The organism is Streptococcus infantis (assembly GCF_047463655.1).
Classification (GTDB): Bacteria; Bacillota; Bacilli; order Lactobacillales; family Streptococcaceae; genus Streptococcus; species Streptococcus infantis_Z.
The window spans coordinates 57,672-141,560 of the sequence record NZ_JASHDM010000004.1; the positions used below are offsets into that span (position 1 = coordinate 57,672).

90 protein-coding genes, 1 pseudogene and 1 other annotated feature (1 of these 92 cut by a window edge) are annotated in these 83,889 nt (G+C 36.3%); of the genes and pseudogenes, 80 read left to right on the plus strand and 11 right to left on the minus strand.

Going from position 1 to position 83,889, the window contains the following annotated elements; all coding sequences use genetic code 11:
* From uvrB to QM877_RS04890, 7 genes are all read left to right on the plus strand, one after another.
* Nucleotides 1-1,583 carry the 3' portion of an excinuclease ABC subunit UvrB gene (uvrB, locus tag QM877_RS04860; RefSeq protein ID WP_414310540.1) on the plus strand. Its footprint begins 406 nt before the window's first position, so only the last 1,583 of its 1,989 coding nucleotides appear in the window; the start codon falls outside the window, past its left edge; it ends in the stop codon at nucleotides 1,581-1,583.
* A gap of 14 nt (nucleotides 1,584-1,597) precedes the next feature.
* Nucleotides 1,598-2,095 (plus strand): N-acetyltransferase family protein, encoded by a 498-nt coding sequence (locus QM877_RS04865; protein WP_414310541.1) that lies wholly within the window; start codon nucleotides 1,598-1,600, stop codon nucleotides 2,093-2,095.
* A 94-nt stretch (nucleotides 2,096-2,189) separates the two neighbouring features.
* Nucleotides 2,190-2,816 carry an NAD(P)H-dependent oxidoreductase gene (locus QM877_RS04870; RefSeq protein WP_371559142.1) on the plus strand — a complete coding sequence of 209 codons (627 nt, stop codon included), beginning with the start codon at nucleotides 2,190-2,192 and terminating at the stop codon, nucleotides 2,814-2,816.
* Nucleotides 2,813-3,370: a hypothetical protein gene (locus tag QM877_RS04875; RefSeq protein WP_414310542.1), complete on the plus strand. Its 558-nt coding sequence runs from the start codon at nucleotides 2,813-2,815 to the stop codon at nucleotides 3,368-3,370. The genes QM877_RS04870 and QM877_RS04875 overlap by 4 nt, the downstream gene beginning before the upstream one ends.
* Nucleotides 3,342-3,866: a hypothetical protein gene (locus tag QM877_RS04880; protein WP_241768492.1), complete on the plus strand. Its 525-nt coding sequence runs from the start codon at nucleotides 3,342-3,344 to the stop codon at nucleotides 3,864-3,866. Before QM877_RS04875 ends, QM877_RS04880 begins: the two co-directional genes overlap by 29 nt.
* Nucleotides 3,863-4,297 carry a hypothetical protein gene (locus QM877_RS04885; RefSeq protein ID WP_045763321.1) on the plus strand — a complete coding sequence of 145 codons (435 nt, stop codon included), beginning with the start codon at nucleotides 3,863-3,865 and terminating at the stop codon, nucleotides 4,295-4,297. The genes QM877_RS04880 and QM877_RS04885 overlap by 4 nt, the downstream gene beginning before the upstream one ends.
* Before the next feature lie 22 nt (nucleotides 4,298-4,319).
* The gene (locus QM877_RS04890) at nucleotides 4,320-4,787 is read left to right on the plus strand and encodes an 8-oxo-dGTP diphosphatase (protein ID WP_281334993.1); all 468 of its coding nucleotides are present in this window, start codon (nucleotides 4,320-4,322) and stop codon (nucleotides 4,785-4,787) included.
* Here QM877_RS04890 and QM877_RS04895 read toward each other — a convergent pair.
* Both QM877_RS04895 and QM877_RS04900 read right to left on the minus strand, forming a co-directional pair.
* Nucleotides 4,784-5,299, minus strand: coding sequence for a transcription repressor NadR (locus QM877_RS04895; RefSeq protein ID WP_281334992.1), 516 nt, complete (start codon nucleotides 5,297-5,299; stop codon nucleotides 4,784-4,786). The two genes, QM877_RS04890 and QM877_RS04895, sit on opposite strands and share 4 nt — an antisense overlap.
* Nucleotides 5,300-5,317: 18 nt before the next feature.
* On the minus strand, nucleotides 5,318-5,845 hold the full coding sequence (locus QM877_RS04900; protein WP_001095969.1) for an ECF transporter S component: 528 nt from the start codon (nucleotides 5,843-5,845) through the stop codon (nucleotides 5,318-5,320).
* A 176-nt stretch (nucleotides 5,846-6,021) separates the two neighbouring features.
* Nucleotides 6,022-6,157, plus strand: a sequence feature (ribosomal protein L10 leader region).
* Nucleotides 6,158-6,195: 38 nt separating this feature from the next.
* On the opposite strand from QM877_RS04900, the gene rplJ reads away from it, so the two are divergent.
* The 17 genes from rplJ to QM877_RS04985 all read left to right on the plus strand — a co-directional run bounded on the left by rplJ (nucleotide 6,196) and on the right by QM877_RS04985 (nucleotide 21,046).
* Nucleotides 6,196-6,696 (plus strand): 50S ribosomal protein L10, encoded by a 501-nt coding sequence (gene rplJ / locus QM877_RS04905; RefSeq protein ID WP_001287269.1) that lies wholly within the window; start codon nucleotides 6,196-6,198, stop codon nucleotides 6,694-6,696.
* A gap of 73 nt (nucleotides 6,697-6,769) precedes the next feature.
* Complete coding sequence (rplL, locus tag QM877_RS04910) at nucleotides 6,770-7,135, plus strand: 50S ribosomal protein L7/L12 (protein WP_001196968.1); 366 nt, start codon at nucleotides 6,770-6,772, stop codon at nucleotides 7,133-7,135.
* A gap of 201 nt (nucleotides 7,136-7,336) precedes the next feature.
* Complete coding sequence (locus tag QM877_RS04915; protein ID WP_000159607.1) at nucleotides 7,337-7,510, plus strand: hypothetical protein; 174 nt, start codon at nucleotides 7,337-7,339, stop codon at nucleotides 7,508-7,510.
* Entirely contained in the window at nucleotides 7,507-8,286 is a 780-nt protein-coding gene (locus QM877_RS04920; RefSeq protein ID WP_414317762.1) for a replication initiator protein A, read from the plus strand. Before QM877_RS04915 ends, QM877_RS04920 begins: the two co-directional genes overlap by 4 nt.
* A gap of 99 nt (nucleotides 8,287-8,385) precedes the next feature.
* Nucleotides 8,386-9,744: a DNA (cytosine-5-)-methyltransferase gene (gene dcm / locus QM877_RS04925; protein WP_414317763.1), complete on the plus strand. Its 1,359-nt coding sequence runs from the start codon at nucleotides 8,386-8,388 to the stop codon at nucleotides 9,742-9,744.
* Nucleotides 9,728-10,177 (plus strand): hypothetical protein, encoded by a 450-nt coding sequence (locus QM877_RS04930; protein ID WP_242758355.1) that lies wholly within the window; start codon nucleotides 9,728-9,730, stop codon nucleotides 10,175-10,177. Before dcm ends, QM877_RS04930 begins: the two co-directional genes overlap by 17 nt.
* Nucleotides 10,170-10,550, plus strand: a complete 381-nt coding sequence (locus QM877_RS04935) for an arsenate reductase family protein (protein ID WP_001845485.1) — start codon at nucleotides 10,170-10,172, stop codon at nucleotides 10,548-10,550. The genes QM877_RS04930 and QM877_RS04935 overlap by 8 nt, the downstream gene beginning before the upstream one ends.
* Before the next feature lie 12 nt (nucleotides 10,551-10,562).
* Nucleotides 10,563-10,796: a hypothetical protein gene (locus tag QM877_RS04940; protein WP_000840776.1), complete on the plus strand. Its 234-nt coding sequence runs from the start codon at nucleotides 10,563-10,565 to the stop codon at nucleotides 10,794-10,796.
* Nucleotides 10,797-10,798: 2 nt separating this feature from the next.
* Complete coding sequence (locus tag QM877_RS04945) at nucleotides 10,799-11,386, plus strand: CPBP family intramembrane glutamic endopeptidase (RefSeq protein WP_242758353.1); 588 nt, start codon at nucleotides 10,799-10,801, stop codon at nucleotides 11,384-11,386.
* Between the two features lie 313 nt (nucleotides 11,387-11,699).
* Entirely contained in the window at nucleotides 11,700-11,999 is a 300-nt protein-coding gene (locus QM877_RS04950; protein ID WP_000869759.1) for a hypothetical protein, read from the plus strand.
* On the plus strand, nucleotides 11,989-12,477 hold the full coding sequence (locus QM877_RS04955; RefSeq protein ID WP_000093681.1) for a hypothetical protein: 489 nt from the start codon (nucleotides 11,989-11,991) through the stop codon (nucleotides 12,475-12,477). Before QM877_RS04950 ends, QM877_RS04955 begins: the two co-directional genes overlap by 11 nt.
* On the plus strand, nucleotides 12,477-14,354 hold the full coding sequence (locus QM877_RS04960; protein WP_002883241.1) for a VirD4-like conjugal transfer protein, CD1115 family: 1,878 nt from the start codon (nucleotides 12,477-12,479) through the stop codon (nucleotides 14,352-14,354). The genes QM877_RS04955 and QM877_RS04960 overlap by 1 nt, the downstream gene beginning before the upstream one ends.
* A 20-nt stretch (nucleotides 14,355-14,374) precedes the next feature.
* Nucleotides 14,375-14,617, plus strand: coding sequence for a hypothetical protein (locus QM877_RS04965; protein ID WP_000627865.1), 243 nt, complete (start codon nucleotides 14,375-14,377; stop codon nucleotides 14,615-14,617).
* Between the two features lie 16 nt (nucleotides 14,618-14,633).
* On the plus strand, nucleotides 14,634-15,488 hold the full coding sequence (locus QM877_RS04970) for a conjugal transfer protein TrbL (RefSeq protein ID WP_001054256.1): 855 nt from the start codon (nucleotides 14,634-14,636) through the stop codon (nucleotides 15,486-15,488).
* Between the two features lie 53 nt (nucleotides 15,489-15,541).
* Complete coding sequence (locus tag QM877_RS04975; RefSeq protein WP_001097589.1) at nucleotides 15,542-15,901, plus strand: PrgI family protein; 360 nt, start codon at nucleotides 15,542-15,544, stop codon at nucleotides 15,899-15,901.
* Nucleotides 15,852-18,209, plus strand: a complete 2,358-nt coding sequence (locus QM877_RS04980; RefSeq protein ID WP_000824178.1) for a VirB4-like conjugal transfer ATPase, CD1110 family — start codon at nucleotides 15,852-15,854, stop codon at nucleotides 18,207-18,209. Before QM877_RS04975 ends, QM877_RS04980 begins: the two co-directional genes overlap by 50 nt.
* Nucleotides 18,210-18,220: 11 nt before the next feature.
* Nucleotides 18,221-21,046, plus strand: coding sequence for a phage tail tip lysozyme (locus QM877_RS04985; RefSeq protein WP_000653447.1), 2,826 nt, complete (start codon nucleotides 18,221-18,223; stop codon nucleotides 21,044-21,046).
* Between the two features lie 30 nt (nucleotides 21,047-21,076).
* Here the strand turns inward: QM877_RS04985 and QM877_RS04990 are convergent, their stop codons facing one another.
* Complete coding sequence (locus QM877_RS04990; RefSeq protein WP_196218623.1) at nucleotides 21,077-21,265, minus strand: hypothetical protein; 189 nt, start codon at nucleotides 21,263-21,265, stop codon at nucleotides 21,077-21,079.
* An 18-nt stretch (nucleotides 21,266-21,283) separates the two neighbouring features.
* On the opposite strand from QM877_RS04990, the gene QM877_RS04995 reads away from it, so the two are divergent.
* From QM877_RS04995 to QM877_RS05015, 5 genes are all read left to right on the plus strand, one after another.
* A complete protein-coding gene (locus tag QM877_RS04995; RefSeq protein ID WP_001263044.1) occupies nucleotides 21,284-21,850 on the plus strand; it encodes a PBECR4 domain-containing protein in 567 nt (188 codons plus the stop codon).
* A gap of 151 nt (nucleotides 21,851-22,001) precedes the next feature.
* Nucleotides 22,002-22,412 (plus strand): thrombospondin type 3 repeat-containing protein, encoded by a 411-nt coding sequence (locus tag QM877_RS05000; RefSeq protein WP_000387491.1) that lies wholly within the window; start codon nucleotides 22,002-22,004, stop codon nucleotides 22,410-22,412.
* A 47-nt stretch (nucleotides 22,413-22,459) separates the two neighbouring features.
* The gene (locus tag QM877_RS05005; RefSeq protein ID WP_000404913.1) at nucleotides 22,460-28,672 is read left to right on the plus strand and encodes a DEAD/DEAH box helicase family protein; all 6,213 of its coding nucleotides are present in this window, start codon (nucleotides 22,460-22,462) and stop codon (nucleotides 28,670-28,672) included.
* Nucleotides 28,673-28,747: 75 nt separating this feature from the next.
* Nucleotides 28,748-29,032: a DUF5962 family protein gene (locus QM877_RS05010; RefSeq protein ID WP_000969635.1), complete on the plus strand. Its 285-nt coding sequence runs from the start codon at nucleotides 28,748-28,750 to the stop codon at nucleotides 29,030-29,032.
* 13 nt (nucleotides 29,033-29,045) lie between these two features.
* Complete coding sequence (locus tag QM877_RS05015; RefSeq protein ID WP_000998893.1) at nucleotides 29,046-29,342, plus strand: DUF5966 family protein; 297 nt, start codon at nucleotides 29,046-29,048, stop codon at nucleotides 29,340-29,342.
* A 13-nt stretch (nucleotides 29,343-29,355) separates the two neighbouring features.
* Here QM877_RS05015 and QM877_RS05020 read toward each other — a convergent pair whose 3' ends face one another.
* The gene (locus QM877_RS05020; RefSeq protein WP_002883212.1) at nucleotides 29,356-29,553 is read right to left on the minus strand and encodes a hypothetical protein; all 198 of its coding nucleotides are present in this window, start codon (nucleotides 29,551-29,553) and stop codon (nucleotides 29,356-29,358) included.
* A 159-nt stretch (nucleotides 29,554-29,712) separates the two neighbouring features.
* Here QM877_RS05020 and QM877_RS05025 point away from each other — a divergent pair, with 159 nt between their 5' ends.
* The 32 genes from QM877_RS05025 to QM877_RS05180 all read left to right on the plus strand — a co-directional run bounded on the left by QM877_RS05025 (nucleotide 29,713) and on the right by QM877_RS05180 (nucleotide 60,351).
* Nucleotides 29,713-30,354, plus strand: a complete 642-nt coding sequence (locus QM877_RS05025) for a hypothetical protein (protein ID WP_000933083.1) — start codon at nucleotides 29,713-29,715, stop codon at nucleotides 30,352-30,354.
* Between the two features lie 9 nt (nucleotides 30,355-30,363).
* Entirely contained in the window at nucleotides 30,364-31,449 is a 1,086-nt protein-coding gene (locus tag QM877_RS05030) for a toprim domain-containing protein (RefSeq protein ID WP_000401895.1), read from the plus strand.
* 50 nt (nucleotides 31,450-31,499) lie between these two features.
* Nucleotides 31,500-31,733, plus strand: a complete 234-nt coding sequence (locus QM877_RS05035) for a DUF5965 family protein (RefSeq protein ID WP_000152421.1) — start codon at nucleotides 31,500-31,502, stop codon at nucleotides 31,731-31,733.
* Entirely contained in the window at nucleotides 31,730-32,113 is a 384-nt protein-coding gene (locus QM877_RS05040; RefSeq protein ID WP_000159212.1) for a DUF5945 family protein, read from the plus strand. The genes QM877_RS05035 and QM877_RS05040 overlap by 4 nt, the downstream gene beginning before the upstream one ends.
* A 37-nt stretch (nucleotides 32,114-32,150) precedes the next feature.
* A complete protein-coding gene (locus QM877_RS05045) occupies nucleotides 32,151-32,423 on the plus strand; it encodes a hypothetical protein (protein WP_000495440.1) in 273 nt (90 codons plus the stop codon).
* A gap of 69 nt (nucleotides 32,424-32,492) precedes the next feature.
* Nucleotides 32,493-32,969, plus strand: a complete 477-nt coding sequence (gene pezA / locus QM877_RS05050) for a type II toxin-antitoxin system antitoxin PezA (protein ID WP_000579606.1) — start codon at nucleotides 32,493-32,495, stop codon at nucleotides 32,967-32,969.
* Nucleotides 32,969-33,727: a type II toxin-antitoxin system toxin PezT gene (gene pezT, locus QM877_RS05055; RefSeq protein ID WP_000405347.1), complete on the plus strand. Its 759-nt coding sequence runs from the start codon at nucleotides 32,969-32,971 to the stop codon at nucleotides 33,725-33,727. Before pezA ends, pezT begins: the two co-directional genes overlap by 1 nt.
* Before the next feature lie 263 nt (nucleotides 33,728-33,990).
* Nucleotides 33,991-34,674, plus strand: coding sequence for a LexA family transcriptional regulator (locus QM877_RS05060; RefSeq protein ID WP_000492703.1), 684 nt, complete (start codon nucleotides 33,991-33,993; stop codon nucleotides 34,672-34,674).
* Nucleotides 34,675-34,676: 2 nt separating this feature from the next.
* Nucleotides 34,677-36,092, plus strand: coding sequence for a Y-family DNA polymerase (locus QM877_RS05065; RefSeq protein ID WP_000219661.1), 1,416 nt, complete (start codon nucleotides 34,677-34,679; stop codon nucleotides 36,090-36,092).
* Entirely contained in the window at nucleotides 36,089-36,454 is a 366-nt protein-coding gene (locus QM877_RS05070) for a hypothetical protein (RefSeq protein WP_000981958.1), read from the plus strand. The genes QM877_RS05065 and QM877_RS05070 overlap by 4 nt, the downstream gene beginning before the upstream one ends.
* On the plus strand, nucleotides 36,444-36,734 hold the full coding sequence (locus QM877_RS05075; RefSeq protein WP_001080185.1) for a DUF5960 family protein: 291 nt from the start codon (nucleotides 36,444-36,446) through the stop codon (nucleotides 36,732-36,734). Before QM877_RS05070 ends, QM877_RS05075 begins: the two co-directional genes overlap by 11 nt.
* A gap of 851 nt (nucleotides 36,735-37,585) precedes the next feature.
* Nucleotides 37,586-39,703 carry a glycosyl hydrolase family 28-related protein gene (locus QM877_RS05080; protein ID WP_414317764.1) on the plus strand — a complete coding sequence of 706 codons (2,118 nt, stop codon included), beginning with the start codon at nucleotides 37,586-37,588 and terminating at the stop codon, nucleotides 39,701-39,703.
* Nucleotides 39,690-40,424 carry a PP2C family serine/threonine-protein phosphatase gene (locus tag QM877_RS05085; RefSeq protein WP_000687247.1) on the plus strand — a complete coding sequence of 245 codons (735 nt, stop codon included), beginning with the start codon at nucleotides 39,690-39,692 and terminating at the stop codon, nucleotides 40,422-40,424. Before QM877_RS05080 ends, QM877_RS05085 begins: the two co-directional genes overlap by 14 nt.
* A complete protein-coding gene (locus QM877_RS05090; protein ID WP_000946442.1) occupies nucleotides 40,424-41,062 on the plus strand; it encodes a phosphate signaling complex PhoU family protein in 639 nt (212 codons plus the stop codon). Before QM877_RS05085 ends, QM877_RS05090 begins: the two co-directional genes overlap by 1 nt.
* A 16-nt stretch (nucleotides 41,063-41,078) precedes the next feature.
* Nucleotides 41,079-42,554, plus strand: a complete 1,476-nt coding sequence (galT, locus tag QM877_RS05095; protein WP_001193547.1) for a UDP-glucose--hexose-1-phosphate uridylyltransferase — start codon at nucleotides 41,079-41,081, stop codon at nucleotides 42,552-42,554.
* Between the two features lie 12 nt (nucleotides 42,555-42,566).
* Entirely contained in the window at nucleotides 42,567-43,580 is a 1,014-nt protein-coding gene (galE, locus tag QM877_RS05100) for a UDP-glucose 4-epimerase GalE (protein ID WP_000996576.1), read from the plus strand.
* Between the two features lie 144 nt (nucleotides 43,581-43,724).
* Complete coding sequence (locus tag QM877_RS05105) at nucleotides 43,725-44,381, plus strand: DUF1868 domain-containing protein (protein ID WP_000793817.1); 657 nt, start codon at nucleotides 43,725-43,727, stop codon at nucleotides 44,379-44,381.
* Between the two features lie 37 nt (nucleotides 44,382-44,418).
* Nucleotides 44,419-45,498 carry an extracellular solute-binding protein gene (locus QM877_RS05110; protein ID WP_000748691.1) on the plus strand — a complete coding sequence of 360 codons (1,080 nt, stop codon included), beginning with the start codon at nucleotides 44,419-44,421 and terminating at the stop codon, nucleotides 45,496-45,498.
* Nucleotides 45,499-45,601: 103 nt separating this feature from the next.
* A complete protein-coding gene (locus tag QM877_RS05115) occupies nucleotides 45,602-46,612 on the plus strand; it encodes an ABC transporter ATP-binding protein (protein ID WP_000589130.1) in 1,011 nt (336 codons plus the stop codon).
* Between the two features lie 11 nt (nucleotides 46,613-46,623).
* Nucleotides 46,624-48,315: an ABC transporter permease gene (locus tag QM877_RS05120; RefSeq protein WP_001216193.1), complete on the plus strand. Its 1,692-nt coding sequence runs from the start codon at nucleotides 46,624-46,626 to the stop codon at nucleotides 48,313-48,315.
* A gap of 2 nt (nucleotides 48,316-48,317) precedes the next feature.
* The gene (locus tag QM877_RS05125) at nucleotides 48,318-49,028 is read left to right on the plus strand and encodes an MgtC/SapB family protein (RefSeq protein ID WP_001195063.1); all 711 of its coding nucleotides are present in this window, start codon (nucleotides 48,318-48,320) and stop codon (nucleotides 49,026-49,028) included.
* Between the two features lie 585 nt (nucleotides 49,029-49,613).
* Nucleotides 49,614-50,615 (plus strand): LacI family DNA-binding transcriptional regulator, encoded by a 1,002-nt coding sequence (locus tag QM877_RS05130; protein ID WP_000793418.1) that lies wholly within the window; start codon nucleotides 49,614-49,616, stop codon nucleotides 50,613-50,615.
* Between the two features lie 97 nt (nucleotides 50,616-50,712).
* The gene (locus QM877_RS05135; RefSeq protein ID WP_000103927.1) at nucleotides 50,713-51,414 is read left to right on the plus strand and encodes an MgtC/SapB family protein; all 702 of its coding nucleotides are present in this window, start codon (nucleotides 50,713-50,715) and stop codon (nucleotides 51,412-51,414) included.
* Nucleotides 51,415-51,786: 372 nt separating this feature from the next.
* Nucleotides 51,787-52,143 carry an SAG1252 family conjugative relaxosome accessory protein gene (locus QM877_RS05140; RefSeq protein WP_000817504.1) on the plus strand — a complete coding sequence of 119 codons (357 nt, stop codon included), beginning with the start codon at nucleotides 51,787-51,789 and terminating at the stop codon, nucleotides 52,141-52,143.
* Nucleotides 52,144-52,147: 4 nt separating this feature from the next.
* A complete protein-coding gene (locus QM877_RS05145; RefSeq protein ID WP_000401235.1) occupies nucleotides 52,148-52,513 on the plus strand; it encodes a MobC family plasmid mobilization relaxosome protein in 366 nt (121 codons plus the stop codon).
* Entirely contained in the window at nucleotides 52,500-54,329 is a 1,830-nt protein-coding gene (locus tag QM877_RS05150) for an SAG1250 family conjugative relaxase (protein ID WP_000237136.1), read from the plus strand. The genes QM877_RS05145 and QM877_RS05150 overlap by 14 nt, the downstream gene beginning before the upstream one ends.
* Before the next feature lie 103 nt (nucleotides 54,330-54,432).
* Nucleotides 54,433-54,660 (plus strand): helix-turn-helix domain-containing protein, encoded by a 228-nt coding sequence (locus tag QM877_RS05155; protein ID WP_000919634.1) that lies wholly within the window; start codon nucleotides 54,433-54,435, stop codon nucleotides 54,658-54,660.
* 269 nt (nucleotides 54,661-54,929) lie between these two features.
* Nucleotides 54,930-55,199 (plus strand): DUF3173 family protein, encoded by a 270-nt coding sequence (locus QM877_RS05160; RefSeq protein WP_000450956.1) that lies wholly within the window; start codon nucleotides 54,930-54,932, stop codon nucleotides 55,197-55,199.
* Nucleotides 55,171-56,358 (plus strand): tyrosine-type recombinase/integrase, encoded by a 1,188-nt coding sequence (locus QM877_RS05165; RefSeq protein ID WP_000237021.1) that lies wholly within the window; start codon nucleotides 55,171-55,173, stop codon nucleotides 56,356-56,358. The genes QM877_RS05160 and QM877_RS05165 overlap by 29 nt, the downstream gene beginning before the upstream one ends.
* A gap of 469 nt (nucleotides 56,359-56,827) precedes the next feature.
* The gene (gene glyQ, locus QM877_RS05170) at nucleotides 56,828-57,745 is read left to right on the plus strand and encodes a glycine--tRNA ligase subunit alpha (RefSeq protein WP_000038760.1); all 918 of its coding nucleotides are present in this window, start codon (nucleotides 56,828-56,830) and stop codon (nucleotides 57,743-57,745) included.
* A 282-nt stretch (nucleotides 57,746-58,027) separates the two neighbouring features.
* Complete coding sequence (gene glyS / locus QM877_RS05175) at nucleotides 58,028-60,064, plus strand: glycine--tRNA ligase subunit beta (protein ID WP_414317765.1); 2,037 nt, start codon at nucleotides 58,028-58,030, stop codon at nucleotides 60,062-60,064.
* A 29-nt stretch (nucleotides 60,065-60,093) separates the two neighbouring features.
* Nucleotides 60,094-60,351, plus strand: coding sequence for a DUF896 family protein (locus QM877_RS05180; RefSeq protein ID WP_000187071.1), 258 nt, complete (start codon nucleotides 60,094-60,096; stop codon nucleotides 60,349-60,351).
* 195 nt (nucleotides 60,352-60,546) lie between these two features.
* Here the strand turns inward: QM877_RS05180 and QM877_RS05185 are convergent, their stop codons facing one another.
* The 3 genes from QM877_RS05185 to QM877_RS05195 are packed head-to-tail and all read right to left on the minus strand — an operon-like array spanning nucleotide 60,547 to nucleotide 63,363.
* On the minus strand, nucleotides 60,547-61,785 hold the full coding sequence (locus QM877_RS05185; protein ID WP_414317766.1) for an NAD(P)H-dependent oxidoreductase: 1,239 nt from the start codon (nucleotides 61,783-61,785) through the stop codon (nucleotides 60,547-60,549).
* Nucleotides 61,786-61,802: 17 nt separating this feature from the next.
* Nucleotides 61,803-62,408 carry an NADPH-dependent FMN reductase gene (locus QM877_RS05190; protein ID WP_414317767.1) on the minus strand — a complete coding sequence of 202 codons (606 nt, stop codon included), beginning with the start codon at nucleotides 62,406-62,408 and terminating at the stop codon, nucleotides 61,803-61,805.
* Between the two features lie 34 nt (nucleotides 62,409-62,442).
* Complete coding sequence (locus QM877_RS05195; protein ID WP_075230810.1) at nucleotides 62,443-63,363, minus strand: FAD:protein FMN transferase; 921 nt, start codon at nucleotides 63,361-63,363, stop codon at nucleotides 62,443-62,445.
* 319 nt (nucleotides 63,364-63,682) lie between these two features.
* Between QM877_RS05195 and nox the strand changes: the two genes are divergently transcribed.
* Entirely contained in the window at nucleotides 63,683-65,062 is a 1,380-nt protein-coding gene (nox, locus tag QM877_RS05200; RefSeq protein ID WP_049548660.1) for a H2O-forming NADH oxidase, read from the plus strand.
* A 244-nt stretch (nucleotides 65,063-65,306) separates the two neighbouring features.
* Here the strand turns inward: nox and QM877_RS05205 are convergent, their stop codons facing one another.
* Nucleotides 65,307-66,164, minus strand: coding sequence for a YitT family protein (locus tag QM877_RS05205; protein WP_414317768.1), 858 nt, complete (start codon nucleotides 66,162-66,164; stop codon nucleotides 65,307-65,309).
* Nucleotides 66,165-66,226: 62 nt separating this feature from the next.
* The gene (locus QM877_RS05210; protein WP_414310561.1) at nucleotides 66,227-67,882 is read right to left on the minus strand and encodes an NFACT family protein; all 1,656 of its coding nucleotides are present in this window, start codon (nucleotides 67,880-67,882) and stop codon (nucleotides 66,227-66,229) included.
* 104 nt (nucleotides 67,883-67,986) lie between these two features.
* On the opposite strand from QM877_RS05210, the gene ybeY reads away from it, so the two are divergent.
* From ybeY to prsA, 17 genes and pseudogenes are all read left to right on the plus strand, one after another.
* On the plus strand, nucleotides 67,987-68,484 hold the full coding sequence (gene ybeY / locus QM877_RS05215) for an rRNA maturation RNase YbeY (RefSeq protein WP_414310562.1): 498 nt from the start codon (nucleotides 67,987-67,989) through the stop codon (nucleotides 68,482-68,484).
* Nucleotides 68,465-68,860, plus strand: coding sequence for a diacylglycerol kinase family protein (locus QM877_RS05220; RefSeq protein WP_000378151.1), 396 nt, complete (start codon nucleotides 68,465-68,467; stop codon nucleotides 68,858-68,860). The genes ybeY and QM877_RS05220 overlap by 20 nt, the downstream gene beginning before the upstream one ends.
* A gap of 16 nt (nucleotides 68,861-68,876) precedes the next feature.
* Nucleotides 68,877-69,776 carry a GTPase Era gene (gene era, locus QM877_RS05225; protein WP_045763311.1) on the plus strand — a complete coding sequence of 300 codons (900 nt, stop codon included), beginning with the start codon at nucleotides 68,877-68,879 and terminating at the stop codon, nucleotides 69,774-69,776.
* Nucleotides 69,777-69,824: 48 nt separating this feature from the next.
* Nucleotides 69,825-70,649: a DNA-formamidopyrimidine glycosylase gene (gene mutM, locus QM877_RS05230; RefSeq protein ID WP_414310563.1), complete on the plus strand. Its 825-nt coding sequence runs from the start codon at nucleotides 69,825-69,827 to the stop codon at nucleotides 70,647-70,649.
* Complete coding sequence (gene coaE / locus QM877_RS05235; RefSeq protein WP_371559154.1) at nucleotides 70,649-71,254, plus strand: dephospho-CoA kinase; 606 nt, start codon at nucleotides 70,649-70,651, stop codon at nucleotides 71,252-71,254. The genes mutM and coaE overlap by 1 nt, the downstream gene beginning before the upstream one ends.
* A complete protein-coding gene (locus tag QM877_RS05240) occupies nucleotides 71,241-72,440 on the plus strand; it encodes a multidrug efflux MFS transporter (RefSeq protein WP_414289534.1) in 1,200 nt (399 codons plus the stop codon). The genes coaE and QM877_RS05240 overlap by 14 nt, the downstream gene beginning before the upstream one ends.
* The gene (gene rpmG / locus QM877_RS05245; RefSeq protein WP_001809104.1) at nucleotides 72,440-72,589 is read left to right on the plus strand and encodes a 50S ribosomal protein L33; all 150 of its coding nucleotides are present in this window, start codon (nucleotides 72,440-72,442) and stop codon (nucleotides 72,587-72,589) included. Before QM877_RS05240 ends, rpmG begins: the two co-directional genes overlap by 1 nt.
* A 39-nt stretch (nucleotides 72,590-72,628) precedes the next feature.
* On the plus strand, nucleotides 72,629-72,862 hold the full coding sequence (gene secG, locus QM877_RS05250) for a preprotein translocase subunit SecG (RefSeq protein ID WP_000282514.1): 234 nt from the start codon (nucleotides 72,629-72,631) through the stop codon (nucleotides 72,860-72,862).
* 98 nt (nucleotides 72,863-72,960) lie between these two features.
* Nucleotides 72,961-75,303 (plus strand): ribonuclease R, encoded by a 2,343-nt coding sequence (gene rnr, locus QM877_RS05255; protein ID WP_414310564.1) that lies wholly within the window; start codon nucleotides 72,961-72,963, stop codon nucleotides 75,301-75,303.
* Nucleotides 75,266-75,733, plus strand: a complete 468-nt coding sequence (gene smpB, locus QM877_RS05260) for an SsrA-binding protein SmpB (RefSeq protein ID WP_001051741.1) — start codon at nucleotides 75,266-75,268, stop codon at nucleotides 75,731-75,733. Before rnr ends, smpB begins: the two co-directional genes overlap by 38 nt.
* A gap of 14 nt (nucleotides 75,734-75,747) precedes the next feature.
* Complete coding sequence (gene tehB / locus QM877_RS05265) at nucleotides 75,748-76,608, plus strand: SAM-dependent methyltransferase TehB (RefSeq protein WP_414317769.1); 861 nt, start codon at nucleotides 75,748-75,750, stop codon at nucleotides 76,606-76,608.
* A 118-nt stretch (nucleotides 76,609-76,726) separates the two neighbouring features.
* Nucleotides 76,727-76,916 (plus strand): annotated as a pseudogene (locus tag QM877_RS05270) (type II toxin-antitoxin system HicA family toxin).
* Nucleotides 76,917-76,943: 27 nt separating this feature from the next.
* The gene (locus QM877_RS05275) at nucleotides 76,944-77,321 is read left to right on the plus strand and encodes a type II toxin-antitoxin system HicB family antitoxin (protein WP_414317770.1); all 378 of its coding nucleotides are present in this window, start codon (nucleotides 76,944-76,946) and stop codon (nucleotides 77,319-77,321) included.
* Nucleotides 77,322-77,398: 77 nt separating this feature from the next.
* On the plus strand, nucleotides 77,399-78,355 hold the full coding sequence (locus QM877_RS05280; protein WP_414317771.1) for a competence protein CoiA: 957 nt from the start codon (nucleotides 77,399-77,401) through the stop codon (nucleotides 78,353-78,355).
* An 18-nt stretch (nucleotides 78,356-78,373) separates the two neighbouring features.
* Nucleotides 78,374-80,176 carry an oligoendopeptidase F gene (gene pepF, locus QM877_RS05285; protein ID WP_414317772.1) on the plus strand — a complete coding sequence of 601 codons (1,803 nt, stop codon included), beginning with the start codon at nucleotides 78,374-78,376 and terminating at the stop codon, nucleotides 80,174-80,176.
* A 5-nt stretch (nucleotides 80,177-80,181) separates the two neighbouring features.
* Entirely contained in the window at nucleotides 80,182-80,895 is a 714-nt protein-coding gene (locus QM877_RS05290) for an O-methyltransferase (RefSeq protein ID WP_414317773.1), read from the plus strand.
* Between the two features lie 73 nt (nucleotides 80,896-80,968).
* Nucleotides 80,969-81,910: a peptidylprolyl isomerase PrsA gene (prsA, locus tag QM877_RS05295; protein ID WP_045763302.1), complete on the plus strand. Its 942-nt coding sequence runs from the start codon at nucleotides 80,969-80,971 to the stop codon at nucleotides 81,908-81,910.
* A gap of 47 nt (nucleotides 81,911-81,957) precedes the next feature.
* On the opposite strand, the gene QM877_RS05300 is transcribed toward prsA, so the two are convergent.
* Nucleotides 81,958-82,296 (minus strand): helix-turn-helix domain-containing protein, encoded by a 339-nt coding sequence (locus QM877_RS05300; protein WP_414317774.1) that lies wholly within the window; start codon nucleotides 82,294-82,296, stop codon nucleotides 81,958-81,960.
* 139 nt (nucleotides 82,297-82,435) lie between these two features.
* Between QM877_RS05300 and QM877_RS05305 the strand changes: the two genes are divergently transcribed.
* Nucleotides 82,436-83,719 (plus strand): LPXTG cell wall anchor domain-containing protein, encoded by a 1,284-nt coding sequence (locus QM877_RS05305; protein ID WP_414317775.1) that lies wholly within the window; start codon nucleotides 82,436-82,438, stop codon nucleotides 83,717-83,719.
* A gap of 36 nt (nucleotides 83,720-83,755) precedes the next feature.
* On the opposite strand, the gene QM877_RS05310 is transcribed toward QM877_RS05305, so the two are convergent.
* Nucleotides 83,756-83,889 (minus strand): transposase (locus QM877_RS05310; RefSeq protein ID WP_414317776.1); only part of this gene is annotated, 134 nt, incomplete at its 5' end.

The window sequence follows — 83,889 nt, forward strand, 5'->3', positions numbered from 1 at the left end:
TGGAGCGTAACGATGTCATCGTTGTAGCATCTGTATCTTGTATTTATGGTTTGGGGTCTCCTAAGGAATATGCTGATAGTGTAGTAAGTCTGCGCCCAGGACTTGAAATTTCTCGTGATAAACTCCTTAATGAATTGGTCGATATTCAATTTGAGCGTAATGACATTGATTTCCAGCGTGGAAGATTTCGTGTTCGTGGAGATGTGGTGGAGATTTTCCCAGCATCTCGTGATGAGCATGCCTTTCGTGTAGAGTTTTTTGGAGATGAAATTGATCGTATTCGTGAAGTCGAAGCTCTTACGGGACAAGTTCTGGGCGAAGTGGATCATTTGGCGATTTTCCCAGCGACTCACTTTGTGACCAATGATGACCACATGGAGGTAGCAATTGCTAAGATTCAGGCTGAATTGGAGGAGCAGTTAGCTATCTTTGAAAAAGAAGGCAAACTCCTCGAAGCGCAACGATTGAAACAACGGACAGAGTACGATATCGAGATGCTACGTGAGATGGGTTATACCAACGGTGTCGAAAACTACTCCCGTCACATGGATGGACGAAGCGAAGGAGAGCCTCCTTATACACTTCTTGATTTCTTCCCAGATGATTTCCTGATTATGATTGACGAGAGCCATATGACTATGGGGCAGATCAAAGGAATGTATAATGGAGACCGTTCACGTAAGGAAATGTTGGTTAACTACGGTTTCCGTTTGCCGTCTGCCTTGGATAACCGTCCCCTTCGTCGTGAAGAGTTTGAAAGTCATGTCCACCAGATTGTCTATGTTTCAGCGACGCCAGGTGATTACGAGATGGAACAAACGGACACCGTGATTGAGCAAATCATCCGTCCAACAGGTCTTTTGGATCCTGAGGTGGAAGTTCGTCCAACTATGGGACAGATTGATGATTTGCTTGGTGAAATCAATGCTCGTGTTGAAAAGAATGAACGCACCTTTATTACTACCTTGACCAAGAAAATGGCAGAAGACTTGACTGATTACTTCAAGGAAATGGGTATCAAGGTCAAGTATATGCACTCGGATATTAAGACCTTAGAGCGGACAGAGATTATCAGAGATTTACGATTAGGAGTCTTTGATGTCTTGGTTGGAATTAACCTCCTTCGTGAAGGAATTGACGTACCGGAAGTCAGTCTGGTTGCCATTCTCGATGCCGATAAGGAAGGTTTCCTCCGAAACGAACGTGGTCTGATCCAAACCATCGGTCGTGCAGCCCGTAATAGTGAAGGGCATGTCATCATGTATGCAGACACTATGACTCAGTCTATGCAACGTGCCATTGATGAAACAGCCCGTCGTCGTAAGATTCAGATGGCCTATAATGAAGAACACGGCATTGTCCCACAAACTATTAAGAAGGAAATCCGTGACCTTATCTCTGTAACAAAAGTTGTGGCTAAAGAAGAGGACAAGGAAGTCGATATCAATAGCCTCAATAAACAAGAACGCAAAGAACTAGTCAAGAAACTGGAAAAACAAATGCAAGAAGCCGTCGAAGTGCTTGACTTTGAGTTGGCAGCGCAAATACGTGATATGATGTTGGAAGTCAAGGCGTTGGGTTAGATAGGATAAAGCGAATGAAGATTATCATTAAAACAATGGAAACTCCTGAAGAGATAGAAGGCAAATCCCTCGTTCATTGGCAAACGTGGAGAGAGGCTTATGACAATCTTTTACCCGCGGAATTTCAGGAGACGATGACATTAGAAAGATGTCGATTCTTTAGTCAAAAATATCCAGAAAATACCTTGATTGCGATGGATGGAAAGCAGGTCGTTGGATTTATCAGCTATGGAAATTTTCGTGATGAGACCATTCAAGCTGGTGAAATCATTGCCTTATATGTTTTAAAAGATTACTATGGAAAAGGTGTGAGTGAACAGTTAATGCATGCTGCATTTGTTGCTCTTGATCATTTCTCTGAAATTTATTTATGGGTATTGAAAGATAATAAGAGAGCCATTGCTTTCTATCAAAAAATGGGTTTTACTTTTGATGGTCAAGAAAAAATACTTGACCTTGGAAAACCTGTTAAGGAATTGCGGATGATGTTTTCTTCAAATAAAAATTCCTAAAGGACATATCTATCAATCTTTGAACCATTATCAACTAATCAAGTATAAAAAGTGAAATAGATAGAATGAAACAAAGAGATGAAGGAGAAGATGAATGAAAATTCTAGTCATCAATGGACACCCAGATAAGGAAAGTTATTGTCAGGCTATTTTTCAAACCATTGTAGAAAATATTGACACAAATCATCATGAAGTTGAAGTGATCAAACTCAATGAAGAAGACTTTGATCCTGTTTTACGTTATGGTTATCGAAAACGTATGGAAGAAGATTCTTTTATCCTTCGTTCTCAGGAATTAATCCAATGGGCAGATCATTTCATATTTGTTTATCCTATCTGGTGGAGTAGTATGCCTAGCCTCATGAAAGGCTGGATTGATTGGGTCTTCACACCTGGGATTGCCTATTCTGCCAATGGCCAGGGGAGTTTTATCTGGAATTACCTAAGAGGCAAGCAGTTTAAAAAGTTATTAAAAGGGAAAACAGCCAGTATTTACGCAACCTCCATGGCGCCCACTTGGTGGTACAAGATCTTTTCGGGTCCTATCAACATTCCAGATAGCTATGGCATCTCTGTTTTGAAAAATGCGGTCTTGAATCACTGTGGGATTAAAACCAAGCGCGTGTGCGTACTAGGTGAAGTTGGACGGGATGTGAATACAGCAAGTATGCGTGAAGAGCATCTCCAAAAAGTAGCAGAAGAAGTTAAAAAACTATCATGAAACAAAAAAGTAAGAGACAGAAAATATTAAAAAAACACCAGAAATCAAATCGAAAGATTGGTTTACTAGACCGCATGAATCTGTGGTTTGTGCAACATTCAACAATTGCCTGGATCCTTGATGCAAGCGTTCTGTTCTTTTCTGCTCTAGGAATATTATGTCTATTGTACGGGACAACCTTTATTCCAAGTCCCTATCGGGAACCGCATTATAGTTTTCCACTTTATTTAAATATCGTTCTTTTGGTGAATGCATCTTATCATACTTTCCTTCGTAACTTTAGGAAAGACTGGATTTCCTTGCGAAATTTTGCAGAAGTGTTTTTATATTCTAACGGAATTGCTTGTGTATTACAGTTAACGATTGGGATGACCTCTAAAAGAGGAAGAAGACTACTTCCGATATGGGCATTAGACTATCGCTATATCTGGTTTCCCCTCGTTACTTATTTCATTTTCTTTCTAGTGCCTATTGTGACAATTATAATTTCCAAGTATATTGAAAAGAAAAAGAGAAAAGAAGAAAATGGGAAAAATACAATCAAATCAAAGTAACAAAAGAAAGTCAAATACAAAAAAGAATCACCCAAGAAAAGAAAGTTTTCAGCTTTGGCTAGATTCTCATAAAATTATAGGTTTTTTCCTGATCCTTGCTCTCATCTTAGGAATAGGACTAGGTGTTACCCTTGTTTTTAAACTTCTTCCTATTCCGTCTCCATACCGAGATATCAACTATAGTTTTCCAATATATATAAATCTTTTTTGTCTGGTGTATCGATTATTTGACTATTGGTTCCTAGACTTGTCTAAGACAAGGATGACAATAAAAAGATATGCAGATTTATTTATCTATCTTAATAGTATTGGTTTAATAGTTCATCTCTTTATTGGTATTGGCGGGAAAAATAGTAAAGGAATTTTACCTCCCCTCTTATCCCTAGATCACCGCTACATCTGGTTTCCTATTGCAACTTATCTGATCTTTTTCAGTTTGGCATCTATTATAACTCTAGTAATGAAATATATTGAAAAGAAAAGGAGTCAATCATGATGAAACATCTAACTGTATTTAGGTTTATTTATCTTTTGTGCCTGGTATTTGTACTGCTTCATTTTATCTTAGGGCTTTTTGGTTTAGCCTTTACACCGGTCTTGTGGAATTTCTGGTTCTTTGGTCTTTGTTTAACCCTATTTATCCATCCGTGGACTATCTTTTATAAATCTAGAATCTTTCAATGGCATCATCTGATTTTTCAAGCTCTCAGTGGATTCGTTGCTCTCATAATCTGGTTTATGATATTTTTATTTTTCTCCACGGTTCCAGATTCATCTATGCCTATCAATTTAGACTACTATGTGATTAGGGAAAAAAATGAAATAAGAATCATCAGAGGATTCTTACTCCATGAAATTCATGAATATCATGACTTAGTTAATCCTTTGATTATGAAGTCTAAAGTTAAGTATGTAGAAAAAAATTAAACATTAGAAAGTGAGTCTATGTATGTCTCGAGCACAATTAACCATTCTAACTAATATTTGTCTAATAGAAGACCTTGAAAATCAGCGCGTGGTTATGCAGTATCGATCGCCTGAAACCAACCGCTGGTCTGGCTATGCCTTTCCAGGAGGTCATGTTGAAAATGGAGAAGCATTCGCTGAATCTGTTATTCGTGAAATTTACGAGGAAACAGGTCTGACGATTCAAAATCCTCAACTTGTCGGCATTAAAAATTGGCCTTTAGATTCGGGTGAACGCTATATTGTCTTTTGTTATAAGGCGACTGAGTTTTCTGGAAGGCTTCGTTCTTCGGATGAAGGAGAAGTCTCCTGGGTGCAAAAAGACCAGATTCCAAACTTGGATCTGGCCTATGATATGTTACCCTTGATGGAGATGATGGAAGCTCCTGATAAGTCAGAATTTTTCTATCGTCACCGTACAGAAGATGGATGGGAAAAGAAAATATTCTAATCCTTTACTAAATAACCTAGCTGGTCCAAGGCCTTCTCGATATAGAGAAGGTCTTGTTCGTTTTCAGCTTCGACTAGGTGATAATGGACGCCATCTGTTAATTCAGAAAGTGGTCTAAAGTCAGATCTTTCGACTTGCTCTAAAAAATGCTGAACGTCACGGCGACAAGAGAGTTTGAGCAAGGTTTCAATTTCACCGTAGACAGGATGATCAATCAAGGTATTCTGAACACGTCCCCCATTATCGACGATAGCTAGAAGTTCTTGACCAATTTCTTCCATCTCGTGCTTAACTTTAAACAGTTTGTGAACATAAGGATTGGTTTTATTCTCTTTATAAATATAGCCACGATTGGTTGATAAGATCGGAGCACCATCAGCACGTAGAACAGCAATGTCCTGAACGATAATCTGACGGGTTACATGAAAACGGTCTGCTAAAGTTTGACCATTTAGAGGTTTTTGAGACTCCTTTAACAGTTGTAAAAGTGCTTCTTTTCGATTTTTTGTCATATTCTTCTCTCTTAACGCTTAACGGCGTTTTCTCAATGCTTTATAAACAGCCAAGGCTAAGTAATAGTCTACCATACTATGGATAATAGTACCAAATCCAACTAATACAAACAAGACATAGAACATATTTTTTAAGTCAGTTCCAGTACTAGCATAAAAGATCATACAAGCCAAAACTTCAGCAATAGCATGAACCAAACCAAGTACAAAGTTAAAAATCAATGAAGATTTCTTATTGTCCAAGGTTTGAGGATGTTTTTGAAGATAGAAAGCACCCAGACTTCCAAAGAATATGTGGGAAAAGGCGCGAAGTACAATGACAATCGGATACCCAGCCATGAGAAATCCTAAACTAGAAGCTATAATAACAAAGATAGCCATCCATGGCGAGAGAAACATGGCGATAAAAATAGCAACGTGACTTCCTAAAGTGTAGGAAGCGGGAGGAATGACAATTTTAAAGGGCATCACCAAAGGAATCAAAATAGCGATAGCTGTTAGCAATGCGGTTAAGGTCATGAATTGTGTTTTCTTTTGTGTATTCATAATAACTCCTTTTAACTGTATATACAGTTGTATAGTACAATAAAAAATCAAACAAGTCAAGAACTAAAATTGATTTTTGATGAGATTATCTTGAAATAAGGTTAAAAAATAAATAAAATTTTTTAAAAATAAGCAAAAAACTCTTGCACTAAACAAAGTAGTATGGTATACTTATATACGGTTTGAAAAAACTGCCTAAGACAGTAGGGGAGCTCGACTCATAAATATCCTACCGAGGACAAAACGTATCATGTAAAAAGAAGCGTATTGTACTTTCGTGTCTAGGTTTGGGCGCGTTTTTCTTTTGGAAAAATTCCCCAAGCAAAATAATTACGGAGGTGAACACACTAATGAGTGAAGCAATTATTGCTAAAAAAGCGGAACTAGTTGACGTAGTAGCTGAAAAAATGAAAGCTGCTGCATCAATCGTCGTTGTAGACGCTCGTGGTTTGACAGTTGAACAAGATACAGTTCTTCGTCGTGAGCTTCGTGGAAGCGAAGTTGAGTATAAAGTTATTAAAAACTCAATCTTACGTCGTGCAGCTGAAAAAGCTGGCCTTGCAGAACTTGCATCTGTATTTGTTGGACCATCTGCTGTAGCATTTTCTAACGAAGATGTTATCGCTCCAGCAAAAATCTTGAACGACTTTGCTAAAAACGCTGACGCACTTGAAATCAAAGGTGGTGCAATCGAAGGCGCTGTCGCATCAAAAGAAGAAATCGTTGCTCTTGCAACTCTTCCAAACCGCGAAGGACTTCTTTCTATGCTCCTTTCTGTACTTCAAGCGCCAGTGCGCAACGTTGCTCTTGCAGTCAAAGCGGTTGCAGACAACAAAGAAGACGCAGCTTAATCTTAAGCTACGCAGCGTAGCCTAGCTACAAAAATATAAACATAAAATATAAACTTATTTGGAGGAAATAACAATGGCATTGAACATTGAAAACATTATTGCTGAAATTAAAGAAGCTTCAATCCTTGAATTGAACGACCTTGTAAAAGCTATCGAAGAAGAATTTGGTGTAACTGCAGCTGCTCCTGTAGCTGTAGCTGCTGCTGGTGGTGCTGAAGAAGCTGCTAAAGATTCATTTGACGTTGAATTGACAGCTGCTGGTGACAAGAAAGTCGGCGTTATCAAAGTTGTACGTGAAATCACAGGTCTTGGTCTTAAAGAAGCTAAAGAACTTGTTGATGGTGCACCAGGTGTCATCAAAGAAGGCGTTGCAGCTGCAGAAGCTGAAGAAATCAAAGCTAAATTGGAAGAAGCTGGAGCTTCAGTTACTCTTAAATAAGAGGCATATACCAATTAGAATTCGGAATACTATAGTATCAGCCTTTTAGAATCGTGAACACATTTTAGAAACTGATAAATTAATTTAGTTTCCTACCAAAAACCCTACCAAAAATTAATTTGGCAGGGTTTTTCTTTTTAATAAAATTATTTTGGAGAACAGTAGAATATTGTTCTCCTTTTTTTATTTTCAGGAGGGAAAATGACAAAAGAATTACAATCATCACGCTATATTGTCATTTCATTTTTAGTACGTGAAATGGGAATTGACATTGTTGAAGCCATCTCTCTTATGGCTGAATTAGAAAAAAGTGGATTGGTTCGATTGGAATCAAGTGGAGATTTAATACTCAAAGAACTTGGAGGAGCGCTATGAAACGAATAACCGCAAATCAATACCAAACTTCAGAACGGTATTACAAATTACCTAAAATTCTTTTTGAGGATGAGAAATATATGGATATGAAACTAGAAGTAAAGGTAGCTTATTCTATTTTAAAGGATCGTTTAGAATTATCTCTCAGTCGTGGTTGGATAGATGAAGAAGGAGCGGTTTATTTAGTATTTTCTAATTCTAAACTGATGAGGCTATTAGGTTGTTCGAAGTCGAAATTACTGACAATCAAAAAAATTCTTAAAGAATATGACTTAATTGATGAAGTCCAACAGTCTTCAAGTGAGAAAGGAAGACTAGCTAATAAGATTTATTTAGGGGAATTGTCTTCTACCCCAGTAGGTAATTCAAACAGGCCTAGTGTTAAAAAAAGACTAGGGCAGGTTGAAAATGAAACGGCCCCCGTCTCATATTCAGCCCCTAGTGAGACTGAAGTTAGTGAGACTAAATATAGTGAGACTGATTCTTTATTTATTGAGGATGAGGAAGAAAGGAATTCTCAACCTATTTTGAGAAGAAAAGTAGAAAAGGTCACAAAATATGATCGAGATTATATTTGGGGATTGGTACAGGATCAATTTAGACGAGAGGGTTTTTCTGAAACAGCCAGTGAAATTGCTATGACTGATTTTGAGAGAATCTATCAGTATGCTCTTGACAATGTTCGCTTTGTTAGACGAGCGGAAGTTTTGGCTGAATTTGTGTTTAATGGCTTGTATTCCGTTTGGAACAACCGTGTTAGAAAAGGAGGTGGTTAAAATGTCGCCAATCGAGTGGATATTAGTTATCCTCATTGTCATTTCAAGTGAAGTGACACTTTGTTCATTGATAGTCGATAAGAAAGGGGTGATAAAGAAATGAGATTTATTGATTTATTTTCAGGTATCGGTGGCTTTCGACTTGGAATGGAAAGTGTCGGACACGAGTGTATTGGATTTTGTGAGATTGATAAATTTGCTAGAGAATCTTATAAGTCCATTTTTCAAACGGAAGGAGAAATAGAATTTCATGACATACGAGATGTTTCAGATGACGAATTTAAAAAACTTAGAGGAAAAGTCGATGTCATCTGTGGGGGATTTCCTTGTCAAGCATTTTCAATCGCAGGAAGACGATTGGGATTTGAAGATACTAGAGGAACTTTGTTCTTTGAAATTGCTCGGGCGGCCAAACAAATCCAACCACGTTTTCTTTTTCTTGAAAATGTTAAAGGCCTACTCAATCACGATAAGGGACGGACGTTCACCACAATTCTTACCACACTTGATGAGTTGGGGTTTGATGTTGAGTGGCAGGTGCTTAACAGTAAGGATTTTGGCGTTCCCCAAAACAGAGAGAGGGTGTTTATTATCGGACATTCTAGAAAGAAAGGTACCCGACTCCTATTTCCTTTCAGACGAGAAGGTCAAGCAACTAACTCTGAGACTTTAAAAACACTAGGGAATTTGAATCCATCAAAAAGTGGAATGAGTGGTAAAGTCTATTATTCAGAAGGTCTTGCGCCAACCTTAGTTCGTGGAAAAGGAGAAGGATTTAAGGTTGCGATTCCTTGTATGACACCAGATAGATTAGACAAGAGACAAAATGGTAGACGTTTCAAAGATAATCAAGAGCCAATGTTTACTTTAAATACTCAGGATCGTCACGGCATTGTCGTTGTTGGAGATTTACCAACTAGCTTTAAGGAAACTGGTCGCGTATATGGAAGTGAGGGCTTATCTCCAACACTGACTACGATGCAAGGAGGAGATAAAATCCCTAAAATACTGATTCCAGAACCAATCCAATTTCTAAAAGTCCGGGAAGCAACGAAAAAAGGATATGCTCAAGCAGAAATAGGAGATTCCATCAATTTGGAAAGACCAAGTTCTCAGTATCGTCGTGGTAGAGTTGGCAAAGGTATAGCGAATACGTTAACAACTAGTGGTCAAATGGGAGTAGTAGTGGCTAGCTATGAAGGAGAAGATAACCAAGTTTATCATGTAGCAGGTGTCTTAATAGATGGACAATTTTACCGTCTGAGAATTCGACGAATCACTCCTAAAGAGTGTTTTCGCTTGCAGGGTTTTCCTGATTGGGCTTTTGAAGCTGCTAGAAAAGTCTCTAGTAATAGTCAGCTCTATAAACAAGCTGGTAATAGTGTAACCGTTCCTGTGATTGCGACAATCGCAAAGAAATTAAAAGAAGTAGAGGAAAAAGATGAAAGCATTAAATAAAGAATCAATACTAGATTGTGATGAATTAGAAACAGAATTACATGACGCAGAAATCAAACAGCTGGATGAACAAATATTTTTGATGCCCAATTATCCATGTGAGTTTGAGGTAACATTTTTAGATGATTACCATAAAAAACACAACTACCCCCTATTTTACGAATCCTATCTTCAAAATATTATGGAATTCCTTGAAAGTCAGGATATAAAGAACGGAGCTGATGCTTTTGTAGATGATAATCAGAATCTCGTTTTTATTTTATATGGACAAGGCTATCGAGCAGAGGGAAAAGAGGGAATACTTACAACCCAAGTAACTGTAAAAGCTTATGATGAAGACAAGAAACCGATTAACTTCGCAAATTTATTAGATTCCTTAATCGTCTCAGAATATCAAATGGAATCAAATTTGTTGGAGGTCTCCCATGATTGATCTCTATCTAAGTAAAAATAGCCAAAGAAATCAACTTCTTTTAGACTTCTTCCAAAACTATGGCATAGAGGTATCTTGTCATTCAGTTTCTGAAATGACAAAAGATAAATTAATTGAGATGATGAGCTATTCTTCAGATTGTTTCGAATTTTTATCTCCCAATTTATTACGATTTAAGAACCGTGACAATCTAAGATTAACGGATTTCGTTGAGATGATTTTAAAAAATCCTGAACTAACCATCAGACTTCCTCTTGCGGTTTCAAATAAACGGGTTTATCCAAATCTGAATTTGGAAGAGGCTAGAGCTCTATTGCCAAGAGATACGAAACAATTGATTTACATGGCACAAACACATTATTTATCTAACTAAAGGAGAAGCAATATGGCTGAACGATTTTGGGAGAACTTGTCCATTATTTTGGCTGAAAGAAATATCAGCTGGATTGAGTTAACCAGAAAAATGTTTGCGGGAGAGTTTCACTATCCAAGTGAATTGAATCGTTTGTATCAAAAGATACGCCACTACAAGATGGAACAACGAATGCCTCAAAGTCCATGGGTAGAAAGGATTGTGCAGGTATTAGATTTAGATTATGAAGATTTATTTCGGAGGTAACTATGAAAAGAATAATTCCAGTTTATATATTCCAACAAGTAAATGTCCTATTGGTATCTCTATACTTACTGAAATTTTTTTGTATCGGTGAGTTAACTATACTACAGATTCTCTATGGTGCGTCACTCATTTCATTTTTATGGATGTATGGTCAACGTAAACAAGCTCATAAGGTCAATATGAAATCTAGGATGAAATGGCTTGGTATTGGATTAGCTAGCCTACTGATTATAAGTCTATGTTTTAGTCTGATTCATGCTCAAGGAAGCACGAATCAAGCAGACTTAATTGGCCTTCAACATCAAGTTCCTTGGTTTTCATTTTTATTGTTTTTAATCAATGCGAGTATGGTTGAAGAATTTCTGTATCGAGAAATTTTATGGAACTTGGTTAGAAAATTAGATATTCGAGTTGCTTTGACAAGTGTTTTGTTCGCCTTAGCTCATCATCCAGGAACCATTCTAGCTTGGTGTTTATATGTTTCATTGGGAATGTTTTTAGGGATGGTGCGCTATAAATCGGACTTATGGGGCAGTATGGGGCTACATCTGGTTTGGAACCTACTAGTTTATAGTTTGCTGCTTGTTTAGGGAAATGAAATGCTAACGTTATGTAACAATGTTAGTCTTTTATTTCAAACTATTTGATGAATATGAATTTAGCTCGATAGAAAAATAAGAAATGTGATAAAAATTTCAACTACTCTTATCTATAATAAAGCTACCTGTTCTTTGAAAATTGAATCCACTCCGTCTTGATTAGCGTGCCTGTGTAAGTAGGGACTGAGAGTATTTCCCTGTGAAGGGCAACTGGCACAAGACGTGTGTGAGAATTTTCTAACAGACACGGAGTTTATCGTTACCAGACTTAAACGATGCGACAAACTAGATAAAGGAGTTAATCATGAAGGTAGTAAACTTGTATGATTTGAAACAAATGGGAAATAAAGGTGGTTGTACCATCCAATTGATTCATCACTTTCCCTTTGGTATGGGCTTAGGACATCTCAAAAAAGACTACATTGAGTTTAAACGTGTTGGTATCATTGATGGGAAAGCAGTAGAAGTTACTCTTCGAGAACCTTATTCGAGAGATTTACTGCAGGTTGTCAAGTCAATTAAGCAACGTCAGAAATTGATAGCTTATCGTTATAAAGAAGGAAAGCTGCTATTTGTGAAGAAGGAGGCATCAGATGTCCTCTGAACAACAGGAACGAATGGCAGTTCAATATGCTGAGCGTAGTCTTTTATTTACCGTCAAAAGTCTCTTAAAGATTCTAGAATGGTCTAGACGTCAGGCTTTAGCACAAGATTCCGCCTATAAGATAGGGGTACAGAAATTAGAAGAATTGCTACAATCTCCTTATTCGATTGATACGATTAATCTGAAAAAAGATTTTTTAGACAAACCAATTGATATAGAGAAATTTAAAGATTTTTTAGAAAAAGAAGAGATTCCTTTAGCCATCGCTTGGCAAGGGGATTCTCTGCATTTCTACACGAAAGACCGTTCGATTCTAGACAATCATTTAGACCATCTGTTAGAAAAAATGGTTAATGATCCGGAGAAATTAGCTGATTTTACCATGGATAAGTCAATAGACGATGCAATTGATGAGGCTAAATCCCAAATTACCTTTGCACAAGAAGGAGCCGTCAAACAGAAAGAGATGGTGAGATGATGTACAGTGGAAAGAAATTCCTATTATTCTCACTGTTAGGTATCTTACTAGGCTATCTTTTCCATCGTTTGACGCTTTTGTATGATTCCTATACTGGAAATAGCTTAGATAAATGGACTCATCTTCTGATGGAAGGTCAAGATGAAGTTCTTCAGTCGCCATGGAATGTTTCCTTTACTGGAAAATCAAGTGCTTTTTTTCTACTAGGATTTGTGATGATGTTGCTGGCTTATCTCTATTTAGAGACCGGTAAAAAACAATACCGAGAAGGGGTAGAATACGGGAGCGCCCGTTTTGGAACTCTAAAAGAAAAGAAGCTCTTTTACGGTAAAGAATTTTCTCATGATACGATATTAGCACAGGATGTTCGTTTGACATTATTAGATAAAAAACCACCCCAATATGATAGAAATAAGAATATTGCGGTGATCGGAGGTTCAGGAAGTGGGAAGACATTTCGCTTTGTGAAACCTAATCTGATTCAGATGAATAGTTCTAATATTGTAGTAGATCCTAAAGACCACTTGGCCGAAAAAACAGGCAAACTCTTTTTAGAAAATGGCTACCAAGTAAAGGTGTTAGATTTAGTCAATATGAAGAACTCAGATGGCTTCAATCCTTTTCGCTATATAGAGACAGAAAATGATTTGAATCGCATGCTGACGGTTTATTTCAATAACACCAAAGGCTCTGGATCTCGTAGTGATCCATTTTGGGATGAAGCTTCTATGACTTTGGTACGAGCTTTAGCCTCCTACTTGGTCGATTTCTATAACCCACCTAAAACAAGAGAACAGCTCATAGAAGAAAGTCGTTTAAGTCAAAAGGAATATCAAAACTTGTTGAAACGTCAAAAAAAAGAAGTGGAAGAGCGAAAAAAACGAGGGCGTTATCCAAGTTTTGCTGAAATCTCAAAACTCATTAAACACTTATCCAAGGGTGAAAACCAAGAAAAAAGTGTCTTAGAAATTCTATTTGAAAATTATGCTAAAAAGTATGGAACTGAAAATTTTACCATGCGAAATTGGGCAGATTTTCAAAATTATAAGGATAAGACTCTGGATTCTGTTATAGCTGTAACCACTGCTAAATTTGCCCTCTTCAATATTCAAAGTGTCATGGATTTGACCAAAAGAGATACCCTTGATATGAAGACATGGGGCCAGAAAAAATCAATGGTTTACTTAGTTATCCCAGATAACGATAGTACCTTTCGCTTTCTTTCAGCCCTCTTTTTTTCAACCGTATTTCAAACCCTAACAAGACAAGCAGATATTGATTTTAAGGGTCAATTGCCTCTTCATGTGAGAGTCTACTTAGATGAGTTCGCAAATATCGGAGAAATTCCAGATTTTGCTGAACAAACCTCAACAGTTCGTTCTCGTAATATGAGTCTCGTTCCTATTCTACAAAATATTGCCCAACTTCAAGGGCTCTATAAAGAAAAAGAAGCTTGGAAAACCATTTTGGGGAACTGTGATAGCTTAGTCTACTTAGGTGGGAATGATGAAGATACCTTTAAATTTATGAGTGGCTTACTCGGTAAACAAACCATTGATGTTCGAAATACTAGTCGTTCCTTTGGCCAGACAGGTTCAGGATCCCTTTCTCATCAAAAGATTGCTCGTGATTTAATGACACCTGATGAAGTCGGAAATATGAAACGGCATGAATGCTTGGTTCGAATTGCTAATATGCCAGTCTTTAAAAGCAAAAAATACAATTCCACTAAGCATCCAAACTGGAAGTACCTAGCCAATCAAGAAACCGATGAACGGTGGTGGAACTATCAGATCAATCCTTTAAATCAAAGACAAGAAAACCATCTTGAAGGCCTTAGAATTCGTGATTTAACTTTTGAATCTAGTTTAAAATAAAAATAGAAAAGAGGAAATAGATGATTACGCATTTTAAAGGTTTTGTTTATGGAGTAGACGCAAGTGCCATGTTTGCACAAGCTATGTCTTTGTTACAGAAGGGATTGATTGCGGTTGGTGCCTTTCTCGTTGTTGTGGGGATTGTCAATCTTGCAACCAACATTAAAGATGGTGGACCAGGTGTTCGGAATGCCATTCTGGAAATTGTCGGTGGTGTTATGGTAGGGGCTGCTGGAGCCTTTGTAACTCAAATTTCAATTTAGGAGGATAAACAATGACATGAATCTTAGTTTAGTCTCACCCTTTGTTTACCTTGCATCTGAAAAAATATCAGCTGAAAATTTATTTGAAGGATTTAATGTAGATTTACAATCTACGGTAGATCTGATTAAATCTCTATCTAGCTACAATCCAACCGTTTGGACTTATATGTCTAGTATTACTAAAAGTGTCATGCAACCTCTTGGAGTTGCGATTTTATCAGTGGTTCTTATCTTAGAATTTTCGAAGATGGCAAAGAAAATTGCTAACTCAGGAGGAGCGATGACCTTTGAAGCATTAGCGCCGATGTTGATTAGTTATATTATGGTTGCAGTTGTAATTACCAACACTACCGTCATTGTAGAAGCCATCATTGGGATTGCGAGTCATGCCATTGAACAAGTGGCCTCGATTGTGGCTCACGGTGGGGCAAAGTATGATACCATTTCTGGATTAAAAGGGTCAGGATTTATTGGCCGGATGATTGTGGGCTTTTTCGCCCTCCTCATTTGGCTAGTTCGGATAGTAAGTGCAGCCATGGTTAATCTTTTGGTATCTATTCGATTTATTCAACTATACCTTATGATCCCATTTGCCCCTCTTACGATTCCAACATTTTTAAGTGATGAATGGAAGTCTATTGGTATAGGCTATTTAAAAAATATTATGGTCTATGCAGTACAAGGGGTTCTTATTTTTCTGATTGTTTCTCTTGTTCCTTTATTTGAATCTGCTGGGAAAATAGCTGTTTCAAATGGTGCAGGAGTCTTGCAATCACTTGCGATTATGTTTGGTAGTTTGATACAAGCTATCTTACTGATTATTGCCCTCGTTGGTTCTCAACGTACGGCTCGCTCAATCTTAGGTATGTAATTAGATAAAGGCTAGGAAGTGAATGCTTCTTAGCCTTTTTAGAAAGGAAAGTCATGAATACACGTGTCTTTAAAGACATCTCAAAATACCAACACAGGGCTTGGTTAGGTTTTACCACAAGGCAAATCATATTTGTTTTACCAGCCTTTATTGTCACAATTATTGTTTTGGGCTTGAATCTCTTTTTCTGGCAATTTGGAGATTGGTTTGTTTACGGTTTTGTGTTTGCCTTTACCATCCCCCTCATGCTTTTTGGAGTCTATAAACCCAATGATTTATATTTTGAACATTATTTGAAATACCGTCTTCATTTTGAATTAACGGTTCCCCTACGCACAATTACAGGAAAGAAAGGACCTGAACATGAAAAGAAAATCAAATACATTAAAGAAACAAAAAACTTCAATGACTAATCAGAAAGAAGTAGTTAAAGGGAAAAAAGAGGAAGTGTTACCCTCTACAGCGAATACTCTTTCTTATCAAGCTCTGTATCAAAATGGTCTAATGCAGGTAAAAGAAGATTATTTCTCACAAAGCTATTTACTTGGTGATGTCAATTACCAAACTGTTGGTTTAGAAGATAAGGGCGCAATCATTGAGAAGTATTCTGATTTGATTAACTCTTTAGATGATCAAACCAACTTCCAATTGACTATCTTTAATAAAAGATTGAATTTAGAAAAGTTTAGACAAAGTGTTTTGTATGAGGAAAAAGAAGATGGGTATGATAGCTATCGTAAAGAATTGAATCGGATGATGAATCAGAATTTAGACAGTGGAGAAAATAATTTCTCATCTGTGAAACTGATTAGCTTTGGTAGAAAGGATTCTAATCCCAAACAAGCTTATCGTTCCCTGTCCCAAATAGGAGAATATTTCAAGAGTGGTTTCTCAGAAATTGATGCTCGCTTTGAATCCTTGGCTGGAGAAGAACGGGTGAACTTGTTGGCAGATATGCTAAGAGGAGAACACCATCTTCCTTTTTCTTACCGTGATTTAACGAGATCGGGTCAGACAACTCGTCACTTTATAGCTCCTAACCTCTTGGATTTTAAAAACAAGAATTACCTACAAATCAATGACCGCTTATTGCAGATTGTCTATGTCAGAGACTACGGTATGGAATTAGGAGATCAGTTTATCAGAGACCTCATGCAAGGAGATTTGGAATTGATTGTGAGCCTCCATGCTCAAAGTTCGACCAAGGCGGATGCCATGAAGAAACTACGAACGAAGAAAACCTTGATGGAATCCCAAAAGATTGGGGAACAACAAAAACTTGCTCGTACAGGTATCTATTTGGAAAAAGTAGGCCATGTATTAGAAAGCAATATCGATGAAGCTGAGGAACTCTTAAAAACAATGACCGAGACAGGAGATAAACTATTTCAAACGGTCTTCTTGATTGGGGTCTTTGGTAAGGATGAAGAAGAACTTAAACAAGCCCTAGACACTATTCAACAAGTGGCCGGCTCAAATGACCTAATGATTGATAAACTTCCATATATGCAAGAAGCAGCCTTTAATAGTTTGCTGCCATTTGGTTGTGATTTTTTAGAGGGCGTATCACGGAGTTTATTAACGTCCAATATAGCAGTGAACTCTCCTTGGACTTCAGTAGATTTACAAGACCGTAGTGGAAAATATTACGGGATCAATCAAATCTCAAGCAATATTATTACCATTGACCGCAGCTTATTAAATACACCGTCTGGTCTGATTTTAGGGACATCTGGAGCTGGTAAAGGCATGGCTACCAAGCATGAGATTATTACGACCAAAATCAAGGAATCTGGTGAAAATACTGAAATTATCATTGTTGATCCAGAAGCAGAGTACAGTGTGATTGGACGGGCTTTTGGTGGAGAAATGATTGATATTGCGCCAGATTCCCAAACCTATCTCAATGTACTTGACTTGTCTGAGGAAAATATGGATGAGGATCCTGTTAAGGTAAAATCAGAATTTCTTTTATCCTTTATTGGCAAGTTATTGGATAGAAAAATGGATGGGAGAGAAAAATCGATTATCGACCGAGTCACCAGACTCACCTATCAGTCATTTAAAGAGCCTTCTTTGGAAGAATGGGTCTTTGTCTTGAGTCAACAACCAGAAGAAGAAGCGCAGAATTTGGCGCTTGATATGGAACTATATGTCGAAGGTTCTCTTGATATTTTTTCTCATAAGACCAATATTCAGACAGGATCTAATTTCTTGATTTATAACGTTAAGAAGTTAGGAGATGAGCTGAAACAAATCGCCCTTATGGTGGTTTTTGATCAGATATGGAATCGTGTCGTACGGAATCAAAAATTAGGGAAGAAGACCTGGATTTATTTTGATGAAATGCAGCTTCTCTTATTAGATAAATATGCCAGTGATTTCTTCTTTAAATTGTGGAGTCGTGTCAGAAAATATGGAGCCAGTCCGACTGGGATAACCCAAAATGTCGAAACCTTATTGTTAGATCCAAATGGTAGACGGATTATTGCAAATAGTGAATTTATGATTCTCCTCAAGCAAGCAAAAAATGACCGAGAAGAATTGGTTCAACTCTTAGGATTGTCAAAAGAACTTGAAAAATACCTAGTCAATCCAGAAAAAGGTGCAGGACTGATAAAAGCTGGTTCCGTTGTAGTTCCCTTTAAAAATAAGATTCCTAAAGGTACTCAATTGTTTGATATCATGAGTACAGATCCTGATAAAATGGCTTCTAATTAAGGGGAAGGTAAATGAAGGATAAAAGAGAAATCATACGTGCCCGAAAGGCATTTAGAAGAAGTCTAATAGATGAGAAGAAATTCTTGAAAAAAGGAAAGAAGGAGGTGAAGAAACAGAAAAAAGATTCCGCTGTACTGGATGAAAAAAGATGGAAAAAAGAGATAAAGGAAAAGTTAGAGGAGATGAGAGAAGCTTCAAAGGCTAGAGTAAAACAAGCAAATGAAGACTACAATCATATTCTTCAAAATAGTCCTCCATCTCTTTTAAATCGCAAAGAACTAAGAGACAGACGATTGCCTCATGCTAGGAAACGATTGAAAATAGCCAAGAAGCAATATAGTGAAGCCAAGGTAGAAGCAAAAGAAGAAAGAAAAGAAGAAAGAAAAGAGAGTCGTAAAGAAAGAAAAAACAATCAAAAATTTCTTTATGGTCAGGAATCGAAACAAAAATCTAATTTTTTCTTTCAAGGGAAGAGTTTAGAAGAATTAAAAGCTAAGAAAGAAGTCAAGGCCGCAAAAGAGAATCTAAAATCTACTAAACAAGCCTATAAGTCCAAAAAAGTCAGTAGGAAAGCCAAAACTTTTCTTTATGTCCTTGGACGTGAAGGTGGAGAGTTAGCTTCAGAAAATGAAGATTTAGAAGGCTATCGCACACTTCAAGAGACCATTAGAAAAGGGAAACGCTACAGTCGGCTTTCTTATAATCTTGGGAAAGCTAGTGTCAAAACTGGACAAGTAACAGGTCGTTTTACCAAAAAAAGACTGACCAACACAAAAGAGCGATACCATCATTTTAAGGATGGAAAAGGATGGAAACTAGCGAAAGAGAATCCAAGTTCCTTTAAAAATCGGTTTCGAAAATTAAAGAAACAAGGTCTTACAAGTGTCCGAAATATCTATCAAAAACTAAAAGCAGCCTTTTCCTTCTTTACATTTGCGGCTGGAAATCCTGCAACATGGATAGTTGGAGGATTAGTCTTTCTTCTCTTACTTATGATGAGCTTCTTTTTGGGATTTTCATCTGCTAGTTTGATTCAACAAGATGAATTTGAATTAACAAAAGCTTATACCCACCTAACTTGGGAAGATGCAGAACATACTCGCACAAATGACAAAGGAATTACCTATTACACAAAAATTGATGATGTGATGGGGTATATGAACTTTAAATTCCATGACTATGAGTTACACAAACCAGTTCACTTGTTTAGTTCAGAAACTTACAAGGATTATCTATCTACTTTGTGGCATGATTTAAACGATGGGGATGATTTGAAATCCATGCAAGACCTCTATGAAACTCCTAAGTATAAACTATCGAAAGACGATCAAGAGGGAATAAAGGAACTAAAAGAAGAGGGTGTGTATGCTTCCATGCAGGAATTGGACAATCCATTTGAGGGGAAAAGCAACGAAGATAGTCTAACCATGGCTTATCGTTATGGATACTATGATTTAGACGGAAAACCTACTCTTCAGGAGTACATTCTACTAGAAGCGAAGGCTCACCAAACAATTGTCGCACCAATGGATGGTGTTGTATCTCTTGATGGTGATAATGTTATTCTCACTAATGGAAAAGGAGAGAATGAAAGTCGTTTAACCTTGTATTCCATTCATAATGGCCGTGCGATAGAGGGGACGAGAGTCTTAACTGGTGATATTATTGGTGAGACACCAGACGATACAGGTTTGAAAGTTTCCTATCAAAAGTATAAAAACAAGAAAGAAAAATTGGTGTATGTCAATCCGCAATTTTATTTTCCCAAAGTCATTCAACTTCAGACCACTATCTTACCTGCCATTGGTCAGTTTGGTGGAGATGAGTTTGAACGAGCAAAACATATTTATGATTTTTTGAAATCTCAAGGGGCAAGTCCCCAAGCCATTGCGGCTATTTTAGGAAATTGGTCTGTAGAGTCTTCTATCAATCCTAAACGAGCTGAAGGGGATTATTTATCTCCTCCAGTTGGCGCCACCGATTCCTCATGGGATGATGAAAGCTGGTTAGCGATAGGAGGGCCAGCCATTTATAGTGGTGCTTATCCTAATATCCTTCATAGAGGTTTGGGGTTAGGTCAATGGACAGATACCGCAGATGGTTCAACACGTCATACAGCTTTATTGAATTATGCACACGCCAAAAATAAGAAGTGGTATGATTTAGACCTCCAACTTGATTTTATGCTTCACGGGGATAGTCCTTACTATCAAAGTTGGTTAAAGGATTTCTTTGGAAATACGGGCAGTGCAGCCAATCTCGCCCAACTCTTCCTCACCTATTGGGAGGGAAATTCTGGTGACAAACTACTGGAAAGACAAACCAGAGCAACGGAATGGTATTACCAAATTGAAAAAGGCTTCAGCCAAACAAATGGAGGACAGGCAAAAAGTGACCCGCAATCCCTTGAAGGGGTTCGTGGGGACTTGTATGATCATTCTGTTCCTGGTGGTGGAGATGGTATGGCCTATGCCTATGGACAATGTACATGGGGGGTTGCGGCTCGTATGAACCAATTAGGCTTAAAATTAAAAGGAAGTAATGGAAAGAAGATTTCAATCATTAATACCATGGGAAATGGTCAGGACTGGGTTGCGACAGCGTCAAGTCTTGGAGGTGAAACAGGCTCTACACCAAGAGCAGGTGCTATTGTTTCTTTTGTGGGAGGTACACATGGCACACCAGCAGACTATGGTCATGTGGCTTTTGTAGAGAAGGTCTATGATGATGGTTCTTTCCTTGTGTCTGAAACTAACTATGGTGGCAACCCTAACTATACCTTTAGAAAAATTTCGCAAGCAGATAGTGCCATTAGTTTTGCCTATACTACGAAATAGAAGAGTTTACACTTGAAATTTTAACAATTTTCAGGTAGAATAAATAGTGTAGATGAGTAGTCGGCTCATGGTCAATCTGATAGTAATCTTGGACATAAGGGCCAAGCGGTGGCGGACACCAGAACGAAATCCGATAGTAATCTTGGACGTAAGGGCCAAGCGGTGGCAGACACCAGAATAAACCGACTGACTAGGTGGCTTACAGACTCTGTAAACCACCTTTTTTGTGAGGAAAATATGGCAAATTTTGAAGATTATCGTAATCCTAATTACACCGAAAAAATAAAACTTCAGCGTTTTTTTACCCAGTTACAAATTGCGGCTTCTTTTTTTAAAGAACACTTTGTTGGCAAAATCATGTATTATGAAACAGAAATTGAAAGTGTTGAACTTCATTTTTCACCTACTAATTTCATGCACCTATGTGGTGTTGATTACCGAAAAGGTGCAGGCAGTTTCTTTGACGATTGTTTAAATAAACATGTCATAATTGATGAGTTGAAAATAAAAAAAGATGGAACCACGATGCAAAAGTTACAAGTTTTAGGATCCATTGAGGAGTTATTGGGAAAGTATGTTCATCTAACTGGTTCAGGACGTTATTTGTATTTGGAGTTTGATTATGCTCTACGTACAAGAAAACAGATACTAGCATTAACATTGAAAGAGACATCTAGGAAAATTGTTCCTCAATCTTTATTAGATTTGAAGAGAAAGACAGTATTTCCAAAAGGTAAAAAAGTAATTTCAATTTACTCAAAACATTTACAAACGTCAGAACTTTTTTATTATTTAAAAGATTAGTTTACATATCTTTTGTGGCATAAAATATATTTTTATCATTTTAAGGAGAACGAGGTTTTGGCTCGTTCTCTTTTTTCGTTGTGATACTTCTTTCAAGGAATATTTGGTAGGATTGGAGTGAAAAAAGATTAACTAGGAAAGAAGGAAGTATATGGAAGCCATTTATCACCGTGATTCGGATCAAGATGGACTAACTGATGCTCAAGAATTGGCGCTAGGAACAAATCCTCTTAGCGCAGATTCTGATGGTGATGGACGTTCAGATTTAGTGGAAGTAGAAGAAGGAACAAATCCCTTAGAAAAGGATTTACAAGACATAGACCAAACAAGTATAACTGAACCGTCATCAGTATTTATGGAAATGAAACAAAAGATTTCAGATATGATGGAGAGTCACTACAAGGAATTTATACAGGCTCTGATTAGTATTGAAACAGGGATTGAAAATCAACAAGACCTAGAAGACTTATATACTTACTACATGAGAACAGATGCCGTTTCTCTTTTGTCTAGTGATTTAGAAACCAGTCCTCAAGAGGTTGAAATGGAGATAGAGTTGTAGGGGAATCATGTGATTCTCCTATTTTCGTATAGATGAAAGGAGCGAGTATGGAAATAATGCAATTATTGGCTATGTTTCGTGGAACAATTCCAAAAGATAGGGAGAAAATGGCCCTATTTCTTCGTTATCAAGCGCAACATTTTGATGAGAAATGGCAGGACTTGGTAGAGAGGTTTTTGTCTGAAGAAGGTAAGATAGAAGAGGTTCCTCATGTCTATTCTTTTGATCAAGATATTGTTTCTTTCTTAGAGGCTAGTTCTGAAAATAATGATCAAGATTTAGAAGGTTACACAAGAAGTTTTGGACAAGCGGGTCTAGGTAAATTATCTCAATTAAGTAATTGGGAGAAAAACTTGGTGCTAGAAGTCGCAACCTATAACCTTTCCTCTCGATTTTACATCCAATCTGAAAAAGAAAAACTAGAACAACTAAGTGAGCTTGTATTTCATCAGAATCAGGAAGTTAATTTAGTCAACGTCTATCGAGTTGCGAATAATCTATCTGATCGTATTAGTAGAGATATAGAGGAATTTCTTCTAATGGTTGATTCCAAAGAACTTAAAAAAGAAGTTCTTGAGATTCATTTTGAAGAAAAAGAGGGAGACATTCTAGCTTATTTGGGTTCGGAATTGATGGCTACTTTAGATACAGTTACGGAGCTTGTCCATCATGAAGAAAACTACCAACAACTTCCACTGACACAAAAGCTGAAGATTATTACTCATTTTGATGATGTAAAGGCTAGAAGTGAAAAGTATAAGCAAGTAGAGGAATCCTTATCTCCTTCAACTGATATTGAACAGGAAATGGAAGAAACTAACTCTTTTTCTAATGTTGATAAAATTGTGGAAGAAGCTTTGAGGGAATATCCAATCGGTTCACAAGTGAGTTATAAAGGCCAAGTATTTCAGTTAGTTTCGATTGAAAATGCACACTTAAATGACTTAGTTCGCCTAGAGCTATTCAATGATTCCAACCAGTTATTTGAAGAAAATCCTATTTTATACTTGAACAGTTTGGAAGAGATTGAACAAGTCTTGTCTCTTGTAGAACTTGAAAAAGAAGATTCAGAGATTGAGATTGAATCACCAAGTGAAAGCCAGGAAATAGATTTGTTTTCCTATCTGGAAGAAGATAATGAAAAGGATAAGGAAACAGAAACGCTTATTGTAGGCATAGAAGAGACGGATGTCCCTGTTCTAGATTTTGTTTTTCCAGATGATTTAGAGGACTTTTATCCTAAGACAAATCGAGAAAAAATTGAAACGAATATCGCCGCAATTGACCTTGTTAAAAGATTAGAAAAAGAGGGACGACAAGCGAATCTAGAAGAACAAGAGCTACTAGCCAAGTATGTCGGCTGGGGTGGTCTTGCCAATGAATTTTTTGATGAACTCAATCCAAAGTATGAAGCAGAACGTTTAACTCTTAAGAGTTTAGTAAGTAAATCAGAATACTCCACCATGAAACAAAGTTCTCTCACAGCCTATTATACAGACCCGATGATTATTCGCCAGATTTGGCAAAAATTAGTGGAAGACGGCTTTGATGGAGGAAGGATATTAGATCCATCTATGGGGACTGGGAACTTCTTTGCGGCTATGCCTAGAAGTATACGAGATAAATCAGAACTCTATGGGGTTGAATTAGACAGTGTGACAGGCGCAATCGCAAAACAACTACACCCCAATACCCATATTGAAGTGCGAGGATTTGAAGAAGTTCCCTATCAAAATAATAGTTTTGATTTAGTCTTAACGAATGTTCCTTTTGGAAATTTTCGCATTGCCGATAAAAACTATGATAAACCTTATATGATTCATGACTACTTTGTCAAACACTCACTTGATTTAGTAAGAGATGGAGGGCAAGTTTCGATTATTTCATCTATTGGGACAATGGATAAGCGGACAGATAATGTCTTACAAGAGATTAAAACCAATACTCATTTTTTAGGGGGAGTTCGTTTGCCGGATACGGCTTTTAAAAAGATTGCAGGTACTCGAGTGACCACAGACCTCCTCTTCTTTCAAAAGAATCAAGCAAAGAATCTTAATGAAGAGGAACTTGTTTTTAGTGGTTCTATTCCCTTTGAGGAGGATAAGCGTGTCTGGATCAATCCTTATTTTGATGGGAAATACAACACACAAGTTTTGGGTGAATATGAGGTACGTAATTTTAATGGAGGAACCCTCAATGTTAAGGGGGTATCAGAAACATTATCTGCTGACATAATGAAAGCATTAGAGAATGTGGAAGCACCTAAACAAAGTGACAATTCTTTGAAAGCACCTGTTTTTATCCAAGAAGAAGTGGATAATTCTATCCCAAGTCGTATACGTGAGGATTTAGCGCTCTATTCTTTTGGATATGAGGGAAATCAAATTTATTACCGAGATACGCATGGCATTCGGAAAAGTTCAAAAGTAGACGAAATTAGTTATTATGTAGACGAGAAGGGAGAATTTAAAGCCTGGGACAGTTCTTTGTCTGAACATAAAATAGATCGATTCGTGCAACTTCATTTGACAGATGAGGAAGCACTAGATGTATACAAGTCAGAAGAAGCGAGTAAAAGGGGGAAATATAAGGGACTGTTCAAAAAAACTGTCTTTTATGAAAGTCCCTTATCGGATAAGGATATTAGTCGCATTAAGGGCATGGTTGATTTGAGAGAGACCTATCAAGCCTTAATTGAAATTCAACGTCGTCCAGATTATAGTCGTCCAGATTTTCAGATATTACTTAGTAAACTCAATCATGACTATGACCGTTTTGTAAGTCAATTTGGATACTTGAATGCCTCAGTCAATCGGAACTTATTTGATAGTGACGATAAGTATTCCTTACTAGCTAGTTTAGAAGATGAATACATTGATTCTAAAAGTCAGAAAGTAAAATATAAAAAATCTTTAGCTTTTGAGAAAGCATTGGTTAGGCCGGAGAGGGTGATTACAAGAGTTTCAACAGCTCTAGATGCCTTAAACTCCAGTTTATCGGATGGTAGAGGGGTTGATTTAGACTATATGGTATCCATTTATCCCGAACATAGCCAAGCTACTATTTTAGATGAGTTAGGTGACCAGATTTTAATGGATCCAGAAAGCTATTTAAGAGGGGAAAGAAAATATCTTTCTAAGAACCAGTTTTTGTCAGGAGATATTCTCAACAAGATAGAAGTAGTTCAACTGTTAGTAGAGGAAAACAACCAAGAATGTGATTGGAACCATGCTTTAGATTTGTTAGAATCTGTTCGTTCTCCACGGATTCATCTGGCAGATATTGAGTTTAAAATAGGGTCACGTTGGATTCCTCAATCCGTTTATGGTAAATTTGCCTTTGAATGTTTTACCAATCGTGAATTTGGACTGTCTTCTCCAGATGTAGAACAAGTTATTGAAGTGAATCCTGTCGATGGTCAGGTTCATTTAAGGACATCATTTGCTTATCGCTATCCGAATGCAAAAGATAGTAGTCTTGGAGTTAGTGGGTCACGTTATGATACAGGAAGAAAGATCTTTGAGAATTTACTTAATTCGAACCAACCGACGATTACTATGACTGTTACGGAGGGAGAAAAGAAAAAGACTATCACAGATTTGGAAAAAACCTCTGTTTTAAGAGCAAAAGAGCAGCATTTACAAGAGCTCTTTCAAGAATTTGTCTCACGGTATCCAGAAGTCCAACAAGTCATTGAGGAAAGCTATAATCGTCTTTATAATCGAACGGTTAGTCGAGAGTATGACGGTAGCCATCTAGTCATTGATGGCTTGGCACAAAACATCAGTCTTCGTCCTCACCAAGAGAATGCCATTCAAAGAATCGTAGAAGAAAAAAGAGCCTTATTAGCTCATGAGGTAGGTTCAGGAAAGACATTGACCATGCTTGGTGCTGGATTTAAATTAAAGGAGTTAGGGATGGTTCATAAGCCTTTGTATGTAGTGCCCTCTAGTTTGTCTGCTCAATTTGGTCAAGAAATCATGAAATTTTTCCCTACTAAAAAAGTCTTTGTGACTACTAAGAAAGATTTTGTGAAGGCGAGAAGAAAACAATTTGTTTCTCGTATTATTACAGGAGATTACGATGCCATTGTCATTGGGGATTCTCAATTTGAAAAAATCCCTGTCAGTAAGGAAAGACAGATGAATTATATCGAGGATAAACTTAATGAACTACGAGAGATTAAAACACATTCTGAAAATAAGTATACCGTTAAAGAAGCAGAGCAATCAATAAGTGGTCTAGAGAAACAATTGGAAGAACTCCAACGCTTTAATCGTGATAGTTTTATTGATTTTGAGAACTTAGGAATTGATTTTCTCTTTGTGGATGAAGCACATCACTTTAAAAATATTCGCCCAATTACTGGACTTGGGAATGTAGCAGGGATTACCAATACAACGTCTAAGAAGAATGTGGATATGGAAATGAAGGTGCGACAGATTCAGGAAGAACATGATTTTAAGAATATTGTTTTTGCGACAGGAACACCCGTTTCAAATTCTATTAGTGAGTTGTACACTATGATGAACTATATTCAACCAGATATCTTAAAACGCTATCAAGTTGATTATTTTGACTCTTGGGTAGGTGCTTTTGGAGAAATTCAAAACTCTATGGAATTAGCTCCTACAGGGGATAAGTACCAACCTAAGAAACGATTTAAAAAGTTTGTCAATCTACCTGAGTTGATGAAAATCTATAAAGAAACAGCCGACATTCAAACACAAGATATGTTGGATTTACCTGTCCCAGAAGCCCATATTATCCCTATTGAGAGTGAGTTAACCGAAAACCAGAAACTCTATTTAGAAGAATTGGTTATGAGGTCAGATGCGGTCAAATGTGGAACAGTTGATCCGAGCCAGGATAACATGTTAAAGATAACAGGTGAGGCACGGAAACTAGCTATTGATATGCGTTTATTGGACTCTAGTTATAGTCTAGCAGACAATCATAAACTGCTTCAGGTAGTGGATAATGTTGAGAGAATTTATCGAGAAGGAATGGAAAATAAGGCTACTCAGATGATTTTTTCAGATATTGGCACACCTAAGAAAAAGGACAATGGCTTTGATGTTTATTCTGAGATTAAGGCATTATTAGTTGATAGAGGAATCCCTAGTAAAGAAATTGCCTTTGTACATGATGCCAATAGTGATGAAAAGAAGAATAGTTTGTCTCGAAAGGTCAATGCAGGAGAGGTGCGGATTCTCCTTGCTTCAACTGAAAAAGGAGGAACAGGTTTAAATGTTCAGAGCAAGATGAAAGCAGTTCATCACCTGGATGTACCGTGGAGACCAAGTGACATTCAGCAACGCAATGGACGGATTATCCGACAGGGAAATGAAAACAAGGAAGTGGATATTTACCACTACATTACCAAAGGTTCATTTGATAATTATCTATGGGCAACTCAGGAGAACAAACTTCGTTATATTAAGCAGATTATGACTTCTAAGGAGCCGATTCGTGCTGCGGAAGACATTGATGAACAGACCATGACAGCTTCTGATTTTAAGGCACTAGCAACAGGTAATCCTTATCTCAAATATAAGATGGAACTAGAGAATGATCTAACTCTATTAGAAAATCAAAGACGCGCCTTTCAACGCAGCAAGGATCACTATCGTCATACAATCTCTTACTGTGAAGAAAATATGCCCATTCTTGAGAAACGATTAAGCAAGTATGAAGGCGACATTCAACAGTCTGAAATGTCGAAAGACCTGGCATTTACTATGACAGTAGGTAAGCAAGCTTTTGAGCAACGAGCTGAAGCAGGGGAATCCCTACACCGTCTTATCCGTCATAATCAAGCTGACAGCAAAGAATTCCGTACCCTTGCCAGTTATCGAGGATTTGACATTAAAATGCTTAGTCTTCCAACAAATCAACCTCTTCCTGAAACTTTCTCTGTTAAGATTGTAGGAGAAAATCAGTATTCTGTCAGTTTAGATTTGTATTCTCCTTTGGGGACAATTCAAAGGCTTCAGCATACGATTGATCACATTAAAGAGGACCAAGTGAAAACTCAGAACTTATTGGATGAATTAAAGGATAAATGGACTACTGCTAAAGTAGAAATTGAGAAAAATTTTCCAAAGGAAGAGGACTATCAAACAAAAAAGGCCGAATACGATGTACTCGCGCCATTGATTGAAACAGAAACGGATTTAGATATTATTGATCAGGCCTTAAGACAATTCCACGAAAAAGGAAAAGAAAAGCAAGAACAACTTTCTTTTGAATTAGATTAAAAAAATAGATATAAATAGCGGACAAGAAAAGAAAAGCGCGGTAGAATAAAGATAGAAAGAAACGAGGTAACGATTATGATGGAAGATACCTATTATCAATTAGAAGAGGCCTTAGTACAGGGATTTCAAACACCTGAAGAATACCAAGCCTACAAGGAGTTAAAGGAACATTATGAGGAAGTGACAGGCGATTACAGCTTTTCTATACGAGAACTTACTAGTCAATTGGAAATCGCTCTTCAGAATCATCGAGGTGTGGACTTTGAAGAACATGAGAAAGAGGAGTATTTGGACTTAGTTCAAAAGCTAGAGGAATTTGATTCCTCTCTTGCCACCCATTATCGTCAATTGATTGACTAGAAAGGAGAAAGTCATGAATGATTTACTCCTTATCCCAGTAATTTTTTTAGCAGTAGGAGGAATTCTCATTCTTTTATGGAGACTCTTTCTTATTGCCAGTGGACTTTTCCTGATTGGTTTTATCAGTTTTCTTATTTTCGTGGAGGTCTATGGAATTTATTTGTTCTTTACTGAACCGACTTTATACTTTGATGATATCAGACAACATGGTTTAACTAGTTTTACGGCTGTGTACCTTTTCATCAATCTGATGTTGGTTCTAGGATTCAGTTGGCGTTTCATAAACTCCAAAACTAAGGAAAGTATGTAAACTTGTTAGATGGTTAAAAAACTTTATCTGAATCTAAATTCGGATAAGGTTTTTTATTAGCCTTGATTCTTTCATACACTTCATAGCTAAATTGGAACAATAATTTATGATAATTTTTATCCTTACTATTATTACTTGTATTTATGGCTTGTTTATGTCGTTCAATATGAGAAAGAGCTCTTCTCAAATTTTCTTCTTTTAAATTATTCATAGTTACATTATAAGATAAAGACATCTAGTTTTGATATTTTTCTCTGAACTGTACGATTTTGCGCCTGAAATGTAGGAATTACCTTTCGTTGTGATGTGATAAAACTTACAAGTTCTTTTTGTTATTCTTGACCTAGTTTTTATAGAAAGAAGGTCTAAGATGTTAAATAAAGTCAAAACTAAAGCCTTAATTAGTGTTGGAGCAGTGGCTGCAACTAGCTTTATTCTCATGATGGGATATACTGCTGGTCAACACTCGACTGCTAAACAAAGTCGTAAAGAGATTGAATTAGCTGCAGCTAAACTTGTAGAGGACAAACAAGCAGAAGATAAAGCAAGTATTTTGTCATCAGATACTGTAAAAGAATTTTTGACGCAGTACTATACGAAAGAAAAGCTCGGAGAAAATAATACACGTATTCAACCTTATATGACTGAATCGGCTTATTCTCAAGAATTGTCAAGTCAAAATGATGCCATGAACCAAGTTTATAAGGACTATATTTTGGATTATCATTTTGAAAAAGCAGATATCTTTGTCAATCAGACTACGAATCAAGCCATTGCCATGGTCTCTTATAATGTAACCTATGTATCTGATTTAAAGAATGCCAACCAATCAAAGACCAATCAGACAGAAACCAGAACGGTTAAGTTGTCTTATTCGAAACTACCAGGTAAGTTATTGGTTAATCAAGTACAGGTTTGGAAATCTGGGTTAGATGATTTAGATAAGGCCACTCCCAAAACTTTAGAAGAATCATCATCTGTCCCCTCACTGCCAAATACTACGACAAAATGATGATATTGCATGGAAATAGAAGAATGTAAGCAAATCTCAATTCTTGATGTAGCCAATCGTTTAGGTATATCCTTTAAACAAGTTTCAAACAGTGTCTATGAACATCCTGAACACGATTCATTCCGGATTTTTTCAACTACCAATACTTTTAAATGGTTTTCAAGAGATATTCAAGGTGATGTTATTGATTTTGTTCGCCTAGTTAAAGGAATTTCTTTTAGAGAAGCTCTATCTTTTCTTTCTGAAGAACCTTTTCAAAAAGGCATTGTTCAAGAAAAAAGAGAGAGACCATTTTATTATCCTTTAAAGTCAATAGAAGATTCTGACTGTCGTTTGACCAGATATTACTTAACAGAATGTAGAGGAATCTCAGAAGAAATCGTACAAAAGATGATTCAACAAGGTCTGATTACACAAGCCAGTTGGAAAACAAATGAAACAGTTGAACCTGTTATTGTTTTTAAAAGTTTTGATCATCGTCACAAACTGCAGGCGGCAAGCCTACAAGGGATTTATAAGAATCACTCTCTTCCTAGAGAGAGGCTGAAAACGATTCTAAAAGGAAGCCATGGACATATTGGAATATCCTTTGATATTGGTAAACCAAATAGACTGGTCTTTTGTGAATCGTTCGTAGACTTGATGAGCTATTACGAGCTTCATCAACAAAGTCTATCTGATGTTCGTTTGGTATCTATGGAAGGATTAAAAAGGTCTATTGTTGCTTATCAAACTTTACGACTGATAGCTGAAGAAAATCAGAAGTTGGAATTTTTGGATACAGTAATACCTTCAAAGTTATTGCCTTTAATCAATACAATTCGTGATACCACCAGCTATTTTGATAATCATCCTGATTTATTGACACTTGCGGTAGATTGTGATGATGCAGGTAAAGAATTTTCTGATAAGTTATCTCAATCAGGATTTCCTGTTTTACTGGATTTGCCTGATAATGAATCTGGGAAAGAAAAACGAGACTGGAATGATGTCCTTAGAGAAAACAAATCAGATTTACAATTGATGCTTGAGTCTGCAAAAGAGACATTTGGGAATCAGCCAGTAAGACAAACCTCTCAATGTTTAGAATTGTGATAACAAAATCAAGATGTTTTAGCTAATATTAAAATGAAGGAGGATCGTATATGACCATAATCGAACGCTTAGAAGAAAAGGTCACTAGGCAAGAAAGTAAGGTAGCAAGAGAGACAGAAAAACTAGCTGCTTACAAAGAACAACTGGAGACAGCGATGTTTGCGACGTTCAAAAGGCGTCAAAGCATCAGTCACATGAGTTTTGAAGAAGCTCTTGACCATGCCTTTGGTAAAGAAAGACAATTCGATGATTCTGAATCTAGAAAGGATGAAATGAGTGAATGACAAAAGATTGGAATTTTAATCAACCATTAGAAAGTAAATCAGAAAATCAAGAAGATCCAGATAAAATTGCGGCCTTATTTGGAAATCATCAAGGAGGTAATGATGTAAATTATGAAGCAGCTTTTCAAAAGCGCAAACAAGCACCTGTAACGGAATCAAATCCTAGTTCTAAACCCAAAGTTACAGAGGTTAGAACAGGAAAAGAGACAGATATCACTACAAGTTATCAGCAACATCTTAAAAGACTTATTGCGGATAACAATAGTGATATTCAAAGCAGTCAAAAGAAAATTGAAGAGCTACATACTTTGATTGACACTAAGAATAAAGACAATAAGAAATTGCAGTCCATTTATGATGCGATTTCCGAATTACACTAAGCAGTCCTGATAGGCTGCTTTTTTTGAGAGGTTATAGATGTTTACAACATTTTTTAAGAAAAATCACGACAATAGTGATGTATTTAAGAAGCTAATTCATAGACTATCTGATATGTCTGTCCAAGATCTTGAAAAAATAGACCGACTGCTAGATATCATTTTCACTCCAGATCAAGAATCAGAACAAGTAAAAACAGAATCAATTTATAGGGAAGAAACATTGGACGACACATTAAAGGAAGCTAAGAATCAACTTCATAAGGAACAATTGGAGAAGAATTTAGAGAGATTTAGAAAAAACAATAAATAATGCACCAAAAATGGTGCATTTACTTTTTCTAAATGTTATAATGGTGTTATCAAATGAAAGGAGTTTGCCATGATTGGAAAGAACATAAAATCCTTACGTAAAACACATGACTTAACACAACTCGAATTTGCACGGATTGTAGGTATTTCACGAAATAGTCTGAGTCGTTATGAAAATGGAACGAGTTCAGTCTCTACCGAATTAATAGACATCATTTGTCAGAAGTTTAATGTATCTTATGTCGATATTGTAGGAGAAGATAAAATGCTCAATCCTGTTGAAGATTATGAATTGACTTTAAAAATTGAAATTGTGAAAGAAAGAGGTGCTAATCTATTATCTCGACTCTATCGTTATCAAGATAGTCAGGGAATTAGTATTGATGATGAATCTAATCCTTGGATTTTAATGAGTGATGATCTATCTGACTTGATTCATACGAATATCTATTTAGTAGAAAATTTTGATGAAATTGAGAGGTATAGCGGCTATTTGGATGGAATTGAACGTATGTTAGAGATGTCTGAAAAACGGATGGTAGCCTAATGGAAATCCAAGATTATACTGATAGTGAATTCAAACATGCTCTAGCACGGAATCTTCGTTCACTGATAAGAGGAAAAAAGTCCAGTAAGCAACCTATAGCAATTTTGCTTGGAGGGCAAAGTGGTGCTGGTAAGACTACAATTCATCGTATTAAACAGAAAGAATTTCAAGGAAATATTGTTATCATAGATGGTGATAGTTTTCGTTCTCAGCATCCACACTATTCAGGACTGCAGCAAGAATATGGCAAAGATAGTGTAGAATACACCAAAGATTTTGCAGGTAAAATGGTAGAGTCTTTAGTAACAGAATTGAGTCATTTGGGATACAATCTTTTGATAGAGGGAACTTTACGAACGATTGATGTTCCAAAGAAAACAGCACAACTCTTGAAAAGTAGGGGATATGAAGTACAATTAGCCTTGATTGCGACAAAGCCTAAGCTGTCCTATCTGAGCACCCTTATCCGATATGAAGAACTATACGCTATCAATCCAAATCAAGCACGCGCAACTCCAAAAGAACATCATGATTTCATTGTAAATCATCTAGTTGATAATACACGGCAATTGGAAGAACTAGCTATCTTTGAAAGAATTCAAATTTACCAACGAGATAGAAGTTGTGTATATGATTCAAAAGAAAATACAACTTCAGCAGCAACCGTTCTTCATGATTTACTATTTGGAGAATGGAATCAAGTGGAGAAAGAGATGCTTAAATCTGGAGAAGAAAGATTGAAAGATTTAACTAATTGAAATGGTTTGTAGAGTTAGATTTTTAAAATAAAGTCTATTGGATCGTTAATTAAAAAATAACGATTCTTTTTTATATTCTCTATTTTCTTCTTCATATTTTTTCAAAAGTTTTAGCATTCTTCAGTGATGATTTCCTAACAATAAAAGTACGAATTTAGCGCAGTTTATGATTATTTTAAATCTTGAGGGTTATTAAACTCTTGATTTTTTCAACAAGCTATGGTATCCTTTTGTTAGTTAATAAACTTACAAAAGGAGAATAAATGTTTTCACCTACTAAATTAAAAAGAAAAAGAGAAAGTCAAGGATTATCTCAATCTCAACTTGCATCCAGTTTGGGAATTAGTAGAGCCTCATACTTTAATTGGGAATCAGGTAAAACAAAGCCTAATCAAAACAATTTAAGCAAATTGAGTGAGATTTTGAATGTAGATCTTCGATATTTTGAATCAGAGTATGAAATAGTTGAAATCTATCTCAAACTAACGGAAAGGAATCAAGAAGCAACACTTCATTATGCTACAGAATTGTTGAACAAACAGAATGCAAAGGTTGTAGACATTCCTCAGCGTTTTGCCTATAAGGTCTACGAAAAATTATCAGCTGGTACAGGAACAGCTTATTTTGATGATGGTAATTACGATACAGTTTACTTCGATCATCAATTTGATTATGATTTTGCATCGTGGGTGTTTGGTAATTCAATGGAACCGACATATGAAAATGGTTCGGTAGCCCTTATTAAGCAAACGGGATTTGATTATGACGGGGCTATCTATGCGATAGATTGGGATGGTCAAACCTATATTAAGAAAGTGTATCGTGAAGGAAATGGGCTTCGATTAGTTTCACTCAATCGGAACTATTCAGATAAGTTTGCGCCTTATGATGAGAATCCTCGTATCATAGGGAAAATCGTTGGAAACTTTATGCCTTTAGAGGATTGAGTATGACTTGGTTTGATTATAGTCTCGAACCAAAGAGTGACGTTGCATTTATTGATATGAAATCTTTTTATGCAAGTGTAGAGTGTGTCGATAGAGGCTTACATCCACTTAAGACTTCGCTTTGTGTTATGAGTCGTGCAGATAATTCTGCCGGGTTAATCCTTGCTTCCTCTCCTATGTTTAAAAAGGTCTTTGGAAAATCAAACGTTGGACGTTCCTATGATTTACCATTTGATGTAAAAACTAGGAAGTTCTCTTACTATAACGCTAAGAAGCAAGGTTTACCGACAACGATAGATTATGTGCGTTTTATTGAGGAATGGGCAAAATCAACTGTGATTGTTCCTCCGAGAATGGATACTTATATAGCAGTCAATATGGAAATTCAAAAAATCTTTCAAGATTTTGCGGCACCAGACGATATTTATCCTTATTCAATTGATGAAGGATTTATTGATTTAACAAGTTCATTAAATTATTTTGTGCCAGATAAAAGTATTAGTCGGAAAGATAAATTAGATATTATCTCGGCTGCTATTCAAAAAAAGATTTGGAGAAAAACAGGAATCTATTCAACGGTAGGTATGTCTAACGCCAATCCCTTATTAGCTAAGTTGGCACTTGATAATGAAGCTAAAAAGACTCCGACAATGAGAGCTAATTGGTCCTATGAGGATATAGAAAAGAAAGTATGGGCTATTCCTAAAATGACAGATTTCTGGGGAATTGGAAATAGAATGGAGAAGAGATTACATAATCTAAGTATCTTTTCGATTAAAGAATTGGCACAGGCTAATCCTGACTTGATTAAAAAAGAGCTTGGGATTATGGGACTAGAGTTGTGGTTTCACGCTAATGGTATTGATGAAAGCAATGTTCATAAACCTTATAAGCCGAAGTCAAAAGGGATAGGGAACTCTCAAGTTTTACCTAGAGATTATGTCAAACAAAGAGATATTGAAATTATACTTCGTGAAATGGCAGAACAAGTTGCAGTTAGATTGAGAAGAGCTGGTAAAAAAGCGACTGTGGTTTCTATACACTTAGGATATTCTAAAGTAGAACAGAAACGATCTATTCATACTCAAATGAAGATTGAACCGACCAATCAAACAGCATTACTGACAAATTACGTTTTAAAGTTATTTAAAACTAAATATACTTCAGGAGCTATTAGGAATGTTGCGGTTAACTATTCTGGTTTAGTAGATGAATCCTTTGGATTGATTTCATTATTTGATGATATTGAGAAAATAGAAAAAGAAGAAAGGCTCCAGTCCGCAATTGATGCTATTCGAACAGAATTTGGTTTTACTTCACTATTGAAAGGAAATGCCCTGGATCAGGCTTCTAGAACAATTGCAAGAAGTAAACTCATTGGTGGTCATTCAGCTGGAGGATTAGATGGGCTAAAATGATGAATCGTTCTTATTTGCCGTTTTTATCTGCAAGAGAGTATCAAGATCGTGGGATGGCTAAGTGGATGGGATTCTTTTTGTCAGAACATTCAAGTTCTCTTTGGGAAGAAAAAAATAAAGAAGATGTCTCAATTACTTTATCAATGGAAGTGAAAGTTTTACTTGTTCGTCAACTTTATACGAATACATTCCCTGCAACGTTTATTTTTAAGCACTCAAATAGAAGAAAAGTAGTATCGGGTATTGTTAAAGAAATTGGGAAAGAGTTTATATCTATAAAATCAGACATTGGATTTCTTCGATTAGAATGGTTAGATATACTTGATATCCAGATAGAAGGTGAGGAATTACATGAATCGTAAAGAATTATATGACGATAAATTGCAGCTAGATTATTTTTCTGATTCTTATTTACGATTTGAGTCAGATTTTTACAAGTATTCTGCTTTAGATATACCATTAACATTTATTACCGATGATATTTTACGCACAATGGCTATGTCTCAAAAACATTATTTTAAACTTGACAAAAGTAAATCTTTAGACGGTCGGGACCATTACTTTGTTTTTTCTATCAAGATGAATAAAGATAGTAGTGGGATTAGGCAGTATGAATATCAGAGACATTGCTTTAGTTTATGAAAATTATTGAACAATTGAAAACAAAAATCAATAGATAAAATTAAAGATTAATAAAATAATTTTAATTGTGAAACAAGAAATATAGTAGTTGAATAAATAAATTAAAAAACATCACGACTGTTTTAATACTATAATTAAAAACTATCTCATTCTAATATTGATAACATCCAAAAAAATAATAGGAGGTGATGAATTAACTATTTCGTTTGACATGATTATAAAGGAAAAATTAGGACTCTAAGTAATTCTATAACAATACTGGAGGCTGGGTAAAACTCAATTTGAGGAGAAAATGAAGTAAATCTTTCCACAAGAATGCATATTATTAAGGTTTTAGATACCTGATAATATGCGTTTTTTTATTTTAAAGACTTTTTACCAAGCGTTCTTTTTTACGTGACTATTAGTCCGTCTCGCTCCGCTAGGTGTGAGACGGACTAATAGTCACATAGTGAAAGCCAGCGTCTTTAGACGCTAGCTAGTAATCTGAACTTATAGCCCTAGCACAGATCACCCGTTTGACGGATGGTCATGATTTTAAATTATAATTAAAAGATTACGACTTTTATTAAATAGAATTTAGTGATATTTTAGAAGATTTTTTCGAAACAATGAAACTATTATCTCAAACTAGAAATATTGGAAGAAGTTAAAAAAATTTTTTGTATATATTGATTAGATATAAAAATTTAAATATGATTGCGTTTTCAAAAATGTTGTATTTTATTGTGTTATTTCTTGACAATTCAAATTAGAAAATATATGATAAAGATAATGACATCGGTGTCATTTTCTCTATTTTAAGAAAAGTAATAATAAATTGTAAATTAATAAAAATATTGGAGGTCCTTATGAAACACATTTTTCATAATGAAGTATTTAGCATTCGTAAATTGAAAGTTGGAACATGCTCAGTTTTATTGGCTATTTCAATTTTGGGAAGCCAAAGTATTTTAGCTGATGAAGTTGGTACTACTACATCACAGATTGATACAAAAGAGATTTCTAATGTAACTACCAATGATTTAGGTTACTCTCAAAATTTTTCTAATAATGATTCTATTGGAAGTATCGATACTAATTCATCTACTAATAATTTAGATAGTTTGTCAGGTGCTAATCGTGATAACTCTAATAATACTATTCATTCTGATTCACAAGATAATAAAACAGTTGAATCTACAGAAAAATCTAATAATGAAAGTAAGAACAATAAAGAAGATATTGTAAATGATAGCACTATAAAAAAAAATTTTGAAAAAATTGCTTTAAATGTAAAAGATTATGGTGCAGTAGGCGATGGGGTTAATGATGACCGACAAGCAATTCAGGATACAATAGATGCAGCTGCTAAAGGATTAGGTGGAGGGAAAGTATATTTTCCTGAGGGGACTTATTTAGTTAAAGAGATTGTCTTTTTGAGAAGTCATACACACCTAGAAGTACATGAAAAAGCTACCATATTAAATGGTATCAATATCAAAAATCATCCTTCTATTGTATTTATGACAGGTTTATTCACTGACGATGGAGATCAAGTTGAGTGGGAACCAACTGAAGATATCAGTTACTCTGGTGGAACAATTGATATGAACGGAGCTTTGAATGAAGAGAGGACAAAAGCTAAGAATCTCCCTTTGATTAATTCTTCAGGAGCCTTTGCTATAGGAAATTCAAAAAACGTAACAATAAGTAATGTTACCTTTAAAGATAGCTATCAGGGGCATGCCATTCAAATTGCAGGTTCAAAAAACGTACTAGTAGATAACTCTCGTTTTTTGGGACAAGCTCTTCCTAAGACTATGAAGGATGGTCAGATCATCAGTAAGGAGTCTATTCAAATAGAGCCATTAACCAGAAAAGGCTTTCCATATGCACTAAATGATAATGGTCAAAAATCTGAAAATGTAACAATTCAAAATTCTTATTTTGGTAAAAGCGAAAAATCAGGCGAATTAGTAACTGCAATTGGGACACATTATCAAACTGCAACAACTGAAAATCCTTCAAATATTAAAATTCTAAATAATCATTTTGATAATATGATGTATGCGGGTGTTCGCTTTACAGGATTTACTGATATTTTAATAAAAGGAAATAGGTTTGATAAGAAAACTAAAGAGGAAAGTGAACACTATCGTGAAAATGGTGCTGCTTTAGTTAATGCTTATAGTTATAAAAATGTTAAAGATGTATTGGATCTGAATAAACATGTGACTATTACTGAAAATGTATTTAATATTGCTGATGCTAAAACAAAAGCAATACGTGTTGCAAAAGATAGTGCAGATTATCTTGGAAAAGTGTCTGATATTACTGTAACAAAGAATATCATTCATAATAATTCGAAAACTACTGAACAGCCAAACATTGAAATGTTAAGAGTCAGCGACAATTTGGTAGTGTCTGATAATATCATTTCAGGAGGTAAAGACGGAATCGTAATTGAAGAATCTGCTGGAAGTATCACTGTCTTAAATAATCAACTTTCCAATTTAACAGGAAATCATGTTTCTTTACTTAAAACTGATTTTAATGGGACCAGTTCAGACACAAATAATAGTGTCGGTGATTTTAATATTATAACTGAGAATGAAAGTTATAAAATCTTTTCTCAAAATTCAGATAACCACTCAGACAACCACTCAGACAACCACTCAGATAATCATGTGGAGGAATTAAAACCTGTAGTTGAAAACAAAAATAATTTAGCTAATAATTACTCAGCAAATAGTGTAGATGATAAAATTGAAAAATCAAATCATGATTCAGATAATGTAGTAACAGTAGAAATTTCACAAAAACAAGATGATGTAACCAATATTAGTGAAGTAGTGAAGGTAAAAGATAATCAACATGCATTACCAAAAACTGGATTAAATAAAATGGCTGAGATGGTTATAACTGTATTTGGAATTTGCCTTCTATTTGGACAATGGAGTTTAAAACGTCGTTATGAAGATAGATAGAATTTGCTCAATACAAGGTAGCGCTAAAGAGAACGAAGATAGCGTAGATTACAAAAACCAATATTTCTGGATTATAGATGGAGCAACAGATTTATTTAATGCAAAAGACTCTATAGGTTATTCAGTTTCAGAAGTATCTCATCTTATTTCTGAGTGTCTCAAGCAGTATTGTAAAGATTCTTTATCATTGAAGAAAATTTTCGAGCTTGCTTTAGATGACGTTAGAAAAAGAATTAAGATAGATAAGTGTGAGTTTGATGATTATTCCCAGTTGCCAACATTTGCCTTTATTTTTGCAAAATTATCCGGTTTAAAATTAGAATACATAATGGTTGGCGATTGTGTTATGATAGTCAACAATCAAGTGATTACAGATCATAGAGTAGATTGTCTTTTTGAGCAAGGAAAATTTGCAATCAAATCTAATCATGAAGTTGATAAAAAGACAATATTACAAAATATTAGGAAGCTAGCTAATAAACCAGAAGGATATTGGATAGGTTCACTAGACAAAAGTAGTATAAATCATGTTTTAAATGGTAGTTTGGAAGTAACTAGTAATCATATTGTTTTAATGACTGATGGTTTTTACGACTTTTATACTCAAAATTCAGGCTACTCTTTTGAAGAATTGATTGAAATAAGAAAAAAATCTAGAAATATTGATCCTATTTATGGAAAAAAAGATGATGCAAGTATTTTGATTATTGAGGTTAGATAATGTTGAGAAGCAATTTTGACAATGAAATCATTGAATTGTCAAACAATCTAGAAGATATATGGGACTCTATAATAAAAAAGTATGAAATAATATTTGACACTCTAACCGAAGTTCAAAAACAAAGTATTGTAGATAATGATTTAGTTATCAATGAAGCAGTTGTTGAAATAGATATGAAAGGAATCGAACTAATCTGTTTACAACATCCTGTCTCTAGTGATTTGAGAAAAATTATTACTATAGTAAAGCTATCAACAGATATTGAACGTATCGGAGACCGAATCGTTGAAATAGTTATAGTTTTAAAAAATGTTCATGCAATGCATGAATGGGGGGCGTTGTTTTATGAAATGCTGAAAATACATTTTGAACTAGGCGAGTACTTAAAGAAAGCTTTATTATGGTTTAAGAAGAGAAATTATGAGTTTGACGTATATGACTATAATAAAAAATATCATTTAATATCTAATTTATGTCAAAAACTAGGAGATAAAGCAGTAGAGAATTTTCTTATTGAACCCAAAAATGTTGATGAAGTTATTGTATTTTTAGAAGTTGTTAATATTCTTGATAAGATATCCCATACAACACAATCTATTTATGAATGGTTAGATTATCAGGAAAGAGGAGTATTATAGATAAAGAGGAGTAAATATGCAGACAATAGTAGATAATTTTGTTAATAGAGTTATTGAATATGGAATTTATAAACCGATGGACCAGATATATATAAAAAATAGAGTTTTGGCCTTAATCGGGGAAGAAGGAACTGATAAGATTTCAAATGATAGTGATCTTAAAAAATTAAAAGACGATTTAGTAGAAATAGCTTTAAAGAATGGTAAAATTGCTGATTTAGCTGAGGCGAAGGAATGTTTAGGTGCAGAGCTGATGAATTTCATCGTTCCATTACCAAGTCGCCTTAATGATATTTTTTGGAGTTCATATGATGTTTCGCCACAGGAAGCAGTTGAAGAGTTCTATCAGCTAAGTAAAGATAGCGACTATATTAAATTGTCAGCTATCTCTAAAAATATAGCTTTTCATACTGAAACTAATTATGGTTCACTTGAAATTACAATCAATTTATCAAAACCGGAAAAAGATCCGAAAACAATCGCGGCAGAGAAATTAGTAAAGTCATCTAATTATCCAAAATGTTTACTTTGTATGGAAAATGAAGGTTATCAGGGGAGAATAAATTATCCAGCACGTGCTAATCATAGAATTATTCGATTGGAACTGGGAGACGAAGTATGGGGATTCCAGTATTCTCCATACTCATATTTTAATGAGCATGCGATATTCTTGAATAGTCAACATGTACCTATGGCTATTACGTCCAAAACATTTGAACAATTATTGGAGATTGTTGATATTTTACCAGGGTATTTTGCTGGTTCAAATTCTGATCTTCCTATCTCAGGAGGTTCTATTCTTAGTCATAATCACTACCAGGGAGGAAAATATATTTTCCCAATGGAAAAAGCAAAATTTGAGAGAGAATTTCTTTTTAAAGACTTTGAGGATGTTAAAGCTGGGATTATAAAATGGCCGATGTCAGTGATTAGGCTACAAGGTGAAAATAAAAATCGTTTGGTAGAATTAGCCACTAAAATCCTAGATATCTGGAGAGAATATTCAGATTTAGACGTAGACATCATTGCTAAGACTGAAGATATTCCACACCATACGGTGACTCCTATTGCTCGTAAAGTAAACGGGAGATATGAATTGGATATTGTTTTGAGAGATAATCATACTACTGAACAATACCCAGATGGTGTTTACCATCCTCATCAAGATGTACAACATATTAAAAAGGAAAACATCGGGTTAATTGAGGTGATGGGACTTGCGATTTTACCACCTCGTTTGAAAACAGAGTTAGAAGAAGTTGAGAAATATCTTTTAGGAAAAGATAACGCAATTGCTGATTATCATTTAGAATGGGCCGTTCAATTGAAAGAAAAATATCCTGTCCTTAAAGAGGAGGAGGTTCATAGCGTAGTTCAACATGAAGTAGGGCAAGTATTTGCGAGAGTTCTCGAAGATGCAGGTGTTTATAAGAATACTCAAACCGGACATGAAGCATTTATGAGATTTGTTAAATCGGTTGGAATTAATTAGGAGGAAATAAAAATGGCAATATTGGTAACAGGCGGAGCTGGTTATATTGGTAGCCATACCGTAGTAGAATTACTAAATTTAGGAAAGGAAGTCGTTATTGTCGACAACCTTTCAAACTCAAGCATTTTAGTATTAGATCGTATTGAAGCAATTACAGGGCAACGTCCTACGTTTTACGAATTAGATGTTTGTGATAAACAAGGATTGAGAAAAGTTTTTGAACAAGAATCTATTGAGGCTGCAATTCATTTTGCAGGATACAAAGCTGTCGGCGAATCCGTGCAAAAGCCTGTGATGTACTACGAAAATAATATTATGAGTACATTATCTCTTGTTGAAGTGATGTCAGAGTTTAATGTTAAAAAGATTGTATTTTCATCGAGTGCGACTGTATACGGCGTTCACAATCAGTCTCCTCTTATTGAGACGATGCCAACAAGTGCAACGAATCCGTATGGGTACACAAAAGTGATGCTTGAACAAATTTTAAAAGATGTTCATGTAGCAGATTTAGAGTGGAGTATTGCGTTGCTTCGTTATTTCAATCCGATTGGTGCTCATGAGTCTGGGTTGATTGGAGAAGATCCATCAGGCATTCCTAACAACTTAATGCCTTTTATTGCACAAGTAGCGGTAGGTAAGCGACCAGAGCTAAGTGTTTTTGGAGATGATTATGATACGGTAGATGGTACTGGTGTTCGCGATTATATCCATGTAGTGGATTTAGCGATAGGGCATATAAAAGCTTTAGAAAAAGTATCTGAAAAAACAGATGTTTATATTTATAACCTTGGTTCAGGAGAAGGTACAAGTGTATTACAACTTGTAAATACATTTGAGAGTGTTAATAAGGTTCCAATTCCGTATAAAATTGTACCAAGACGATCAGGAGACGTTGCGACTTGTTATGCAAATGCAGATAAGGCGTATAAGGAATTAAATTGGAAGACTACAAAAACGGTCGAAGACATGTGTAGAGATACATGGAATTGGCAATCAAAAAATCCTAATGGATACAATAAATAATAAAGTTCAAGTAGTCTTGTAACATGTATATATTAAAAAAATTTTAAAAAAAACAATGAAAGCGCTTGACAAAGTAAACGATTACATTGTATAATACAAATATAAATGACACCGATGTCAAAAAATATAAAAGAAGGTCTGTTTATGAAAAACTTAACAAAAATTAAGTTCAAAGAGAACGGAGAATTTAATCATTTTCCCGGAAATACAGTTGTAGCAAATCTTTATACTAATTCAGATTTGATGGAAGTTGTTGATATCATTCAATCACGCTATAGAGAGTTACCATTTATAGACAAATTCACATTAACTCCAAGAGATTCTATTCATATGACTGTAATTGAATTGCTTTGCCATGAAAATCGTGAGCCTGAATTTTGGAGTAGCCATCTACCATTGGATACGCCATTACAAGAAATTCATGATTACTTTGCAAAACAACTAGAAATTTTCCCATTGCTAAACGAAGATATTCATATGCGTGTGACTGAAATGGGAAATCAAAACATTTTAGTAGAACCAGCCGATGAAAAATCAGCTAAACGATTAGAAGAAATTAGAACATATGTTTCTGAAAAAGCAGGTGTTCGATTCCCTAATCATGATCGCTATCAATTCCATATCTCAATTGGATATCTTCGAGTTCCATTAACTGAAGAAGAAAATGAAGAGTTTACTAAAGTGAAAAAGGAATTAACCGAAGTTCTGCTTGAAAAGATTCCTGTCATTACAGTAAATCGTATCGATTACACAGTATTTGAAGATATGAGACGCTTTGTTCCATATTGCGAAAAATTTTAAAATAAAATTATAATTAAAAATAAAAAGGAGATTTCATATGAAAAAATCTAAATTATTATCGTTTTTAGCTGCAGGGGTTGCGGTTACAACATTGGCAGCATGTTCAGGTGGTTCAACTAATTCATCAAATTCTTCGAGCGATACACCTCAATCAGAAGAAAAAGCTGATAAGAGCCAAGAATTAGTAATTTATTCTAACTCTGTTTCAAACGGACGTGGAGATTGGCTAACTGCTAAAGCAAAAGAAGCTGGTTTCAATATTAAAATGGTTGACATTCCAGGTGCTCAGTTGGCAGATCGTGTTATTGCTGAAAAAAATAATGCAGTAGCTGATATGGTATTTGGTATTGGAGCTGTTGATTCAAATAAAATTAGAGATCAAAAATTATTGGTACAGTACAAACCTAAATGGTTAGATAAAATTGACCAATCTCTATCAGATAAAGATAACTACTACAATCCTGTAATTGTTCAGCCATTGGTCTTGATTGGTGCTCCTGATGTTACTGAAATGCCTAAAGATTGGACTGAGTTAGGCAGCAAATATAAAGGTAAATATTCAATTTCTGGACTTTCAGGGGGAACAGGGCGTGCGATCTTGGCAAGTATCCTTGTTCGCTATCTCGATGATAAAGGAGAATTAGGCGTTTCTGAAAAAGGTTGGCAAGCAGCTAAAGAATATTTGGAAAATGCGTACACTCTTCAAAAGGGTGAAAGTTCAATTGTTAAAATGTTAGATAAGGATGACCCAATCCAGTACGGTATGATGTGGGGTTCTGGTGCATTAGTTGGACAAAAAGAACAAAATGTTGTATTTAAAGTAATGTCTCCTGAAATTGGTGTTCCGTTTGTAACTGAACAAACAATGATTTTGAATACTAGTAAGAAACAAGCTTTAGCTAAAGAATTTATTGATTGGTTTGGTCAAACAGAAATTCAAGTAGAGTACAGCAAAAACTTTGGTTCTATTCCTGCAAATACTGAGGCAGTGAAAGAGTTACCAGAAGCTACTAAGAAATTTGTTGATCAAGTGAAACCGCAAAGTATTGATTGGGAAGCTGTTGGAAAACATTTGGATGAATGGGTTGAAAAAGCTGAACTAGAATATGTAAAATAGGACATAAGTGTAAATTTTAAAATTCCAGGTCTCTCTAAAGTTTCTAAACCTACATGAGAAATTAAGAGAGACTTTTCATTTATAAGTAAAGGAAGTTAGTAATATGATTAAATTTGATAACATTCAAATTAAATACGGTGATTTTATCGCGATTGATAATCTAAATTTAGATATTAAGGAAGGAGAATTCTTTACCTTCCTTGGACCATCTGGTTGTGGTAAATCAACAACTTTAAGAGCTTTGGTAGGTTTTTTAGACCCTTCATCTGGAAGTATTGAGGTTAATGGCACAGATGTTACGCACTTGGAGCCTGAAAAACGTGGAATCGGGATCGTATTCCAATCTTACGCACTATTTCCAACAATGACAGTTTTTGATAATATTGCTTTTGGTTTAAAAGTTAAAAAAGTTGCTCCAGATGTTATTAAAGCCAAGGTTTCTGCAGTGGCTGCTAAAATTAAGATTTCAGATCAACAATTGCAACGTAACGTTTCAGAATTATCTGGAGGACAACAGCAGCGTGTAGCTTTAGCTCGTGCTCTTGTTTTGGAACCTAAAATCCTATGTTTGGATGAACCCTTGTCAAACCTAGATGCAAAATTACGTGTGGATTTGAGAAAAGAGTTGAAACGTCTTCAAAAAGAATTGGGAATTACGACTCTATATGTTACACATGACCAAGAGGAAGCGTTAACGCTATCTGATAGGATTGCTGTCTTTAATAATGGTTTTATTGAACAAGTTGGAACACCAGTAGAAATTTATCATAATTCTCAAACAGAATTTGTATGTGATTTTATTGGAGACATTAACGTACTTACAGATGAAACTGTTCACGGAATTCTTCTAAATAATGCTCATGTTCTTTTGGAAGATAAAAAAGGTTACATTCGTTTAGAAAAAGTTCGCTTCAAACGTGAAACGGATCAGGATCTTGTCTTAAAAGGTTCAATTATTGATGTGGAATTTTCAGGAGTTACAATTCGCTATACTGTTCAGGTATCTGAAAATCAAATTCTTAATGTAACAAGTATCGATAGTCAGTCAGCTATTAGATCTGTCGGAGAAAGTGTGGAATTATTTATCACACCATCAGACGTTCTGCAATTTTAAGGAGGTGCAGTATGCGTCATAAATTAAATTGGAAAGATTGGCTCATTCGTTTAGGCTTAATCTGGTTCTTGGTAACTTTCATCATTTATCCAAACTTTGATTTAGTAGTTAATGTATTTGTGAAAGGTGGGGAGTTTTCACTTGATGTCGTACAACGAGCTCTTAAATCTCAACGTGCGATTCAGAGTATTATGAACAGTTTTAAGTTAGCATTCTCACTAATTATAACTGTTAATGTTGTTGGTGTACTTTGTGTATTGTTTACAGAATATTTTGATATTAAAGGAGCTAAAATATTAAAACTAGGATACATGACGTCACTAATCTACGGTGGAGTAGTTTTGGCTACTGGTTATAAATTCGTTTATGGACCATATGGAATGATTACCAAATTTTTACAAAGTATTATTCCATCTTTAGATCCTAACTGGTTTATTGGTTATGGTGCAGTTCTATTTATTATGACATTTTCTGGTACTGCTAATCACACCTTATTCCTAACTAATACAATTCGTAGTGTAGACTATCATACTATTGAAGCTGCACGTAATATGGGTGCAAAACCATTTACAGTGTTTAGAAAAGTAGTATTGCCAACTCTTATTCCTACTTTATTCGCTCTGACAATTATGGTTTTTCTAAGTGGGTTATCAGCAGTAGCAGCACCTATGATTGTTGGTGGGAAAGAATTCCAAACTATTAACCCAATGATCATAACATTTGCTGGAATGGGAAATTCTCGTGACTTAGCCGCCTTTCTAGCAATTATTTTGGGTGTTGCCACTACGATTTTGCTTACTATTATGAACAAGATCGAAAAAGGCGGAAATTATATTTCTATTTCTAAAACGAAAGCACCTTTGAAAAAACAAAAAATCACATCTAAACCATGGAATATCATTGCACATATTGTTGCTTATGCTTTGTTCACTGTTTTCATGTTACCATTGATTTTCATTGTATTGTATTCATTTACTGACCCAGTTGCAATACAGACAGGAAACTTATCATTATCAAACTTTACTCTTGATAATTACAAATTGTTCTTTAGTAATAGTGCTGCGTTTTCTCCATTCCTAGTCAGCTTTATATATTCTATCATTGCAGCAACTACTGCAACAGTTCTTGCTGTTGTGTTTGCGCGAGTAGTTCGTAAACATAAAGCTCGATTTGATTTCTTGTTCGAATACGGAGCTCTTCTTCCTTGGCTATTACCAAGTACACTTCTAGCAGTTAGTTTATTATTCACTTTCAACCAACCTCAACTTTTAGTCTTTAACCAGATTCTAGTTGGTAGTTTAGTAATTTTGCTAATCGCTTATATTGTTGTAAAAATTCCATTCTCTTATAGAATGGTACGTGCAATCTTATTTAGTGTTGATGATGAGATGGAGGATGCTGCTAGAAGTATGGGGGCTTCACCATTTTACACAATGATGAAGGTTATTATTCCTTTCATCTTGCCGGTTGTTCTCTCTGTTATCGCACTCAACTTTAACTCTTTATTGACCGATTTCGATTTATCTGTATTCCTTTATCATCCATTGGCTCAACCATTAGGTATTACGATTCGTTCTGCAGGTGATGAAACAGCAACATCTAACGCACAAGCTCTTGTATTCGTTTATACAATTATTCTAATGATTATTTCTGGAACTGTGTTATACTTCACACAGAGACCACGCGGTAAGAAAAGGAAATAGTAATGCAAACATCCAGTATAGGACTATCGAACATCGAAATTATAATTAGAGTCGTATTATCTTTGGTCATTGGAAGTATTTTTGGCTTAGAAAGAGGAAGTAAATCTCAACCAGCAGGTATTCGTACACATAGTATTGTTTGTATGGCTGCTTGTTTAATTATGATGACTAATGAATTCGTATCTTATAAGTTTGGAACAGGAGATCCAACACGTTTAGGTGCTCAGGTTATATCTGGTGTTGGTTTTCTTGGAGCTGGAACAATTCTAATCACAGATAAAAAGAAGGTTACGGGTCTGACAACTGCAGCAGGAATCTGGGCTTCTGCAGGAATAGGTTTAGCTATTGGAGTAGGTTTTTATCAAGGTGCTCTGTTAGTAGCTATTTCTGTTTGGAGTGTGATTTCTATGTTTCAGCCTTTAAAAAAATATCTTCAAAGTCGTTCAAAAGTTATTGAATTATATATTGTAGTTAAATCTACTGAGGCATATAATCGAGTATTAGTTTATTGTGCAGAAAATGGAATTCGATTGACTGATTCAAGAACTGCTTTTGGAGATGTTAATTCTGAAAGAATTGAATATTTTGATGTTCCAGACAAAAGAATAGCATCATTTATGACTCTAGAACTTTCAGGTAAGTTTGAACATCTTAAACTAATGGAAGAAATAGCAGATATTGTTGGTGTTATTTATGTTGAAGAAGTTAGTTGATATAGAATAAACAAAGGGGCAGTTATTCTTGTCCCTTTGTTTTTTAGATTAAAAATTACTCAAGATTATTTTCAATGTATAAAGGTGTACATAAATGAAGGTGTATAATATTAATTTTGACTGTGGAAGAATAACGTATTTTGAATATAATTCTTTAATGCAAGTGTATAGATTTCATTCTTTTTATGATATTTGTGAAATGGTATTTTCGTCTTCTTTACCAGCTGATGATATACTAACAAAGCTTATTGATAAGGAAAAGATTATTCCGATCTTAGACTGCTATGTTCAAATGTTATTAGATACATTTATAGTTTCAATGGATTTTACCAAAAATGATTCTTTATATTTTTATGGTAAGTTATTTTCATACAAGTTTATCAGTTGTGAAGTAGAAAGAATTGTAAAGAATAAGAATTTTAATTGTCAATGTTATTTTTTTGAATCGGAAGAATAGAGTACAAAATAGAAATTTTGAAATTAAAGTTTTTGTTAAGATACATTAAAATATTTTACTAAATTCTCTTGTTAAAAAAAGTAAATATTGTATAATAATATTAGATAAATCATAAATGGAGGACTAAAGTGAAAAATTTAAACGATAAAAAGGTAACTATTTATGATATTGCGCATTTATCAGGTTTTTCTCCAAAAACTGTTTCACGTGTTATTAACGGTGGTGAAAAGGTAAAAGAAGAAACTTATCGAGCTATTCAAAAAGTCATTGATGAGTTGTCGTATGTTCCAAATGCATATGCAAAAAATTTGACTAAGAAAGAAACTACAAACATTTTGATTTCCGTTAAAAAGATTGATTCTTTTCCCTTGATTTGGTTTCAAACTTTACTAGATAGAGTTCTACAAACTTGTAAAGAGTTTGGTGTAAACGCCATTGTTGAATACTTTGGTGAAGAAGATACGATTAGGAATTCAATAATTTCAAGTACAGGAAGCTTAATAGATGGAGTAATAGTATTTTATGAAAGTAAAGACGATATTCGGATTAATTATTTACAGAAGAATAATATGCCTTTTATAGTTTTTGGAGAATCTCGAACACCTGATGTTGTTTATGTATCTAATAACAATTTTCAAGCCACTTATGATATGATGGAATTAGTAACAAAAGAGAATATTAAAAGTATGTTGTTACTTATGGGAGGGGAATCTCTTGTTAATAAGGATCGTGAAAAAGGTATTCGTGCTTTTTTGACTGATAAAAATTATTTAATGGATTTGCAAGTTATTTATGGTTTAACTACAATTGATTCAGTTTATTCATATGCTATAAATAATTTATCTAATCAAAATCATCCGGATATGATATTTGTTTCTGGGGATGAGAAGGTTCAAGGGCTGATTCGTGCGTGCTATGAGAAGGGGATTATCATTCCTGATGATATTTCAATAATTGGATTCGATAATATTCCTATTTCGCAATATTATACTCCAGCTCTGTCTACTATTTCTCCTAATTATGCTATGTTAGCCCAAAAAATGATAGAAAGTGTTTTAGCAATCATTAACGGTGAAAATATAGAATCCGTTGAAATATCTTCAAAAATTATTAGAAGACAAAGCTTTTAATCGGTAAAAAAATACCGATTTTTTATTTGATAAAATATTAAAATAGTAGTAGAATATAACTTATGACACCGATGTCATTTTAGAGTAGGAGGGATCAATGTCTACAATTTTTAATCATTCATTTAATAGTATTGTCGAGTTAAGGCATGTTATTTCAATATTAATCGCTTGTGCATGTGGGTGGGCAATTGGTTATGAGCGTAAGGCACGTAACAAGCAAGCAGGAGTCAAAACGCATATAATTGTTGCTTTAACGTCGGCTTTAATGATGATTCTCTCAAAAGAAGCATTTTTAGACACACCATCCTATGATACTTCTAGGGTCGCAGCTCAAATTGTTAGTGGCATTAGCTTTATAGGTGGGGGGATTATTTTTACTCGGGATAAGAAAGTTAGTGGAATTACTACTGCTGCTGGGATTTGGGCTACTGCTGGTATAGGTATGGCAATTGGTGCTGATTTTTGGATATTTGGTTCCTTTTGTAGTTTCATAGTTGTTCTTGTGCAATTAGTGACACACAGTAATGGTAGAAATCATGAAATTTATCAAGCAAAGATAGTGTTAGAAACAATTGATATTTCTTTACTTGGTAAGATTTATACTAATCTAGGGACACTTGATTTCAGAAAATATAATGTTGAATTAAAAGAACAGTCGTCTAATAATTCTTATGATATTTTGATTTCAATTGAGAATGATAAGGAAATTTCGATTATAGATATTGAGGATTTCTTACTTAATGAAGATAAAAATATAAAAATAAAAGAGTTTAAGCTAAAGAATTATATGAAGAGTTAAATTTTCTATCTAAAATTTTTATTTTTCTAAAGAAAAAATACAACTACCTTTCGTTTTTAATAGATTTAAGTTTGTAAGAGTCCGTTTGGGCTCTTTTATTCTGTGATAATTTTTTCAAATAGTATTTGTTATACTTTTTTTAATTGAGATTTATGTTGGGGGTTTGGGGGCTAGCCACCATATTTTCATATCGTTTGTCTTTTGAACAGTATGGTTTGAAATGGCAAGCGATATGATTTTTGGGATATTGTGGACACAATATCTGAGCTCGCAAAGCCTTACAAAAATGTTGAATCTATTTTGAAAAACGTACTGACAGTGTCTGTAAGCTTACATTGTCAGTACAAGTATCTATGAAGGAGGAAAAGCCATATGAAAAGAGATATACGTAGTATTCGGAAACAATTTCGCTTAACAGAAACGGAGGAAAAACAAATACTAGATTTAATGAGAGAGAAAGGAGAGGATAATTTTTCTGATTTTCTCCGTAAAAGCTTACTATTGTCTGATGGACAAAAACAGATGGAAAAATGTTTCAACCTTTGGAAACAGCAAAAGTTGGAACAAATTAGCCGTGATGTTCATGAAATATTAATAATTGCTAAAATAAATCATCAGGTTACTCAAGAACATGTTTCTATTTTGTTAACTTGTATTCAGGAATTAATTAAAGAGGTAGAAAAAACAAGTCCTCTTAGTGAAAATTTTCGTAACAAATACATGAGGTAGTAGAGTGGAGCACCGATATAGAACAAATTTAAAAAAAGTCTTTTTATCTGACCTAGAATTAGTCAAATTGAATGAAAATATCTCAAAAAGTAACTGCTTATCATTCTCAGAATATGCTAGACGAACTCTACTAGATCCTGGTATGAATTTTATCACCATTGATACAAATAGTTATCAAGATTTGATTTTTGAATTAAAACGAATCGGAAATAATATTAATCAAATAGCCAGAAGCATAAATTATTCGAATTTAATAACGGAAGTTGAATTAAATGAGTTGAGAAAAGGTATAGAAGAGTTAATAGTAGAAGTGGAGAAAGATTTTCTTATTCAATCTGAAAAATTGAGGAAATTTTATGGTCATCACTAAACACTTTGCGATTCATGGAAAAAATTATCGTAGTAAACTAATCAAATATATTTTGAATCCAAGTAAAACAAAAAATCTAACACTAGTTTCAGATTTTGGTATGAGAAATTATTTAGATTTTCCTAGTTATAAAGAACTAGTGAAGATGTACAATGATAATTTTTTAAGTAATGATACTCTTTATGAATTTCGTCATGATAGGCAAGAAGTAAATCAACGAAAAATTCATTCTCATCACATCATTCAGTCCTTTTCTCCAGATGACCATCTCACTCCTGAACAAATCAATCGGATTGGTTATGAGACAGTTAAAGAGTTGACAGGAGGTAGATTTCGATTTATCGTGGCAACTCATGTCGATAAAGATCATATCCACAATCACATCATCCTAAATTCAATTGATCAGAATTCTGATAAAAAGTTTCTATGGGATTATAAGGCAGAACATAATCTACGAATGGTTTCTGATCGTCTTTCAAAAATTGCAGGGGCAAAAATTATAGAAAATCGTTATTCGCATCGTCAGTATGAAGTTTATCGCAAAACAAATTACAAATATGAAATAAAACAACGAGTATATTTTCTAATCGAGAACTCGAAAAATTTTGATGATTTCAAGAATAAAGCAAAAGCTTTACATTTAAAAATTGATTTTAGACACAAGCATGTTACTTTTTTTATGACTGATTCAAATATGAAACAAGTCGTACGTGATAGTAAATTGAGTAGAAAACAAACTTATAATGAAACTTATTTTAAGAAAAAGTTTGTTCAAAGGGAAATCATAAACATCTTAGAATTTTTACTTCCGAAAATGAAGAATATGAATGAATTGATTCAACGAGCAGAATTTTTTGGATTAAAAATAATTCCGAAAGAAAAACATGTTCAATTTAAATTTGATGAGATTAAGATTTCAGAGCAGGAATTGGTAAAAACGAATCGGTATAGTGTTAGTTATTTTCAAGACTATTTTAATAACAAAAATGAAACTGTTGTCTTAGATAATAAAAATTTAGTTGAACTTTACAATGAAGAAAAGATAATTAAAGAAAAAGAGTTGCCGACAGAAGAGGTGGTATGGAAATCCTATCAAGATTTCAAGAGAAATAGGGATGCAGTTCATGAGTTTGAGGTAGAGTTGAATCTTAATCAAATAGAAGAAGTAGTAGACGATGGAATGTACATTAAGGTACATTTTGGCATCCGACAAGAAGGACTTATTTTTGTACCAAATATTCAAATCAATATGGAAGAAGAAAAAGTTAAAGTATTTCTCAGAGAAACTAGTTCTTACTATGTATACCATAAAGATTCAGCAGAAAAAAATCGCTTTATGAAAGGTAAAACTTTGATTAGGCAATTTAATCTTCAGTATGAACCGCAGTATATGTATAGAAGAATTCCTCTTAGCGAAATTAGAGAAAAAATAGAACAATTAGATTTTCTTATATCTGCGGAAAATAGTCCGAATGATTTCGAAGATATAACAAATGATTTCATTGCCCAAATATCATATCTAGAGAATATGATTGAACAAGTCCAAAATAAAATTGATGATTTAACTAATTTAGAGGAAGTATTGTTGAATAATACGATAAATAGTTCTAGCAATTTAGAAAATAGTATTCAAGGTAAAAGTTCAGTAGATACAATAGAGAAGGATTTATACATATATAAAGGAAAGATTGAAACACTGAAGGAACAACATAGAGAAGCAATAAATTTATTTGAAATGTTTAATAAAACAATACAGAAATATAAGAAAAAACAAAATATGAAATCTATTAAGGAAAATGAGATACATTTAGAGTAAACAGTTTCCTAAAAAGTATATATAGCATAGTTTCATGTGACAATTTGTCACATATTTAAAAATAAGAAAATAACTATATTATACTTGTTTTAGGAGACATTGAATGTTGAAAAGGATTAGAGATTTACGCGAGGATACTGATTTGACACAAGAATATGTTGCAAAAGCAATCTTAAATTGTACAAGATCAGCGTATTCTAAAATGGAATCAGGTACCAGGTTAATCTCTATAGATGACCTTATCAAACTTGCAGATTTTTATAATGTAAGTTTAGATTACCTTGTAGGTCGAGTGGATAATAAAGAAGACCATTACTCCAAAAAGTATTAGGTTAAGAAAGCACATTGACAATTGAATAGTCCAAAATGGTACTTTCCTCATTTGTGGAGCAGATTTGAATGGCTCGCCATGATAAGAGCGATTTTAAAACCATCAATAAAATAGAGCGATACTTTATATGCCATGATACAAATGATATACAATGATACTTCTGACCGTTCAGGCTGCCACCGTAAAAGAGCAGCAAGTGAAATTCTTATGATGACTTCATCAGTCATGCCATGGAGGTGAAAAAATCTAAGAAAGGAAGTAGTAAAATCATGGAAACAGTAAACTATAAAGATTTAGTTGCGATTGGTTTTCCAGAGCACACATCGAGGAATATTATTAGACAAGCAAAAAAAATTGCTGTAAAAAAGTTTGAAGAAGCTAGAAAAAATGATAAGAATGCGGTACAATTAGGATGTTCACCTTTCGATAATAAAAGGTTAGGCATTGCTCCTAAAAATATTGTAGAAAATTTAATTGGTATTTCTTTTTCAGATATAGAAGGTGAGAAAAATGGTTATATCAAAGACAAAGAAATATAAAGGTGTATACAAAGATTCAAAAGGAAAAATTTATTTTCAAATTGAATTAGGAGTTGATCCAATAACTGGGAAAAGAATCCAAAAGAAAGGAAGGAAAAATCAACAAGGACTACCGTTTAATTCTTTTAAGGAAGCATATGAAGAGATACTTCGTTTAAAACATGAATTTGTGAACTCTACTACTAATAATAGTTTTCTAACTTTTAGAGAGTTTATGGAAGAGATTTATTTAAAATATTATCAACAAAAAGTTCAATTTGTAACTTATCAGACCGCTTTACCACATCATCAGTTATTTATTAAGCAATTTGGTAGTAAAAAATTATCAGATATTAGTACTATTGACTGTGAAAGATTTCGCTTAGCTATTATAGACAAGTATTCTAGTAACTATGCTAAAAATATGTGGTCTAGATTTAAAGCATGTCTGGGCTATGCAGAAAGATTGGGTTATATTGATAGAGTTCCTTTTAAAGGATTAGATAATCCTAGAGGAAAGCACCCTGATACAAAATTTTGGACATTTGATGAATTTAAGAAGGTAATAAACTCTTTTGATATTAGTGAGTATGAGGGACTCCATAATTACATGACGATCTGGTTATATTTTATGACTGGTTTAAGAGTTAGTGAGGGTATTGCTCTTAAATGGGAAGATATTGATTTTGAACGTAAATGGATTCATGTTCATTCGACAATTGAGAAAGATAAAAACGGTGTATGGTATGCTAAACAACAAACAAAGACAATAGCAGGGGATCGTAAAATTGATTTAGATGATTTTACGATTACAATACTTAAAAAATGGCGAGAAGTTCAAATCAAGAATGATGATAAAGATTATGTAGTATCACGTTTTGGTGCCCCCTTGTGTAAGTCTACAATTTCTAGGATAATAAGAAGGCATGCTAAGATTACTGGCGTACCAGAAATTACGGGGAAAGGATTAAGACATAGTCATGCATCTTATCTTATAAATGTGTTACATAAGGATACTTTATATGTTTCATATCGATTAGGACACGCTGATAAGTCAACCACGTTGAATACATATAGTCACTGGTATTATTCAGGTGATTCAACAATTTCAGAAGAGATTACAAACAGTTTAGATAATCTTGGATTATCAATTTACCTACCAAATTCCTGCCAGAGTTGAAAATTGAGGAATTAACCCACTAATACTGGGAGAAAATAGGATTTGCAAATTGTTACTCTTAAATAATAGAGCAACTACATTCGTAGCTTAAAAACATGATTAAACCGCTAGTCTTAGGATTAGTGGTTTTTCTTTTTGTTCTAAAAGGGGCATAAATGGGGCAGTTAAATTAATTTGGCTAAGAAATATATAGGACTAGTGATAAAATAATTTTACTTTTTCATTTCTTTTTGTTATAATAGACGACAAGAAAGAATATCTTATCAGTAAATCCCAAGCGAGCCTGTGGTAGTGAGAGTCAGGTGATTGAGAGATGAGTGTGGCGCTTTTGGTAAATTTTAAAAAATAATGAAGTAATAAATTAGGGTGGAACCGCGTTTCTGACGCCCCTAGGTCACTTGACTTAGGAGCAAAGACACGGTTCTTTTTGTACTCTAGGTCGCAAGAAATTATAATAAAGGAGTAAAATATGTCCAAAAAATTGACTTTCCAGGAAATTATCCTTACTTTGCAACAATACTGGAATGACCAGGGTTGTATGCTCATGCAGGCTTATGACAATGAAAAGGGTGCGGGAACCATGAGTCCGTACACTTTCCTTCGTGCCATTGGTCCTGAACCATGGAATGCGGCTTACGTAGAGCCATCACGTCGTCCAGCAGACGGTCGTTACGGGGAAAATCCAAACCGTCTTTACCAACACCATCAATTCCAAGTGGTGATGAAACCATCACCATCAAACATTCAAGAGCTCTACCTAGAGTCATTGGAAAAATTGGGTATCAATCCTTTGGAACACGATATTCGTTTCGTTGAAGATAACTGGGAAAACCCATCAACTGGATCAGCAGGTCTTGGTTGGGAAGTTTGGCTTGACGGTATGGAAATCACTCAGTTCACTTACTTCCAACAAGTCGGTGGCTTGGCAACTGGTCCTGTTACAGCCGAGGTTACTTATGGTTTGGAACGTTTAGCTTCTTATATCCAAGAAGTAGACTCTGTTTATGATATTGAGTGGGCTCCAGGCGTTAAATACGGAGAAATCTTCCTTCAACCAGAATATGAGCATTCAAAATACAGCTTTGAAGTTTCAGATCAAGATATGTTGCTTGAAAATTTTGAGAAATTTGAAAAAGAAGCAGGACGTGCTTTGGAATTGGGTCTTGTTCACCCTGCCTATGACTACGTTTTGAAATGTTCACACACCTTCAACTTGCTTGATGCTCGTGGAGCAGTATCCGTTACAGAACGTGCTGGTTATATCGCTCGTATTCGTAACTTGGCTCGTGTTGTAGCCAAGACCTTCGTCGCAGAACGCAAGAAACTTGGATACCCACTTCTTGATGAAGCAACACGTGCAAAACTCTTAGCAGAAGAGGAAGAATAAAAACAGTTACAAGAATAGAAAAAGGGCGAACAAAGTGAGCCCGTATGGCACCCAGAGGCAAGTCGAAGACTTGCTAAAGGGATAGGCACCGCCGTACTGGTATCTGGGGATTTTTGAAACTTTGGGTTCAAAAATCAGTTGGCTAAATCCACTTTGATGAGACTGTTGGAAATCTTTGTCAAGAAGACAGAAGATTTCCCCACAGACTCACAAAGTTAGTTAGCAACGTCCCCAGTACCTAAGGTGCCTATCAAAAAGAAGAAATTTTGTAAGGGAAAAAACATGGCAAAAAATTTATTAGTAGAACTAGGACTCGAAGAGTTACCAGCCTACGTTGTCACACCAAGTGAAAAACAACTAGGTGAAAAAATGGCAGCCTTTTTGGATAATAACCGCCTTTCATACGAAGGAATTCAAACTTTTTCAACTCCACGTCGATTGGCTGTTCGCGTACTTGGCTTGGCAGACCAACAAACGGATTTGACTGAAGATTTTAAAGGACCTTCTAAAAAAATTGCTTTGGATGCAGAAGGAAACTTCTCTAAAGCAGCGCAAGGGTTTGTCCGTGGTAAAGGCTTGACTGTAGATGATATCGAATTCCGTGAAATTAAGGGTGAAGAATATGTCTACGTGACTAAGCATGAAGCTGGAAAACCAGCTGAGGAAGTTTTGGCTGGAATTCCAGAAGTATTGGCTAGCTTAAGTTTCCCAGTAAGTATGCACTGGGCAAACAATACCTTTGAATATATCCGTCCGGTCCATACATTGACAGTTCTTTTGGATGATGTGGCACTCGATATGGATTTCCTAGATATTCATTCAGGAAGAGTCAGTCGTGGACATCGTTTCCTTGGTCACGAAGTAGAAATTCAGCATGCTGACAGCTATGAAGAAGACCTGCGCAAAGTTTATGTTATTGCAGATAGCACTGAACGCGAAAATATGATTCGTGAGCAAATTAAGGCTATCGAAGCTGCAGAAGGTGTTCAGGTACAAATTGATGAAGGACTCTTGAATGAAGTTCTGAATTTGGTTGAATACCCAACTGCCTTCATGGGGAATTTTGATCCTAAGTACCTAGAGGTTCCAGAAGAAGTTTTGGTCACTTCAATGGAAACTCACCAACGCTACTTTGTAGTACGTGACCTTGATGGAAATCTAAAACCAAACTTTATTTCTGTTCGTAACGGAAATGCAGAGTATTTGGATAATGTCATCCGAGGAAATGAGAAAGTCTTGGTGGCACGTCTTGAAGATGGTGAATTCTTCTGGCGTGAAGACCAAAAACTCAAGATTGAAGATCTTGTAGCTAAATTATCACACGTAACCTTCCATGAAAAGATTGGTTCACTTCGTGAGCACATGATTCGTACAGGGCAAATTGCTATCCTTTTGGCAGAAAAAGCAGGTTTATCGGTAGATGAAACTGTTGACCTTGCTCGTGCTGCAACCATTTATAAGTTTGACCTCTTGACTGGTATGGTTGGTGAATTTGATGAGCTTCAAGGGATCATGGGGGAGAAATATGCTCTTCTCGCTGGTGAGAATGCAGCAGTAGCACAAGCTATTCGTGAACATTACCTTCCAGATTCTGCAGATGGTGCTCTTCCTGAGTCTAAAGTCGGAGCTATCCTTGCACTAGCTGATAAATTGGATACTCTCTTGTCCTTCTTCTCTGTTGGCTTGATTCCATCTGGTTCAAATGACCCTTATGCTCTTCGTCGTGCAACACAAGGGATTGTCCGTATCTTGGAAGACTTTGGCTGGAATATTCCAATGGACGAATTGATTGCTAGCCTTTATGCTTTATCATTTGATAGCCTAACTTACGATAATCAAGAAGAAGTGCTTAACTTCATCAAAGCTCGTGTTGATAAGATGATGGGGTCTACTGCAAAAGATATTAAGGAAGCTGTTCTAGCAAGTTCAAACTTTGTTGTTTCTGATATGATTGAAGCAGCAGAAGCACTGAAAGAAGCATCTCTAAATAGTAACTACAAACCAGCTGTTGAATCCTTATCTCGTGCCTTTAACCTAGCTGAAAAAGCAGAAGGTTCAGTCAAAGTTGATACTAGCCTCTTTGAAAATGAACAAGAAAAAGAACTAGCTCAAGCAGTAGAAAATCTAGAATTGAAGGGCTCAGCTAACGATAAATTAACGCAATTATTTGCTCTTAGTCCTGTTATTGATGCATTCTTTGACAATACTATGGTTATGGCAGAGGATGTTGATGTTAAGAATAATCGCCTAGCTATTCTAACTGAACTTGTGAATAAAGCGAAAACAGTCGCTGCTTTTAATCTTCTTAATACAAAATAGAAATTAAAAAGTAGATTGGAGGCCCAAATATGACACCAGAAAAAATCGCTCGTATTAATGAGCTTGCGAAAAAGAAAAAAACTGAAGGCTTAACTGCAGAAGAAAAAGTAGAACAAGCTAAACTTCGTGAGGAATATATCGAAGGCTATCGTCGTTCAGTTCGTCATCACATTGAAGGGATCAAAATCGTAGATGAAGATGGAAATGATGTGACTCCTGAGAAACTTCGTCAGGTACAACGTGAAAAAGGCTTGCATGGTCGTAGTCTTGACGATCCAAATTCATAATTTTGAGATATAGAAAACTCGGTTAGTAAAATCTAACCGAGTTTTTGTTTTAAAAAAAGGAACCTAGAGAGGTTCCTTTAGTATTAAATTTTATACTCTTCGAAAATCTCTTCAAACCACGTCAGCTTCACCTTGCCGTACTCAAGTACAGCCTGCGGCTAGCTTCCTAGTTCGCTCTTTGATTTTCATTGAGTATTAGTTACTTGCCCCAGATGTAGCATCCGCGTCTCCATGGCCGCCATCAGCTGAGTCAGAAGCCCCAGAAGTAGCATCTGCGTCGCCATGACCTCCAGCAGCAGGAGCAAAAGGTCCGCTACCACCTACCAAGCGTTGACCTGTTTCTTTCAAGTACCAGTCAAGCCATGGTTGGAAGTTAAAGACAATTTCATTGATACCAGCATATGAACCATCAGGATAGTACATTGCTTGGTAGTTGTGAGTGTTGATAACACCGGCAGGTGAACCTGGAACAATTGTACGTACATATTCTTGGTTACCGTTTCTAAGAGTTCCAATAACCCACTCAACGTTTTTCATACGTGCAGGTGGAAGTGATCCATGAACTGTTGACATACGGCTACCAGATTGAGATGGTACACGTTTTGCAAACATGGTGTCTGGATCTTGGTGAGCATTGTTGTAGTAGAGGAATTGGTTGTTATCGTCAGCGTATGTCAATTCAAAAGGCATAGCTTTCAAGAACATATCAATTTGGTTAACAGTCAAGATACCATCGTCAAGTTTAACATATGTATCACCAGACACAGCGCCTGTAATTTCTGCAACTTTTTCTACCCATTCTGGATCATCAGGGTCAACTTCTGTAATAGTTGTAGCGATTGGTTTTCCACAATCCAAGTCTTCTGGTTCAATTGGTTTTGGTTTTTTCAATTTAGAAACGACTCCTACGTATTTGACAAAGTTATCTAAACAAGTTTCAAGGAATTTAACAGTTCCTTCGTTGATAATATTTCCATTAGCATCAAAAGCTTCTTTAGCTTTTCCAAGAAGGAATTCATTCCCTGGAAGAGTATAGGCATTCACCCCTGGTGCGTCAAGGATTTTACGAAGGTGAACTTGGGCACGAGAAGTTCCTTGGTCGTAGTAAGAAGCACCCACGATCATCACTGGTTTGTTTTCAAATGGATGTACTTCATATGAAAGCCATTCAAGAACTGACTTGAGTGAAGCAGAAATTGTATGGTTGTGCTCAGGAGTAGCAATAATCACACCATCAGCACGAGTAATTTTATTGTAAAGAAGGCGCAATTGGAAACTTTCGTCCCATTTTTCGTCTTGGTTAAACATTGGAACTTCATCGATTTCAAGAACTTCTAATTCAAATTTCAGTTTGAAATTACGACGGATGAATTCCAAGAGTTTGCGGTTATATGATTGGTCGTAGTTTGATCCAACAAGTCCAACAAATTTCATTCTTTCGATCTCCTATCTTACAAATTTTCCCAGTCAAATTCTTCTGCATCTTTACGAAGAAGTTCTTGTGCATTACGCAATTTTTCTGTAATCTTGACAAAGATACGGAAGTCATCAAAGATGGCATCCAATTTCTTGATAACATCAAGATCTACCAAGTCACCATTCTTATCAAATGCTTGAAGAGAATGAGAAAGCAAGAATTCGTCAGGTAGAACTGTCGCTTTAATCTCTGGCGCATTCAAAATTTGACGAAGTTGCAATTGAGCACGTGAAGAACCAAGAGTACCATATGAAGCACCAGTAATCATGACTGGTTTATTCAAAAGTGGGAATACTCCGTAAGAAATCCAAGCAAGGGCGCTCATAAGTACAGCTGGAATTGAGTGGTCATATTCTGGAGTACCAATAATAACACCATCAGCTGCTTCGATTTTAGCTACGATTTCCATAGCCTCAGCCGGGATTTGTTTGTCGGCTGGTTTGTTGAAGACTGGTAGGTCTTTAATTTCTACCAATTCGATTTCTGCTTTATCAGCAAAGTGTTTTTGCATATATTGAAGCAGTTGGCGGTTTGTGGAACGTTTAGAGTTAGTTCCTACAATAGCAATAAGTTTTAGCATGAGCTTTCCTTTCTCTTTTTGCATTATTTATTATTTATCTTTGGATACCGGATGAACAAGCGATATGTCCATCTTTATCAATAAGGATGGCTTCGATTCCATCGATATTTTCGATTTGCCAAATGATAGAAGCGCTACGTTGGCCAAACAATCGTGTGGTCCATATCTCACCATCAACTGAGCGGTCAGATATAATCGTTAAACTAGCCAAATCCGTTTCAATAGGATAGCCAGTTTCACTATCGAAAATGTGATGATAATCCTTTCCATCGATTTCAAGATGCCGTTCATAAATTCCAGAAGTAACAACGGATTTTCCAGTAATAGATAAGGTCATCAGGTGATTACCACGTGGATGATTAGGGTCTTGAATACCAATTTGCCAAGGTTGTCCATTTCTGGCTTGGTTATTGCCAATGGTAAGGATATTTCCCCCAAGATTGATAAGAGCAGAAGTGACACCATTTTCTTTTAAGAAAGTAGCAACCTTATCTGCGCTATAGCCCTTCGCTAAACAACCTAAATCAATTTTCATCCCTTTTTTTTCTAAAAAAACAGTAGAATCAATTGAATCAAGCTTGATAAAACGGGGCTCTATCAATGGTAAAACGGAAGAAATTTCTTCAGGACTAGCAACTTTCGCATCGGAAAAACCAATACGCCAGGTTTGAACCAAGGGACCGATACCGATATTGAGATGACTTCCAGGCGCTAGACTATGGTCTAAACCTAAGGAAATCAGTTCAAACAAATCAGGGTGGACCTTAACTGGGGCAATTCCCGCCTGATAGTTAATTTCCATCAATTCCGATTCGGTGCTATTCGCATTAAATCGAAATTCAAGTTCCTTGAGCAAATTAAAAGCTTGACGGAGAAGATTATCCGCTTGTTCATGTACCAAGGAAATAGTAATCGTAGTTCCCATTAACCGTTCAGATAATGAACTGAAAGGCAAAAAATCAACTCCCTTCAAATCAATTGGAAATAGTTGTAAATCCAGATATGAAAGCAATCTGAAGATTTATATTTCATTTCCATATAAATAGAATATCATAAAGTTAGCGTTTTCACAAATTGTTTTTTACAAAAAGTCAAGAAATATGCTCAAACAAACTAAATTTCCTTAAAATAAAATTTGAAAGCGCTGAAAATAAATTAATATATGTTGTCGATATTTCCAAAAATAAAGGAAAATAAGTAAAAAACTTGTAAACGCTCACAGAAAATGATATACTAGGAAGGTAAATAAAAAATTTAAAGGTAGGAATTATCTTATGAGTAAAATCGTAGTCGTGGGCGCTAACCACGCTGGAACTGCTTGTATCAACACTATGTTGGACAATTTTGGAAGTGAAAATGAAATCGTTGTCTTTGACCAAAACTCAAACATTTCATTCCTAGGATGTGGAATGGCTCTATGGATTGGTGAGCAAATCGATGGTCCAGAAGGTCTCTTCTATTCAGATAAAGAAAAATTGGAAGCAAAGGGTGCTAAAGTTTACATGAACTCACCAGTTCTTTCAATCGACTATGACAACAAAGTTGTTACTGCAGAAGTTGACGGAAAAGAACACAAAGAATCATACGAAAAATTGATCTTTGCAACTGGTTCTACACCAATCTTGCCACCAATTGAAGGTGTTGAAATTGTTAAAGATAACCGTGAGTTCAAAGCTACTCTTGAAAATGTACAATTCGTTAAATTGTACCAAAACGCTGAAGAAGTGATTAATAAACTTGCTGACAAGAGCAAACACCTTGAACGTATCGCTGTTGTTGGTGGTGGCTATATCGGTGTTGAGCTTGCTGAAGCATTCGAACGTCTTGGAAAAGAAGTTGTCCTTGTTGACATCGTAGACACAGTCTTGAACGGTTACTACGACAAAGACTTCACTCAATTGATGGCTAAAAACTTGGAAGACCACAACATCCGTTTGGCACTTGGTCAAACTGTTAAAGCTATCGAAGGTGATGGTAAAGTTGAACGCTTGATCACTGACAAAGAAAGCTTTGACGTTGATATGGTTATCCTTGCAGTTGGTTTCCGTCCTAACACAGCTCTTGCTGATGGTAAGATTGAACTCTTCCGCAACGGTGCTTTCCTTGTTAACAAAAAACAAGAAACATCTATCCCAGGTGTATTCGCTGTGGGTGACTGTGCGACTGTTTATGATAACGCTCGTAAAGACACTAGCTACATCGCTCTTGCATCAAACGCAGTTCGTACTGGTATCGTAGGTGCTTACAACGCTTGTGGACATGAACTTGAAGGAATCGGTGTTCAAGGATCAAATGGTATCTCTATCTATGGTCTTCACATGGTTTCAACTGGTTTGACACTTGAAAAAGCAAAAGCTGCAGGTTACAATGCAACTGAAACTGGCTTCAACGATCTTCAAAAACCAGAATTTATGAAACATGACAACCATGAAGTAGCTATCAAGATTGTCTTCGACAAAGATAGCCGTGAAATCCTTGGTGCTCAAATGGTATCACGTGATCCTGGAATCGCTATGGGAATCCACATGTTCTCACTTGCTATCCAAGAACACGTTACAATTGAAAAATTGGCCTTGACAGACCTATTCTTCTTGCCACACTTCAATAAACCATACAACTACATCACTATGGCAGCATTGACAGCTGAAAAATAATGATTTGTGAAACGGGGGATTTGCTTCTTCCGTTTTTATCATCAAAAAAATGAGAGTGGGACAGAAATCGGTAATTCGTTAGAATTCGATTTCGTCGTCCCACCTCCGCACAGTTGAGTAGGGCTGTAAACTCTGATGAAATCAGCGAAGTAGAGCCCACTCAACCACTGCGTCTTGCTCGACAATCCAAAGACAATTGAGAGGCTAGGACTTTTGTCCCAGCCTCATTTTTGATATCTAGATGTTATGAAGTTTCTTCTTTTACGAAGGTGAACCCTTCTCCTAAAATTTCGTGTGCTTCAGTGATGGTAATAAAGGCCATCGGATCCACGGTATGTATCATTTCTTTCATCTTAATCATTTCATTTCTTGCTACGATACAGTAAATAATTTTTAAATCTTTTTGACTGTAGTAGCCTTGCCCAGAAATGAAGGTGACACCTCTACCGAGCTCTTCATTGATTTTATCAGCTAACTCCATAGGCTTTTGGGTGATGATCATAAATCCTTTACCAGCATATCCACCTTCACCAATCAAGTCGATAACTCTAGAGACGATGAAGTCAAATAAAAGTGTATAGGTTACGAGACGAAGATCTTGGAAGATAATTAAAATGAGCATTAGGATAAGGAAGTCTAGTGCAAAGAGTAATTTTCCAACGGAGATATTGGTGTACTTGTTGAGAATTCGAGCGACGATATCTGTTCCACCAGTGGTACCACCAGCATTGAAGATAACACCTAGACCAAGTCCCAAAAGAACACCGGCAACCAAGGCAACGATAACCAAATCTCCTTCAAGATTAAAGTGGAGAGGAATCTTTTCAAAGATTGCTAACCAAATGGATAAGGAAATGGTTCCGAGCAAACTTGTGTACAGAGTCTTTGAACCAAATATTTTCCAGGCTAGAATAAAGAGCGGGATATTGATTAACAGGTTCATCACGGAGATAGGGATGTTAAAGAGATAATAGGTAATCAAGGTGATTCCCGTTGCTCCACCCTCGAATAAGTGGTGGGGCACAACAAAATACGTGAGTCCGAAGGCATAAATGGCAGCTCCGAATATAATGGTTAAAATAGATTTGATATGCCGTAGCATTGAACGCACCTCCCATTTTAATTTGAGTCTATAGCAGTAACAGCCCACCAGTATACAAGACTTTATTTGATTTTCATGGACTGAATTTTTTCAGGGGCGGGTGTAACACGGAGGGTCTTTTGCCCAGTATAGGTGACAAAACCAGGTTTTCCACCAGTTGGTTTGTTGAGTTTTTTGACCTCAATCATATCCACCTGAACGAGGTTTGAGAGACGTCCCTTAGAGAAGTAGGCTGCAAGTTCTGCTGCGTCTGTTTTAATCTCATCAGTAGGATTGAGATTGCCTGAGATAACAACATGACTTCCAGGGATGTCCTTAGCGTGGAACCAGAGTTCTTCTTTACGGGCCATTTTAAAGGTCAATTCCTCGTTTTGTAGGTTATTGCGCCCCACGTAGATGATCGTTTTTCCATCACTAGCTAGATACTGCTCAGGTTTTTGACGTTTCTGGATTTTCTCGCGTTGTTTTCTACGGATAAATCCTGTTTGGATCAATTCTTCACGAATTTCAGCAATTTCATCGAGTCCGGCTTGATTGAGGACAGTTTCGACACTTTCTAGATAGAGAATGGTTGCCTTGGTTTCTTCAATCAGGTCAGTCAAGTATTTAACAGCTTCTTTTAATTTCTGATAGCGTTTGAAGTAGCGTTGAGCATTTTGGTTTGGAGTTAAAGCCTTATCAAGTGCAATCGTGATAGGCTGGTTGGTGTAGTAGTTTTCTAAAATGACTTGATCTTGATCATTGGGAACTTGATGAAGGAAAGTGGTTAGTAACTCACCTTTTTGACGAAATTCTTCTGCATTTTCGGTAGCCAGAAGTTCTTTTTCCTGTTTCTTTAGTTTTTGACGATTCTTTTGTAGTTCGTTTTCGACGCGACGTATGAGTTCGCTAGCCTGCTGTTTGACACGATCACGTTCGGCTTTATCCTTATAATAGATATCAAGTAATTGTGAAAGACTGTCAAAATTCTCCGCTGTTTTACTAGAAAAAGGCACACAAGAAAAGGATTTATCTGTTAGGCAAGGTTCGGTTTCTTGTCCAAAGAAGTTCCGGAAAGTGGCTAGTTTATCATTAAGCAGTTGTCTTTCTAACTCGGTTGCTGTATCTTTTCCCAAACCTTGAAAGAGGTTTTGAAGGTTTTTAGCAGTTAACTCTTGGGTTTGTAGAATCTCAAAGAGTTTTTCGTCCTTGACCATAAAAGGATTCAGAGACTCTGTACTTGGAGGAGCGATATAAGTAGCACCTGGTAATAAGGTACGGTAGCTATTTTGAGAGAAACCGATATGCTTGATAACTTCAAGGATTTTGTGACTAGACTTATCTACAAGGAGAATATTGCTGTGTTTCCCCATAATTTCGATGATGAGTGTGGCCTGGATATGGTCTCCAATCTCGTTTTTATTGGAAACTGTGATTTCCACAATACGGTCGTTTTCGATTTGTTCGATTGACTCAATAACTGCTCCTTGAAGGTACTTTCTCAATACCATAATAAAAGTAGATGGCTGAGCAGGATTTTCAAAGGTAGACTCTGTTAACTGGATGCGACCAAAAACTGGGTGGGCAGACAGGAGCAAACGATGACTTTTACGATTGCTACGGATTTGCAGGACCAATTCTTGGTCAAAGGGTTGATTAATCTTTTGGATGCGACCATTTAGTAGTTCAGTTCGCAATTCCTCAACCATGTGGTGTAAAAAAAATCCATCAAATGACATGGTTCTCTCCTCGTGAATGTATTCCATAGTATTATATCAAAAAGGTAGAATAAAATCATAGAAATGTGATATAATAAAGCCAAGTAAAGAGAATCGAGAAGCACATGTATATTGAAATGGTAGATGAAACTGGACAAGTTTCAAAAGAAATTTTAGAACAAACACAGGAAATTTTAGAATTTGCTGCAAAAAAAATTGGAAAAGAAGACAAGGAAATGGCGGTCACATTTGTGACCAACGAACGAAGCCATGAACTCAATCTAGAGTTTCGTGATACCGATCGTCCAACAGATGTCATCAGTCTTGAATACAAGCCGGAGTTAGAGATTGCCTTTGATGAGGAAGATCTGGAAAATGATCCCGACTTGGCAGATGTGATGTCAGAATTTGATGCTTATATCGGTGAGCTTTTCATTTCCATTGATAAGGCACATGAGCAAGCTGAGGAGTACGGTCATAGTTTTGAACGTGAAATGGGCTTCTTGGCAGTGCACGGCTTTTTACACATTAACGGCTATGATCACTACACTCCCGAGGAAGAAGCGGAGATGTTCGGTTTACAAGAAGAAATTTTGACAGCCTATGGACTCACAAGACAATAAACGAAAATGGAAAAATCGTGACCTAATCTCCAGTTTAGAATTTGCCATTACAGGGATTTTTACTGCGATTAAGGAAGAACGTAATATGAGAAAGCATGCAGTGACGGCTCTAATAGTTGTCCTTGCAGGTTTTGTTTTTCAGGTGTCACGAATCGAATGGTTATTTCTACTTTTAAGCATTTTCATGGTAGTAGCTTTTGAGATTATTAATTCAGCTATTGAAAATGTAGTAGATTTGGCTAGTCACTATCACTTTTCTATGTTGGCAAAGAAAGCTAAAGACATGGCAGCTGGTGCCGTGCTTGTGGTTTCTCTTTTTGCCGCTTTGACAGGTGCACTCATCTTTCTCCCACGGATTTGGGATTTATTATTTTAAACAGTAAGAGGAAATTATGACATTTAAATCAGGCTTTGTAGCCATTTTAGGACGTCCAAATGTAGGGAAGTCAACTTTTTTGAATCATGTCATGGGGCAAAAGATCGCCATCATGAGTGATAAGGCGCAGACAACGCGCAATAAAATCATGGGGATTTACACCACTGATAAGGAACAAATTGTCTTTATCGATACACCTGGTATTCACAAGCCTAAGACGGCTCTTGGAGATTTTATGGTGGAGTCTGCCTATAGCACACTTCGTGAAGTGGATACCGTACTTTTCATGGTGCCTGCTGATGAACCACGTGGGAAGGGCGACGATATGATTATCGAACGTCTTAAAGCTGCTAAAGTTCCTGTAATTTTGGTGGTCAATAAGATTGACAAGGTTCATCCAGACCAGCTCTTGGCTCAAATCGATGATTTCCGTAATCAGATGGATTTCAAGGAAATTGTTCCTATTTCAGCCCTTCAGGGAAATAACGTTTCTCGTCTAGTCGATATTCTCAGTGAAAATCTTGAGGAAGGTTTCCAATATTTCCCTGCGGATCAAATTACTGACCATCCAGAACGATTCTTGGTTTCTGAGATGATTCGTGAAAAGGTCTTACACTTAACTCGTGAAGAAATTCCACACTCAGTTGCAGTAGTGGTGGACTCAATGAAAAGAGACGAGGATACAGACAAGGTTCATATTCGAGCAACTATCATGGTCGAACGTGATAGCCAAAAAGGGATTGTCATCGGTAAAGGTGGTGCCATGCTCAAGAAAATTGGGACTATGGCCCGTCGTGATATCGAGCTTATGCTAGGGGACAAGGTTTTCCTAGAAACTTGGGTCAAGGTTAAGAAAAACTGGCGAGATAAGAAGCTAGATTTGGCTGACTTTGGCTATAATGAAAAAGAATATTAAGAAGAGGTGGGCAGTAGCCTGCTTCTTGTTTTTAGAGAAGGAGGAGTTATGCCTGAATTACCTGAGGTCGAAACGGTTCGACGAGGTCTTGAAAAACTGATTCTAGGGAAGAAGATTGCTAGTCTTGACATTCGTTATCCTAAGTTGATTAAGACAGATTTGGATCAGTTTCAGAAAGAATTGCCTGGTCAAGAGATTCAATCGATGGGGCGCCGTGGCAAGTATTTACTTTTCTTCCTGACAGATAAGGTCTTGATTTCTCATCTACGGATGGAAGGCAAGTATTTTTATTATCCAGGTCAAGCCCCTGAACGTAAGCATGCCCATGTTTTGATTCATTTTGAAGATGGAGGCACTCTAGTCTACGAGGATGTACGCAAGTTTGGCACTATGGAATTGCTTGCTCCTGAACTCTTAGATGCTTACTTTGTATCTAAAAAGCTTGGACCAGAACCTACTGAACAAGATTTTGACTTAGAGATTTTTAGAGGTGCCTTGAAGAAATCTAAAAAGCCTATCAAATCACATCTTCTCGATCAGACTTTGGTTGCTGGATTGGGGAATATCTACGTGGATGAAGTTCTCTGGAGAGCGAAAGTTCATCCTTCTAGAACTTCTAAAAGTTTAAGCGCCCAAGAGGCTAGAAAAGTCCATGATCAAACCATTGAAGTTTTGGGGCAGGCTGTTGAGAAAGGCGGTTCAACCATTCGCACCTATACCAATGCATTTGGCGAAGATGGGACCATGCAAGACTTTCATCAAGTCTATGATAAAGCTGGACAAGCTTGTTCACGTTGTGGATCCATTATCGAAAAAATTCAACTCGGTGGTCGTGGAACCCATTTTTGTCCAAAATGTCAAAGGAGAAAGTGATGAGAAAAATTATCGGAATCACTGGTGGTATTGCATCTGGGAAGTCCACCGTCACAAATTTTCTAAGACAAAAAGGGTTTGAAGTGGTAGATGCGGATGCTCTTGTCCACCAACTTCAAAAACCTGGTGGACGACTTTTTCAGATTTTAGTAGAGCATTTCGGTGAAAAAGTCCTTCTAGAAGATGGGGAACTGAATCGTCCATTACTAGCCAGTCTTATCTTTTCTAACTCTGAGGATAGAGAATGGTCTAAAGAAACTCAAGGACAAATCATCCGTGAAGAATTGGGCTCTTTGAGAGACAAGTTATCTCAGACTGAGGACGTGTTTTTCATGGATATTCCATTGCTTTTTGAACAGGACTATGCTTCATGGTTCGATGAAACTTGGCTAGTTTATGTAAGCCGAGATACCCAGCTGGATCGCTTAATGAACCGTGATCAGTTATCCAAAGAGTCAGCTGAAACTCGTTTAGCTTCACAGTGGCCTTTAGAAGAAAAGAAGAAATTTGCTACTTATATATTAGACAATAACGGCAGTCGAGAGCAGCTTTTGAGTCAAGTAGTGACCTTACTTGAAGGAGGCGATGCCCATGCAAGAGATTAGCTGGAAGGATAATCTTCGTATTGCTTGGTTTGGTTGCTTTTTAACAGGAGCCAGCATTTCTCTCGTTGTTCCTTTCATGCCTATTTTTGTCGAACAGTTAGGAATTGAAGGAGATCAAGTTGCCTTTTATTCAGGTTTAGCTATATCAGTCTCAGCCATTTCTGCAGCCTTTGTATCACCAATTTGGGGTATCTTAGCAGACAAGTATGGTCGAAAACCCATGATGATTCGTGCAGGGCTAGCCATGACTATTACTATGGGTGGTCTGGCCTTTGTTCCAAACGTTTTCTGGCTCTTGTTCTTACGCTTTCTTAATGGTGTTTTTACAGGATTTGTACCTAATGCGACAGCTTTAATTGCTAGTCAAGTCCCCAAAGATAGGTCGGGATACGCTCTAGGGACTTTATCAACTGGTGTTGTCGCTGGAACTTTGACTGGTCCCTTTGTCGGTGGTTTCATTGCCGAAATTTTTGGCATTCGAAATGTCTTTTTATTGGTTGGTGGTTTCCTGTTCTTAGCTGCTATCTTAACCATTCTTTTTATCAAAGAAAACTTTCAACCAGTGCCAAAAGAAAAAGCACTCCCTACAAAAGAGCTCTTTACTTCTGTTAAATATCCTTTTCTCCTGATAAATTTATTTCTAACTAGCTTTGTGATTCAATTTGCTGCCCAATCTATCGGTCCTATCCTTGCCCTGTATGTACGAGATCTGGGACAGAAAGAGAACCTTCTTTTTGTCTCTGGCTTGATTGTATCCAGTATGGGATTTTCAAGTATGATGAGTGCAGGTATCATGGGTAAATTAGGTGATAAAGTGGGCAATCATCGACTACTTGTCCTAGCTCAGGTATATTCAGTTTTTATATATCTATTATGTGCAAATGCGACTAGCCCATTCCAATTAGGCTTCTATCGTTTTCTATTTGGTCTGGGAACAGGAGCTCTGATCCCTGGTGTCAATGCTCTCCTAAGCAAAATGACTCCTAAAGTTGGCATTTCAAGGGTATTTGCCTTTAATCAAGTCTTCTTTTATCTAGGAGGAGTGATAGGTCCCTTAGCAGGATCAGCAGTAGCGGGACAATTTGGCTATCACTCAGTATTTTATGCAACAGCTCTTTGTGTAGCTCTCAGTTGTTTATTTAATCTTATCCAATTTAGAACATTATTAAAAGTGAAGGAAATCTAGTGCGAGTAAAAATCAATCTCAAATGCTCCTCTTGTGGCAGCATCAATTATCTAACCAGTAAGAACTCCAAAACCCATCCAGACAAGATTGAGGTCTTAAAGTATTGCCCTAAAGAAAGAAAAGTGACTCTACATCTTGAATCTAAGTAGAAATTATGGTAGAATAATAGGGATTTTAAGGAGTTTGATATGTATAACCTATTATTAACCATTTTATTAGTATTATCTGTTGTGATTGTGATTGCGATTTTCATGCAACCAACCAAAAACCAATCTAGCAATGTATTTGATGCCAGTGCAGGTGATTTGTTTGAACGTAGCAAAGCGCGCGGTTTTGAAGCTGTGATGCAACGTTTGACAGGAATTTTAGTCTTTTTCTGGCTAGCCATTGCCTTAGCATTGACGGTATTATCAAGTAGATAAGAAAATAATGGGCGGGACTAGGTCTTTGCCTATTTTTATTTTTAAAAGAAATAAGGTTTTACACCAAAAAGAAAATATTATAAATCTAGAAAGAAAACATGAAAGATAGAATAAAAGAATATATACAAGAAAAGGGACGAGTCACAGTCAATGACTTGGCCAGTGCTCTCGGGAAGGATGGTTCGAAGGACTTCCGTGAGTTAATCAAAACTCTTTCCTTGATGGAACGTAAGCACCAGATTCGCTTTGAAGAAGATGGTAGTTTAACCCTAGAACAGAAGAAAAAACATGAGATTACCCTAAAAGGAATTTTCCATGCGCATAAAAATGGGTTCGGTTTTGTGAGTCTTGAAGGTGAAGAAGACGATCTTTTTGTTGGAAAAAGTGATGTTAACTATGCCATAGATGGTGATACTGTTGAAGTTGTCATTAAGAAAGTTGCTGACCGTAACAAAGGAACTGCAGCAGAAGCAAAGATTGTCGACATCCTAGAGCACAGTCTAACGACAGTTGTTGGGCAAATTATTCTCGATGAAGAGAAACCAAAGTATGCAGGTTATATCCGTTCTAAAAACCAAAAAATAAGTCAACCGATTTATGTGAAAAAGCCATCTCTCAAACTAGAAGGGACAGAAGTACTCAAGGTCTTTATCGATAAGTACCCAAGTAAGAAACACGATTTCTTTGTCGCTAGTGTCTTAGATGTTGTCGGACATTCAACGGATGCAGGGATTGATGTCCTTGAGGTCTTGGAATCTATGGATATTGTATCTGAGTTTCCAGAGGATGTTCTTAAAGAAGCAGAAAAGGTTCCTGATGCGCCATCTGAGAAGGATATGGAAGGTCGTCTGGACTTAAGAGATGAAATTACCTTTACGATTGATGGAGCTGATGCCAAGGACTTGGATGACGCTGTTCATATCAAACCATTGATAAATGGAAATATCGAACTAGGAGTTCACATTGCCGATGTCTCCTACTATGTGACAGAGGGTTTTGCTCTTGACAAGGAAGCTCTCAATCGTGCGACCTCTGTCTATGTGACAGACCGTGTAGTTCCAATGCTACCAGAACGCCTTTCAAATGGTATTTGTTCCCTCAATCCTCAAGTGGACCGCTTGACCCAGTCTGCTATTATGGAAATTGACAAAAATGGTCGTGTTCGTAATTACACAATTACTCAGACTGTTATCAAGACAAGTTTCCGTATGACTTATAGTGATGTCAATGACATCCTAGCAGGTGATGAGGAGAAGAGACAAGACTATAAGAAAATCGTTCCTAGTATCGAACTTATGGCCAAGCTCCATGAGACTTTGGAAAGTATGCGAATTAAGCGTGGTGCTTTAAATTTTGATACCAATGAAGCTAAGATTTTAGTAGATAAAAAAGGGAAGCCAGTTGATATTGTTCTTCGTCATCGTGGGACTGCAGAACGTATGATTGAGTCCTTTATGCTGATTGCCAATGAAACAGTTGCCGAGCACTTTAGTAAGCTGGACCTACCTTTTATCTATCGTATCCACGAGGAACCTAAAGCTGAAAAAGTTCAGAAATTTATTGATTATGCTTCAAGTTTTGGATTACGAATCTATGGAACTGCCAGTGAGATAAGTCAGGAAGCCCTCCAAGATATCATGAGTGCTGTTGAAGGAGAGCCATATGCGGATGTATTGTCCATGATGCTTCTGCGTTCGATGCAGCAGGCTCGTTATTCTGAGCATAATCACGGTCACTATGGATTAGCTGCAGACTACTACACTCACTTTACCAGCCCAATTCGTCGTTATCCTGACCTCTTGGTTCACCGGATGATTCGTGACTATGGACGTTCTAAGGATGTAGCAGATCATTTTGAACAGGTTATTCCTGAGATTGCCATCCAGTCTTCCAACCGTGAGCGCCGTGCTATCGAAGCAGAGCGTGAAGTCGAAGCCATGAAAAAAGCTGAATACATGGAAGAGTACGTTGGTGAAGAGTATGATGCAGTTGTTTCAAGTATTGTTAAATTTGGTCTTTTTGTTGAATTGCCAAATACAGTTGAAGGCTTAATTCACATTACAAATCTGCCTGAGTTTTATCATTTTAACGAACGTGATTTAACCCTTCGTGGGGAGAAATCAGGTATTACCTTCCGTGTAGGTCAGCAGATTCGCATTCGCGTTGAAAGAGCGGATAAGATGACTGGTGAGATCGATTTCTCCTTTATTCCAAGTGAATTTGATGTGATTGAAAAAGGTCTGAAAGGCTCTGGTCGTAAGGATAGAGGTCGTCGTTCAGATAAGAAAGAAGACAAGAGAAAAGCTAGTCGCTCAAGTGATAAGCGCAAGCATTCTCCAAAAGATAAAAAGAAAAAGAGCAAGAAACCTTTTTATAAGGAAGTAGCAAAGAAAGGAGCTAAGTATGGCAAAGGGCGAGGGAAAGGTCGTCGCGCAAAATAAAAAAGCGCACCACGACTATACAATCGTAGATACGCTAGAAGCAGGAATGGTCCTGACAGGAACTGAAATTAAGAGTGTTCGAGCAGCCCGCATCAATCTGAAAGATGGGTTTGCCCAAGTGAAAAATGGGGAAGTTTGGCTGAGCAATGTGCATATTGCACCTTATGAAGAGGGCAATATCTGGAATCAGGAACCCGAACGTCGTCGTAAACTTCTCCTTCACAAAAAACAAATCCAGAAATTGGAGCAAGAAACCAAAGGAACAGGTATGACCTTGGTTCCTCTTAAAGTTTATATCAAAGATGGCTATGCCAAGTTACTTTTAGGACTTGCAAAAGGGAAACATGATTACGATAAACGTGAGTCTATCAAACGACGTGAGCAAGATCGTGATATTGCGCGTGTTATGAAAGCTGTTAACCACCGATAGAAAGAGTGAACTAAATGGAAAAACTAGTTGCCTATAAACGCATGCCTGTCTGGAATAAAGACACCATGCCTGAAGGTGTTCAAAGAAAACACAATACTAAGGTTGGAACCTGGGGCAAAATCACTGTATTAAAAGGAACCCTTAAATTTATTGAATTAACTGAAGAGGGAGAAATTATAGTTGAGCACCTCTTTGAAGCGGGTGCCAATAATCCCATGGCTCAGCCTCAAGCCTGGCACCGTGTAGAAGCTGCTACAGATGATGTAGAATGGTACTTGGAATTTTATTGTAAACCTGAGGATTATTTCCCTAAGAAATACAATACTAATCCAGTTCATTCGGAAGTCTTAGAAGCTATGAAGACGGTAAAACCGTGTAAGGCACTAGATTTGGGTTGTGGTCAAGGAAGAAATGCACTCTTTCTCGCTCAACATGGCTTTGATGTCACAGCTGTAGATCAAAATGAGCTATCTCTTGAAATCTTGCAAAGCATTGTGGAACAAGAAGATTTAGAAATGCCTGTCGGTATCTACGATATCAATTCAGCTAGCATTGGACAAACTTACGATTTTATCGTATCAACGGTTGTTCTCATGTTTTTACAAGCAGATCGCATTCCAGCTATTATCCGAAACATGCAAGAACAAACCTCTATTGGTGGCTACAATCTTATCGTTTGTGCTATGGATACAGAAGATTATCCTTGCTCAGTGAACTTCCCATTCATTTTTAAAGAAGGGGAGTTGGCCAATTACTACAAGGACTGGGAATTGATCAAGTACAATGAAAATCCTGGTCATCTCCACCGTCGTGATGAAAATGGCAATCGTATCCAACTACGCTTTGCAACTATGTTAGCTAAAAAAGTAAAATAATCGTCTATAAAGGTTGGGAAATTTCCTGACCTTTTTTCATATTTTACGAATAGATTAGATGTAAGATTGACAGACATACGCATTATAAGTATAATTTAAACTAGAAAGGTGACTATAAATGCCCATTACAGGTAAGGAAATGGTAAAATTAGCTCTTGCAAATGGATGGATTGAAGTTCGTAAGAGGGGGAAGTCATCATCATTTTAAGAAAGAAGGAGTTCCCTATCTTGTCACGATTCCAGTCCATGGTAATGATGATCTGGGAAGAGGTTTAGAGAGAAAGATATTAAAGGATTTGGACTTGTAGTAGATTTGGAAATTGTGGAGGTGTGTTATGCTAAAATCTTATCCTGCTATTTTTCATAGGGAAGGTACTGGATATTGGGTTGAATTTCCCGAATTTGGAGGTGGAACAGAAGGAGCAACGATTGAACTTGCCATGAAAAATGCTCATGAAATGCTCGAGAGTGTCTTAGCTTCTTATATTGACGAGGGTCTGGACCTACCTAAACCCAGTGATATTTCTCAGTTGAAAGCTCCTGATGGATTTGTAACTTTGATTCAAGTAAATCCTTTGCCTTTTGTAAAGAATAATAAGGCGATTCGGAAGAATGTTACGGTTCCAGAGTGGCTAGTCAGACTGGCGGATCGTGAAACGGTGAACTATTCTGAAGTGTTGACGCAAGCTCTAGAAAGTCGCCTGCAGCTTTAAACTCATAAAATGATGAAGGTTGGGAATAGCTCAGCCTTTTTCTTATCCTTTTCGAATAAAGTAGAAAAGGAGGTTTTATGTTTTTAGCTAGAGATGAAAAAGGGAGCCTAGTCAATGCCTTGGAGGATGAACTAGTCAAACAAGCTTATTATTGTCCAGCTTGTGGAACAAGTGTCCGCTTGAGAAAAGGGAAAAATGTACGAACGCATTTTGCCCATGAAAGTCTCAAAAAATGTGATTTTTTCCATGAAAATGAAGGATCAGAGCATCTGGAAAACAAGAAAAGACTGTTTTATTGGGCTAAGGAGAATGATGAAGTTGAGATGGAATATCCCATACCTGGACTGAAGCAAATCGCAGATATCTTTATCAATAAGCAACTAGCTCTAGAAATCCAGTGCAGTCCCATTTCTTGTGACCTTTTGAGGGATAGGAGCAATGGTTATCGAAGGTTGGGACTTCAAGTTCTTTGGCTACTAGGGGAAAAGCTCTGGATAAGAGAGCGTCTAAGTAAACTTCAGAGAGATTTTCTTTACTTTAGTAATAACATGGGCTTTCATATTTGGGAGTTAGACCATAAAAAACAGGTTTTGAGACTCAAGTATCTCCTTCACCAAGATTTGAAAGGGGAACTCCATTATCAAGTCAAGGAATTTTCTTATGACAAAGGAAATCTTCTAGAAATATTACGGACTCCTTATCAGCAACAAAATCTTATCACTTTTTCGGTCGAACAAGATAAGAACATTTGTCGTTACATTCAAAAACAACTCTATTATCAAAATCCCTATTGGATGAAGCAACAAGCTCAGGCATACTTGAGAGGGGAGAACCTTTTGAATCTGAAGAATCAGGACTGGTATCCTCAAGTAAGGCCGATAGAAAACGATTCTTTTTGTCAAATTAAACAGGATATTAGTGATTATTATCGCAACTTTAGAATTTATTATCAGAAAAATCCTCAAACAGAGTTACAAAAGCTCTATCCCCCAGCTTTTTATCAGCAATATTTCTTAAAAAATGTGGTAAAATAGAAAGGATGGAGGAATCTTATGGTATTACAACGAAATGAAATAAATGAAAAAGACAAATGGGATCTATCAACGATCTTTGCTACTGATCAGGCTTGGGAAGATGCCCTCAACCAACTGTCAGAGGAAGTGGAAACAGTTGACCAATATGTAGGTCATCTTTTAGACAGCGCTCATAGCTTGCTTGAAATCACTGAACGTTCTCTAGAGTTAGAACGCCAGTTGGAGAAGCTTTATGTCTATGCGCATATGAAAAATGACCAAGACACGCGCGAAGCTAAGTATCAAGAATACTATGCTAAGGCTATGACGATTTATAGCCAGCTTGATCAGGCACTTTCTTTCTACGAGCCAGAGTTTATGGAGATTACTGAGGAACAAATGACTGCTTTCTTGGCTGCTGAACCTAAACTTGAGCTCTATAAACACTTTTTTGATCAGCTCTTACAAAAGAAAGATCATGTTCTTTCACAGCGTGAAGAAGAATTGCTTGCAGGAGCCAGTGAAATCTTTGGATCGGCAAGTGAAACCTTTGCTATCCTAGACAATGCTGACCTTACTTTCCCTTACGTTTTGGATGACGAAGACAATGAAGTGCAACTCTCTCACGGAACCTACATACGTTTGATGGAATCAAAAAATCGTGAAGTACGTCGTTGTGCCTATGAAGCACTTTATGCTACTTACGAGCAGTTCCAGCACACCTATGCTAAGACATTGCAGACAAATGTAAAAGTTCAAAACTACCGTGCTAAAGTGCGCAATTATGAGAGTGCTCGTCAGGCTGCTCTTGCGGCTAACTTTGTACCAGAAAGCGTCTATGACAATCTAGTGTCAGCAGTTCGCAAACACTTGCCACTTTTGCATCGTTATCTTGCACTACGTTCAAAAATCTTGGGAATTCCTGACCTCAAAATGTACGATGTCTATACACCATTGTCTTCAGTGGAATACAGCTTTACTTATGAGGAGGCCTTGAAGAAGGCAGAAGAAGCTTTGGCAGTTCTTGGTGAGGATTACTTGAGCCGAGTTAAACGTGCCTTCAACGAACGTTGGATTGATGTTTATGAAAACCAAGGCAAGCGTTCAGGTGCATATTCTGGCGGTTCTTATGATACCAACGCTTTTATGCTCCTTAACTGGCAGGATAACTTAGATAATCTCTTTACTCTTGTACATGAGACTGGTCACAGTATGCATTCTAGCTATACACGTGAAACCCAGCCATACGTTTATGGAGACTATTCAATTTTCTTAGCAGAAATTGCTTCAACTACTAATGAAAACATACTGACAGAAAAATTATTGCAAGAAGTTCAAGATGATGCAACTCGCTTTGCAATCTTAAACAACTTCCTAGATGGCTTCCGTGGTACAGTTTTCCGTCAAACTCAGTTTGCTGAATTTGAGCACGCTATCCACCAAGCTGACCAAAATGGAGAAGTTTTGACTAGTGAGTTCTTAAATGAGCTTTATGCTGACTTGAATGAAGCTTACTATGGTTTGAGTAAAGAAGACAATCCTGAAATTCAATATGAATGGGCTCGTATTCCACATTTCTACTACAACTACTATGTGTATCAATATTCAACAGGCTTTGCAGCAGCTTCAGCCTTGGCTGAAAAGATTGTACATGGTAGCCAAGAAGATCGTGATCGCTATATCGATTACCTCAAGGCAGGGAAGTCAGACTATCCACTTAATGTCATGAGAAAAGCAGGCGTTGATATGGAGAAGGAAGACTACCTCAACGATGCCTTTGCTGTCTTTGAACGCCGTTTAGATGAGTTTGAAGCTCTTGTTGAAAAATTAGGATTGGCATAAGACAGATGGTAAAGTCTTATAGTAAAAATGCCAATCATAACATGCGACGTCCTGTTGTCAAGCATGAGATTGTCGAGTTCATGCGCCACAGACAAAAGCAGGTGACGGGTTCCCTAAAAGAGCTAGAAAACTTTGCTCGCAAGGAGAATATTCCTATCATCCCTCACGAAACCGTCGCTTATTTTCGTTTCCTTATGGAAACCATTCAACCAAAAAACATTTTGGAAATCGGGACGGCTATTGGATTTTCAGCACTTTTAATGGCAGAGCATTCACCTAATTCAAAAATTACCACTATTGACCGAAATCCTGAGATGATTGGTTTTGCCAAAGAAAATTTTGCAAAATTTGATAGCCGCAAACAAATCACTCTCTTAGAAGGTGATGCGGTAGATGTCCTGTCAACGTTGACTGAGACCTATGATTTTGTATTTATGGATTCTGCCAAGTCCAAATACATCGTCTTTCTACCAGAAATCCTCAAACACCTCGAAGTAGGTGGAGTCGTTGTCTTGGATGATATTTTCCAAGGAGGAGATATTGCGAGGGATATTATGGAAGTCCGACGTGGACAACGGACGATTTATCGTGGCTTGCAAAGATTATTTGATGCGACTTTGGACAATCCAGGATTAACCGCTACTTTGGTTCCTCTTGGAGACGGAATTCTCATGCTGAGAAAGAATCAAGCAGAAGTAGAACTGCCTGATATTGATTGATTTCAGATATTTTTAAGACAATTTGGTAAAATAGATAAGGTAAACCTTTATTTAGTGAACAAAAGGAGTAAACATGAAGAAAAAACTAATGGCAGGAGCCATCACATTGTTGTCAGTAGCTACTTTGGCTGCTTGTTCAAACAGTTCTGAAGGAACTGACTTGATTAGCATGAAAGGCGATGTTATTACTGAGCATCAATTCTTTGAAGAAGTCAAAAATAATGCGACTGCTCAACAAGTCTTGCTGAATATGACCATTCAAAAAGTTTTTGAAAAACAATATGGTTCAGAAGTAAGTGATAAAGAAGTAGATGATGCAGTTGCAGAAGAACAAAAGAAATACGGTGATAGCTATCAAACAATTCTCGCCCGTTCAGGTATGACTGCAGAAAGCCGTAAAGCTCAAATTCGTACAAGTAAATTAGTTGAATATGCTGTTAAGAAAGCAGCTGAAGCTGAATTGACAGATGAAAACTACAAAAAAGCTTTTGAAGAATATACTCCAGAAGTAACGGCTCAAATTATTAAACTTGATAGTGAAGATAAGGCTAAGGAAGTTCTTGCCAAAGCAAAAGAGTCTGGAGCTGACTTTGCACAACTTGCAAAAGACAATTCTACAGACGAAAAGACAAAAGAAAATGGTGGAGAAATTACTTTTGACTCTGCATCAACAGAATTACCAGACGTAGTTAAGAAAGCAGCTTTTGCGCTTGATGTCAACGGAATTTCAGATGTCATCACTGCTCCAGGAACTCAAGCTTATACAAGTAGTTTCTACATTGTTAAGTTGACGAAGAAGTCAGAAAAATCTTCAAACTTGGATGATTATAAAGAAAAACTTAAAACAATCATTTTGACTCAAAAACAAAATGATGCAACCTTTGTTCAAGGTGTTATTAGTAAAGAATTGCAAGATGCCAACATTAAAGTTAAAGATCCGGCCTTCCAAAATATCTTTACACAATACATCAAAGGCGAAACAACTTCTGACAGCAGCAGTAGCGCCTCAAACTAATAAAAAAACTATCTATCTTTCTTTTTTAGAAAGTAGATAGTTTTTTTCTATTGGACTTCTTTCAGAATTAGCAGTAGTGCATCTAGTACACGAGATCTTTGTTCTGTAGGAAGAAGTTTCAATTCGTCAATCAGACGGGATATTTTGGAGTCTTCTTCTTTCAGTTGGATATCAAAGAAAGTGTCTAAATCTACTTCTAATGCTTCCATGACTTTTTCTAGAGTTTGAATCTTTAAGTTTGTTGATAGATTTTCTAATTTGTAAACATAATTTGTTCCTAAGTCAGCCATTTCCTCTAATTGTTCTTGGGTATATCCTCTTTCTATTCTGAGTAAACGGATGCGTTTAGAAATGTAGTCTTGCAAATTACTTTTATTTTTGACCATGTAGTACCTCGATACTTACATGATACAGTCAAACGACTGCATTTTTTAGACTTTAAATAGTTATATTTTAATAAAATGACTTTAAAAAGTTGTACATTGTGGTATAATGAAGGTATAAAAAAATAAAAAGGGGAAACCTATGAAAAAAGAATTGATTGCTTTGACTGCCATAGCAGCAACGGGCCTTGCAACAACTGTAAGTGCAAATGAGGTAGCTGAACCCAATGTAGATAATGCAGGTGGTGTTCGTACTGCTCAAACTGAGCCAGCGTTTAACATTACTGATGCTAAAAACGAACCAGCATTGGTTGAAAAAGAAACACCAAAACCAGTAGAAGTGAAAACTCCTACTAAGGAAGAAGTCGCTGAACTTGGTGTTACTGCTAAACAAACCCAAGAAGATGCCGATAAGGCAAAAGAGGTTTTGGATCGAGCGAATGAAACTTCTGATAAAGCAGAAAAGAAAGTTGAAAGCTTGAAACAAGCTAAAGACGATGCTCAAAAGATTGCTGACAAAGCAACACCAGAAGCGATTCAAAACGCAGAAAAGAAAGTGGAAACTGCTAAAGCAAGCGTTCCAACTGCTGAACAAGGGGTATCTTCTGCGCAAACTGAACAAGATGATGCAGACCGTAATGTAGCTATTCAAGGCAAAACTGTTGGTACAAAACAAGCAGAAGTCACTCAAGAACAAAATGGAGTTGCTGATGCTAAAGAAAAGCAAGCAGCAGCTGTTACAGAAGAAGCTCTTAAAGATGCACAAGCAAAATTGAAAGACGCTGAGAAAGCTCTTCAAACTGCACAAGAGGCACTTAAAGCAGAAGAAGATAAGATGGCAAATCTTGAAGTAATCGCTTCAAGCAAAGCCAAAGCGGTATCTAATGCTAAGAAAGCACTTCAAGATGCACAAGAAGAAGTTAAACAAGCCGAAAAAGAGCTTGCAGACCTTAACAGTGCGCATACTCGTTTGGCAGAAGTAAAAGCAGAACTTGAAAAAGCAGAAGCAGAGCTTAAAGATGCTTATAAAGCACAAAACGAAGCTAAAGTAGACTATGAAGTTAAGAGCCTTGCAGCAGATCAAGCTAAGACTACTTACGAAACTGCCAAAGCGAAGTATGAAGAAGCAGAAACAAAACGCTTGGCTGCACTTGCAGACGAAAAACGTAAAGAGCTAGAAAAAGCAGGTTACCAACCAGTACCAGTGGTAGACGGTCGTGGGAATGTGGTTAATTACAAAGCAGAGAAAGTGACTGTAGGAACTAAAGACGATAAAACTTATCAAGCGCCTGCACAAGCTACAAATGCAAAATCAGAACCTGAGAAACAACTTCCAAATACTGGAACGAAAGAATCGAATCTCTTAGCAGTGCTTGGTGCAAGTATTGGACTACTTGCTTTAGCAGGAAAACGAAAATATAGATAAAAGGCTCTTTGTCAACTGTAGTGGGTTGATGAAAAGTTATAACCTGGAGAGGACCAACATGGTTCTCTCCTTTTTGATGTTCAAAGCAATGAGGATTCTAGTTTTAAAGTTTTCAAAGTTCCGGAAGCCAAAAGCATTGCGCTTGATGACCTTAATGAGGTTATTAGTAG

What these genes read in the sequence shown, in the direction of transcription:
- QM877_RS05045 (WP_000495440.1), top strand. Translation starts at nt 32,151, where the DNA reads ATGTTTACAACATTTTTTAAGAAAAATCACGACAATAGTGATGTATTT.
- QM877_RS05300 (WP_414317774.1), bottom strand. Translation starts at nt 82,296, where the DNA reads ATGGTCAAAAATAAAAGTAATTTGCAAGACTACATTTCTAAACGCATC.
- QM877_RS04900 (WP_001095969.1), bottom strand. Translation starts at nt 5,845, where the DNA reads ATGAATACACAAAAGAAAACACAATTCATGACCTTAACCGCATTGCTA.
- QM877_RS05155 (WP_000919634.1), top strand. Translation starts at nt 54,433, where the DNA reads ATGTTGAAAAGGATTAGAGATTTACGCGAGGATACTGATTTGACACAA.
- QM877_RS05035 (WP_000152421.1), top strand. Translation starts at nt 31,500, where the DNA reads ATGACCATAATCGAACGCTTAGAAGAAAAGGTCACTAGGCAAGAAAGT.
- QM877_RS05180 (WP_000187071.1), top strand. Translation starts at nt 60,094, where the DNA reads ATGACACCAGAAAAAATCGCTCGTATTAATGAGCTTGCGAAAAAGAAA.
- QM877_RS04935 (WP_001845485.1), top strand. Translation starts at nt 10,170, where the DNA reads ATGATTGATCTCTATCTAAGTAAAAATAGCCAAAGAAATCAACTTCTT.
- mutM (WP_414310563.1), top strand. Translation starts at nt 69,825, where the DNA reads ATGCCTGAATTACCTGAGGTCGAAACGGTTCGACGAGGTCTTGAAAAA.
- QM877_RS05110 (WP_000748691.1), top strand. Translation starts at nt 44,419, where the DNA reads ATGAAAAAATCTAAATTATTATCGTTTTTAGCTGCAGGGGTTGCGGTT.
- QM877_RS04975 (WP_001097589.1), top strand. Translation starts at nt 15,542, where the DNA reads ATGAATACACGTGTCTTTAAAGACATCTCAAAATACCAACACAGGGCT.
- QM877_RS04920 (WP_414317762.1), top strand. Translation starts at nt 7,507, where the DNA reads ATGAAACGAATAACCGCAAATCAATACCAAACTTCAGAACGGTATTAC.
- QM877_RS05025 (WP_000933083.1), top strand. Translation starts at nt 29,713, where the DNA reads ATGTTAAATAAAGTCAAAACTAAAGCCTTAATTAGTGTTGGAGCAGTG.
- QM877_RS04970 (WP_001054256.1), top strand. Translation starts at nt 14,634, where the DNA reads ATGAATCTTAGTTTAGTCTCACCCTTTGTTTACCTTGCATCTGAAAAA.
- QM877_RS04985 (WP_000653447.1), top strand. Translation starts at nt 18,221, where the DNA reads ATGAAGGATAAAAGAGAAATCATACGTGCCCGAAAGGCATTTAGAAGA.
- ybeY (WP_414310562.1), top strand. Translation starts at nt 67,987, where the DNA reads ATGTATATTGAAATGGTAGATGAAACTGGACAAGTTTCAAAAGAAATT.
- pepF (WP_414317772.1), top strand. Translation starts at nt 78,374, where the DNA reads ATGGTATTACAACGAAATGAAATAAATGAAAAAGACAAATGGGATCTA.
- QM877_RS04955 (WP_000093681.1), top strand. Translation starts at nt 11,989, where the DNA reads ATGTCCTCTGAACAACAGGAACGAATGGCAGTTCAATATGCTGAGCGT.
- era (WP_045763311.1), top strand. Translation starts at nt 68,877, where the DNA reads ATGACATTTAAATCAGGCTTTGTAGCCATTTTAGGACGTCCAAATGTA.
- QM877_RS05150 (WP_000237136.1), top strand. Translation starts at nt 52,500, where the DNA reads ATGGTCATCACTAAACACTTTGCGATTCATGGAAAAAATTATCGTAGT.
- QM877_RS05020 (WP_002883212.1), bottom strand. Translation starts at nt 29,553, where the DNA reads ATGAATAATTTAAAAGAAGAAAATTTGAGAAGAGCTCTTTCTCATATT.
- galT (WP_001193547.1), top strand. Translation starts at nt 41,079, where the DNA reads ATGCAGACAATAGTAGATAATTTTGTTAATAGAGTTATTGAATATGGA.
- QM877_RS05065 (WP_000219661.1), top strand. Translation starts at nt 34,677, where the DNA reads ATGACTTGGTTTGATTATAGTCTCGAACCAAAGAGTGACGTTGCATTT.
- QM877_RS05210 (WP_414310561.1), bottom strand. Translation starts at nt 67,882, where the DNA reads ATGTCATTTGATGGATTTTTTTTACACCACATGGTTGAGGAATTGCGA.
- QM877_RS04950 (WP_000869759.1), top strand. Translation starts at nt 11,700, where the DNA reads ATGAAGGTAGTAAACTTGTATGATTTGAAACAAATGGGAAATAAAGGT.
- QM877_RS05220 (WP_000378151.1), top strand. Translation starts at nt 68,465, where the DNA reads ATGGACTCACAAGACAATAAACGAAAATGGAAAAATCGTGACCTAATC.
- rnr (WP_414310564.1), top strand. Translation starts at nt 72,961, where the DNA reads ATGAAAGATAGAATAAAAGAATATATACAAGAAAAGGGACGAGTCACA.
- smpB (WP_001051741.1), top strand. Translation starts at nt 75,266, where the DNA reads ATGGCAAAGGGCGAGGGAAAGGTCGTCGCGCAAAATAAAAAAGCGCAC.
- QM877_RS05000 (WP_000387491.1), top strand. Translation starts at nt 22,002, where the DNA reads ATGGAAGCCATTTATCACCGTGATTCGGATCAAGATGGACTAACTGAT.
- QM877_RS05060 (WP_000492703.1), top strand. Translation starts at nt 33,991, where the DNA reads ATGTTTTCACCTACTAAATTAAAAAGAAAAAGAGAAAGTCAAGGATTA.
- dcm (WP_414317763.1), top strand. Translation starts at nt 8,386, where the DNA reads ATGAGATTTATTGATTTATTTTCAGGTATCGGTGGCTTTCGACTTGGA.
- QM877_RS05010 (WP_000969635.1), top strand. Translation starts at nt 28,748, where the DNA reads ATGATGGAAGATACCTATTATCAATTAGAAGAGGCCTTAGTACAGGGA.
- QM877_RS04890 (WP_281334993.1), top strand. Translation starts at nt 4,320, where the DNA reads ATGTCTCGAGCACAATTAACCATTCTAACTAATATTTGTCTAATAGAA.
- QM877_RS05040 (WP_000159212.1), top strand. Translation starts at nt 31,730, where the DNA reads ATGACAAAAGATTGGAATTTTAATCAACCATTAGAAAGTAAATCAGAA.
- QM877_RS05305 (WP_414317775.1), top strand. Translation starts at nt 82,436, where the DNA reads ATGAAAAAAGAATTGATTGCTTTGACTGCCATAGCAGCAACGGGCCTT.
- QM877_RS04960 (WP_002883241.1), top strand. Translation starts at nt 12,477, where the DNA reads ATGTACAGTGGAAAGAAATTCCTATTATTCTCACTGTTAGGTATCTTA.
- galE (WP_000996576.1), top strand. Translation starts at nt 42,567, where the DNA reads ATGGCAATATTGGTAACAGGCGGAGCTGGTTATATTGGTAGCCATACC.
- QM877_RS05275 (WP_414317770.1), top strand. Translation starts at nt 76,944, where the DNA reads ATGCTAAAATCTTATCCTGCTATTTTTCATAGGGAAGGTACTGGATAT.
- QM877_RS04930 (WP_242758355.1), top strand. Translation starts at nt 9,728, where the DNA reads ATGAAAGCATTAAATAAAGAATCAATACTAGATTGTGATGAATTAGAA.
- pezA (WP_000579606.1), top strand. Translation starts at nt 32,493, where the DNA reads ATGATTGGAAAGAACATAAAATCCTTACGTAAAACACATGACTTAACA.
- QM877_RS05085 (WP_000687247.1), top strand. Translation starts at nt 39,690, where the DNA reads ATGAAGATAGATAGAATTTGCTCAATACAAGGTAGCGCTAAAGAGAAC.
- QM877_RS05125 (WP_001195063.1), top strand. Translation starts at nt 48,318, where the DNA reads ATGCAAACATCCAGTATAGGACTATCGAACATCGAAATTATAATTAGA.
- QM877_RS05120 (WP_001216193.1), top strand. Translation starts at nt 46,624, where the DNA reads ATGCGTCATAAATTAAATTGGAAAGATTGGCTCATTCGTTTAGGCTTA.
- rplJ (WP_001287269.1), top strand. Translation starts at nt 6,196, where the DNA reads ATGAGTGAAGCAATTATTGCTAAAAAAGCGGAACTAGTTGACGTAGTA.
- glyQ (WP_000038760.1), top strand. Translation starts at nt 56,828, where the DNA reads ATGTCCAAAAAATTGACTTTCCAGGAAATTATCCTTACTTTGCAACAA.
- rplL (WP_001196968.1), top strand. Translation starts at nt 6,770, where the DNA reads ATGGCATTGAACATTGAAAACATTATTGCTGAAATTAAAGAAGCTTCA.
- pezT (WP_000405347.1), top strand. Translation starts at nt 32,969, where the DNA reads ATGGAAATCCAAGATTATACTGATAGTGAATTCAAACATGCTCTAGCA.
- QM877_RS04885 (WP_045763321.1), top strand. Translation starts at nt 3,863, where the DNA reads ATGATGAAACATCTAACTGTATTTAGGTTTATTTATCTTTTGTGCCTG.
- QM877_RS05070 (WP_000981958.1), top strand. Translation starts at nt 36,089, where the DNA reads ATGATGAATCGTTCTTATTTGCCGTTTTTATCTGCAAGAGAGTATCAA.
- QM877_RS04940 (WP_000840776.1), top strand. Translation starts at nt 10,563, where the DNA reads ATGGCTGAACGATTTTGGGAGAACTTGTCCATTATTTTGGCTGAAAGA.
- QM877_RS04945 (WP_242758353.1), top strand. Translation starts at nt 10,799, where the DNA reads ATGAAAAGAATAATTCCAGTTTATATATTCCAACAAGTAAATGTCCTA.
- QM877_RS05205 (WP_414317768.1), bottom strand. Translation starts at nt 66,164, where the DNA reads ATGCTACGGCATATCAAATCTATTTTAACCATTATATTCGGAGCTGCC.
- QM877_RS04895 (WP_281334992.1), bottom strand. Translation starts at nt 5,299, where the DNA reads ATGACAAAAAATCGAAAAGAAGCACTTTTACAACTGTTAAAGGAGTCT.
- secG (WP_000282514.1), top strand. Translation starts at nt 72,629, where the DNA reads ATGTATAACCTATTATTAACCATTTTATTAGTATTATCTGTTGTGATT.
- QM877_RS05115 (WP_000589130.1), top strand. Translation starts at nt 45,602, where the DNA reads ATGATTAAATTTGATAACATTCAAATTAAATACGGTGATTTTATCGCG.
- QM877_RS05140 (WP_000817504.1), top strand. Translation starts at nt 51,787, where the DNA reads ATGAAAAGAGATATACGTAGTATTCGGAAACAATTTCGCTTAACAGAA.
- tehB (WP_414317769.1), top strand. Translation starts at nt 75,748, where the DNA reads ATGGAAAAACTAGTTGCCTATAAACGCATGCCTGTCTGGAATAAAGAC.
- QM877_RS05190 (WP_414317767.1), bottom strand. Translation starts at nt 62,408, where the DNA reads ATGCTAAAACTTATTGCTATTGTAGGAACTAACTCTAAACGTTCCACA.
- QM877_RS05075 (WP_001080185.1), top strand. Translation starts at nt 36,444, where the DNA reads ATGAATCGTAAAGAATTATATGACGATAAATTGCAGCTAGATTATTTT.
- QM877_RS05280 (WP_414317771.1), top strand. Translation starts at nt 77,399, where the DNA reads ATGTTTTTAGCTAGAGATGAAAAAGGGAGCCTAGTCAATGCCTTGGAG.
- QM877_RS05005 (WP_000404913.1), top strand. Translation starts at nt 22,460, where the DNA reads ATGGAAATAATGCAATTATTGGCTATGTTTCGTGGAACAATTCCAAAA.
- QM877_RS04965 (WP_000627865.1), top strand. Translation starts at nt 14,375, where the DNA reads ATGATTACGCATTTTAAAGGTTTTGTTTATGGAGTAGACGCAAGTGCC.
- QM877_RS04915 (WP_000159607.1), top strand. Translation starts at nt 7,337, where the DNA reads ATGACAAAAGAATTACAATCATCACGCTATATTGTCATTTCATTTTTA.
- QM877_RS05080 (WP_414317764.1), top strand. Translation starts at nt 37,586, where the DNA reads ATGAAACACATTTTTCATAATGAAGTATTTAGCATTCGTAAATTGAAA.
- QM877_RS05185 (WP_414317766.1), bottom strand. Translation starts at nt 61,785, where the DNA reads ATGAAATTTGTTGGACTTGTTGGATCAAACTACGACCAATCATATAAC.
- QM877_RS04865 (WP_414310541.1), top strand. Translation starts at nt 1,598, where the DNA reads ATGAAGATTATCATTAAAACAATGGAAACTCCTGAAGAGATAGAAGGC.
- QM877_RS04875 (WP_414310542.1), top strand. Translation starts at nt 2,813, where the DNA reads ATGAAACAAAAAAGTAAGAGACAGAAAATATTAAAAAAACACCAGAAA.
- QM877_RS05240 (WP_414289534.1), top strand. Translation starts at nt 71,241, where the DNA reads ATGCAAGAGATTAGCTGGAAGGATAATCTTCGTATTGCTTGGTTTGGT.
- QM877_RS04980 (WP_000824178.1), top strand. Translation starts at nt 15,852, where the DNA reads ATGAAAAGAAAATCAAATACATTAAAGAAACAAAAAACTTCAATGACT.
- coaE (WP_371559154.1), top strand. Translation starts at nt 70,649, where the DNA reads ATGAGAAAAATTATCGGAATCACTGGTGGTATTGCATCTGGGAAGTCC.
- prsA (WP_045763302.1), top strand. Translation starts at nt 80,969, where the DNA reads ATGAAGAAAAAACTAATGGCAGGAGCCATCACATTGTTGTCAGTAGCT.
- QM877_RS05105 (WP_000793817.1), top strand. Translation starts at nt 43,725, where the DNA reads ATGAAAAACTTAACAAAAATTAAGTTCAAAGAGAACGGAGAATTTAAT.
- QM877_RS05165 (WP_000237021.1), top strand. Translation starts at nt 55,171, where the DNA reads ATGGTTATATCAAAGACAAAGAAATATAAAGGTGTATACAAAGATTCA.
- QM877_RS04880 (WP_241768492.1), top strand. Translation starts at nt 3,342, where the DNA reads ATGGGAAAAATACAATCAAATCAAAGTAACAAAAGAAAGTCAAATACA.
- QM877_RS05160 (WP_000450956.1), top strand. Translation starts at nt 54,930, where the DNA reads ATGGAAACAGTAAACTATAAAGATTTAGTTGCGATTGGTTTTCCAGAG.
- glyS (WP_414317765.1), top strand. Translation starts at nt 58,028, where the DNA reads ATGGCAAAAAATTTATTAGTAGAACTAGGACTCGAAGAGTTACCAGCC.
- nox (WP_049548660.1), top strand. Translation starts at nt 63,683, where the DNA reads ATGAGTAAAATCGTAGTCGTGGGCGCTAACCACGCTGGAACTGCTTGT.
- QM877_RS05135 (WP_000103927.1), top strand. Translation starts at nt 50,713, where the DNA reads ATGTCTACAATTTTTAATCATTCATTTAATAGTATTGTCGAGTTAAGG.
- QM877_RS05290 (WP_414317773.1), top strand. Translation starts at nt 80,182, where the DNA reads ATGGTAAAGTCTTATAGTAAAAATGCCAATCATAACATGCGACGTCCT.
- QM877_RS05015 (WP_000998893.1), top strand. Translation starts at nt 29,046, where the DNA reads ATGAATGATTTACTCCTTATCCCAGTAATTTTTTTAGCAGTAGGAGGA.
- QM877_RS04995 (WP_001263044.1), top strand. Translation starts at nt 21,284, where the DNA reads ATGGCAAATTTTGAAGATTATCGTAATCCTAATTACACCGAAAAAATA.
- QM877_RS05030 (WP_000401895.1), top strand. Translation starts at nt 30,364, where the DNA reads ATGGAAATAGAAGAATGTAAGCAAATCTCAATTCTTGATGTAGCCAAT.
- QM877_RS05090 (WP_000946442.1), top strand. Translation starts at nt 40,424, where the DNA reads ATGTTGAGAAGCAATTTTGACAATGAAATCATTGAATTGTCAAACAAT.
- QM877_RS04870 (WP_371559142.1), top strand. Translation starts at nt 2,190, where the DNA reads ATGAAAATTCTAGTCATCAATGGACACCCAGATAAGGAAAGTTATTGT.